An 85254-nucleotide genomic window follows, 5' to 3' on the forward strand; every position below is an offset into this window, starting at 1 on the left:
TGATCCTGGACGCCCAGGCTGATGACCAGCCATGACCAAGTCAAGCGCAGGCTCTCGGCGAAAAGGGAAAAGGATTGCTGGGCATGCTGCGCTCCGCGGCAGACGGCGGGAGCGCAGGATATCTCTCAGCCGCTGGCATCTAGGACCACAGACCAGCAGCAAAATACCCATCCGTGACAACGACACCCTGGCCTACCGTCCTATGTGGAGCGGGACTGGCTTCAGATCATTCCCCAGCGGGGTTTTGGTCCGGTGACGGAATATCGCGATCGCCATAGCCGCGCCGCCCGTCGAGCTTTACCTTCGGCGGTGCGGGGCGATCTTCAAGCAGCTTCACAGCTTTCCAGACCGAGCTCATGATTCTCCTGGCTAGGCTGTTATGGCTTCTGCTCATGAGTGACTCGCTTCCTGAGGCTATAGTCGCCTGACAGCACCGGCATTGTCCCGCCTGGCGGATTGCCCTGGAGTCAAAGACGTCCGAGTGAGCAAGCCGCACCACCCTCATCATCCCACTCCTCGAGATCGTCACGCTTGCTTGAGTGCTTCAGCACTTCGCCCATGAAGAATGGATATGCCAGACAGCAGGCATTTTGATGTCAGCGGAGTGAATCGCCGCTTTCTCTCGGACCGCGCTGCCGAGTCGCTTCTGCTTGGAAGTAAGTGTCTAGTATCAGCACCCGGTGCAGATACCCTTTGAGATCTCTCTCATCTTGCGATCCCGGGTGCGCTCCACGATTTCGGCCTTCTGCCGCACCTTGGCCGCAAGTGCCGCAGCCTCATCGGCCGAATACGATTGCAGTAGCGAGGCTTTCGGACTCGGCGCATCAGGTGCGATTTTGCCCTGGGCGGCGGCCGCCGACGTCAGCGCCAATACGGCAATCAGGGCCGCAACTGTCGTAACCCGCATGGGAGAACTCCTCAGGGAGCGTATCGACGGCTCCAAGCCCCAGATAAAGTACATATAGGGGCGCCACCTGTGATCTTAAGCCCTCCGGACGTCGGTTTGAGGCAACTTTGGGAGCCCTCCTCAATTAGCCACTATCGTGGCCGAGAGTTCACCCCGAGCTCGGATCAGAGAAAGGCCGTCCATGCTCGTCTGTGCACCTCTCCTTGTCGCCACACTCTACCTAACCGGCGCGGCTCACGCCCAGAGCACGCCGCCCGCATCCGGTGCGCCTCAGTTCATCACGATTGGCAACAATGCCATCCTGAGTTCACGGCTGATCGGGTTGAACGTTCAAACCGGCAGTGGCGAGGGCATGGGCAAGATCGAAGACATCGTATTCGAGGGCGGCGAGATCATGGGGATCGTCTTGTCGGTCGGGGATGTCCTGGGGAGCGGCCCACGTTACGTGGCCGTGGATCCATCCGCGGTCTCGATTCGCTACGTGGAAACTGATCATAAGTGGCAGGCGGTCATGAACGGCAATCGGGCACAGCTCCGGAATTCCGCTACGAAGGCAAGTGGAAGCGATCATCTTTCCCAGCGTGCCTCTTGGCCTACAGATTCATTCAGAAGGGCAGGATTCGTACAATGTTCATCATCGAGTTCTTTCGGGTTCGCAAAACAGACGGTGCACATGCCATCCTGGATCGCGTGGAACATGACACGTTCGAGCTGGACGATGCCAAGGTCAGGGCACAATCGCTCTTTGACACATTGAACATGCCGCAAAAGCCCGATGCCCTACGGATCATGGATCACAAGGGCGAGGAGGTTTTTCTCTGGAGCCCGGAGCACCACACGAGATGAAGGAGCTCCCACGTATGTCGGCGTACTAGCAGCTACCGGGACTTGAAGGCGAAACGCCCTCATCAAATACCTGCACAGCTCGAAAGCGTTCTATCGGAGGACAGAGATGGACAAAGTCCACTATGAAGTCGTGGAGCACGATGGCGGGTGGGCCTACAGGGTCGGAGACGTGTTCTCAGAACGCTATGCCAGCCGCGATGAAGCCCGCCGGGCTGCCGAACGGGCTGCCGGCGAACAGAGACGGCCCGGCGAAACTGAAGACATCGAGTACCAAGATGAGGCGGGCAACTGGCACGAGGAAGTCTCTCAGGGGAAAGACCGGCCCGAGCCGGAGCCTGGAGGCGGGCAGCGGCTCCAGGCTCCGGCCCCGATGGGTGAGCACCACGGGCCCGTCGTTGCCGAGGCCGACGGAGCGCATAAGGGTGGCGAACCGGCCGGTCAGGGTGCTCACCTCATTGATTGCGGCGCCACGCTCGGTCTACATGCCCCGCGCCTTCTTGCAGTCGAGCTGAACCGCCCCGTTGATGTGCGTGCCGTCGACGAAACTGCTGACCTCGACCTGTAGCGCCAGCGAGAAGGGCCGGGCGGAACCACCAACGACATGACCATCTTCGACACGGCTTGGCCTGCTCGCTCGCGGCCGGAGCGCTGTTGCAGGCCTTCGGCTCGCAGGTGATCAACATGCTGCTGCCATGGCTTGCCCTTGCGGCTCTCGACCGCTGATCATCTGCGGCCGCCGCCCAACGCACGGGATGACCTCGCTTGATGCCGATCATGCATAGACGCTCTGCATGGGAGCCGTCCACGAGAGCTGCATCCATCGGGCTGGCGACCCCTCACGGTGCACATTGCTTCGTCACCCTCCCCTTACCGGCTTGAGCGGGGTTCAGCCTGTCCCCTGCCCCCGCGCAGAGGACACCCGGTAAACGGCCAATCCAAGAGCCCCAAGAGTGGCCACAGGCATGACCCAGAAATCCGGTGGAGCCATGGTCCAAAGGGTTGCTCCGCTGATCGCACACCAGATCAGCGGAATGATCATGAGGCTCGATCTCGGCCGCTTGTCCACGGTGAGCAGGACGCCGAGCGTGGCAAGTGCGGTGGGATCAGGCGTGACGCCAAAGATCTCGGCCTGCGTCCAGCTGCGACCAACAAGCGGACCAATCAACGGATGCACCACCAGCGCGAACAGAACCAGCCCCATTCCGGTCCGGCCGGTCCAATGGCTGTCCGGCTGGAATGCGAGCCGGTCTCGAACGACGCCTGCCCAGGTCAGCAGCAGCGCCTCAACGACGAAGGCGACGGCGAAATACCGCGCCGCCCAGTTGATCGTGTCGAAATGCTCCACAAGGTAGGCCCATGCTGTCCAAAGCCAGCCGGCCGCAAGGATCGTCGCGACCACCGCACCTTGCCAGGCGCCAGGCCGATGCAGCCGCCACAGGACAACGAGACCGGACAGAAGCGCCAGGATTTGCGCTGGCCAGATCGCCCGGTTGTAGAGCTCGAAGAGACGATAATAGGTGCGGGCCGAGAACAGCAGGAAATCCGATGGAGTGTAGGACAGCCAGTCCCCCATCAGAGGCCCTCGACATAGGCGGTCATGCGGGCCCGCATCGTTGGATCCGGCAATGGTCCGGCGGCGGCCGCCACGTTCTCGCGCACGTGATCCACCCGCGTCGTCGCCGGAATGGCACAGGTCACGGCTGGGTGAGACAGGATGAACTTCAGGATGAACTGCGCCCAGCTTCTCGCGCCGATCTCGGGTGCCCAAGGCGGGAGCGGGTGGCGCTCCAAGCGATCGATCAGCGCACCCTGCCGGAACGGCCGGTTGACGATGACCCCGATTCCTCGCTCGGCCGCCAGGGGCAGGATACGATCTTCCACCTCTCGATCGAGAATGTTGTAGGTGACCTGAATGAAGTCGAGCGGGTGCTGGCGCATCACGCGCTCGAACTCGCGGTGCCGGCGACCCTCCGAGGTGGTGATCCCGACATAGCGCACCTCACCGGCCGCCTTCATGGCCAGGAGGGTCCCGAGATGCACCTCCCAGGACAGCAGATTGTGGACCTGCAGCAAGTCGAAGCGTGGAACCCTCCAGCGACGGCGAGACTCCTCAATCTGGCTTGGACCGTCCGAGCCTGACGAGGTCCAGACCTTGTCGGCCGAGAACAGGCGAGGATGACGACCGAGCTTTTGCAGGCCATAGCCGATCACCTCCTGCGACGAACCGTACATGGGTGAGGAGTCGATCAGGCGCCCGCCGGCCTCGAAGAACGCCCGCATGACCTCGGCAGAGCTATCCCGCGCTTCGATGTCGCGACCGACATTGAACGTGATCCAGGTGCCGAGCCCGACCAGGGGCAGCGCCTCTCCGGTCGAGGGTATTGGCCTGGTGAGACCCGGACCCGGCTGTGCGTCGCCTGCCAGGGACCACATCATCGCGGCACTGGTCGCCGCTAAAGAAAAGAGAACATTGCGGCGGCTGAGGGGCTGTGACTGCTTCATCGAAAGTTCCCCCGATTGGTTGCCTGTGGTTGCCGCATCAGTCTCCCTCGCGCCTTGGACGTTTTGCCAAGCCCTGTCACGGACCGGCCGCTGAACTTGCTCTGCGCCGCTCGGCAACCAGTCCGAACGAGGCGAGTGCGAACAACGCACAGACCACCATGATCGTGATCAGCGGCCAGACGGTGGCGCCAAGGGTAGCACCCACAACGGGAGCGACAAGCGCACCAAACCCAATCTGGAGGCTGCCCGACAGGCCAGCCGCCGCGCCTGCCACCTCCGGCTTCACGCTGACCGCGCCGGCGATGCCGCTCGGCAGAACCAGTCCATTCCCCAGACCAATGAAGAACATCGGCGCGAACAGAGCCACCGGGTGCAGGAATCCCAGGGCGAATGTGACTGCCATACTGGCGACACTGGCCAGGGTCACGAGCGTACCGGCCAAGATCATCCGGTTCGGTCCGATCCTGCCCGCGAAGCGGCCCGAGGCAAAATTACCCAGGATGTAACCGCTCGGCACGATGGCGAAGTAAAAGCCGTACTCTGCCGGGCTGCGGCCCATCAATTCGATCATCACGTAGGGCGCGCCTGCCACAAAGGCAAAGAACACGGCCGAAACGAAGCTGGCGGACAGCGTGTAGCCCCAGAACAGACGCGAGCCGAACAGGGTCAGGTAGCTGTGCATGAGGTGCCGGACGGAGCCCGCCGCATCACGATTGTGGTTGGTCTCGCGCAGCTGCCAGTAGGCGACGACCAGAATCAGGCTGCCAAAGACCATCAGGAAAACGAATGACGCGCGCCATCCGTAAAGCGTCTCGAGCACACCGCCGATGGTCGGCGCAATCATGGGCGCAACCGCCATGCCCATGGTCACATAGCCGATCATGCTGGCCACCTGATTGCGCCCGTAAAGGTCCCGGACGATGGCACGGCTCAGGGTGATCCCGGCACAGCCGCCGATGGCCTGCACGATACGGCCGATGATCAGCATCCCGACATTCTGCGCGGTCAGGCAGACGAACGAGCCGAACACGAAGACAAGAAGCCCGGCCAGGAGCATGGGCCGTCGGCCGAAGCGGTCAGAAAGCGGGCCGATAATCAACTGCCCGATCGCCATGGCCGCGAGATAGAGGGAAAGGGTCAGCTGAATGGTCGCGAAGTCGACCCCGAAGGCCCGCGCCATGCCCGGCATGGAGGGCAGGTACATATTGATACCGAGCGGGCTCACGGCCGAGGCGGCGATAAGCAACGCGATGAAGGAGGGTTTGGCGGCAGGCTGGCGCGCTGCGGCGCTGGTGTGGGTCATGGTATCCGTATTGTCTAAGGCGACGGTGGCGAACGGGACGGAGCGCGAAGCCGTCTTGAGGCCTCTCTCTGTAGCACAAGCTCTGACACAAGTGTGAAACGGGGGTGCGAACTGGAGCAGCGTCTGTAACAATTCCCCGCTACGGCGCCGTCACGTTGTCGGAGAAGGATATATCGATCCTGGCTTGAGGCTGGTTCAGGCGACAGTCACAGTGCCGGGCGCCTCGGCCCGGCTCCGAATGGCCCGAGCGCGGACACGGCGATGATCAGCGGCATTGGAGTTTGCAAGACAGCGGAAGTGGCTTGCGATTTGGCCATGAACCGAGAGGCAGCGTTGCGCTTGACCGGCCGATTTGAAGCACTTCATGGTGCGCTCTCGTCGTCGGGTGGGCTGATAGCTGTTCCCTACACGGCTGTTCAGTTCCCGGGGTTCTGTCGATGGCCCCACCGATCACGCGGGTACAAGCCGCCGGCACCGGCGTTATTCGTGCCCGCCATGTCCGCGCGGAGGGCTCCGCAACCCCAACCAGCACCGCCACCTGCGCCAGGGCTCGGGCCACCACCTAGGCCCAGGCGGCTGCCCGCACCAGGTTGGGATTGGAGACGACCACCCGTGCCTGAAGGGGCGGCCAGATAAGAGCACGAGCTCCCAGCTCACAGGCACTTTCGGCCTGGCCACCTTCCGTGCTCCAGGCATCCCTATCCCGGTCTGTTGATGGCAGCCGATCCTTCAGCTGCTGACAGGTGGGCGAGGGTGTCGTGCCTATTCATGCCCCACAATAGTCCGATTGAGCAGGATCACAGGGCCACTAAGCAACGGATATGGCAATGCTCGGACTCAAGTCTAATCCCAACGCTCTCACGATTCTTGGTCAATTCGAGATGGTGCACATGATGCGCAAGCAGCAGGAGAACCACGCCCGCAATCGGCAACTATCGCTCAGCGAGCGTTTTCAACTGCTTGCCGCATGAGCCGATACGAACTGCTCTGGGATCTTTCTGTCCGAAGTCGGAAATTTCAACGAAGCCCATCCGAGCTCCCCAGCGAGCGGACGGTTTACGGAAGATGAATTCTACTCCCCTTCCGTAAGCCTCTCATCGGCGGGACATAACAAGCGGTCCGCCCTGCGGTCACAAGGAAGCCACATCCCTGTTCAGCAGCTCCTGAGCCGTTTCATCGAGCGTGAGCTTGAAGCGTCTCACCATGTCGTGAATCTGCTCCTCATTGATGATCAGAGGAGGGCAGAATGCGATGACGTCCCCGATGGCGCGGATGATCAATCCGTTTTCATGGGCACGCGCGAAAACCTGTGCCCCAATTTTTCCGACGGGGTCGAACTTCGCCTTCGTTTCCTTGTCAGCAACCAACTCCACGCCTGCAATCAGCCCAATGCCGCGAACTTCGCCCACCAGCGGGTGATCCGCCAACTTGCGGAGCTCGGCCTGCATCACCTCGCCCATGCGCCGTGCATTCTCGACCAGGTTCTTCTCTTCGATGATATCGAGGTTCTCGAGCGCAACCGCCGCAGGAACTGGGTGGCCGGATGTTGTGAAGCCATGGCCGAACGTGCCGATCTTGGCGGAGTTGTCGGCAATGCCGTCATAGAGCTCCTGGCTGATCATCACAGCCGCCAGAGGCTGATAGGAAGACGTGATCTGCTTCGACAGCACCAAAATGTCGGGATCGATTCCATAATAGTCGCAGGCGAACATCGTCCCGAGGCGACCGAAGCCGTTGATCACTTCGTCAGCAACGATCAGAACGTCGTACTTGCGGCAGACGGCCTGGATCTTGTTCCAATAGGTCGCAGGAGGTGGCAGGACACCGCCCGCACCCATCAGCGGCTCACCGATGAATGCAGCTACCGTCTCAGGGCCCTCTTCCAGAATGACAGCTTCGAGCTCGGCGGCAAGACGGTCGGCAAAGGCTTCCTCGCTCTCTCCCGGTTCCGCGAAACGGTAGTGATGCGGGCAGGTGACGTGTCGCACGGGGACGAAGGGCAGATCGAAATCCCGTTGGTTGGCAGGAAGACCCGTCAGGCTGCCTGAGGCGAGAGTGATCCCATGATACGCGTTGGTGCGGGCGATGAACTTCTTCTTCTGTCGCAGTCCCCGCGCATTGTTGTAGTACCACACCATCTTGATCACACTGTCATTCGCCTCGGATCCCGAGTTCGCGAAGAAGGCGCGTTTGAGACGATCCGGCGCCATCTTCACCAGACGCTCGGCCAGCAGAACCGAAGGCTCGTTCGTCTTGTGGGAGAAGGTATGATAGTAGGGCAGCTTCGCCATCTGCCGCGTGGCAGCCTCAACCAGGCGCTTCTCTCCGAAGCCCACAGCCACACTCCATAGGCCGGCCAATGCCTCGATATAGCGGTTTCCCTGATCGTCGTAGACGTAGATCCCTTCGCCCCGATCGATCACGATAGGCCCGATCTCCTCGTGCTTCCTGGCATTGGTGACGGGATGAAGCACGTATTCTACATCACGTGCCTGAATTGAATTGGGGAGTCCGCGCATGATCCTTTGTCCTTTCGTTCTGTTGGGTCGCGTTGGCCGGAGATGTACACCGAGTCCTTAGCTGGGTCCCTCGGCTATATCGGTGGCGCCTGATCAAAGCTCTTCATGGGACAGCCTTAAGGGCGCTCCGCTCCTGACGCCATCGCAACAGAGCGGCGAGCCCTCCAAGACAGAGCGTTCCGATAATAAGCAGCAGGGCAGCCGCAACAACGGTTGGGCTGATATTCTCTCGAATGCTCGAGAACATTTGTCGCGCCAGCGTCCTCTGATTGGGACCGGCCACGAAGAGTGTGATGACCACTTCGTCCAGAGATGTCGCGAACGCGAAGACGGCGCCGGAGATCACGCCCGGGAGCGCCAGCGGGAACGTAACTCTGCGGAACACCATTACCGGCGAGGCTCCAAGACTGCTGGCGGCTTTCTCGACTGACGGATCGATTCCCTGCAGGGATGCGGACACGCTCACGATCACGAAGGGAACGCAGAGGACCGCGTGCGCAACGATGACGCCCGGATAGGTGCTGGCAAGACCAAGATTGACGAAGAGCATTTGCATGCCCACGCCCAACACCACGGCGGGTACGACCATGGGGAGAAGGAACATCGTCCTCAGCAGATTCGCGAACGGCAGAGCCTTTGACCGCATGCCCAAGGAAGCCAATGTTCCCAGAATCGTGGAGAGCAGTGTCGCCCCCAGGCCGATGATGAGGCTGTTCATGATCGACAGGCGCCAGGCGTCCGCTGTCGCCAACTCCACAAACCACCGGAGGGAATAATCTTCGATGGGATATGTGAGAAAGACGCTGGATGTGAAGGCCAGGGGCAGGATCGCGACGATCGGCATGAGCAGAAAGATCACGACCGAGACGCCGAACAAGATTTGAGCCGTCCGAAACACTGCCTCACGCCCCCAGCAATTGAGGAGACTTCGAGAGCCGCCCGTAGATGAAGTAGAGGATCATCGTCACCAGGAGAAGGATCACCCCGAGCGCTCCGGCGAGCCCCCAGTTGGCTGTTCCCATGGCGTAGAACGCAATGACGGAACTGATCATCTGGTCGTTGGCCCCGCCCACGAGAGCCGGCGTGATGTAGTAGCCGATGGCGACCATGAAGACCAGGAGTGAGCCTGACAGCAGGCCAGGAAGGCTGAGCGGAAGCAGCACACGCCAGAAGGCCCGCAGGGGCCCCGCCCCCATCGATGCCGCCGCCTGCATCAGGTTTCGCGGAACGGAGAGCAACACGCTGTAGATCGGCAGCACCATGAACGGCAGAAGCACATGCGTCATGGCGATCACGACGCCGACCCGGTTGAAGATCAGCGGCAAGGGGCTGTCGATGAGGCCCATGGCCTGCAAGGCTCGATTGATCAGCCCCTCGTTCTGCAGGAGAACGAACCAGGCGGTTGTACGCACCAGCAGCGATGTCCATAGCGGAACCAGGACTGCCAGAAGGAGCGCCGTGCGCTTCCAGCCGGTCACGGCTGCTGCCAGCATTGCATAGGGCAATCCGATCGCTGCGCTTGCGAGCGTCACGATCGCCGCTACCAGGAACGTGCGGAACATGATCAACCGGTTGGCCGATGCACCGGGATCCTCGCTGACGATGGCCCCGCCCGCATCTCGCTTCATATCGACAGCGGCAAGAAGATTGCGGTCCGTATAGGGAGGAACCGCATCCCTGAGCGCCAGCCAGAAGCGGGGCTCCTTCCAGCGTCGATCAAGATCCCCCAGATCGACGGCTACCGCATCTGTTCCGTCTCGAACAGCGTTCGTCGTGCGGGTCAGCAGGGTTCGAAAACCCGATACGGCGCTGTTGAGCCGCCGAACCGTCTCCCCCAGTGCCTGCTGGTCGTCAGCCTGCCTGAGGTCCTCGACCAACGCCTGCTGGACCTGCGTCGGAGGAAGTCCTTGCCCATCCCAGGACACGATGGCCGCAGCCGTGCGCGGCAGGACGCGGCTGACCGTGTCGTCGACGACGGAAGCCCTCACCATTGTCCAGAGAGGCCATAGGAAGAATACCGCAAGAAAGGCCAGTAGCGGCACGATCAGCAGCAATGCGCCCATTCGCTCGCGTGCGGGTGCCCTGCTCATGGCGCGAGCACCGTGCAATCGCGGGGATCGAACGATACGACCACGGGAGTTCCAACAGTCCAGTTGCCCGCAAGGCGCTCGCACCGCGCCGTGAAAGTGAAGTTGCCCTTCGCCAACTGCACCCGCATGTGATCGCCATGATAAATGCAGTCGGTGATCGTCATGTCGAGCGCATTGTCCCCGGCAGGGTCCGCTCCAAGCCTCATCCGCTCCGGGCGCAATGAAAACAGGGCCTTCTGCCCCGCCTGCAGTTCAGGACCGCTTCGCACCTTGGCGGCGAGATCTGCGCCTAATACAATGGTCGCGTGTCCGTTCTGGACGTTCACGACATCGGCTTCGATCAGATTGGTCTCGCCGATGAACTGGGCGACGAAACGCGTGCGGGGTGTATCGTAAATCGCGTGAGGGCTGTCGATCTGCTCGACCTTGCCCGCATTGAACACGGCGATCCGGTCGGACATGGTCAGGGCCTCGGACTGATCGTGGGTCACGAATACGATCGTCAGCCCCAGCCGCTTATGGAGTTCACGGATTTCCAGCTGCATGTGCTCCCGCAATTGCTTGTCGAGAGCTCCGAGGGGCTCGTCCATCAGGATCACCCTGGGCTCGAACACAAGGGCCCTCGTCAGCGCGACACGCTGCTGCTGCCCGCCCGACAGCTGAGAGGGCCTGCGGTTCTTCAGATGACCTAGGCGCACCATGTCGAGGGCACGCTCGACCTTCCGGGCGATCTCGTGCCGGGGCAATCTCTTCATCTCCAGAGGAAAAGCGACGTTTTCCGCCACGGTCATATGAGGGAAAAGGGCGTAGTTCTGAAACACCACGCCCATTTCGCGCCGGTGGGGCGGCAGCTGGTCGATGCGCATGCCGTCGAGCGTGATCGTCCCCCGGGTCGGCCGCTCGAAGCCTGCGAGCATCATCAGGATCGTCGTCTTGCCCGAGCCGGAGGGACCGAGAAGGCTGAGGAACTCGCCTTTATGAATGGTCAGATCGAGGGAGTCGATCACGGCAAGCGAGCCGAAGCTCTTTGAAACGGACTCGAACTGAATGAACGGCTGCATATTTCTCTGCTGTCTCCGGCTCCGGCTGTTCCCGGCGAGGCCGCCACGTGGCATGCCTCACCGGATCGAGGACCAGTGCGGTTTGAACGATTCCGGTCAGGAGACAGCGTGAGGAGGCCCGATGCGCTGTCTCCATTTCAAGAGATCACGCTGTCACTACTGAGCCAGCCAAGCATTGAAGCGCTTGTTCAGTTCCTCGATGTTGTCGATCCAGAAATCGGCATCGAGCGCAACGGCATTCGAAAGGTTTTCCGGCGCCGTGGGCAGGTCCTTCTGCAAATCGGCGGGCACCTTCGCCGCGGCCTCCTTGTTCGGCAGACCATAGGCAATGTACTCCGGCAACTTCACTTGGTTCTCAGGCTGGCTCGCGAAGGCGATGAAATCCATCGCCTGATCCTTGTTGGGGCTGTCCTTGAGGATTACCCAACTGTCGATAGCATACAAGCTGCCGGGCCAGACGACCTTGAAGTTCTTGCCCTCTGTCTTGTTGATGCCCGAGATGCGCCCGTTATACGCCGACGTCATCACCACCTCGCCGGACGCGAGAAGCTGCAGAGGCTGTGCGCCGGATTCCCACCAGACGATATGCGGCTTGAGCTGATCGAGCTTTTTGAACGCGCGATCGACGCCTTCCGGCGTCGCCAGCACCTTATAGACGTCAGCGGGCGGGACGCCGTCGGCCATCAGGGCGAACTCAAGGGCGTATTTCGGTCCACGCCGAAGGCTGCGCTTGCCCGGGAACTTGTTGACGTCCCAGAAATCGGCCCATGATTTTGGCGCTTCCTTCAGTCGGTTGGCGTCGTAGCTCAGCGCCGTCGACCACACGATGGCACCGACGCCGCAATCGTCCACAGCGGTTGGCAGGAACTTGTCCTTGCCACCCAGCTTGTTCCAGTCGATCTTCTCATAAAAGCCGTCGGCACAACCGAGCGCCAGTTCCTCGGCCTCGACCTGAACCACGTCCCAATTGGGAGTGCCCGCCTTGACCTTGGCCGCCAGAACGCCGATGCCGCCATCCCAACTCTCCTCAAGAACGGGCTTCCCGGCCTTCTTGGAGAACGGCTCGAAGTAGATCTTGCGCTGGGCATCTTGGTAGTTGCCGCCCCAGGAAACCACCGTGAGATCACGGGCCTGAACGGCTTGTACGCTGCAACCGATGAGCAAGGCGGATACACAGCCGGCGACAGAAAGCATCTTCGCGGTATTCATCGTTTATCCCTCTGTTGGTGATTTTTCCTCTGGGGAAGCCGAGCATAGCGTGGCGATTTAACGACTGCCAAGGCCGATCCTTCCAGAGAATAATCACCATCTTATTTATGTGAAATTGCGGCGTCGAGGCGCCTCCTCATTCTGAGAGGGGCGTGACCGGGCTGATGATGGCGCTATCCCTACCGAAACGATGGGGGACCCTGCTCTCGAAACAGGAGACGCCGCCTCGGCCGCGCCGCGAACGACAACCCCGGCTGTCCGGACCAAGTGGGCATCCGGTGTGCCAAATCCGCGCCGCTCCCGTCGGTCTCGTGCAGGCATTACCATGGGAACGGCTGATCGGTCGTCCGTTGCGCGATAGCACAAGGGCATGCAGCCCTCTCCCATGTCGCTACCGGCTCCCACTCCTCTTCCGCTGCAAGCCCATTCTTTTGGCTAAGGTGGATCTCGAGGCGAACCTGATCTGCAGGAACGACGTTGAACCTGAATGGGCTGCTTGGCCGTTTAAAGACGAGGTTCAGCCGTGTTGAGTTTTGAAGCCGTTGAAGAGGTCTGTGAGAGCAAGCAGACGACGCTTGTCATCCACCCGGCGATCCGCCGCGCGATAAAGGGATACGAGGAAAGCTTTTACGTCGGCTTGCGCTGCTACCTAGCGGGCGAGTCCGATGGCCTGTACTTCCTCCCTCTCCCGGGGGGTGGCTACGTGCGTCTCGTTTTCTCGAAGCGGGTCTCGTCGGGAGGGCACAAGCTCCTGAGGATCGACCCGCTGACCAAGCAGGGGCTGGCGCGGATCAAGGCTTCTCTGTACTGACGAGGCTTGGCGCAACAGCACTACGTAGCCTCCATTGAGTGCCACGCCCCCTGCATTTCAGCATCAGGGCAATCATCCGCCAGCGGACGTGCCGCTGCCATGTCGGACGCAGCCTCGTCGGCGAATGGTGGGGCACGCCATTCGCACGCCAGGAGCCCTGACGTCCTCACCGATAGCCGGAGGCCTGTAGCTCGAACAACTCGGCGTAACGCCCGCCCGAGGCAACAAGCTGTTCGTGCGTACCGGACTCCGCGACCTGCCCGTTCTCCAAAACGAGAATGCGGTCCGCCATCCGCACCGTCGAGAACCGGTGCGAGATCAGAACCGCGGTCTTTCCTTGGCTGAGATCCCGGAACCGTTGGAAGACCTCATATTCCGAGCGTGCGTCGAGAGCGGCGGTCGGCTCGTCCAGGATGAGCACCTCGGCATCCCGCATGTAAGCGCGAGCGATGGCGATCTTCTGCCATTCGCCCCCGGAGAGATCCGCCCCCTCATGGAACCGTTTGCCGAGCGGTTGATCATAGCCTCGGGGCAGCCGTTCGATGATGCGATCGGCGAGGCTGCGCTCCGCCGCCTGCTGGATCCGGGCGCGGTCATCGGTGACTTCGATCCGGCCCGCCCCGATGTTCTCGCCGGCCGTGAAATGAAACCGCACGAAATCCTGAAAGATCACGCCGATGTGGCTCCGCAGGTCGGCCAGATCGTATTCGCGCAGATCATGGCCGTCGAGAAGGATTCGTCCCTCGGTCGGGTCGTAGAGGCGAGCAAGGAGCTTCACGATCGTAGTCTTGCCGGCCCCATTCTCCCCGACCAGAGCCACAATCTCTCCGGCTCTCAGCGTCAGGCTCAGGCGACGGACCGCCCAGCGATCGGAATCCGGATATCGGAAACCCACGTTCTCGAACACGATCCCCGACCGCAGCGGCTGCGGGAACGGCCGCGGGTTCGGGGGCGATGCGATGCTCGGGCGGACATCGAAGAATGAGAACAGATCCTCCAGGTAGAGCGCCTGCCCCGCAATCTGGGAAAACCCCAGAAGCAATCCCTCGAGCAGGCCGCGCAGGCGAAGGAAAGAGCCGGACAGGAACGTCAGGTCCCCGATGCTGAACTCGCCTTGGACAGTCCGCCATACGATCAGCGCATAGGCAAGGTAGTAGGCGCAGGACGCGAGGGTAGCGAAGAGCGTGCCCCATACGGCACGACGGATCGCCAGCCGCCGGTTGTCCACATACATGCGGTCCGCGAAGCCTCTGAAGCGCTCGACCAGGAAGGCGTTGAGACCGAAGAGTTTGACCTCCTTTGCGGTTTCGACGCTTGAGCCAAGGTAACGGATGTAATCAAGCTTGCGCCGTTCCGGGGTGCGGAAGTAGTTGAGCCGGTACCCTTGAGCGTTGAAATGTATCTCGCCGACAAATGCCGGCAGGAGCGCAAGGATGATCAGGAGGATGAGCCAGGGCGCATAGGCAAGCAGGCCAGCGGCGAGCGACAAGGCCGTGAGCACGTCCTGGACCTGCCCGAAGATCTGGGTCAGGAGAGTGGTTCGCCCGGTAACCTGACGGCGAGCCCGCTCCAACCGGTCCTGCTGATCGCTGCTCTCGAACTGCTCAAGATCCAGCGTCGTTGCATGCTCCATCAGGCGCACGCTGGCGAAGTTGCTGTAGCGCTCTGATAAGAGACTGTCGACGAGGGAGCTCGCTCGGCCCAGAAGATCGGCCACGATGGCAAGGCCAAGCTCGAGCAGGAGCAGCCCGCCGAGAACATCAAGCCGCCCGCTCCCGATCCACTCGCCGAGGCTTCCGCCAGGCGGGGGGAGCCGGGTCTGGGCCACGACCTCATCGATGATGAGCTTGCCGACATAAAGGACCAGAATGGGCAGGGCCGAGCGGGTCAGCCGCAGCCCGAAGCTCGCGGTCGTGAGTCCTGGGCTTGCCTGCCACACCAGGCGGAACAGGGACGGGAGGTGACGCAAAGCGCCGATCCGCTCACGCAGGGAGCGGCTGGCGGGGAACACGGGAGCGGCCATTCCATGAAGATGGAGCCCAGGTTCCCCTCGTCGAGCCAAGGGTTTGCCGCAGCCGGGTTGGACCCTTTGCTAATATTGCCGCACTTGCATAATTTCCCCTGTGCTGGCCCCGAGCCGAGCGCGCTCCGACTCGGAGCCTCGAGGCACATCAGCCGTGAAGCGGTGAAACACTCTTGAGGAGATCCCCCATGGACATCCGACTTGCCGGCTCGATCGCAACCAGGCGCGCTCCCGCTGATGCATTTACCGGCACGGTCTGGCACGACCCAATCATCGAAGCGCCGGCTCCCGCCCGGGTTCGCGCCGCCCGCGTCAGTTTTGAACCAGGTGCCCGAACCGCCTGGCGGGCGCACCCGCTGGGCCAGACCCTGCATATCGTCTCCGGAGTCGGGCGGATTCAAGCCTGGGGCGGACCTGTCCGGGAGATGCGGCCGGGCGACACCGTTTGGATCCCGCCGGGCGAGAAACACTGGCACGGGGCCTCCCCCAGCATCGGCATGATCCATCTGGCCATGCAGGAGGGGCTGGACGGATCCCACGTCACTTGGCACGTCACTTGGCACGTCACTTGGATGGAGCGTGTCACCGACGAGCAGTACAATGCCGCAACGGAGGCCTGAACCAAACGTCCTCACCCTCGGCTCCTTGCTCGTCATCCACAAGGACCAAACACCAAACCGTCTCGGAGAGCGCCATGACAGATCATGACCATGACAACCCCCACGACCAGCACGAGCACTGGAAGCATCACGGCGTTCAGGTGATCAAGGGCGACCGCCTCGACCCGAACACGGCCCAGACTCCGGGCATGTTTCGCCAGGCCGCGATCAATCATGCACGCGTGGGGGCCCAGAAGATTTGGGCCGGTACGGTTTCGATCCAGCCGAATGCCAAGACCGGGGTGCACCACCACGGTGAGCTGGAGAGCGTGATCTATGTGGTGCGAGGCAAGGCCCGCATGCGCTGGGGCGAGCGGCTGGAATTCGTCGCCGAGGCCGGCCCCGGCGATTTCATCTATGTACCCCCCTTCGTGCCCCATCAGGAGATCAACGCCAGTCCCGACGAGCCCCTCGAATGCGTTCTCGTGCGCAGTGACAATGAAGCCGTGGTGGTGAACATCACCGATGTGGACCCGGTCGAACGGCCGGAGGAGGTTTACTGGATCGACCCGATCCATAAACAGCCGGATTAGGGGCGGGAGCCCCCTGAGACAAGCTCAAGGGCGAGCCCCGATGTTTCACCCGGGCGGCGTGGGTTTGTTCTGCCCACCCGCGAGATCAACCCCGACGGACTTCACGCCCACATGCAAACCTACAGGATGCTGGAGGAACGCTTTGCCCGAACCAGCTCGACCAAGGATGCTTCCGTTCCACTGATAACGACACTCGGGACATCCTCCCTGCTTTCGACCAGCTCCCATATCGTCGTGCAACGGGTCCGATCAACCGCCCTTAGGCCATCCAAACCTGCACGTTGAGGGGCTGGCGTGGTTCTGTCGGGAACAGCTCGGCGCCGGCGACGGCGCTCCTGAACGCCGCCCCCGCTCCTGCGTGGCGCCAGGATCAGCCAGGGCGGCATTCCAGGCAGATGCGGACATCCCTCCGGCTGGCGATCGGTGACTTCGCGCCGCTACGGACTTGGCTGCGCACCAACGTTCATGTGAAGGGGAGCCTGATGACCGCCGATGAGCTGCTGGCTACCGCGACCGGGCAGCCGTTGACAGCGGAGGACTTCCGCGTTCACCCCCGGGAACGGTCACTCGCGCACGGGGGCTTGTGCCCGATGTGCGCTGACCCATGTTTTCGCGGGACCGGATTTGATCTGCGGGCAAGCGGCAGGAGAAAGGTCTGAGAGACGAATGAATGCGATCAGCTTCAGCTTAAGCCGGATAGCCTGCCGCACCCTCATCCTTCTGTCCGGGACGCTCGTGACCCTCGGGCTCTTTGCCGAACAGGCAGCGGCGCAACCCGATCCTGATCCGTGCCGGCCGGTCCGGTTTGCGGACAGCGCCTTCGTGGTCTGCACGGTAGATCTGCGCCGGTACGACGTGAGGCTCTTCTGGCGCGGGCCGGACGGGAACGTGCTCGGCTCGTTCAGTCGGCTGAGAGAGACGCCGGACGGGGCACGCCTGGCCTTTGCGATGAACGCGGGCATGTACCACGAGGATCGCTCGCCCGTCGGACTTTACGTCGAGAACGGCAAGGAGCTGAAGGCGGCCAACACCAGGAGCGGACCCGGAAACTTCCACCTCAAGCCCAACGGCGTCCTCTATGTCAAAGGCAATCGAGCCGGCGTGTTGGAGACAAACACTTATCTCAAGCGGAAGATCAGGCCGGACTACGCGACACAGTCAGGCCCGATGCTCGTCATCAATGGACGCATTCATCCCAAATTTTCGGAGCGGAGCACGTCCTTGAAGATCCGCAACGGTGTCGGGGTGAAAGACCACCACACGGTGGTGTTCGCGATTTCGGAAGATCCTGTCACGTTCAGCACATTCGCCAGATTGTTCCGCGATCGACTCGGCTGCGCCAACGCCTTGTTCCTGGACGGCAGCGTTTCCAGCCTCTACGCGCCCGCACTGGAACGCATGGACTCGCTCCTGCCTATGGGTCCTATCGTCGGAGCTTTGCGGCGGCGTCCATGATGCGGAGACGTTCTTCGCCGCCGGCCGGCAAGGGGGTACCGATGCCGCGCGGGCCGGAACGAAGAGGGCGGTCAACCTGGAGGCGATCTGAGGCGATCTCAGCACGCCGCCTCCCATCCGGATTGTGGAGCGGCCAGAACCAGCATTCGGCCCCTCGCAGGGCCCTTCGACCTGCTGAGTGAAACCTCCAGACCGCAGGCTCGATCATCGCGGCCGTCGTCGAGCGCGATCTGACCCGCCGAATTGAGAATATGGGCGCCTTCAGTACGGCAGCACGCGGCGGGATCGTTCCGCGAGCTTCTGCTCGCGGTCGATCAGAGCCAGCGTTGCCTGGATGCGCGGAGGAAGCGGCTGCCTGATGACCTCCGCATAGATCGCGCGCAGATCTTGTCCGATCAGGCGCAGGAGTTCCGTATCCGAGATTGCTGAAGATCGTCTCCCGTCCGATCCATTCTCCATTCCGGCCTCCTGATCCGCATCAAGACCTTGGGTACAGCGTCGTTAGGCTCTCGTTAACCATCTTATTTTTTTCTGTGGAAACCGGGCAGAACCCTCCCGGCGCCCGACTTTCGCCCTTGCCTGTGCATCATTGCGGAAACTTCGCGATTTCCCTCGGGCGATGCCTGTGTCAACCCGAATCGCCGCAAAAAAGCCGCGAAACATATAGAGAACATATGATATTCGGGAAAGAGAGCATCCTCGTCGGCGGCGCCATCCAGCGATCCAGTCGGAGAGGCCGGGAGCGACTCCGGCAGGCGCCATGAACCAGATGATTCGTCCCTCGCATGTGGATCAGCGGCCTGCCCTCGAGACGCTCGCGGGCTCGGTCGAGCGCGTCACCTTCCATAATCCGGAGAATGGCTTCGCCGTCCTGAAGGTCCATATCCGGGGCAAGCGCGACCTCGTGACGGTCGTGGGGCATACCCCGGCGGTGTCGCCCGGGGAGTGGATCACGGCAAGCGGCTTCTGGATCAGCGACCGGACCCACGGGCTTCAGTTCAGGGCCGAGGTGCTCAAGACTACCCCGCCGACCGGCGTCGAGGGCATCGAGAAATACCTCGCGTCAGGTCAGATGCGCGGCATCGGCCCGGCCATGGCCAAGCGCATCGTGGCAGCTTTCGGCGAGGACACTTTCGAGATCATCGAGGCTCAACCGGAGCGCCTGACCGAGGTCCAAGGCATCGGTCCTTGGCGAGCGGCGAAGATCGTGGCGGGCTGGGCCGATCAGAAGGCGGTGCGGGAGATCATGATCTTCCTGCACGCGCATGGGGTCGGCACGGCGCGAGCCGTGCGCATTTTCAAGACCTACGGCTATGAGGCCGTTCAGGTCATGACCGAGGACCCATATCGTCTCGCCAAAGACGTGCGTGGGATCGGCTTCAGGACCGCCGACGCCATTGCGGCTAAGCTCGGCATGGAGAAGACGGCCCCCCAGCGCATTCGGGCAGGCATCTCGTTTGCGTTGCAGACCGCTACCGACGAGGGCCACTGCGCATTGCCGGTCGAGGCGCTCACCCGTCTGGCCGAGCAGTTGCTCGAGGTGGACGCGGCGCTGATCCGCACAGCCGTGGTCGAGGAACTGTCAAAAGGCGAGATCGTCTCGGATACGATCGGGAATTCGACCTGCCTGTTTCTCAAAGGCCTCTATCTGGCCGAGCAGGCCATTGCTGCCCGGCTGATCGAGCGGGCCTCCGGCCCAACACCCTGGCCCGAGATCGATCTCGACAAGGCCATTCCTTGGGTGGAGAGCCGCACGGGCAAGACCCTGGCAGCGTCGCAGCGCGAGGCTCTGAAGCTGGCGCTCGGCTCCAAGGTAACGGTGGTGACCGGCGGTCCCGGCGTGGGCAAGACGACGCTGCTCGATACGATCCTGCGTCTGCTGGTGACCAAGGGCGTTCGGGTCGCGCTGGCCGCGCCGACAGGGCGCGCGGCCAAGCGCATGACCGAGCAGACCGGGCTGGAGGCCAAGACCATCCATCGCCTGCTGGAGATCGACCCCAAGCACGGCGGCTTCTCTCGAAACGAAGAAAACCCGCTCGACTGCGACCTGCTCGTGGTGGACGAGACCTCCATGGTGGACGTGCCACTGATGAATGCGCTCACCAAGGCGGTTCCGCCCCAAGCGGGTCTGCTGCTGGTGGGCGACGTGGATCAGTTGCCCTCGGTCGGCTCAGGGCAGGTGCTGGCCGACATCATTGCTTCGGAGCGTATCCCCGTTGCCCGACTATCCGAGGTCTTCCGGCAGGCGGCAGAAAGCCGGATCGTGGTGAACGCCCACCGCATCAACAGGGGCCGGATGCCCGAGCCGCCGAAGGCTGGAGAGGAGAGCGACTTCTACTTCGTCGAAATCAACGATCCCGAGGAGGGCGTGCCGAAGATCATCCAGATGATCAAGGAGCGCATACCACGCCGGTTCGGGCTTGATCCGATGAGAGATATCCAGGTTCTCTGCCCCATGAACCGGGGCGTACTCGGCGCCCGAAACCTCAACATCCAGCTCCAAGACGTGCTCAATCCGAACCCTCCTGCCAAGGTCGAGCGGTTCGGCTGGCGCTTCTCGCCGGGCGACCGGGTGATGGAGACACAGAACGATTACGACCGGGAGGTGTTCAATGGCGACCTCGGCACGGTCGTCGGAATCGACGACGAGGAGGGAGCGCTGATCGCCTCCTTTGATGGCCGGGAGGTGACGTATCCGTACGGCGAACTCGATACCTTGGTGCCCGCGTATGCAACCACGATCCACAAGTCGCAGGGATCAGAATATCCCGCCGTGATCATCCCGGTGGTGACGCAGCACTTCACGATGCTGGCCCGCAACCTGCTCTATACAGGGGTGACGCGAGGCAAGCGTCTGGTCGTGCTGGTGGGACAAAAGAAAGCCGTGGCTATGGCGGTCAGAGGTGGTCAGATGAAGAGGCGCTGGACCAAGTTGCGGGACTGGTTGGTCATTGACCGGATCCAGCCTTCATAGGCCTGTCCGGCAGAAGGTCGATCGGGCGGCCGGTACCCAGCATGCTGCCGCGCCCCACGCTTTCCCTGAGGTGATAGAAGCCGCGTCATGCCACTGCTCGCCTACACCCACTCCGGGGAGCCGCTTGTCGCACCTCTGCTGTCCGATCACGAATGGGAGCACCTGCGATTCGCACGAAACCGCGACGCGTGGATGCCCTATGGGAAAGGACGGGCCATTCCCAAGGTCTCACGCCTCGGAACACGATTTTTCGCTCATCCTCCCGGACAAGCGTCTGCAGGGGCCCAGGAAAGCGACCTCCATCTCTCCATCAAAGCCCAAAGCCTGCTCGGAGCCCAGGCCGCGGGCTGGGAGGCTCTCCCCGAGCAATCCGGAACCACGCCCGATGGCCGCGACTGGCGGGCTGATGTCCTGTGCCGGCGGCCAGGGAAGGCCTGGACCGTCGCCGTCGAGGCCCAGGTTCAGCTCCAGGGCGAGGAAACCTACCGCCAACGGCAGGAGCGCTATGCCGCTTCCGGCATTCGCGCCCTCTGGCTGGTCGCTCACGAGCCTGCGGTCCTGCACCGCTACTGGCGCGAGCCCGATCCGGATCTGCCGGCCTTCAAAACCACGGTCGGGAACGATCAGCATGGCCGGCCGGAGGCGCAGGTGCAGATCGATGGCTTATCTCTGAGCATACCTGAGTTTGTCTCCGGCGCGCTCAGCGGCAAGCTGCACTGGTCTGGAAACGGCCGGCACGGGATTCTCATGCTCGTTCTCCGCACGGACCAGTGTTGGCATCGCACCTGCCGAAGGGCTGTCCTCTTGGCTTACAGGGCCGAAACGCTCCGGAGGATGCCGCTCGACTTCGGGGCGATCCGGACGATGCACGGTTATGACGACGCTTATGCCAGGGCGCGAGCGGCTCTGCCCGACCTCGCCGACAGCCCGTGGCCGTTCAGAAATGTCCTCGCGTCACGTTGCCCTCACTGCCGGCGGGAGATCCGGTACCACAGCCATGACTGGGAAGGTCAGGACGTTCTCGATGTACCGATCGGCGTCGATGTCGGTGAGCAGGGCCGACGCCTCGGCTTGACCCCGCACGCACGATGGCATTGGGGGCCTCAAACCCGATGGACGCGCTGGGCTCCCCTTGGCGGCGTCGGCCTCGTCGCACATCGCCGTCTCGCGATGCGTCCGAGGCGCCTCGGCCCCAGGACGGGATGATGCATCTCGCGGACGAAGCACCGGTTGCGGTGGCGTCCGTGGTCCGGATCGGCGACCTGCCAAAGGCCATCCCCGCGGCGCGGACCCATTGCCGCCTCAGGTCCCGCAGAAGGTCTGATAGACCCGCTCGTGGGGCTCCGGCGGCTCGGCGTAGTGCGCAAACGCCGGCTGATCCTCATAGGGTTGCGAGAGAACCATCAGAAGCTCCTCGAAGGGAGCAAAGTCGTCCCGCTCCACCGCAGCTTGGATCATGGTCTCCACGCGATGATTGCGTGGGATATAGGCCGGATTGACGGCTCGCATGGCCGCCCGGCGGGTTGCAGCGTCTTGCGGTTCCTGGCTCAGCCGTTCGCGCCAGCGGACAGCCCAGGCATCGTAAGCAAGCGGGTTGATGAAGAGGTTTCGGACGGCCTCGTCCGCTTCGGGTCCGGCGGCGGCATCGCTGAGCCGCCGGAAGGTCAGGGTGAAGTCGGCCCGGTTCTCGGCCATGGCCTTCAGAAGATCCGCGGCAAGCGTCGGGTCCTCTCCGCGCTCCGTCAGCAGCCCAAGCTTGCGCCTGAGCCCTGCGTGATAGGCCGCCTCAAACTTGCCTGAGAAGGCTTCGAGCGCCTCATTCGCTTCCGCGACAGCCTTCTCCTGGTCCTCGGACAGGAGCGGCAAAAGCGCCTCGGCCAGCCGCGTCAGATTCCAGAGGCCGATGCGCGGCTGGTTGCCATAGGCATAGCGGCCGTGCTGGTCGATGGAGCTGAAGACCGTTGCAGGATCATAGGCGTCCATGAAAGCGCATGGGCCATAGTCGATCGTCTCGCCCGCAATGGACATGTTGTCGGTGTTCATGACCCCGTGAATGAAGCCGATGTGCAGCCAGCGGGCAATGAGGTCTGCCTGGGCGGCAACCACCTGGTCCAGGAGCGCGCGATAGGGCCTGTCGCTCTCGGCGGCCTGTGGGTAGTGCCGGCGGATGACATAGTCCGCGAGAAGGCGCAATCCCTGCACGTCCTGCCGGGCTGCGAAGAACTGGAAGGTGCCGACCCGGACATGGCTCGAGGCCACCCGGGTGAGAACCGCTCCGGGAAGCAGCGTCTCACGGACAACCGTCTCGCCAGTCAAAACGGCCGCGAGCGCGCGCGTTGTCGGCAAGCCAAGCGCCGCCATCGCCTCGCTGACAAGATACTCGCGCAGGACAGGCCCCAACGCCGCACGCCCGTCACCACGGCGCGAGAAGGGTGTCGGACCTGAACCCTTGAGCTGAATGTCCCGGCGGAGGCCGCTTCGATCAACCACTTCGCCGAGAAGAATGGCCCGGCCGTCGCCGAGTTGCGGCACGAACTGCCCGAACTGATGCCCGGCATAGGCCATGGCGATGGGCTCCGCCGCATCCGGAACGCGATTTCCGGACAGAATGGCAACTCCTTCGGGACCGGCGAGGCGATCCGGGTCAAGGCGGAGTTGCCGGGCAAGATCCCGGTTCAGCCGAATGAGCCTCGGAGCGGTGACCGAGCTCGGCGTTAAGCGCGCGAAGAAGCGCTCCGGCAGGCGGGCGTAGGTGTTGTCGAAAGGGAAATGAACTGTCATCGGACCGGTTTCACCATCAAGACCACGTAAAATCGGATGCGCGCCCCTGAAAACAAGAGCAGGAGGGCACATCCAGCTGAAGCGGGTCAGCCGCGCCCTGTTCTTGGTCCTGGACCGCGCTCCGACCATTCTGTCCTGGAAAACGACTACCGCTCCCGCTCGACGAAGCGGTCCTCGACGTCAATGATCTCCCTTGCATGGGGAGCTTGTGCCGTCCTGCGGAAGGCGCCATCGCAGGAGCATGCCCGTAAAGATGGATACAGGAATGAGGATCAGCGCGAGACCGGCAGCCAGGACAATCAGCAAGAGGCCTAGCGGAACGGCGGCAGCTCATGAGGGTGGCGCTGTTCGCATGACCAGCTTGCCTGTGGTCTCGCCCGATTCCAGAGCGCGATGAGCCTCAGCCACGTCCACCAGCGCGAAGGAACGGACCTTCGGCACGGCGATCTTGCCCTCGTCCACCCAGGCTGTCAGGTCGTTCACGGCGGCCTGCAAAAGGTCGGCGCGGCCAAAGAGAAACGACAGATTGAACGCCACCACACCTCGGTTCTCGGCTGTCATCAACAACGGATTGAATCGCGGCATCTTCAGCATGCCGAGAGCGGCCTTGAGATAATTGATGCGCCCACCCCGTTTGGGCAGCAGGGTGTGGAAACCATAGACCAACAGCTTCCCGGTCGGCCGCAGATGCGCATAGCTCTGCGCCAGAGTTTCGGGGCCGTTCGCATCGAAGATCAGGTCATAGCCGTCGGGGCACAGGCGTCTCGCCTCCCTCCAGAGCGAGTGAGTGGACTTGTCGATGACGGCGTCAGCACCGAGCCGGCGCACATACTCGACCTTGTGGCTTGCTCCCACCACGCCGGTCGTGTCCAGACCGTGCAGCTTGCACAACTGGACGAGTGCCGAGCCGACTCCGCCGCCGGCCGAATGCACGAGCACCCTCATGCCGGGCCGGATCACCACGTTCTGCAGCAGGCCATGATAGGCCGTGAGATGGACGGCCAGGAACCCCGCGGCCGCCTCATAGTCCAGCGCCTCGGGCTTGGGCCAGACGAGATCGGCCGGCGCGCACACATGCGTGGAATAGCCGTTGAACAAGGTGACTCCGAACACCGCATCACCGGGCTTCAGGTGCCTGACCTCACGGCCAACCTCCTCCACCCGGCCGGCATATTCGAAGCCGGGCGTGATCGGCCAGCCCACGAACCGGCGCGCGGCCTCGTACACGCCCCAGCGAACGCAGATGTCGGCGTAGTTCACGCCCACTGCCTCGGTACGGATCAGGACCTGACGATCGCCCGGTTCCGGCACCGGGTGGGTTTCGAGCGTCAGCTGCTCGTAACCGCCGGCTTTGTGAATGACCACCTTGTGCATCAACTCCGGATGTCCATGCCTGCGACGACTGGGATAGGGGAGAATGTGCCGCAAATCCAGGCTCGAGACAAAGAGGCGACATCCAGCCCTGCCAAGATTTCAAGCGGCAGCCGGCTCGAACTGCTCAGCATGTGGCAGGTTCGAATTACACGTACAGTTCGCCTGTCCTGTGCGCGTCATGTGGATCATCTCAGCGCCGCTCAGGATAACGCGGGCGCTACTCAGCGCCTCAATCCCGAGCATGGGTCGGATCCGCCTCTTGACGGCGCGATGATCCGGCTCGGGACGATTGTTGCAGCTGACAGACTTCGGCACGCCAGGTTCTTGAGACACAAGCCCCTGCGACATCTCCGTTGACCTACCTGAGCCCGCCGGTTCTGTCATCAAGTGCAAATCGACGCTCGGGGCAAATGAAGATCCGATCCGCCCGATCCTGCAGCTCCTTGGACTGTTTGTTCATGCCAGACCATTCGATCACCAGTCACCGCGTCGATACCTGCGATTTCAAGGTGCTCCGCACCGTCTCCCTCCGGTTGCCTCTGAACCGCCGGAATCCGAACCAGGTCATGGGTCGCTTCCTGCCCTTTGACATAGGCTTTACACTGCGATTAGCGTAGTTCTCCCTTAGGGCATGAAGATCGATATGCAGCGAAGGCTGCCTAACTGCTTCCAAGCTACATAGGGTGTCTTAGCTTCGAAAAACAAAACATAAAACTCAGGAAACGCATCATGAAGAGACGAACTTTTCTTGCCGGTACAGCTGTTGCTGCGGCGGCCGGTCCGATTGCATCCCCGGCCATTGCTCAGCCACTGCCCGAAGTACGCTGGCGACTTGCGTCAAGCTACCCCAAGTCCCTGGACACACTCTACGGTGCTGGCGTGCAAATCGCGAAGCGTGTTGCGGAGGCAACCGATAACAGGTTCCAAATTCAGGTCTTCGCCGCAGGCGAGATCGTCGGCGGCTTGCAAGTGCTCGACGCGGTTCAGAACAATACCGTCGAGTGCGCCTACACGCTGTCGAGCTACTTTATCGGCAAGGACCCGACCTTCATGTTTGAGGCCTCCGTGCCCTTCGGTCTCAACGTGCGCCACCATAACGCCTGGATGTATCATGGCGGCGGCCTTCCCCTCGTAAGGGACTTCATGAAGGTTCATAACGTCTACAATATCCCGGCGGGCAACACCGGGGCACAGATGGGCGGCTGGTTCCGGCAGGAGATCAAATCGGTCGAGGATCTGAAAGGCCTCAAGTTTCGCATTGCCGGAATGGGAGGCCAAATTCTGTCTCGCCTCGGAGTTGTTCCCCAGGTCGTCGCCGGAGGGGATATTTACCCCGGCCTGGAGCGCGGAACACTCGATGCCGTCGAGTGGGCGGGGCCCTATGATGACGAAAAACTCGGGTTTCAGAAGGTCGCGAAATACTACTACTACCCGGGCTTCTGGGAGGGATCCGCTCAGACGTCATTCTATGCGAATCTGGAACGTTGGAACGCGCTGCCGCCCTACTATAAGGCGGCACTCGAATCCGCATGTGCCGAGGCTAACGTCTGGTGCGTCTCGAAGTACGATGCTGAAAATCCGGATGCTCTTCGGCGCCTGATCGGTGCCGGCGCAGAACTGCGGGCATTCCCCAAGGATGTGATGGATGCCGCCTACAAGCAGGCCTTTGCCCTCTATGGGGAGATCGCGGCTGCCAATCCGCGGTTCAAGACAATCTACGACGCTTGGAGCGCCTTCCGGGAGAAGGAGCTTGCCTGGTTCCGGCTGGCGGAGCTGCCATACGATTATTACGTCTACTCGCAGCGAGCCTGAGCGACCTTCTGTCTCCCCAAGCGCTCAGCAGCTAGGCTGCTGAGCGTCCTCATCGGTCACGTGACCGCATTCGAGGCGCTCACACCATCGCCTGTTCTATCCGGCAGAATGGCTGAGGAATGTCCCACCACGTAGCGAAAGAGCTCTATCGTGCCCCACCCTGAAGCTCGATCCCCCTTGCCCATGGACGCACATCGCAAGGCCCACCATACTATAGTTGTGACCGGTGCTGCCGGCGGCATTGGATTTGCTATCACACGCCGATTGCTGCGGGATGGCTGGCATGTGGTCGCGACCGATATCGACCAGAATGCCCTGGATGCTGCGGCTTCGACGGTCGACGCCAGATCGCAGTTCCATCCCATCCAAATGGACGTGGCAGATCGCTCCAGCGTAGCCGCGGCAGCTTCGGCCCTCAGCACCAATGGCCAAACTGTCGCTGGCCTTGTGAACGCCGCTGGCCTTCTTCAGGATGTCACGGCCTTCCTGGCTATGAACGAGCACCAGCAGCGCACCATCTGGAATGTGAACTATTTTGGCTCCGTTATCTGCACACAGGTGTTCGGCGAGCAAATGGCTGTCACCGGTGGCGGATCGATCGTGAATATCACCTCGATCAATGAGCACCGTCCCCTGCCGTTGCATGCATACGCGCCAGCGAAAGCGGCACTGGGCGCACTTACGACACTTACTGCAGGCGAGCTTGGCCGTGCAGGAATACGGGTCAATGCCATTGCGCCTGGCTTTACCCTCACACCAATCCTCAAAGGCAAGATCGCTGCTGGCAAGCGCGATGTGAAGACGATCAAAGCTCATACCGCGCTAGGCAGGCTCGTCGAGCCGGATGAAATAGCAGCAGTCGCAAGCTTTCTCATGTCCGACGACGCGAGCGCAATCTCCGGAGCCAGTATACCGGTTGATGCAGGTTGGCTGGCTACATCCCACTGGATGAATTTCGCGGACCTTCAGCATGGATCGCAAGATACCGATGCCGGGGCAGGACAGCCCGACTAGGAGAACTCTAATGATCGTGAAAGATCAATTGCCGACATCTCGCCCCGATAATGATGCGATTGCGCTGACCATCGAAACGCTGGCCGTCCGCTTCGGTGATCGGTTCAGCGCGAACAGAGCGGTTCGTGAGCAGCATGCCAATATCACCAGCTGGCACCCGGTTAAACTTCCGGACGGCGTGGTATATCCGGAATCCACGGCCGAGGTCAGCGAGATTGTCTCTCTCTGCGCAAGACACCGTATTCCGATTATCCCATTTGGGGTCGGAACATCCCTCGAAGCAGGTGTGAATGCGCCGTTCGGCGGCATCTCGATTGATATGGGACGGATGTCTCGAATCGTTGCTGTCAACGAAGACGACATGGATTGTATCGTCGAGGCGGGCGTGACGCGCAAGCAGTTGAACGCTCACCTCCGGGCGCAGGGCTTATTTTTCCCGATCGATCCCGGCGCGGATGCAAGTTTAGGAGGCATGGCGTCCACCCGAGCGTCGGGCACAAATGCAGTCCGATATGGCACGATGAAGGACAACGTCCTGGCATTGACAGTCGTGATGCCCGACGGCTCGATCCGCAGAACCGGCACACGCGCCCGCAAGTCTGCAGCTGGCTATGACATTACGCGACTGTTTGTCGGCGCCGAGGGCACACTCGGCATCATCACAGAGTTGACTGTCAAGCTACATGGTATTCCACAGACTATCGCTTCCGCCGTTTGCCCGTTCCCTGATCTTGAGTCGGCGTGCAACGCAGTCATCACGACTATACGCTATGGCATTCCGATCGCGCGGATCGAGCTCCTGGACGAGGTTCAGGTTCATGCCTGCAACGTTCACTCGAAACTGACCTTGCCCGAGACGCCAACGCTCTTCCTTGAGTTCCACGGCACGGAGGCTGGAGTGCAGGAACAATCAGAGACAGTTGCGGAAATTGCGAGCGATTTTGGCGGAGGGCCATTCGACTGGGCTGTCCGGTCCGAGGACCGCACAAGGCTCTGGGAGGCCCGCCACAATGTGTATTGGGCCTGCCTGGAGCTTCGGCCCGGCTCAAAGTTTATCGCAACCGACGTTTGCGTCCCTATCTCTCGCCTGGCCGAATGCATGGTTCAAACCAAAGCCGACATAGAGGAAACAGGCCTTGTGGCTCCGATCGTTGGTCATGTGGGTGACGGGAACTTCCATGTATCAGTCATGGGTATGACGGACGATGCCGAGGAGATGACACGGATAAAGGCATTTATCGACCGTCTCAATCTGCGCGCCATAGAAATGGACGGAACATGTACTGGCGAGCACGGCATCGGAGAAGGAAAGCGGGAATTCCTGATCCGAGAGCATGGGGACAACGTGGATACAATGCGAGCTATCAAGGCCGCCCTGGACCCTCACAACATTATGAACCCGGGGAAGATCTTCTCGTCGGTGCCGCTTTAGCCAATTGATCTGGATGAGAGCGGGCGATGCTGGGTGGGGCGCTAGTCCTCAAGGGACCATCTTGTGGAGCCGATGCTGCCTCGTCGACATTGTCCCTTCGCGTTGCCTGATCCAGCAGGGCAGAATCGATGATTGACTCGCATCTTGACAGCCTCGAACATCTCAACCGATGAACTTCGACATCCGAGGCCACGAACCATGAATTTGTCATTCCTGCTTCGACAGCGAGTTGAAGACGGCCGCCCCGTCCGCGCGGCCCTCATCGGCGCCGGCAAATTCGGCTCCATGTTCCTCGCCCAGGTGCCGACGATCGTGGGACTCGAGGTCACGACGATCGCCGATCTCGATCCAGACCGGGCGCGCGGGGCCTGCCGCACCGTCGGCTGGGATGAGGGTAGGATCGCGGGCACCCGCTTCTCCACCAATGGGCTTGAGGCGTGCGATGCCGAAGACGTGGAGGTGGTGATCGAGGCGACCGGCCATCCGGAAGCGGGGATCCGGCATGCGCTGGCAGCCATCGAAGCCGGCAGGCATATCGTGATGGTCAATGTGGAAGCCGACGTCCTCGCCGGACCGCTGCTGGCTGAGCGGGCACGGGAGCGCGGGATCGTCTATTCCATGGCCTATGGTGACCAGCCGGCGCTGGTGGCCGAGATGGTGGACTGGGCGCGGGCGGCAGGCTTCACGGTGGCGGCTGCGGGCAAGGGAACCAAGTACCTTCCGCATTACCACACCGTCACACCGGACGAAGTCTGGGCCCATTACGGCCTCACGCCCGAGCAGGCCAAGGCGGCCGGCATGAACGCGCAGATGTTCAATTCCTTCCTCGACGGAACGAAGTCCGCCCTCGAAATGGCCGCGATCGCCAATGCCTGCGCCCTCGACGTGCCGGAGGACGGACTGGCCTTCCCGCCCTGCGGCGTCGACGACCTCGCCCATGTCCTGCGCCCGCGGGCCGCTGGCGGGCAGCTCGATCATGACGGCATGGTGGAGGTCGTGTCCTCGCTGGAGCGCGACGGCCGGCCCGTGTTCCGGGATCTGCGCTGGGGCGTCTACGTCGTGCTCAAAGCCCCGAACGATTACGCCGCTGCCTGCTTCAAGCAGTACGGCCTGCCCACCGACACCACCGGCCGCTATGCGGCCATGTACAAGCCTTTCCACCTGATCGGCCTCGAGCTGTCGATCTCGGTCCTGAACGCAGCCCTGCGCGGCGAGCCGACCGGCTCCACGCGCGAGTGGCGCGGCGACGTCGCCGCGGTCGCCAAGCGCGATCTCAAGGCCGGGGAGACCCTCGACGGAGAGGGGGGGTACACGGTCTACGGGCGCCTGGTTCCGGCATCCCGCAGCTACGCCCGGCGCATGCTGCCGATCGGCCTCGCTCATGGCGTCCGCCTGACCCGCGACGTCCCTGCGGGATCGGTCGTGACGGAGGACGATGTGAGCCTCGACGCCGACCGGCTGGCTATCCGGCTCAGAAGGGAAATGTGCAGCCGATACGGCGCTCACAATGCCGCCGGCGCTCCGATTGCTTGAGGGGCGGAGCTGGCTCTTCAATGGCAGCGGCCCTGAATTCAGGAACCAGGGGTACGGGCGGGACGATCGCTCCTTCGGGAAAGAGGATCCCGCCACGAAACACAGGCGAGTTGGCGCGCATCCTGACCGCCGCGGGCCTCAGCGGAACGTCTGCGCCCGGAAACGCACTCCAGTAGCCGTGGATCTTACCCCATTCATTCCACTGGCACCCGCCCCACGGATGGAAGCTTCGATGAGCACCTCGCAATGCTTCTCGCCGATAAGCAGAGGCGCCTGCGGAGCATCACGCTCTCTCTGCAATGCGTCGGCGAGCCACCAAGAGTTGACGGAGAGATGCGCCGGTAGTTGATATTCGGCTCGGCTCACAGACCCTGTCCCTGCACTGCCGACGGCGTTCACTCCTCCAGCGGGAGCAGATGGCTCGCGGATGGATCTGATGCGGGCTCCAGGCGCTCGCGTCGCCGGAAGCCCGCTGTTCATTCGCGGAAGTGTCTCTTCCCGTCCCTGGCCTGGGTCAGCCCTTGACGGCCGTTATGACGACCTCAATCAGGGCGCCACCACCCAGATCCGCCACGCCGACCGTAGCCCGCGCCGGAAGATTGTCGCCGAAGAACTCGGTCCAAACCGCATCCATCTCCTTCTTGTGCGACAGATCGGTGACGAAGATGGACGCCGCAACGACCTTTGTCGCGTCGGTGCCAGCCTCCTTCAGATATCCTTCCACTTTACCCAGGATGTTGCGGGTCTGCTCACCCATGGACACGCTGGTGTCGTCAGCAATCGTGCCGCCGATGTAGACGAAGCCATTCGCCTCGACGGCGCGGTGCATGATCGGCGTACGGATGTTTCTTTGGATCGTCATCTTGTCCTCTCTCAGGTTGAAAAATCAGGTGGCGAAACGCTCCACGCGCAGACCGTCGATCGGCGTGTTCGTGTTTCCTGTCGCAATGAGCTCCGCCATAACCGCGCCGGTTCCGGGTCCGAGCTGGAATCCGTGCAGCGAAAACCCGAATTGGTGGAAAAGCCCCTCATGCCTGGCACTTGGACCGATCACGGGCAGATCGTCCGCGGTCCGCGCCTCGATCCCGGCCCAAGCCCGCACCACCGTCGCATTGCGCATGATCGGGAAAAGCTCCCAAACTGTGCGGGCGCTCTCCTGGAGCTTGCGCCAGTCCAGCACCGTTTCGCCGCTGTCCTGATACGGAGTCGCAAGATGCCCTCCCCCGATCAGCACGGTTCCATTCTCGAACTGCTTGAATGAGAGCTTGCGCCCACGCAGGATCACGACCGGCCTGATGAACGCGGGCACGCGCGATGTGATCATCAGCATAGGAGCGACCGTCTCGACCGGCACCGGCTCGCCTAGGGAAGCAGCGATGCGTCCTCCCCACGCCCCTGCTGCATTGACCAGCACGGGAGCCTCGTACGTCTCGCCCCCTGCATCGACGCGCCAGAGCCTACCATCCTTGCGGATATTGGTCGCCTCCACACCTTCTCGCACAACGGTTCCGAGATGCTCCGCCTGACGCCGAAAGGCGGTTGTGGTCTGTGCCGGATTGGCGGCACCGTCGCGTCGCGATACGAGCCCGCCCGGGCATGTCTCGGCAACGGCAGGAACAAGCTTGCGCAGCTCCTTCGCGTCGATCAGCTCCTCATGCGAGAAGCCGCGCATGTTCAGATCCGCGACACGAGCACGACAAATCTCGAGCTCCGCCTCATCCTCGGCGACGAGCACCTGCCCATGACTGTCAAAGCCACAGGAATCTCCGACGAGATCCTGAACGTTCTCCCAGACATCCATGGAGCGGATCGACAGGGGAATCTCCGCGACATGGCGGGCCAGTTGGCGCACTCCACCGGCATTCACACCCGAGGCATGCCGGCCCGCATAGTCCTTCTCGATGAGCACCGGCCGAAAATCACGGAGGCACAGGTGCAGGGCCGTCGAGCAACCATGGATGCCGCCGCCGATGATGATTGCATCGGCTCTCAGGGTCATCCGCGCACCACAGCCTTCGTTGCACTCTCGTCTTTCGGCAGGGAGGCAAGCTCCGAGAGCGTAATAGGCTTCACCGGCGCCCGTAGGCGATAGTAGCCGATTTCCTCAGGAGTTTTGCCGCGAGCGTCCGCCATCAGTTCCGTCACAGTGAGCCCGCACAGGCGCCCCTGACACGGCCCCATACCCGTGCGACGATAGGCCTTGAGCTGGTTCGGACCAGTCGCGCCGATCGCCACGGAATCCAGAATATCCTGCGCCGTCACCTCCTCGCAGCGGCAGACGACCGTATCTCCCTCGGGAATCCGGAATTGTTTCGGCGGCTGGAACAGAACATCCAGGAACCTCCGCCCACGTTCAACCTTTGCCAGGGCGGCCCGAAGCGTATCCATGCTCGGAGCCTTCGCGCCGGCCTCTGGCTTGAGGGCTTCGACAGCGGCTCTCGCAGCAATGCGGCCGCGCGCCACCGCAGCGAGGACACCGGCGATGCCAGCGCCGTCACCTGCGATGGCAATCCCATCGACAGAAGTCCCGCAGTTGGAGTCAAGAACGGGAACCCAGCAGAGCTGGATCTCGTCCCACTGGTGTTTTACCCCCGCGGACATGGCAAGATTCACGTTCGGAACAACACCCTGGTGCAGCAGCAGCAGGTCCGCCGGCGCGGTAGCGCTCCGGCCCCTTACCTCATAAGTGACGCGTTCAAGCCGGCCGTCACCGGATGCGGCGATCTTCGTGACCCCGCTGACGACGCGCACCTTCGATCGTACCTCCCGCATCATGGCAAGACCCTTGAGGAGGTAAGGTGATCTGAGAAACGCCGCTGCATGTGGCAGGGCACGGAGGTAGTTGAGACGCTGTGTGGTGTCCAGGATAAGGTCGATCTGCCCGCCCATGCGCAGGATTTGCGCGGTCAGCAGCCAGAACAGAGGCCCTTGCCCCGCGACAACCGTTTTCCCGCTAGGGACCAAGCCAGAGGACTTTAGGACGGTTTGCGCCGCACCCGCCGTCATCACGCCTGGCAGCGTCCATCCGGGAATCGGAAACGGCCGTTCGAGAGCACCCGTCGCCAAGATCACACGCCTGGCCCGTATGAACTGTGATCCCCCGCCGACCGAAATCCCAAGCTCCAAGTGCGGATCGAGGCTCCACACCGTCGCGCCCTGCAGGATTTCGGCGCCACTCGCACGCACCTCCTCGACAAGCTTTGAGCCTGCCCAGTAGTCGTCGCCGAGCAACCGAGTCTGCTTGAGCGGTGTCGAAGTAACCGCGCGCCAAACCTGTCCACCCGGCCCCTGATTCTCGTCGAGCAGCAGTGTGGATAGGCCGGACTGCGCAGACAGGCTCGCAGCCGCAAGTCCTGCCGGTCCTGCGCCGATGACGGCGACGTCGTACTCATCGCGCATGGGTCGATTGCTAGTCATCGGCCGATCTCTCTCTTGCCCTTCTGGATTTCCACCTGCATGCCTGGACGCACCGGAACGAGACATCCCTGTCGGTTCCCCATCCCGTCGATGGTGACGAGGCAGTCGAAGCACACTCCCATCATGCAATATGGAAGGCGTGGCGCTCCGCTCACCGCAGTCTGTCGCCGTACGTCGAGGCCGGATGCAAGCAACGCGGCTGAGACCGTGTCGCCTTCCCGCGCCATCACCGGGCGGCCATCGACGAAGATCTCGACCGGCTGCCTGGCATCACCATCAAATCGCTTGAACATTCACCGTCTCCCGGGCCTTACGTCGCCCCTATCCCTTCCGGCTCAGTAGTACCCGCTCGTACGGACTTCCGATTTCTCGAAGCGCGTGGCCGAGAATGCACCGAGCTTGTTCTTGTCGAGCGCGCCGGCCGCTACCATCGGCGCGATTTCGAAAGCGTGATTGGAGGCGAGCGTCACACCGGAGTGGCAGCAGGTGACGAATGCGCCAGGGCATGACTCGGACTGGTCATAGATCGGGAATCCATCCTTGGGCATCACGCGGATGCCTGACCAGGAACGCACCACGTTCAAACGGCCGAGCATCGGAAACATGCGCTGCGCCCGGTCGGCCATGACGGAACTGATCGGCAGATTCAAGACAGTATCGTCCAGCATATCTTCTTTGCTGTCGCCGATCATGACTGTGCCCTCGTCTGTCTGCCGGACCGTCGTCAGGGGATGCGGCAGGAAGGGCATGGTGCGTTCGGTGACAACAATCTGTCCGCGCGTGGGTCCCATCGGGGCCTTGAGGCCTACCATCGGGGCAAGCGTCTGGTTCGCATTGCCGGCGGCAAGAACGATCTTCCCGGCCCGGATCTCGCCCTTCGGGCTGATGAGACGAAATTCCCCTTGGACATGCTTGATGTCGGAGACGGGGTGTTCCGGCCGGTAGTCGACACCAAACTTCGCCAATCCCGTATGCAGTGCCCGGAATGTGCGCAGCGAGTTCACATGGCCATCGTAGGGACAGAAGCTTCCCCCCGAAACCTCGGGACCGATGTGGGGCAGCATCCTTGCAACCTGCTCTCGGCCGAGAATTTCCATTTTGTAGTCAACAGCGCCAGGTTGGTTGTGCAGGCGCTTCAGCAGCAGCGAGCGTTGCTCGAGTTCCTCCTCGCCGAGCGCGAGATGAAAACCGCCATTGCGCTGGAAGCAGACGTCGAGACCGGTCTGCTCGAGCAGCTCGGCCGCAAGCTTCGGCCATGTGTCCGAAGCCTGCATGGTCCAGCTGGTATAGGCCGGCATCCCCAGCCCCTTGCTCTGCACCCAGACCAAGGCGAAGTTCGCTCGCGAGGCCCGCTTGGCGATGTCTCCTTCGTCGAGCACGCATACGCGCTGGCCGACACGGCCGAGACCCCACGCGATGGCTGAGCCGAGGAGGCCTCCGCCCACGACGGCGACGTCATAACTGTTGCGCATTGGGATATTTCCTTACCGCCCCCGGTCGCTGTGTCCGGCAAGCACCCGCTCAAGGCCGTAGAACCGATCGAGCAGAATGAGCGCAAGCATCGTGATCACGATTACGCTTGCCGAAACCGAAGTGACTAGCGGGTCAATGTTGTCCTGGATATAGAGGAACATGCGCACCGGCAGCGTCTCGATGCCCGGTGCTGCGAGGAACACGGTCATGGTGACCTCATCGAACGACTGAATGAAGGCAAGCGCCCAGCCACTCACCACGCCAGGGAGAATAAGCGGGAGTGTCACCCTGCGGAACAGCGTCCAGTTGCTGGCGCCAAGAGATACAGCCGCCATTTCGACCGAGCGATCCATGCCGGTTGCGGCCGCCAGTGTCAGTCGCAGAGCAAATGGAAACACCACGACGACGTGTGCAATGAGGAGTGCGATGAAGGTGCCGCTGAGCCCTGCCTGCGTGAAGAAACGCAGGAACGCGATGCCAAGCACCACATGCGGGATCATCAGCGGGGACAGGAACAGCGCCGACAATGCCTCGCGGCCACGAAACTGGTGACGTGCGATCGCGAGGGCTGCGGGCACCGCGAACAGAAGCGCGACCACAGAGGAAACCGCGCCAATCCACAAGCTGACCCAGAATGCGTTGATGAATTCAGGATAGTCGGCGATCGTGCGGAACCACCGGAGCGAGAACCCATTTGTGGGCAGCGAGAGGTAACCCTCAGGCGTGAAGGCAACCAGGCAGACCACAAGGATCGGCGCAACCATGAAGATCACGAAGAACGTGTGGAAGATGAGAGCGATGGATCCATTGCGGCTCATCTGAACACCTCCGAATAGCGCCGCTCGATGATGGCGTTGCTGCCAACGATGATAAGCACAAGCGCGACGAGCAGCAGCACGGCAACAGCTGCGCCAAGCGGCCAGTTGAGCGTGTTGAGGAACTCGTCGTAGGCAAGCGTGGCGGCAACCTTGAGGCGTCGTCCGCCAATGATCGAAGGAGTTGCGAACGCACTCGCGGAAAGGGCAAACACGATGATCCCCCCGGACAGAACGCCCGGCATGATTTGAGGCAGGATGATCCGACGCATGATTGTCATCTGTCCGGCACCAAGCGAAAGCGCTGCATTCTCGATCTGGGGATCGACCCGCTGCAACGCCGCCCATACTGACAGCACCATGAAAGGCATCATCACGTGGGCGAGTGCAATGACGACGCCCGCTTCCGTGAACATGAAAGGAATGGGGCCGTCGATCACGCCGACTGCCATCAGTGCCTTGTTCACAAGTCCGCTGTTGCCGCCGAAAAGCAGGGCCCACCCAAGCGTGCGTGCAACGACCGAAATGAGGAGCGGCCCGAGGATGATGAGCAGGAAGAAGCCCTTCCAGGGCGCCCGCATACGGTTGAGGATGTAAGCTTCCGGCGCGCCGAAAAGCGCGGCGATGAGTGTCGCCAGACCGGCAATCCGAAATGTCCGGGCGAACATCTCGTAGAAGTACGGATCCGACCAGATCTCATGCCAGTTCTTAAGTGTGATGACAAACTCAATTCCTGTGTACTGCCCCCAGTTATGAAAGGAGAGCAGAACCGTCATCGCGAGAGGCACAATAACAACGGCAACAAAGAGGATCAGAGCTGGAAGCAGCAACGGCCAGGGCGCGCGCGCGCCGGAACGCTCCTGCTTTCCAGGCGCTGGGACGGCTGATTCCTGCGCCGCCGTTACAGAGGCGGAGGTGCTCATGACGCCCCTCCCACCGAACGAATTCCCATATCCTCGGCGCGCCAGACGAGGCAAACGTTCTCACCTTCGGCGGGCTGCGCCTCGCCTGTATTCTGGCGCACGACGATCGCCGGGCCGCATTCGGTTTCGCACTGGAACAGCCAATGGTTTCCCTGAAAGATGCGGTTCGTGATTCGGGCCTTGACGCCATTGCCAGAGCCGCTGTCGAAACCGACCTTTTCCGGCCGGACCGTGATGGTCACTGGACCGGAAGGTCCGACCGGGGCAGGCCATTGGCAGGAGCCTGCAACGAGGAGCGCCTCCCCTGCCCGGCGGATGACCTCGCCCTGAAACTCGTTGGTCTTTCCGAGAAAATGAGAGACAAAGGGCGACGCAGGCCTTTCATAGGTCTCATGCGGAGTGCCGATCTGTTCGATCCGGCCTTTGCTCATCACGACGATACGATCCGAGAGCGCCATGGCCTCTGTCTGATCATGCGTCACCAGAACAGTTGTGGTGCCGATGTTACGTTGGATCTGCCGAAGCTCGATCTGCATATCCTCGCGCAGCTTCGCATCGAGGTTGGAGAGCGGTTCGTCCAGCAGGAGCACATCAGGCTTGATGACAAGCGCACGCGCGAGCGCGACACGCTGCTGCTGTCCGCCCGACATCCGGCGTGGGTACCGATCGGCATAGCCGTCGAGACCGACCATGGCCAGCGCTTCGCGCACGCGCACGTCACGCTCGGCGCGCGGCACACCCCGCATCTCCAGCCCGAAGGCGATGTTCTCCGCAGCCGTCATGTGGGGGAACAGCGCGTAGCTCTGAAACACAATGCCAAGGCCGCGCTTTGCCGGTTTCACACTGGTAAGGTCGCGTCCGTTCAGGCAGATGGAGCCAGCAGTTGGATCCATGAAACCGGCAATCATCTGCAGCGTCGTGGTCTTGCCGCAACCTGAAGGTCCAAGTAGCGAGATGAACTCACCCTTGGCGACGGATAGGCTCATGTCTTCGACGGCTACGTGCTCGCCGAAACGCTTGCCGACACGGTTCAGTTCGAGAAAGGACATGCGCTCAGTCAGTTCCTCTGGAGCTATAAGGATGTCCGACCCCGACTTCAAACCGGGGCCGGAAGCCAAGTCAGGGCGCAGTGCGGATCAGCGCTCGACTTCGCGGTTCCATCGCTTCGTCCACTCTTCTCGCTGAGGATTGATGGCCGCCCAATCCGGATTGTAGAGTTTTGCGGCTCGCTCGCCGACCGGCGCCATCTTTCCGAGTTCAGCCGGGACCTCGACATTCTTGTTGACCGGGCCGTAGCCATAGTCCTTGAGCAAGGTGAGCTGGATCTTCGGCTCAAGCATCGCTTTCACGAATTCGGAAGCAAGCGCGGATGCATCGGCCTTCTCGATCGGACAGGCTGAAGCCAGCAGCGACACCGCACCTTCTTTGGGATAAACGAAATCGACCGGGAAGCCGGTATTCGCGAATGACTGCACGCGTCCCGTACCCCATACGGCAAGAGCGGCCTGACCCGACTGGAAGAGCTCCGTCATCTTACCCGGCGATGGCTCATACGCGAGTACGTTCGGGTTCACCTCTTTCTTCATAACCTCGAAACCAGGCTCGATGTTCTTTTCGCCGCCACCATTCAGCTTCGCGAACATAAGCAGCGTATAGAGACCGTAGGTGTTGTTGATCGGCGGAATGACGATCAAACCCTTATACTTCGGATCTTTTAAATCATTCCACGAGGTCGGTGCAGCCCAGCCCTTCTCCTCAAAGTATTGCTTATTGTACATCAAACCGGTCCCAACGAGACCGATCGCGACAGCGCGGTCATCCTTGAACCTTGCGGCCTCGTACAGATCAGCTGCCGGGAGCTCTTTGATCTTTCCGCAGAAGCCAAGCTCGATCGCCTGATACATTGGGCCATCGTCGACGATCGCGACATCGATCTGCTGGTTGCCTTTCTGCGCCTGCAGCTTGGCCAGTGTATCAGTCGAGTTGCCGGCGACGTACTCAACTTTGACGTTGTGCTTCTTCTCGAAGTCGGGGATGACCTCATCGCGCATGGTCTTCTCGAAAGACCCGCCATATCCCGCTACGTACAATGTCTTCTGCTGTGCAGATGCCGAGGCTACTGATGCAACAAGTGCCACCAGGCTGACGGCAGTAAACAAGCCGGAAATCTTCATGTTGTTAAGTCCCTCTTCTTTTGATCGCCAGTTAACCGACGATGAGATCCCTCTTATCGATCCGCCGACGGCCGCGACGGTAACCAACGATCCCAACTCGCATCTTGATCGTCAAATGCATAATGGCATTATGTTCATGTCTGAATGTTATGTAAGGAAGAAGGATGCCGGGCATCAATTTGAGACAGGTCGAAGCATTCCGAGCCGTCATGTTGTCCGGCAGCGTGACCGCGGCTGCAGGAATGATGGGGATTACCCAGCCTGCTGTGAGCCGCCTGCTGCGGGATCTCCAGATCCTGCTGAAAATGCCGCTGTTCGAAAAGCGGGGGACCGGCCTCGTGCCCACAGCCGCGGCTACCGCGCTCTATATGGAAGTGGAGCGCTCGTTCTCCGGTCTCGACCGCATTGCGGCAGCCGCGGAGGAGATCCGCACGCGGCGAACCGGGATACTGCGCGTTGCTGCCCTGCCGGCGCTGGCAAACGGCTTCTTGCCACGCTTCGCCGGCCATTTCCTCCTCGATCGCCCTAGCCTCAATTTTGCACTGTTCGGCGTAATCTCGCCGCTCGTCGTCGATTGGGTGCTCAACCTGCAGTGCGACGTCGGCTTCGCAGAAGTGCCGCTCGCACACGCTGGCCTCCCGACAATCCGCATGCCCGCGCTGCCACGCGTCGCCATCTTGCCTGAAGGCCATCCTCTGTGCGCTAAGCACGTGTTGCGTCCGCGAGACTTCGAAGGCGAGACATTCATCTCCCTGACACCCGGCAGTGCCAGCAGGTACCTGATTGATACCGTATTCACCAAACATGGGGTGTCTCGGGATTTGCGAGTGGAGACGACCCTGTCAGAAATAATGTGCGGGATGGTCTCATCCGGCTTCGGAGTCTCCATCTGTGATCCGTTCACGGCAGCGGAATTCAGCACGCGAGGTGTCGTCTCCCGCCCCTTTCTCCCTCGCATCGACTTTGAGTTCGCTGCGGTTCTCCCGCCGCAGCGTAGGCCATCCCCTATTGCCGAGAGCTTCGTCGAGGCGTTCGCCGAACACGTGCAGAACACCGCCGCATCCTCCCGTCCGACCAACGGAGCTTACGTGCCCAAGAAGCGTAGATCTCGCTCGTAGAGCCAGCGTCAGAGCTTTGTCCCGAGGACTGGTAACGCTAAGCACCGTCCGGCAGCAGAATGGGGATGCGGTCGATCTCTTATTGCAATTCCCGGTTTTTGGGACTGGAACAAGATCTGCCCCACGCATTGGAGTGGATGGCTCCAGCTCTCGACGGTGCCAAGATGAGCACCGTGTGTGGATGGGCCTGACCGGACAGGTGGGGTCATGCCTCCGGCCTTTGAACTCGGAGGTTCCTGACCGCCTGCCCTTCTCTAGAGCGCATTCCTCGCGATCTCGTGCTTCTCTCCGGGATTGCCATTCGGCTTATCACCCTGGGCCAAGATGGATCCGTGCCCTTCCCTATGTCCCTCCGCGTGAATCCCGGCACAATGTGCGCGATGCCCGTGACCGCACCGGAACACTTGTGATCCACGATGAAATTCCCGCAGGCCTCGGTAAGACGGAACGCATGCTCTCTTGTGAACATTTCGTCTCGGTGCAACACCGGACATACTGATCCTTGGAAAGGAGCTCGGCGGCGGCATCCTGCCGATTGCGGCAACAATCTGCAGACCAGAGCTTGATGTTGGAGGCGCGTGGTCCTTCGGGCACTACACTCATGAACGGCGGCGCTGCTCGCTCTTCCTCTTAGGAGGTAGAGCACCGTCGAAGGAGCTATAGCGGCTTCCAGGTGCAGGGGCCGCTCAGGCGACGTTGTGTGCTGGCGTCGCGCCGAGCGTGGCGCCGTCCGGGAATCCGACACCGGCGATCACCTTCGGCAACTGGTTTTCACCCTCCAGCCGGCGCCCGGTTTCGAAGCCGCCGTGATGCGCTCGAACACCCTCGGCCGGGCGGAAGGTGGCGACACCGCTCCCTTGGTGCGCACGGTCCGATGCCGCAGGTTTGCGAACACATTGGAGATCGGGTTCCTGGCTCGCGGCTGGATCCAGTGCTCAGCGGGCCGGTCGAAGACGGCCGGCATCAGGGCGCATTCGGCTTGATCTTCCATCCGGGCCGGCCAACGCTCGCCCTCGCCCAGCCATTCGCCGGTCAGCCGGGAGATCACCGGAGGCGAGAGGTTGGGAGCGCCTCCCGGAAGTCGCCGGTGAGAGCCTGCACAGGCAGGGGATCGACAGCAGCAGTGACGGGGACCGCTCCGATGCCGATCCGGATCGCCCGTGCCGGCCCAGGCGCCCGCGGTCCTCCGGCACCCTCGGCTTCGACCGCGATGGCTCGGGCCAGGAGCTTGCGGGCACGAGCGCACAGGATGCCAGTCAGGGAATCGGCCATCGTGTCGGGCTGACGAGCTGAAAGTTGCGCCCGCGACATTGGACGCCAAGCTGGTTCAGAGAGTAATCACATGGTCCGGTGGGTTTCCTGCCAAGGCCCCATACAGCTGCGGGAAGCAGCCTGCAACAACGCCCTTGACCAGCCCCTTCGCGGTGACCGTACCTGTCCCACAGCTCTCAGGAGCCCCTTCGGCCAAGTTGCGGCGGAGCGCACATTGGTCGCAGACCATGAGAAGAATGCCCTTTTCCTCGGCGATCTTTGCAAGCCTCTCTCCGACCGGATCGCCTTGGCGCAGGCTAAAGACGTTGTCGTCGAAGAACATCATCCCGACCACATCGGCACCATGATTACCCGCCTCAAGCTGCGGAAGGACCATGGTCCCAAGCTTGAAGGTTGCAGCATTGTTGGTGGCGAAAACGTAAGCGACCTTCACCGGGAACTCCTTCTCAGAAACGGAGGATTAACGCCAGCGCAGCAGACGTTTCTCGACCTTGCCAGCGGCGCCGAAAATCGCAAGCACAAATGCCATGATCAGGAACACCAGAGCCAGCATCAGTGCCGAGTTGTAAGTGCTTTGGGCAAAGGACAGCAAATAGCCAAGACCACGGCTTGCGCCAACGAACTCCCCAACTACGGCGCCGGTGAAGGCAAAACCAACGGCAACCTTCAGATTGCCCATGATCCATGCAGTCACAAAGGGAAGGTAGACCTCGCGTAGAATGGTCCAGCGCCCGCCCCCAAGAGTTCGCACGCGCTCAACCAACCGCCGGTCGACCTGCTTGATGCCCGTGTAAACAGTAAAGAACACGAGAACTGTCACCAGCACAAAAGCCAGCGCCACCTTCGAGCCCAGTCCGATGCCGAACCAGATGATGCAGAGCGGAGCGAGTACGACGCGCGGCACAGCATTGAGCATCATCATCACCGGCTCAAGCAACTCCGCCACAAACGGCACAAGAGCGGCCGCGGCTCCCAGGGCAACGCCGACCACAATACCGAGAACAAGCCCGCCAAGAGCGGCACCGAATGTCGCCTCGATATGCGACCAGATGGCTCCCTGGCTGAACAACTCAAACAGCGCCGCAGCTATGCGGCTCGGAGGCGGCGCATAAAGCGGGTTCAGCCAACCGGCCTGCCCGGCAGCCTCCCAAAGGGCCAGCACCACTGCCAAGGCAAAGAGCTGGCGCAGCCAAACGCGATCAAGAACTTTCATGCAGCGACTCCCAGCCGTCGGGGTCCATCGACCACTTCGGACAGGTCAGACCAAAGACGCTCATAGAGCGGGGCAAATGCCGGGTGGGACCGGGCCTTCACGAGATTCCGAGGCCGAGGAATCGGAATCGAGTAGTGGCTGGCGATGTGGGCTCTGGGGCCGTTCGACAGCAGGTAGACCACATCCGAGAGGGCAATTGCCTCTTCGAGATCGTGGGTCACGAGCAAAACGCCGATGCGCTCACCCTCGACAAGATCAACGACATCTTGCGTGACCCGAGCGCGAACGATGGCGTCAAGCGATGCGAAGGGTTCATCCATTAGGAGCAAGCGCGGGCGCAAGGCAAGGACCTGCGCCAGAGCCACACGTTTGCGCTGTCCTCCGCTCAGCTCTCGCGGGAAACGCCCACAAAGTCCTGTAAGCCCAAGCCGCTCAAGCCACACCTCTGCCTGCTCCAAGGCATGACGAGGATCGTCACCGCGGAGGCGGAGACCAAGTGCAACGTTCTCAAGCGCCGTTCGCCATGGCAGGAGAGCATCGTCTTGAAACAGGATGCCGATGTCCGTCTGCTTCAGCCCCGAGGTCTCGATCGTCCCCGCCGTGGTTTCTTGCAGGCCCATGATAGCGCGTAGCAGACTGCTTTTGCCGGAGCCGGATGGTCCAACAAGGCTGACAAACTGGCCTGCCTCGACAGACACACTTGCCCCTGCAAGAACGGGCACATTGCCGTATGAAAGAGTGATGTTGTTGGCACGCAGCATCAGCCGGCTCCGGCAATAGAGGTATCGAAAAGACCAGATGTGTTCGCATCGGGTGGGATAAGGCCCGCAGTCTTTAAACTTTCAGCAACGCGTGCAGAGGCGTTCAGGTCGATAGCCACCGTCGTCGGGTACAGAGATCCACGATAGCGCGCCAGGACCTGGCGCATCTCATCCAAGTTTGCGCCCGTGGTCAGCGCAGGCGGCAATGCCTTGACGAGTTCTTCCGGGGACATGCTCTGTAGACTTTGCAGAGCGGTTCGCAGAGCTCGCGCGAGCTTCTCCATCTCCGCCCGCCTCGCCTCGATTTCCCCGGCTCGCACAGCAACGCCCATGAACTCGTAGGGACCGCCAAGGAACTGCTCGGCGTCCTTGGTGTCCATGGCATTCACCAAAACGCGTCCGCCGGCTTTCTCGACCAGCGTCAGAGCCGGCTCCTGCACGAGTCCGGCATCAACCTGCCCCTGGCGCAGCGCCTCGAGAAGGTTCGGGCCGAGCGTCGCAAACTGCACCGTTGTAGGGTCAACATTCGCACGCTTGAGCAAGAAAAGCATCAAAGCATGGTCGGCATTGCCAAGAGCCGAGACGCCAATGGTCTTTCCGGCCAAGTCCTCAATCCGCTTGATCTCTTGCGCGTTGTCGGGTGCTGTCGCGACGGCAAACAGCGGCAGGCGGCCCGTGGTGGCGAAACGGCGGATGTCAGCGCCACGGACATAGGCTTGGAGTGCGACATCGAGCGATGTCGCAGCGTAATCGACAGCGGAGCCGACAAGGGCCTGCATCGCAGCGTTGCCCCCGCGGGTATAGACCAACTCCACATTGAGCTCCTCTTTCGCGAAGTGCCCGCCAGCGCGGGCCACCTCATAGGGAACAACACAAAGGAGCTGACTGCAGAAGGCCAGCTTGATCTGCTTGGACTGAGCGGACGCACTGCCGCCGCCAAGCGTAGCGAGTGCACCGGCAGCTGCCGCTACGCCCTTGATCAAGCCACGCCGGCTCACAGGAGGGGGAGCAGCAACGAGGGGCCCTTCAGGTTCGAAGGTAAATGGTTTGTCGCAGCAGCCCATGATCTGCTCCTCTAGTGAGTCACGGCCGGTAACGTCTCAAAACTTTCGGAGTTGCCGAACTCGGGACGCATTCCTCGCCCGATCAGCGTTGATCCAATCTGGTGGGCGCAGGAGAAAAAGTCAAATTTTGATGTGCAATTATCTTATTTCACATTCGATGTACGTATTTTCGTAGGAATTTGTTTCGCTTCCACATAACTGACAAAGGCGAGATCCCAAGACGGAGGAGTGAGCGATGAGGAATCGACCTCCTGCGTAGCCGGGACTCGCATCCGCAGACCCGCCTTGTCCATGAAGCCACGCTACGGTCAGAGTTCGGTGAAGCCACTGAAGCGCTCCTTCTCACACAAGATCGTGTCAACTCCGGCGCAGAGGAGTGCGAGGCCCGCTTCAAGGGCGAGAATTCAGGTTTCTTGTGTGCCCGCTTCTCCGACCCCGACCGGCGGCCAAGTGCTGGGTACCTGTTTGCTCGTCTCGCCGGAGCCGCCCCTGTGACGAACTCGGGCTACCTTGGCGGACGGATGGTCTATGAACACGGCATCGGCGCGGATCGTGGCTGTGAGGACGAGTGTGCGCCCGAGATGCCCGGCGACCACTTCGGACGGGCCGCACGAACTACGGCAGGCAACATCGGCCGGGCGATCCGGCACACTGCCCAGGACCTGGCGGAATGACAGATTGCCCCGGGGTTTCATGAGCATGCGTCCGCTCACCGGGAGCCGGTTGCAGGATAGGCTCCATTCCGGACGCCCCAACGCGACGGGACCCTGGCAGTGCCAGCGCGGTGCCAACTGGGGCGGCCGCGCCGCTGACCGTGCACCTGTTCGGCTCGGGGCCACACCGACCGGAGGCGCAATAGAGCCTACATCCGAGCAACGTTGATGTCCCGGCGTCCAAATTGGCTCGCGGTGGGGATCAGGAGGCCCACATGGATCTGACCCGGTTGCTGGCGGACGCGATCCACACAGCTGCGGCCGATGCCGTGATGGCGACGGACCGCGACAGGATCATCGGCGTGTGGAATCCGGGCACCGAGAGGACCATCGGCTGCCACTCGGAGCTCCGCTTGACCCATCACCGGTCCAACTCCCTCACGTCCTAGCGATGGTGCCTCCGATCGGACGGGCCTCTCCCTCATTGTCGCCGATCGCATCCTGAGGCTAACGTGATCGTCCCGCACGATCAACCGCGGTGCTGAGCGAGGATGGACAGCCCCCAACCCAGCGCGATCAGCACCCTCAAAGCATTGCAGAGCATGGACACAGGGCCTGGCAGAAGCGGTCCGGGTACAATGGGCGATCTCTGGCAGAGGCTGCCTTAGGCTGGCTGAGACGAGTGACCCGCAAAGCCTTACGTCCAGGGACGGATCAGTGCCGCGCGACCGACATTGCCATTGCAGCTCATGCCCTCAACCGCATGCTTGAGCTTGAACGCCCGAAATCCGTCCGCATCGCCTGGACTAAGCCATGGCATGGGAAACCGCAACAGGCGTGCTCTCCTGAAATCGGCAAGGTAGGACTTGTTGCGGTCTCCTCAGGGTAATGTGGCATCCTCCGATACAACTCTACTCTCCAAAACAGGCGAAGAGTGGGCCCGTACGGACAGCCCGGAGAGAGTTAGGCGGCTTTGACGCCCATGAGAAAGTTTCCAACCGCGTGACCCAGGCTGTCCGAATGCCGCGCAAGCTCCTGAGCTGCGCTCAGGACCTGAGACGCTGCTGAGCCCGTCGCGCCCGCACCAAGCCGGACGTCGCTGATGTTGTCAGTCACCTGATCGGTACCGCGTGCCGCCTCCTGAGTGTTGCGGGCGATCTCCGCCGTCGCAGCGCCCTGCTCTTCCATCGCCGCGGCAATCGAGGTCGAAATCTGCGACATCTCGCTGATTGTCTTGGCAATCTGCTGAATAGCCGGAACAGCCTGTGCTGTCGCCTGCTGGACCGAGGCAATCTGCTGCGAGATCTCCTCGGTAGCCTTGGCGGTCTGATTGGCCAGATCCTTCACCTCAGATGCGACAACCGCAAAGCCCTTACCAGCTTCGCCTGCGCGTGCGGCCTCAATGGTGGCATTGAGAGCAAGGAGGTTAGTCTGGCTGGCGATGTTGTTGATAAGAGCAACAACGTCCCCGATCCGCTCGGCCGTTGCCGCAAGCTGCCGGACGGTTGTATCCGTACGGCGTGCATCCTCCACGGCTCGCTCCGCAATGTGGGAAGACTGGATCACCTGTCCGGCGATCTCACGGATCGAGATGGAGAGTTCTTCAGTAGCCGCTGCAACGGTCTGCACGTTCGCTGAAGTCTGCTCGGCGGCAGAGGCCAAACTCACTGCCTGATTGTTGGTCTGGCTGGCGGTAGCCGACATGGACTGTGCCGTTGCCTCCATTTCTGTGGCGGCAGAAGCGAGACCTTGCGTCAGAGCCGAGATATCGGTTTCGAACTGCCTGGTCAAATGATCAAGCATCTGAACCCGGCGCATTTTGGTCTCGTTCTCCGCCTCCTGCTCAGCAGTCAGGCGGCGAGCCTCAATTGCATTGTCCTTGAAGACCTGAAGCGAGCGCGCCAACAGACCCACCTCATCCTTACGCTCGACACCTGTCACGTGGACCGTCAAATCGCCTTCGGCAAGTCTGCCCATTGCGCTGGCCATGGTTCCGAGCGGGCGAGTAACGCCATAGACGGTAATGGCACCCGCGAGGCCAAGAGCCGCTACAATGCCAAGTACCCCTGAAACGATCAAGATTTGCTGCGTGTCCTCCGCGAGACTAGCAGCGTCATCTTTAGCCTTTGCGAGCGCCTTCTTACTGACCTCGGCACGCTCTTCCAACAGCTTACGAACCTTGATGCGTGCATCGCGCCCCTCGCCATCTGAGATCGCCAGGGCAGCCTCATCCTCGTTCCTCGCCCCAAGCGCGACGCTTCTATCGATGATCTCGAAATAGGCCGCGACAGTTGATTTGACGTTGTTCGCCGCTGACTTGCGCTCCGGCGTATCAGCAAGAGCTAGCAGCCGATCAACACTTTTAAGAGCCAATTCCTTGTACTCGTTATAGAGTTCTGCAATTCGCCCGAACCGTGCCGGGTCGCTCAAAGCAAGCAGGTTCTTTTCCTGAGCCGTCGCTTCGTTGACCTCCGTGCCGATCTGAAGGGTAATGGCCAAGCGGGCGGCTTCACCATCGACGATCTCCTGCGTGTCGCGGGCCATCTCTCTAAGGCCCCAGATAGAAAGGACGATCAGGCCAATTGTGATGGCGATGAATATTGTGCCCGGAATAGCCAGTTTCGTGATGAGCCTTAGGTTGTTGAGAAATCGCATGGCCGTCTCTTTGAGCTGCCCGCATCGCCGCGGGGGGGGGCGCACGCCCCATGGCGCACGGATTCGGGATTCGAACAGCCGTATCAGCCGAAGCTTGCGTATGGCTTGCATTTGACTGTGCTATAGCTGTCAGGTTGCGAAACCTGCTCGGCAGGCAATACGACGTAGAGGGCCTGGGTCAAATCGGCTGCGATCGGCCACCGCAGCTCACGGATAGATCGAAGCTGAACGACAGCATCCAAGCTACTCCGAGTGGTGATGTCACGGTAATTTTTGCTCAGTGACGCCGGTCTGAGAGCGGCAGCATGTCCAATCCGTCAGCTACAAGCGCCACCGGCTCCCGCCCTAGATCATCCCTCATGGGGTTAGGTTGTATTTCAGGTTCCCTCTGAACCTCCGCCTTGTCGAGGCGAGGCGATGCTGCTCGGTCGTGGGATCGTCGCGTTGTACGAGACGGTTTGTCACCGAGGCGAGAAGCAAGGCTGGCCGAGCGACTAACAAACCACTCTCCGCCAAACCGAAGCAAGATCGGTTATCGTCGGCACATAGGCGGCGTCTGGCCTCTTGGCGAGCAGATCGGCTAGGGACTAGGCCGGCACACGCAGAGGACTAGGAAGCACGAGGCGGGGCGGCCTGGTCACCTTCCCCGTCACGGGGCGACTGCCAGCCCCGCACCAGGCCAGAGAACAGCCAGAGCGTCGCCCCCGCCGCAACTGCGGCCATCGCCCACCAGAGCGCGGTCGACAGCGCCGCGGCGTCGATCACCGGCCAGGGATGTTGCGTGAGCTCAGCGCCGCGCTCCGTCATCCAGTGCCAAGCCGTATGCGCCACCAGTGCTGACAGGAGAATCATGCCGATCCTTTCAGGCACCACATACCTGAACAGGAGATCAAGCGCCGGAACGGCCACCGCCAGCACAATCAGCTGGCCGACCTCCACACCGACATTAAACGCCAATAGCGAGGTGATCAGGTGGGAGCCGGCAAATTGCAGGCGTTCGCTCAGCAGGAACGAGAAGGCGAAACCATGCACGAGACCAAAGGCGAAGGCGACGAACCAGCGCCTCTCGGTGCTGGGGCCGACGATGTTCTCCAGCGCCATATAGAGGATCGAGACCGCAACAAGCGTCTCGATCAGTGGCGTGAACCACAAGGCGCTCGGCGCCAGGCCATAGGCTGAAGCAATCAGCGTGATCGAATGAGCGATCGTAAAGGCGGTCACCACGACGGCAAGTGGGCGGAAGCGTCGGAATGGGATGACCAAGGCGAGCAGGAAGAGAAGATGGTCGATGCCCTCCAGGATGTGGCGGAAGCCGTCCTCAGCGAAAAGCAGGAATGCCTGCAGCCAACTCGGATCGAGATGCACGATGCCGACATCGGCGTGAACGTCGAACACCCGCTCCGGGTTGCTAGGCGGCAGGAAGCGCATCATGACGTTGACCTGGAGCCCGAGACGGGTCAGTCCAGGCCGGATCGCGAAATCCGATCGGTCCGACTCGATCGCGTATTCATAGGCGACGTCCAGCAGACCCTGCTTCCAGTAGATCTCCGTGTCAGTCGGCAGCGGACCGCTCCGGGTGTGGGCCAGCGCCTGGTCGTAGCTCGCAAAGGAGCGGTCGGAGGCCAGCGACACCCGCGCACCGACAAGCTGCGGCTTCGCCAGCAAGGTGCCGTTCTCATAGATCTCGACGAAATCGCGGATCCAGATCTGGGCGGCGTGCTGCAGCGGCGCGTTGATCCGCGACAAATCCAGGAATCCGTTGGGCTTTAGCGGCACGTCCACGTCGCGCAGCGAATCCATCGGTACCCGCACCAGGAAGGTCAGTGTCTTGCCCTCCGGCTTCAGGAAGGCGAGAACCGTGACCTCGTTGGGCACCTCATGAGCCGCAGTGCGTACAGGCCCGCCGATCAACACGGCGGCTGCGATGATGAACGCAAAGACGATCCGGAAGGGCGCCATGATTCTCAATGGTTCTCGACAACAGAGTCCAGCTTGGCTACATTTCGATTCATTGACAAGAGCGGCGCCAAGCTGCCCGGCAAAGGGGCCGGGAGGAAACAGAATGAGACAGCTCTTCTGGAGTCGCAAGGCGTTTGTCGGCGTAAGTTTCCTGACGGTGATGGCAGCGCTCGGCGCGGGCCAACTCCTGTTGAGGAAGGCGATTGCGCAGAGCAAGGAGGCCCCGCGCTTCGAGGTCGACCCGTTCTGGCCAAAACCCATGCCCAACAATTGGGTGCTCGGCCAGACGATCGGCGTAGCGGTCGACTCGCGCGACCATATCTGGATCGTCCACCGTGGCTGGGATCCGGCCGCACTCGACAATACGGAACTGGCGGTTCCGATTTCCGGCAACCGCGCCGGGCAGCGTGTCGGAGAATGCTGCAATCCCTCACCACCGATCATGGAGTTCGATCAGGCGGGCAATCTGGTCAATGCGTGGGGCGGTCCCTCTCCGACTGGCGAATATGAGTGGCCGACATCGAACCACGGCATCGCGGTAGACGCGGACGGCTTCGTCTATATCGGCGGCAACGGCGCCGGCGATGCACACGTCCTGAAGTTCACCCGCGACGGCAAGTTCGTCGCCCAGTGGGGTCGGGCGAATGCCCGCCAGGTAAAGGCTGCGGCTATGGCCTCGGACCCGATGGCCGGATATGCTGGTGTGGCGCCGGGCGGTGGTGTTCCCGCCGCAGGAGCGGCGGCTCCTGCCGCCGCTCCTGCCACGCCAACCTATCAGGCCAACAGCCATGATCAGGAGAGTTTCGGCCGGGTCGCGAAGATCGACCTTGTTGAGGACGCTAACGAGGCCTACCTCTCGGACGGCTATCTCAACCACCGTGTAGCCGTGGTCGACATGGATACAGGTAAGATCAAGCGCTACTGGGGTGCATACGGCAAGCCGCCGACCGACGAGGTCCTGCCGCCCTACGATCCAGCGGCTCCAGTGGCCCAGCAGTTCCGGAATCCCGTCCACTGCTCCAATGTATCCAAGGACGGTTTCGTCTATGTCTGCGACCGCCCGAATGATCGTATCCAAATCTTCCGGACCGATGGGACCTTCGTCAAAGAAGTGTTCGTCGCCACGCAGACCCTGGCCGACGGCTCGGTGTGGGACATTGATTTCTCCCATGATCCCGAGCAGCGGTTCCTCTACGTCGCTGATGGCGTGAACGAGCATGTGCGCGTATTCAACCGCCAGACCATGGAGGAGCTCTACAATTTCGGCTATGGCGGCCGCCAGCCCGGCATGTTCCTCGGCGTGCACTCCATCGCTGTAGACTCCAAGGGGAACATCTACACAACTGAGACTTATACGGGTAAGCGCCTGCAGAAGTTCGTGAACAAGGGTATCGGTCCTGTCACAACGGTCAATGCAGCTATGCCTTGGCCGACGGCGCAGTAGGTCGACTCGAATTCGCTTCGGCGCCGGCTCCTGATCGGGGCCGGTGCTTGCACGATTGGTCTTTGCAGGTAGCTCCCTTGCACGATCTTGAGCGCTGACGTGGCGCCTTGGCTCTTGTCTCTGTCGGCCTCACTTCGGCGATGTTCGCGCGGCCGACCTCGAGGGTGGAGCAGGCAGCACTCATTGCGAACCGCCCTTGGGCCACGACAGCGAGTGCAACAGCTGCTTTTTGGCCCGGTGGCGACCTCCAGGCCTCCTTGAGGATCTCCTCGGCTTCGAACCAGTTTCGGTCCGCTCCACATGGGCCAGGGGTGTCGCCGTGACACATACGACGGGGCCGTCATCCTCACTCTCATGGACCTTGAACGTGATCCAGCGCCCCCAAGCTCACCCTCATAGACCGCTTCCACTCGCCCATGCGCTCCTTCTGGATCATGACCACCGTGCTCCGGCATTGTAGCGCAACATGCCCTGCCTCTAGGAGCTGTACCATAGCGGAGGCGCTCCTCAGCTCCTGTGCTCTCCTTGTACCGGACCTCCGTAGCCTTCAGCCCCGTTCGGCCAGGCCCCGGTGAGGCTTTTTCATGGGCTTCATCCACATAGCGGCCTGCCAGTCCAAGCCAAAAATGCGGGACTCCCATTGATGCCGAAGGGCACGCGGGGTCGAAATCTGTTCCAAGCATCACCCCGATCGCCTCAACTCCGCGTACAGGTGGCTCATGAGAACCGTCTCAACCATTCCCACGTGGCTGTAGAAGGGTCGGAGCGATCTGGCTGCCGCGGAGAACCTCTGGCCCCTCCTCGCTGGCCGCCATGATGGGAACCGCAAAACCTTGAAGCAGAGGCAGCGTGATGATGCCCGCGACGATGGCAAGCACAGCAATGATGAACGCGACGCGCCTGTACACTGCCCGTTTGCCATGTGAGGAGAGGCAACTTCTCGGGGGACTGAACAGAGCATTGTTATCATTCACTGCCATGAGCGGTCTCAGTTTCAGGTGAGCCAGCGGCAGGAGGCCGTGCGAGAACGCCTTGTTGGTACAAGCAGAAATCGTAACCCTCATTTGGTGGCCTCCCGTATGAGGTCTTTCGGTGAGTATACGTTCCCCGCTTGATTCAGGCTCTCGCCCGAAGGGGTAACTCCGCCGCTCCGAGGGGGTACAAGGTCCCAAGATGTTGGTGTCAGGTAAGCTGGAATGCGCGCTGAGTTCTCTCTCGGATCTCGTCGAGTTCATCCTGAAGGGAGTTGATCCGCCCTCCATCTCTTCGGAGGACGTGCACCCTGGCGTGATAGACAGGCGTCCATCCTCACCCCGGGTGTAGCGGGGGAGGATAATCTTCGCGCCTGCCGGGTTGTCCGGTGTTCCAGGCCGGATTCCGAGTTCCGAAGAGATGCATAGATGGATTCCCGTGTGAGAGTTAAGAGTGAGGTTGCATGCCGGGTTATCGCCTAACCGGCTTGCGACTCCGTTTGCCGGCGCTGAAGCATCAATGCAATCTCCGGCCTGTTCCCCAAGCCAGCGTGTGGCATCAGGCTTGCTGACGACATACTCGATCGCAGCCCAGGCGGGGTCCTCGAGTGACTCGTCCCTGAGCCGGGTGGAGCGCGGAATCTCTGGCAGCCATCGCGGAGGTGCTCACGAGGGATGCCGCATCGGGCGTCGAAACATGGTGCATCTTCGATAACACGGCAGCTATCGCCGCGACGGGGATGCGCTCACCATCCGAAGTCTGGTACAAGCCTGACGCTATAGGCGGGAGATGGGTGCCGCGTTCAGCTTCGACGTTGACCCCCAGTTCTCGCGGCGCAGGAAATCGTCCCGGTCCGTGTCTCGGCCGCCTTGCGCATCGAGTCCTCCGTCACCCGGATTTCCCGTTCCTGAAGGCGTCCATGGCGGCCATCCTTGTGGCACGCCCGCTGGAAATGGTGATCTTCCTCCATCCCGCCTGTCAATCGGCAACGCGACCTCAGAAGTCGCGCTCGGGCCAAGTGCGATGCGGCTTGCGGCCCTGACTGCTGATCGGTCGAGAGGGTCAGCATGAGATCGTCGCAGCGTTGGGCTGTTCCGACAAGGTGGTGCACGAGCTGAGCCTGGCCGCGGCCGCCTATCTCGCTGCCCTGCCCAAGGGGCCAAACAATCATCACCTCTCTCGCCATCCCGAGGCGGCGATGGCCCGCCGCAACTGGGTCCTGAGCGGATGGCCGCCAACGGCTACATCGAGCAGAACGAAGCGTCAGTGGCCTTTCCGTCATCCGGCCGACCCTGATCGAGCCCATCCAGGACCGGCACGGCAAAACCATCTTCCGGCACAACCGGCGGGCCAGCCCCGGCTGCTCCGCCTCCCTCCTGGCGCAGCCAGGGCGCTCCCGCTGGACACTGGGCGGTTCACGCTGCGCTCGACCTTCGTCAGCCGGCCGCTCACCATCGGCGGTGCCGCTATCGATGACTTCCGCGGCAAAAAACAGGTCCTGACGCTGCTCGAGAGCTTCCTCTGCTCGTCGAACATCGCCATGGGCCGGATGGCACTGGCCATTGGCGCACCCGGATTCCAGCCATTCCTGCGGACGCTGGGCCAGTTCGGCAGGATCCTGACTGAGCTTGCCGAGAGTTCCACGCCCAACGTGCCGTCACGGTGGAGCGACGTCACGGCCGCCTTCGGACATGGTATTGGCCGGATCAGCCCGGCGGGCTGCGCGCTTGGGCCGATCCGGATCGACGGCAAGACCGGCACCTCGGAAAAGGTCGTCAGCGACGCTACTCGAAGGAGAAGGTGATGACCTTCTTCGTCGGCGTCGCCCCATCGATGCTCCGCGCTACCTGTTCCTGACGGTCCTTGACGAGCCGCGCGGCCTGCCGGAAACCTTCGGGTTCCGCACCTCCGGGTAGAATGCAGTGCCTGTGACGCAACGTGTCATGGGTGAGGCCCTGCCCCTGCTCGGCGTCCAGCCCTGGACGGACTCCGCGCAGTGGATCTCTTACGCTCAGATGGATTCCTGACCGATGTTCGACACGTTTGCCGCCCTACTCGACTGGTTCGGGATCATGGTCTTCGCGACGACCGGAGCGCTGGTCGCCTCGCGCAAGCAAATGGACCTCGTCGGCTTCGTGCTGCTCGGCACGGCGACCGGAATCGGTGGCGGAACGATCCGCGACACGCTCATCAACGCGCTTCCGGTATTCTGGGTGCGGGAGCCGGCGTACCTAATCACCTGCGTTCTGGTCTCCTGCGCGGCATTCTTCCTCGCTCACATTCCGCAGTCGCGGCTCAAGCTCCTGCTGTGGTTCGATGCCGTCGGCATGGCCCTGTTCGCAGTGACCGGGGCCGAGCAGGCGCTGCTTGCCCAGGCGGCTCCCATTGTCGCCGTCGCGATGGGCGTGATCACAGCCACCTTCGGGGGCATCGTCAGGGATATTTTGGGTGGAGAAAGCCCGGTCATCCTCAGCCGCGAGATCTATGTGTCGGCGGCTTTGAGCGGGGCGGCGATCTTTGTCGCCATGGCGCTAGCCGGGATCGCGCGCGAGTACGCACTGGCCGGCGGCTTCCTGGTCGCCTTCGCGATCCGGGCGGCGGCCCTGCGGTGGGACTGGTCCCTGCCGCGGTATCGGCCGCGGCCCGGGCGCACGCGGGATGAGATCGATCTCCGTTGATGGGCGCGTTCGGCGGGCAACATGTGCCCTTCCTGCAACAGGACTGCATCTTGTGGCTCGAATGGACAGCAAGGGGTGCGGGTCGCATCCAGGCTTCGCAGTTCCGCCGCGAACCGGCTTAGGTTCCGAACCGCTGCAAGCGGGAGAAAGCCAGCATGCTGACCGCCGAAGGAGCAGCCGCCCCGGAAACTCCCAGGCCCCGAGAACCGCTTGCAAGTGCAACACTCTGAAAAGCGGAGCGTCCCACTCCCGCCCACGGTGTAAGTCGCCGCCAATCAAGCCGGCTGCGAGGAAGCCCTCAGGCCAATGGCGGGGGCTCGCGCGCCATCCGCGTGCGGAGCCCTTTCGGAGCCTGATCATGCCTTCCCTGTCTCATCCTCATGCGTACCGACGCCGGGCCATCCTGGTCTGCGCGCCCCTTGGCCAGCGGCACGCCCTGTAAGCCGGCGCAGACGGCAGGGACTGAGCTCCGCCTCCATCCGGCCTGCTCGCCGCTCCGGCTGCGGGTATCCGCACTCGTGAATCGCCGCGGCGTCCCATCACGGATCCGAGCCGCACATCGGGCGGGTGCGGGCGCGCGGATGTCATCCACCCATCCCGCATCAAAGTGCAAATCGCCCTGATTTGCCCCTGGGGCATCGCGCACCCTGATCGCCCGCAAGCTCAAGGGCCTTGAGGAGGCGATCTCCGTTCCCCGGGTGGAGCCTGCTCTCACCAATCAGGGCTGGCGCTTCGGCGACCATCCTGAGTCGAACCGGCATGAACCCAATGGAGCCACCTATCTGCATGAGATCTACACCAAGGCGGACCCCGCCATCAGCGGCCGTGCCATGGTGCCGGTGCTGTGGGACAAGCAACGGCAGACCATCACGAAGGTCCGCTCGTCGAGCGTTTACAGAAACTGGATTTCCTTCCGAAACGCGCCAGATTCTGACCTTTCTGATCGATCAAGGACGTATCTGATCTCCACGCTGAACCGATAGATTTACAGGCTATGTGCCACCCGTTCCGGTCCTTCGGCGCCATGCGTGTGCCGAACCGCCAGATGAAATTTTCCATAGAGAGAGTACTCCCGAGCCGTGGAGCGGCTACCGTGAAGGCGGATGCGACACCCGCGATGGAGGGAGGCTCTCCCGTGGAATGGAAGCTCCTCGCGGCAGTATCGCCAGTGATGCCTGAGCGATGGTCGTTGAGTCAGCCGGAGGAGACCTGCGAAGACCTACATGAACACCTGAGAGGATTGGTATTGTCCTGTCACCTCAAGAAGAAGCGCAGGCGCGGCGTGTGAGCCGCGCCTGCAAAGAAGCAAAACTCTGCCTGCTCAGAAGCGAACGGTGAAGTTTCCCTTGACGGCGTGGTCCTGGACGTCCTCGGCCAACTGACCGTCATAGGACACACCCATGGTCATGCTGGTGCCGATATTGATGCCGATCTCGGTCTCGATTACCAAGGAATTCTCGGCGATCGGCGCTCCCGCGACTGTGAACGGCGAGCCCGCTCCGAAGGCCAGTTGCGCGGTCGGGTCAACGTCGCCGAAGGCATGCCGCCAGCCAATCATCCCTCTCGCAGTCAGAGCCGTCGTTTCCCACGTGGCGAGGGTGGAGGCAAAGCGCAGGCCGAGTGTAGAGTAGGTCACGTCCTGGCTGGCGCCGGGTCCGGTCAGAGACGCTGCGCCGCCCTGCTCGCGGAACCGGTCACTGTCGATGTTGATATAGGCCAGCCCCGCGAAGGGCTCCAGCGAAACCGCAGCAAGGTTCAAGGTGTAGCCGAGTTCGCCGAACACTTGCCCGGTGCGTGCTCGATAGTCGGCCCGCAGCACGTCGGAGAAGCCTGGGAAGGATACCGTGCGGGTGGTGTCAAGATCGTGCCACGCATAGGCTCCGCCCAGACGCAGCGCAAAGTTGCCGAAGTTCGTGCCGCCATAGATCGCTGCATGATAGCTGTCGATCGAAGCCGAGGAGCGGCGGGCATCAAGATCGACCGTGCTCGAGCTGTAACCACCAGCCAAGCCTACACGCCACGTATCACCGACACCACCGTCAAGTCCGAGCAGGAAGCCGCCCATGGAGCGTTCCGCTTTCCCGGTGTTGGCGGTCCGCTCGGCCTCACCCCAGGATCCGAATCCCTGGCCCCAGAAGCCGAACTGCGGCGCCAGTGTGGCCGGAACTGGAATGAGGCTAGGGGCCTGCTCCACTGGCAGATCGGCAGCATAGGCGGCCGCGACGGATACCGTTCGCGTCCCTTGGACAAGGCGATCGAGGACCGCATGGCGCACCAGACGACTTTCCTCAAAAAGCGCGCCGGCGGTCGATGCGTGGATCTCGCCGGAGAGCTGGTCGAAAGCCGTGCGGGCTGTGCTCTCGTCAAGCTGGACCACCGCATCGTAGACCGGGTTTCCAAAACCCAAGCTCTCCGCTGCGCCCGCCGCGGCTACCTGGTTGCGCGTCCGCGCGACATCTGCGAAAGAGATATTGTTGCGCGACATTGTCAGTTGAACGGCGTCGGCGCTGTAGCTCAGCGTCGGATCAAGGAACACCAGGTTTGAAGTCACCCCGGCGAACCGGCCGCTCACACCGTCTGCTGCGGTCAGGATGGTGTAGGTCGTCATGGGCGCATAGTTGCCCTGCGCTGCCAACACCTGCACCGTGCCGCCATTGAGGACTGCCGGTCCGCCTGTTACAATCCGATCGTTCTCACCAGCCGCGTTGACATGGACCTGATAGATCGAGCGTGACTGGAAAGTGACAGGCCCGGCTGCCCGCAGGACACCGATTGCGTCACCTGCCGGGGCAACGACGCCGTTCGCTTGAGCGATGATGCTGCCGACAGTGCCGTTGCCGCCGAGAGTGCCGCCCGCGTCAACCGTGAGGGCGGAGTTGGCCAGCGAGCCGTTCACGGACAATGTGCCGGCATCGACGAGCGTGGAGCCGGCAAATGAGCTGTCGCCGGTCAAGGTGAGTTGACCGGTGCCGCTCTTGACGAAGGCACCAGTACCTGAGAGGTCACCGCCGAAGGTCGTGTCGGTGCCCTGGTTGACTGTCAGGGTGCCGCCTCCCAACGCGACGGTGCCGCCGGTGCCAGACAGGCTTGCGACCGTCTGATCACGATTGCCGAGGTCGAAGGTGCCGGCATCCGCAACGAGATCCGTGCTGGGATCGAGAGTCGTGGCGAGATCCACCGTGCCTCCCCGGATCACCGTCGCGCCCGTATAGGTGTAGTTGCCGCTCAAGGTGAGCACGCCAGGGCCATACTTGACGAGCGATCCTGTGCCGGAGAGCGCACCCGTGTAGTCGTAATCGGCCGGCTGGTTGAAGATGAGCGTGCCGTTGTTGGCGACTGCGCCCGTCAGGTCACCAGCGGTGGTGCCATCACCCACTTGGAGCGTCCCTGCCGGGGTGATCGACACGTCGCTGACAAGCGAGCCCGTGAGCAGGATGCCGCCCTGTGCAATTGTCGTGTTTCCAGCGTAGGTGTTGTTCCCGGACAGCGTCAGCGTTCCGGCACCGGTCTTGGTCAGGCCGCCCGGTCCCGCAATGCTCTGAGAGATCGTTGTGGAGTTCGCCTGCGTGTCAATCGTCCCGCCACCTGCATTGAGTGTGATGGGTCGACTAGACGCTATCTCGAAACTGGATCCGAGCTGCAGAGTACCACCATCGAAGGTCAACCCTGCGGACGGATCGCCCAGATTTGCGTCGGAGACAACGTTGACTGCTCCACCATTGAGATTGAGGCCACCCGTGTTCGTGTTGTTGCCGGTGATGAAGAGAGTGCCATCGCCGGTCTTGGTGAGAGTACCGCGCCCGTCGATCTCGTTGGTCAGTGTCACGTCGCCATTGCTGGTGTCGATCGTGCCTCCAGGGCTCGTGATACTGACATACTGGTTGATCGTGGTATCCGTCGCAGGCTTCAGTGTGCCGCCATCAAAGATGACCGGATCCGATGTCGCCTCAGGATCAGCCTGAGTCACTGTCTCTCCGGCGTCAATGCGCGGCGAGCCCGGAGCCGCAAGATCGGCCCGGATCAACGTGACCGTGCTCGAGAGGATCGCATCGTTGATCGGAGCCCATGCCTGTGAGGGATTCGCGATCGGTATATAGGTAAACGTGTATTTGCCTGGGGCGAGATTCGTGAACGCAGCTCCCTGCCACGTGAGCACGGTGCGGCCGTCGACGTTGGTGGGATACAGAGCGTCCAGGCCGTCGGCGGAATAGAAATTGGTATCCCCGTCCTTCAGTCCACCAGGCTTGGTCGTGGTGTATTGCGTCCATGGAGAATCAATCGGGATTCCGCCAGGGCCGACAAGGCGGAAAGAGCCCTCCGGGGCGGATGCCTCACTCGGGTCATGGTACGTCCCATACCAGAACGTCAGGGCGTTCGCAGCGACTGTCTCGTAGCCGATCGAGGTAGTGTGAGCGTGCGCTGCCGTTAGATGGGCAACAGTGAGGGCAGCGACAAAGCTGGCCCTGTAAACAGTATGGTTCATGGGAAGTTTCCGCAGGGAAATGAATCTCGCACAAAGCGACGCAAAAGGGCCGCCACAAGGAATTCTGGCCTACTGCGAATTCGGTATGAACGTCTTTCAGGAAATTCGGGAACGTTCAGAAATCTACTGAACGCGATCGTTGCGCCAGTGGCTTACCGGCTTCATGTTGCATGTGGGCCACAGAGGCCGTCATGAGCTTGTTCTGCAGTCGGCTGTCCGTTTGGACTTGCCAGCGTGTGCAATATGGCGTTCACCGACTGCCCTAACGGCTCGCAAATGCGCCACACGCGAGATACGAGCGATCAACCGCGTCGGATCTGTGAGGGGTTCACACGGCGGTACTTACGCATCGCCTCGCTGAGATGGCTCTGGCTTGAGAAGCCGGTGCGATACGCAACCTCGGAAATTCTCATGTCGCTTTCCATCAGCAGCCGCTCCGCTGAGGCAAGTCGCAAGTTGATCAAGTACTGGTGAGGCGGCAGCCCGAAAGTTTTCGTGAAAGCGGTAATGAAATATCCGACCGACAGATCGCAGACCGCAGCCAAATCAGCCACCGCGAGCTTTCTGGCATAATTCTCATGCAGGTATTCCTTCACCTTCTTTGCTTTACCGGCCGAGAGGCCTCCCAGCGTCTTCGAAGGCTTGGTACGCCCCGCATAGTTGCGCAGGAGATGGATGCCGAACTGCGTGACCAATGAATCGATATAGAGTTCATTGGCCCGCTCCGCCCGCGCCAGCTCCGATTTCAACATTCTGCCCAGGTATAGCGCAGTCGGGTCGATCCTGCCGAAAGCGATCGGATGCAAGTCCACCGCACCTTGATCGAACTCGTGCGCGGCGAGATCCAGCAGACTGGCTGGCGTCAGACCAACAACGACATTCTCGCGGCGCGAGGACCAAGCCGTTCGACTTTCCGTCAGCGCAGGGCTGATAACGAGCATCCCCGTTGGCGCATCGAACTGATGCAATCGATCGCTTTCAAAGGCTGCGCTCATTCCTGGACAGGGAGACAGCACGATGGCTGCGCAGTGTTCTTTGGTCAGAAAGGTCTGCTCTCCAGGCGATCGAAGGGAGTAAAGTGCGCTGCCGCGGAACGTTGCGGCACGCGGACCTGCGCCTGGAGGAATGGCGTCAACCAAATTATGGATATTGTTGCGGCAGAACGAGTGGTTTTCTCCGATCATTGTAGGATCTGTTCCCCGCGACATCCAAGCTCCCCGCAAGATTGTTGAGGACGAGGCTCAGGCGCCCCGCATTCATACCCGATCTTGGTACCGATTTAGGAGAATAGACCTGGAAGATACCGTTTTAAATCTCTCCTCCTGCGCCCCATGCATGCACGGGGATCATGGACTCGAGCCCCGACCAATTCACGACCGCGGATTTTGTATGGCAATTACCGGGTCCGCTATAGGTCAAGCTCTGCCGTTAAGCGTGGGCGTGGCGACGTCCGCTCCCTGCCGTCCTCCTGAGGATCAATTTCAGGCTTTGGATGCCGCGATGATTTCCGATTCCTTGCGGAAGTTGCAGATCGAGCCTACAAGGATATTAACTTTTCTTACCCGATCCGATCTTGCTCCCATGCCCTCGAAATCGATCATCACGGCCTCGCTAACCCCGGAGCTCACAGCCATGATTGCCGCGAAGGTGGCCTCGGGACGATACCGCAGCGCCAGCGAGGTGGTGCGCGCGGCCCTGCGGCTCCTGGACGATCACGAGCGTCGGAGTGACCACAGGGGCGGAACACCTGCCGTAAGGTCACGCAATGCCGCGTAACCCCCCCACGGAGCAAAAACGAGCCGGGAACACCCCCTTTGGGGCGACCCGCGAGCAGAGCTTCGAAATCCTGGAGAGCGTTGCCGACGCCTTCTTTGCCATCGATCGCCACTGGTGCTTCACCTACGTCAACCGCGCAGCGGCAGAACGCTGGGGCCGCAACCGCGAGAATCTAATCGGCAAGCATTTCCTGGAGGAGTTCCCGGCGGCAGTTGGATCGGAACCCTATGAGGCGTTCTTGACGGCAATGCAGGAGCGTCAAGCCGCACGCCTGGAAGTGGTGTCTCCGGTTCTGCATCAGTGGGTGGAGCTGAGCATCTCCCCAACCCGCGATGGCGGGCTGTCCGTTTACTTCCGCGACATCAGTGCACGCAAGCGCGTGGAGGAGGTCGAGGGATGGCTTGCAGCCATCATCGAATCGTCGGACGACGCCATCGTCAGCAAGAACCTTGAGAGCATCGTCACAAGCTGGAACGCAGGAGCGGAACGGCTCTTCGGCTACAGGGCCGAGGAGATCATTGGCAGGCCAATAACAATCCTGTTTCCCGAAGACCGGCAGGACGAGGAGGAGAGGATCCTCGCACGTATTCGCCGGGGGGAGCGCGTCGAGCACTTTGAGAGCACCCGCCAGCGCAAGGACGGCAGCTTGATCGAGGTCTCGCTGACGATTTCCCCGATCAAGGATACCCAAGGCAGGATTGTCGGCGCATCGAAGATTGCTCGCGATATCACCAGGCACAAGGAGGCCGAGCGCCTGCAACGTCTTCTGGTGCATGAGCTGAACCATCGGGTGAAGAACATCCTCGCGACGGTGCAGGCGATCGCGCAGCAGACCCTCAGCTCTCGGCAATCGGACGACGCGGTACGTGAAACATTTGAGGCGCGCCTGCTCGCCCTGTCCAAGGCGCACGACCTGCTCACACGCGAAAACTGGGACGGGGCCAGCCTATCGCAGGTCGTTGCTGAGGCCCTTTCGCCCTACCAGCGTGACCGCTTCGAGACCGGCGGGCCGGATGTGCGCTTGACCCCGAAGATGGCCTTGGCACTGGCCTTGGCGCTGCACGAGCTGGCGACCAACGCCGCGAAATATGGCGCGCTTTCGGTTCCGGCAGGCCGGATTGCGATCATGTGGCGGGTTCAGCCCAATGATCCGCCGCATCTGATCCTTCGCTGGCAGGAGCGTGGTGGACCACCGGTTTCATCACCTGAACGGAAGGGCTTCGGTTCACGCCTGATCGAGCGCAGTCTGGCGCTGGAACTCGCGGGCGACGTCAAAATCACCTATGACCCCGCTGGGGTCGTGTGTGAGCTGAAGGCGCCCTTGGTGGACGAGCGGGACGATCATGTGGGCAAGGCTGCGTAACCCGGCGCAGGACTGCCATTTGCAGCGGGTCCCTCGGCATTGATCGAGTGCAATTCTGGTGGCGCAAGATTATCGCTGCTATAGGCTTATCCGTCCCGTCCCGTCCCGGCTCCGCCTCTGGCGGAGTTCCTTCCTTTGGACAGCATCTTCGAGGAGCTTAAGCTGTGCCCCATGAGCTGACCCGCATTGAGACGGGTGTCGAAGGACTTGATGCGGTGCTGCGCGGCGGCCTGGTCGCCGGCTCGTCCTACATCATCCAGGGACACCCGGGCGCCGGTAAGACCATCCTGTCTAACCAGATCGCCTTCCACCACGCCGCCTCCGGTCAGCACGTCCTTTACGTGACCCTCCTCGCCGAGTCCCACGAGCGCCTGTTCGAGAATCTCTCGACCCTGGCGTTCTTCGATCCCTCCAAGCTCGGTAATGGTATCAATTATGTGAGTGCCTTCTCGACCCTGCGCGATGAGGGGCTCACTGCTGTCGTCAAGCTCCTGCGCCAGGAGATCGGGCGCACGAAGTCGACCCTGCTCATCCTCGACGGCCTCCTCAATGCCCGCGAGAAGGCCGAGAGCAACCTGGATGTGAAGACCTTCATCGCCGAGTTGCAGGGTCATGCCGCCTTTGCCGGCTGCACCGTGCTCTTCCTCACCAGTTCCCGCTTGGATGAGTCCAGCCCCGAGCACACGATGGTCGACGGCGTGATCCAGCTCAAGGACGAAGTCTTCGGTGTGCGATCGGCGCGGCGCCTCCAGGTGCGCAAGTCCCGGGGCGTGAAGGCCATGCACGGCTACCATCTGTTCGAGATCCTGGATCGGGGCGTGGTGGTCTACCCTCGGCTCGAGGCCGTTCTCGGGCAGCCTTCAATGGTGGACAGCCCCACCACGGCCCGGACCACGTCAGGCGTGGCCGATCTGGACGGGATGATGGGTGGCGGCCTGCAACAGGGCTCCGGCACGCTCATCATTGGCGCCTCCGGCACGGGCAAGACCACCCTGGGGCTGCACTTCCTCGCCCAGTCCACCCCTGAAGAGCCGGCCCTTCATTTCGGGTTCTACGAAACACCGGAGCGCCTGAAGCTCAAGGCGCGCTCCCTCGGGCTGGACCTCGACCCGCTGCTGGCCTCTGGAGCCCTGGAGATCCTGTGGCAGCCCTCGACGGAAAACCTGCTGGATGGGCTTGCGCACAAGCTCCTTGAGGCGGTGCATCGCCGTGGGGTGAAGCGGTTGTTCATCGACGGGTTTGGCGGCTTCGAGCGATCTGCGCTGGAGCCTTCCCGCATGGTCGAGTTCTTTACCGCACTCACGAACGAGTTGCGGGCCTTGAACGTCACGACCCTTGGCACCTGGGAGCTGACAGATCTCTTCAGCCGCCAGATCATGGCTCCGATGCCTGAGATCTCCAGCGTGATCGACAACCTGGTCACCCTGCGCTTTGTCGACCAGTACTCGCAGCTTCGCCGATTGCTGTCGATCCTGAAGGTGCGGGACAGTGCCTTCGATCCTTCGTTCCGGGAGCTGGCCATCAGCGGACAGGGCATCAGCCTTCCGGAGACGTTCGGGGGCTCAGAGCATGCGCTGGAAGGTACGCCCCGGCTGGACGGCCGGACCCGTTCTTGAGACGGCACGTTGTCTGAGCGGGAGCAGGGCCGGGGAATGACGACGATCCTAGTTGTAGATGACGAGTTTCTGATCACGGACATTCTCGTTGATGCCCTGGAGGAGGAAGGCTTCCGGGTGCTGACCGCCTCGAACGGCCGCAAGGCCCTGGAGGTGCTGCACAAGGAGGTGCCGGCGCTGGTGGTGACCGACTTCATGATGCCGCTGATGAACGGGCTGGAGCTGGCGCAGGCGATCAAGGCCAATCCGGATTGGGTCCAGATCCCGATTATCCTGGTGAGCGGGGCACAGGGAGCGATTGCCCGTGCCCATCCGGATCTGTTTGCGGCCGTCTACGACAAGCCGTTCAGGATCGAGAAAGTCGTTGCGGCGGTGGTAGAGACGGTTGGTGCCCGGAGAGGATCATAAATCCTGTGCATCGGCTGCGGCGCAGTACCAGAAATCCAGCCAGAGGCCAAGCCGCTGGAGCAAATGTGGGCACCGCATGAGGCACCGAAATTCGCGTCCTATCTGGAATGCCCGGATCCATGGGGATCACTGCCTTCGAGCTTGGGCCCCAGGCGCGCCAGTCCGTGATCATTCGTCCGTGGCGGCCGTCGCGTGCTACATCGTCAAGGGCTTACATCAGGAATATCGGGTAGGGCTGTTCATAGAACCGGTGGCGCGTAGACACGGGACATGAGATCGCCGAACCCATGTTGCGGAACATGCCCGGAGAGCCACCAGACGGAGCCGCCTGACGGCTAGAACGCATTCTCAGGCTTCATGGCTGCCGGGTCATTCCTGGTACCGATCCGGCAGGCAAGGGAGAGCCTCGCCTCCTCCTGAAACCATGAAGCGGCACCGGCAAGGCCACAGAACCGACTCCCATGGATTGTATTTGTCGGCTCGACCATCAACCGATATAATCCACGCGACTATACGCCATCCCATGAAGAGGGTTCTTCTTGTCCGGCAAAGCCCTGAGTCTCGTTAACCTGCCCCTGCCCGATACCGACCTCCCACTGCATGAGCGTCTGGCCGACGCCATCGAGACCGCCATCCTGCGCGGCAACATCAAGCCGGGCCAGCGGCTCCCGACCCATCGCGAGATCTCCAGGAGCTTCGATGTCGCCATCGGCACGGTCACAAAGGCGATCGACTCCCTGAGCCGTCGCGGCATCGTCCGCGGCGAGGTCGGCCGCGGTACCTTCGTGCAGGACACGAGGCCGTTCCGGGAGGCCAGAGTCATCGACCTAAGCGTCAACGGCCCGCCGCAGGTGGTGAAACCCGAAATCATGGCGGCGGCGGCGGAGCGGGCAGCCCGCTATGTCGCGGGGCTGCCGAATGGCGGCTATGCCAGCCTGACCGGGCCGGCCGACCAGCGCGCGACGCTCGCCGAATGGCTGGGCCGGGGGAGGCTCGAAGGCCTCGCGCCCGACGACCTTATCCTGTGCGTCGGCGCGCAACAGGGCATTTCCCTCTGCCTAGCCGACCTCGCCGATCTCTCGCCCGCAGTCGCGACAGAAGGGGCGACGTTCAACGGCGTCATGACGGCCGCCGCGGTCCTCGGCATGACGGTGCTTCCCGTTCGGTACGACGACGAGGGCATGCTCCCCGACGACCTCGACCGCGTGCTCGGGCAGGGCAAGTGCCGGATCGTCTACACCACGCCCGTGTGCCAGAATCCCCTCGGCTTCGAGACCGGCCTCCAACGCCGGAAGGACATCCTGGCGGTGTGCCGGAAGCACGAGGCCTTCATCGTCGAGGACGACATCTACGGCTTCTATGGCACGAAAGGCGCCCCGACCTACAAGGCCCTCGCCCCCGAGACGGTTTACTATGTCACCAGTCTCTCCAAGATCCTGTCGCCCGTCCTGCGCGCGGGTATCCTCGTTCCGCCCAAGGACCGACGGAAACGCGTCGCCATGCGGCTGCGCGCGGATGTTTGGGGGGCTTCGTCGCTCGCACTCGGCACCGGATGCGCGCTGATCGAGATGGGCGCCGACGTCTCGGCGGCCGAGTTCCTGAAGGCGGAGGCACGGGAGAGGCTCAAGCTCGCAGCCGACATCATCGACCTCCCGCCCCTGCCCATGCCCGAGGGAGCGCCCCATGTCTGGCTGCCGATGCCGATGCTGGAAGCCGAAAAGCTCGCGCGCCGGGCCACCGAGCACCACGTCCGCCTCACTCCGCCGGACTCGATGGTGGTGGAAGGGTCCGGGGTCGGCGGCATCCGTCTGTGCGTCCTGGCGCCGCTCGGACGGACCGACCTTGAACGCGCACTGCGGACGATCGCTAGCCTCATCGCCAATCCTGAGGAGGCCGTGGTCTGACGGCCATCCGATCGCGGCATTGACATGCCCGAGCGCGCCGAAATTGCCGAAGCCGCTTCCCCATTGCCGGACCCATTCTTCCATGTCGTCGAGAGTGCCAAAGGGATCGGTGCTGCTCGCAACGACCAGGGACGGGGAACGAAGCGCACCCGCGGGCTGTTCGTCGAAGCCGATCGCCTCGGAGGGCAAGCGCTTTCCCGTCGGATCGGGGATCGAGACGAGAAAGGCACCCCGCACGGGCAAGGTGCTCCGCGCAGCCCACAGCGCGCCTCCTAGGCATGAGAGAGTGCGGGCCAGGGTCAAAGGCGGCTCGTTCGATTCCTCCACCGCCTGCTCGAGGGCCGCCATCCAGTTCCCGATCTCGGGATGATCCCAGTCGTCCGGCCTAAAGCGGCGCAGGGTGGGGTTCCGCCTCTCCCAACGGGTCTGCCAATGCTCCTCGCCGGTTCCGTTGATCCCAGGCAGGATGATCCCGTCCCTCATGCCCGGCTCCATGAGCTGGAAAGGCTCGACCGGCCGCCTCGGCGGGTCTAGGCGAGGCGGTCGCTTTCTTAGGTAAGCAATATTGACTTAGTTTGCCCACTGGTTTGTATTGTTTATATCAAGAGAGGACGATACAAATGCTGGATATGTCGCCGACCGCCTCGTTGCTGGCCCAGCGATCGTCGCGAATGACTGCGTCCGAAATCCGCGAGCTGCTGAAGCTCCTGGACCGCCCGGGGCTGATCTCATTCGCCGGAGGCATCCCAAACCCGGCGCTCTTCGACATGGAAGCCTTCCAGCAGGCCTATGCCCGCGCCCTGGGGCAGGCCAAGGGAGGCCGTTCCTCCCTCCAGTACTCGACCAGCGAAGGCTACCTGCCTCTGCGCCAGTGGATTGCCGAGCACATGGCCACCAAGGGCGTGCGCTGCGAACCGGATAACATCCTGATCACCTGCGGATCGCAGCAGGGCCTCGACTTCGTCGGCAAGCTCCTGCTCGATCCGGGTGACACCGTGGTGACGGCGGCTCCCACCTATCTCGGCGCGCTTCAGGCGTTCAACGCCTACGAGCCGCGCTACGATACTCTCAGCGGCAACGGCACTGCGAACCTCCTGCGCACGAGTGCGGAGGTCCACGGAAGCCGCGTGAAGTTGATCTACCTGGTGCCTGATTTCGCCAACCCGTCGGGAGCGACGCTCGACCTCGCTTCCCGCGAGCGTGCCCTCGACATCGCCGGGGAACTCGGCTGCCTTATCGTCGAGGATGCCGCATACACGGCCCTGCGCTACGACGGCGAGGACCTGCCGCCGATCGCGGCCCTCGATCAGAAACGGCGCGGCTCCATCGAGAAGAGCCTCACGCTCTATTGCGGCACCTTCTCCAAGACCCTGTCGCCGGGCCTGCGCGTCGGCTGGGTGTGCGGACCGAAACCCCTCCTGTACCGGCTGACGCTCGCCAAGCAGGCGGCGGACCTGCACAGCTCCACCATCAACCAGGTCGCCATGCACGAGGTCGCACTGGCCCGTTTCGATGATCAGGTCGCGGCGGCCCGCACGTGCTATCGGGAGCGGCGCGATGTCATGCTCGCGTCCCTCGAGCGTCACGCGCCGGACGGCATGGTATGGACGAGGCCGGAAGGTGGCCTCTTCGTCTGGGTCACCCTGCCCGAGGGCATCGACGGGCGTCGCCTGCTCGAGCGCGCGGTCGACGAACAGAACGTCGCCTTCGTTCCCGGGCAGGCCTTCTTCCCGGATCGATCCGGGGCGAATACCCTGCGGCTGAGCTTCTCCCTGCCCGATCCGCAGACGATCGAGGAAGGTATCGCCCGCCTCTGCACGGTGATCAGGTCAAGTCTCCCGACGAGGCGATGAAACGGGAACCCGACAGGTTCCCTCGGCATGGAGCGTACGGTGTCGATCCAGCGTCGGACCGTCCTTTGCATCGGCTTCGGCCAGCTCATCTGCTGGGGGATTTCCTATTACCTGATCGGTGCCTTCGGCGAGATGATCGTCGCCGATCTCGGATGGAGCCGTACGCTCGTCTACGGCGGCTTCTCCGCCGCCCTGGTGGTGATGGGCCTCTCGTCTCCGCTCGTCGGCCGCCTCATCGACGAGCACGGCGGACGCACCGTGATGGCGGCGGGCTCCGCGCTGACGGCGCTCGGGTGCGTCGGGCTGGCGCTGTCCCATGGAGTATGGAGCTACTACGCCTCTTGGGTCTGCCTCGGGCTTGCGATGCGCCTGACCCTGTACGAGGCGGCCTTCGCCGCGCTGGCGCGGCTCGGCGGCCCCGAGGCCCGGCGCCCGATGTCCCAGATCACGCTGTTTGGCGGCCTGTCGTCGAGCGTGTTCTGGCCGATCGGGTTCTTCCTCGCCGGCCTGTTCACCTGGCGCGGCGCCCTCATCGCCTATGCCGGGTTCGCGCTTCTTACGGTTCCCCTCTACCTTGCCATTCCGAGCGACCGCTACTCCGGCGCCGCGGGAAAGCCCATCCCCGGGGCATCATCCGGGCAGTCACCCGCCCGGGACCGCATAGTCACCGCCTTTCTGTTCTGCCTCGTCGTGGTGATGACGAACGTGCTCAGCTCCGCGATGTCGGCGCACATGATCGGCATCCTCGAGGGACTGGGGGTCGCGGCCGCGACGGCGGTCGGCATCGGTACCCTGCGGGGCATCGGCCAGTTCTGCGCACGTCTCGGTGAGGTGCTCTTCGGCGCCCGCCTGCACCCGCTAAACCTCTACCTGATCGCGGTGGCGCTGCTGCCGATTTCTTTCGCCGTCGGCGCGATGACGCCAGAGATTCTCGCTGCCGCCTTCGTGTTCGCCCTCCTGTTCGGTGCCGGAAACGGGCTCGTCACCATCGGCCAGGGAACCGTGCCGCTCGTCCTGTTCGATCCGGCAACCTACGGCGCCTACGTCGGCAAGCTCTTGCTGCCGGGCTTCCTCTTCTCCGCCGCCTCGCCCCTTCTGTTCGCCTTCGTCGTCGAACGGTTCGGCGAGCGGACAGCGATCGGAGTCTGCTGCGGCATGGCCCTTGTCGCGCTGGGTGCCGTCGCACTCCTGAGACGGAGGAACGGTGCGAAACACGACACCGCACGAACAGAAACATGAGGAGTTCCGAGATGCACCGAACAAGCCCCGCATCAGCGCTCGCGGTAGCGGCAGCCTTCGCGACCATGCCGATCCCGAAGGCATCGGCGGAGACTTTCAGGGCGGGACTTCAGGCCTTCACGGCTGCTGCCCCCTCGTCGGCCCGCAATCTCTCCGGATACGTCTGGTACCCCACGAGGTCAGAGGAGCCGGCGTCCTTGATCGAGGACGATGCGGTGATGGTAGGCTTTCCGTCCGTTCGCGACGCACAGGCAGCCTACGGCCGCCTGCCGCTCGTCGTGCTCTCCCATGGCTGGCAGGGCAACCGGACGAACCAGGCGTGGTTGGCGGTGAAACTCGCGGCCCGAGGCGCGGTTGTTGCCGCGATCGATCATCCGGGGACCACCACCAGGGACTGGAAATCCCCTGAAACCCCGAAGCTGTGGGAGCGGGCGCGCGACGTCAGCCGCGTCATCGATGGGATCATGGCCGACCTGCGCTTCAAGGGGGCTATCGACCGCTACCGGATCGCGGTCATCGGCCACTCCATGGGCGGCTACACCGCCATGTCCGTGGTGGGAGCGCGCCTCGACATGGGCCTTGCCACGAAGGACTGTCGAGAGCATCCGCAACTCGCCGTGTGCACCTGGTACCGGGACAACGGCATCCATGACATCGGCCAGGACCCTGCCCGATCGGCACCGTACGGGCAGGATCTTCGCGATCCGCGCGTGGCGGCCGCCATTGCGCTCGACCCTGCGTTCACCGGAGCCATGACGAAGGAAAGCCTGGATTCAGTCGACATCCCGGTCCTGGTCGTCGGGGTCGCAGGCCGGAACCCGGCGATGGATATCGGCCGCGAGGCGCGGCGCCTCGCATCCCGCCTGCCCCCGGCATCCACCAGATACGTCGAGATCGCGGACGCCAGCCACTTCAGCTTCCTGGGCGAGTGCACGCCTGAAGGCTACGCCATCCTCAAGGCGCATCAGCCCGGTGACGAGATCCTGTGCATCGACGGCGATCCCGTCGGGGGCGGCAACAGGGGACGGGACCGGGCGAGCCTCCACGCGGCAATGCTGGAGGAGATCGACGCGTTCCTTGTCGAATCCGCCATTCTCGACGCGCCCCATCCCTCCCGGTGATCGACATGGACGCGACAACCCCCCTCGTCCTCGCGGTCTTCCTGCTCGCCGGCGTGACCAAGGGCGTGATCGGCATGGGACTGCCGACCATCGCCATGGGGCTGCTGGTCCTCGTCATGCCGCCCGTGGAGGCCGCGGCGATCCTCCTCGTGCCCTCGCTGGTCACGAACGTCTGGCAGCTCCTCGCCGGACCCGACGTACGGAGCCTCCTCCGGCGTCTGTGGAGCATGATGGCGGCGGTGACCGTCGGAACGTTCGTCGGGATCCGATTGCTCGTTGCGGACGACTCCGGCGTCGCCAACATGGCGCTCGGTGTGGCGCTCGCCGCCTACGGGATTCTCGGCTTGCTCGGACGGACCTTCCAGGTGAAGGAGCGGCACGAGGCCTGGGCTTCGCCCCTCGTGGGCTTCGCAACCGGAATCACCACTGGGGCCACCGGAGTCTTCGTCATCCCAGCCGTCCCGTACCTGCAATCGCTCGGTCTCGCTAAGAACCACCTGATCCAGGCCCTCGGTCTCTCCTTCACGGTCTCGACCCTCGCCCTGGGGGCTGCTTTGTACGGGCATGGAGAGGTCCGGCTGACCTTCGCGACCCCTGCGATCCTCGCGCTGCTGGCATCTCTCGTCGGCATGCATGTCGGGCGATTCGTCCGGGACCGGCTGGAGCCCGACACGTTCCGGAAGGTCTTCTTCGCGTGTCTCCTGCTGCTCGGCCTGTACTCGGCCTTCGCGGCGCTCGCATAGTATTCGCGCGCTCTGACCCTCGACCGAGAACGCGCAGCCACGCTTTACAGGATACGCCGAACTCTTCCCCAATAGCCTTTCGGATATGCCGGAGCGTCGCCTCCTCGAACGGCTCGGGCCAAGGTATGCAGAGGTCTGACGCCATGGCTCGCACCCGGATGAACTCGTCGATCGGGTACTTCACCCGGTCGGCATTCGCCCCGAAGGGAAGAGATGCGCGGGCAACGTCCCATAGAGACCGTCTCGGTCGATGAGAACGCGGACCGTGTCCCGTGATCGGCCATGGAACGGGGTACCATTCGGGATGACGAGGTCACACCGGATCCAGTCGGCGCTGGTGGCATTGATCAGGATGCCGCCAGCCCGCCTCTGGTTCCGGAAGACGATCGGCGTGACGTTCTCGAGGGTCGTGCGCCACGCAGGGCAGACGTCCCGCACGGGCCGCGCTTAGAGTGGACGTGATCCCAAGAGGACCGTCGGGACGTGATGGGGCATCATGCGCAGCGTGCGTGGAGCGATGCCGGTTCTGCATGTCCTGCTCCCTTGCCATGCCCGGTGCCGATGTTCTCGCTCCTCCGCTCCCACGGGTTCACGCCCTCCGCGAGCCAGGAAAGCGTCTGTTTCCAGAAGCCGTCCGCGTGCCTCGCATGAAAGAGGCCAAAGTGGCCGATGGATTCGTGACCGAGATCCTCGGGAGCGAGATGGACGAACGTCCGTTCCGCGGACGTGTAATAGGACAGCCCCCGCTTGACGGCCACCGGAGGCGCGTACTCATCGTCCGACAGGGTGACGGCAAGGATCGGCGCGTTCACGGCGGCGAAGCGGCGGAGCACGGCATCCCGCCGCTCGGGCGGGTGGCTGAGCTCCATTCTCGCCCTCCGGAACGACCATTCGTTGGCCACGCCCGCAGGCATGTCCTCGAGCCAGCCGAGGCGGCGGCCGGGAAAGTAGCCGTACAGCGCGGTGACCACCGGCATGAAGAGGTGCCACCTCAGGAACAACGGGACGCGTTTGTGCGCGACGTAGTCCCCCCACCAGGCATACTGCGCTCCCACCGTCAGCATGCGGTCGACCAGGGTCGCGCTCTCCGCCAGTCCCGGCAGGAAGCCGCCGAAGCTGTGACCCACCACCAGCAAGGAGCCGTCCGGGTCATGCATCTTCGCGAACCGCACAGCGGCGTCGAAATCTAGCTCGCCCCAGTCGCTCCAGCGGAAGCCGCACCCGCGCAGCCGCTCCGGCCGCGAGAGGCCGATGCCGCGGTAGTCATAGGTGAGTGTGTCGAAGCCGTTCTCCGTCAGGAAGCGGGCATAGTAGTGATAGTACTTCGCGAGCACCGCCGTGGCCGGGTTGACGATCACGGTGCCCATGCTCGCGCCGCTGCTGCGCCAGAGATGGCCGCGCAGCTTGTAGCCGTCTGCACAGGCGATCTCGACCTCTTCCTGTTCCCGCATTCCTCCCTCCTAGTGTCGACAGTAGATGAAGGTGCCGCGGTCGCGAATCCAGCTCGCCGCGTGGACCATCGCTGCTTCCGCCGTGCGGGCGAGCGCGCTGCCCATGCTGATGCGTGCGACGCCGACCGAGGCCAGATCCACGACCGACAGCGGCGGCGCATCGAGGCCCATGAGCACGTTCACGGGCTTGTCCACCGCCTCGCACACGGCTTTGATGGAGCGCCAGTCCGGCAGGCCCGGGGCATACAGTACGTCGGCGCCGGCCGCCGCGAAGGCCCTCAGCCGCGCGATGGTGTCGTCGAGGTCGGGTCGGCCATGCAGGAAGTTCTCGGCTCGCGCGGTGAGGACGAAGTCGCGCCCGCTGCCGTGCGCTTCCTCCGCCGCGGCGCGCACGCGCTCGACCGCAAGCTCGAACGGATAGATCGGATCGTCCGGACGGCCGGTCGCATCCTCGATGGAGCCGCCCGCGAGGCCGACATCGATGGCGTAGTGAATGGTCTCGGCACAGCCCGCGGGATCATCGGCGAAACAGTTCTCAAGGTCGGCCGACACGGGCAGACGCGTCGCGCGCGCGATTGCGTAGGCGTTGGCCAGGGTCTTGTCACGACCGACGGCTCCCACCCCATCCTCTGCACCCAGCGAAAGTGCGAGGCCGGCGCTTGTGGTCCCCAGGGCCTCGAACCCGAGTGACGTGAGCCGCCGGGCCGAGCCGACGTCCCACGCATTCGCCATAACGAAGGCCCGTCTCTCCTCGTGCATCCTGCGGAACAGAGCCGCCTTCTCGGTTTGCGTCGTCATCATCCGATCCTTTCAGTAGGGAGAGCCGTCCTTGCGGCGGAACGCCCAGCCCTGCGGGCCGAGCTCGCCGACGAGGTCGTCGGCCGGGTAGCTGACTTCGTCGCCCTTCGTGCGGTCCCCGACCTCGAGGTAGGTGACGGGGGCCTCGGAGCGGTTCTCGAGATGATGGCTGATACCGCCCGCCTTGAATCCGGCGCACATGCTGGGGCCCAGAACCGTCTCCGTGTTCCCGGCGACCAGGACGGCCTCACCCTCGAGGACGTAGACGAACTCGTCCTGGCGGCTGTGACGGTGCTGGAGGGCGGAAACCGCGCCAGGCTCCAGCGTCGTCAGGTTCACGCCGAAGTTCGAGAGGCCGAAGAGGTCGCCCAGGGGGCGCTTGGTCCGACCTCTCATCCGCGAGGCGAACGGCTCCGGGTAGTTTGTCGGCTTGGTCCGCGCAGGGGCTTCGGTTGCGCGGATGGCGATTGGCGATTGCATGCGGGTCTTCCTCTTCGTCGTATGCGCCGGACAGGCGTTCAGCCGGTGCCGCACTCGGCCGGCGCGTGTTCCGCCAGGTGCCAGAGAACGCCAGATGGGTCGAAGATGTGGGCCACCTTGGCTCCCCATGGCTCGAGGCGTGGAGGCCTGGGCCGACGGACGCCATAGCGGGTCGGGAATTCGGCCGCATCGATGCGGTGCCACCAGGCATCGACGTCCGACACGTGGAGGTACATCATGAAGTTCGATGCCCAATCCTCAACGTAGAAATTCTGGAGAATGAACGAGAACTCCTTGAGCCGCACATCGGCGAGATCGGATGTGATCGGCCGGATCTCGAAGCCGAGTTCCCGGTAGAAGTCCTGGCTTGCCCTGAAGTCCTTCGCAGGGACGAAGGTCCTCATTGAGACGACCGTTGCAGCAAGGGTTCCGGACATTGACGTCTTCCCATCCGTTGGATTCTCGCGGTCCATGGTTCACAAGCCCCCCGAAACCCGCAGCACGGCTCCGGTCACGTAGGAGGCCTCCGGCGACAGGAGCCACAGGACGGCCTTGGCGATCTCGTCCGCCTGCCCGATCCGGCCCATGGGTACGCGCGAGACCACGCGGGCCGGGCGGTCCGGCTCCCCCGCGGCGGCATGAATGTCGGTGTACACCGTGCCCGGAGCGACCGCGTTGATGCGGATGCCGGAGGCGGCGACTTCCTTCGCCAGGCCGGTGGTAAAGGCCTCCACGGCGGCCTTGCTCGCGGCATAGTGGACGTACTCGTTCGGGGCCCCGAGAGTCGCGGCGATGGACGAGATGTTGACCATGCATCCCGGCGTTCCGGCATCGCCCCAGCGGCGGATGGCTTCCTGCGCCAGCATCATCGTGCCGAGGACGTTGGTGTCCAGCGTTCGGCGGAGCGTCGGCAGTTCCACATGACGGAAGGGACCGATCCGGCCCGTAATGCCGGCATTGTTCACGAGCGCGGTCACGGGGCCGAAGGTCAACTCCGCCGTATCGAACGAGGCCTTGGGAAACGAGGGATCGGCGACATCGCCGCGGATACCGTGAACCTTGTGCCCTGCCCCTTCCAGTTCGGCCACGAGCCTCCCGGCAGCCTCCTCGTCGCGTAGGTAGCTGAAGCAGACGGCATAGTCCCTAGAGACTGCGGCGCGAACGACCGCCGCCCCGATCCCCCGACCGCCGCCGGTCAGCAACAGGACGCCTTTCATGCGAGCTCTCTCCTGCATTCGAGGCAGTAAGTACATCATAGATACATATACAATACAATCCCGAAGACTGCTGGCCTATTTGTCGGAGAGCACCCCACCCCAATCAGAGCCCGCGTTGACGCCGCAGCCGTTGAGGATGAAAGCCGCTCACATCGAGTGCTCCACGTTGGAGGGTCTCGCAGGACAATACGGGATGCAGAAAGACTTCGAGGACGCGCCTGGGAATGGCAGCCTGCACGTTATGTACTTGAGCCCGGACCCCACGGATGTGGCCCGGTACGTCAGCCCTCATTGCGGCACCGGGCGGATGGACGATTGCCAATTGCTGCGCAGGGCCTTCAACGACGCATACCGGGTGCGGGCGGAGAACGGCGCACAGTCGATCCTGCGCTTGAGCGGCAGGCGCAGCGCGGATCCAGGCCGGACGCATACGCCCAAGGGAGCCGGAACAAGAACTGCTCTCAAACACACGCCAAGCTCGAACAGGGATGAGACGTCTCCAACGCCCCGTTGTCCTCGCCCCCAGATGGGATGCCAGCGAAGAATGTTGCCCCGCAGCGGTCAGCAGAACACTGCCTGTCGGGAACACCCGTCGGCTCCGAACCCATGCGCCGAGCTAAGGCTTAACTCCCGTTACCCTGCTCGGCCGGGACCGAATGGTCCAGTCACCGTTCTCGGCGGCGACGACAATCGCCAGGCGGTTCGTGTCCGCAGCCCAACCGGGAATCCGTACGGTCGTCTGCACGGATCCGTCCGATGATGTTCTTGCGCTCTGGAGAACCTCGTAAGCGGTCTGGAGCCGACCTGCTCCGACGACAACCGGGGTGTCCGGCGGCAAGCCTTGAGCCGAGACACCAGCGCCTCACCGGGCGCGGCCTCTGTCGGCGACACCGACAAAGTGCCCTGCACCGGGCCGGCGCCCGAGTTGCGCACACTCTGCTCGAATCTCTCCAGCCGCTGACGGAGACCTTTGATCGCCTGGCTCATGATGGAGCCGGGCATGATGGCGTAGATGGCGAGGGCGCGCAGCGCCATCTGGACGGATCCAACACGCCTATATCGAGATCCAGCTCCAGAAGGAGCCGGAATTAGTCCACCAGGAACGGGATCACGCAGTTCCTCCCTTCCGCTCCGACCTTCACGACCTAACGGGCATCGCCCGGCCCGCTGTTGCGGTCATCGGGCGCCCCACTCCCATTGCGATGTCTCACCAGGCGCGCGCCGAACATGTCGAGGTCGAACGGGCAGCGGTCGTCGCCGCTCTCGTGCCGCACCAGCGCGTGCAGCTTGCCGAGCATGCGCTGCACGAGCGTCGGGTATGGCGCGGGTGGTCGGGATGGGCGAGGTTCGCCAGCTCGCCGGGATCGCTCTGAGGACGACAATGGCTGTAGTTGAGGTCGACGTATTCCTTGTAATGCCGCACGCCGGGCGGCTGAAGGGCGTAGTCGTCCTCAAGTTACGAACCTTCGTGTCCGGCAGGAAGACTACCCTAACCCATCACCAACAGGCCGACCAACACCACCAGGGTCAACCCCAGGGCTCCACTGGGCCACAGCCCCCAGGTGCGGCTGTAGGGCCACACGGGAACGGTGGCGATGATGAAGAGGACGACAAGGGCGATCAGGATGGCGCTGAGTGACATGGTGACGGTTGGCCCGGGACGGGATCGATCCGACTATTGCCGCGGCCATGTCGGCCGCTCGCTGCTTTGACGCCCAAGCGTTGGACTTGGTTCCGTTTTCCGGCTGGGAACTCCGGCTCGCCTCCAGCGACCGCTCCCCGCATCTACCTCCTTCGGGCAGGGTTGCATGTGGGCTCGCCCGCGGCCACCTGCGGGGTCAAGGCCCATGCGGGCGATCATGCAACGATCAGAGGAAGCCCATGACCGCCAATCGCGAGCGCTCATCCATCCGGCCGGATCCATGGCAGCCCCGCATTTACGCCCCGGAGCTTCAGCCCTTGCTGCAATCGCTCCTAGCGACTCTCGCCGACATCGACTTCGCACATCAGAGCGACATCGAGACGGTCGGGAACAGTTCGGCGGAGGACGGGCTCAAACAGGCCACGATCCGCAGGCTGCAACGACTCCATCGCGAGCGGCGCAAACCATACGTCCGGCGGCTTGAGGCGCTGCAGGAGCGCATCCGATCCATGGCGGCCTGAGAATCACGCATCGGGCTGGCATCACGGCGCGGTGCGTGGGAGTCCTGAACCAGGATGGGCCAGTTATTGACCAACTGGGGCAGCGCCGCGGCGGCTATCCTTGGGCGTGCAGCCTCGATGATAGTCGCCTGGTACGTGGCCCGCTTCGACAGCGACAACAGCACCTATGGGCCGCTCGACGCCGAACTCGATGCCGGGATGGCGCACCAGACTGGCCGGGACAGCACGAATGGCCCACCCAGGCCGCTCGGCTCCCGAGGCGCGAATATGGCGCACCACGTCGGCGCATCGCAGACCTGACGCGGGCAGGATTTCCGTCGCCAGGGATGCGGCCAAGCCTTAGGCGCTGGCATTCGACCCTACAGCGGCGGCGAGAGCAGCCGCGCTGTGGAGTCGCGCAACCGCTTGGAGGTGGAACCCGGCCGATACGCGGCAGCATCGAACGGGTAGCAGTCATTGAGGTCTCGTTCGAACACCCGCTCCAGCTCCTGCGTGAGCCGCGCGTCGTAGATTACCGCATTGAGCTCGTGGTTGATGCTGAGGCTGCGGATGTCGAGGTTGGCCGAGCCGATTGAGCAGACCTCGGCCAGGTAGGTATTGGCGACCCAGTACGGGGTCTGGTTCAGCTCCTCGCCGCGGTCGCTCACCATTACCTCGACCGCGATGCCGGCCAGTGCTGCCGCCCTGAGCGCCTCCGCGATGGTGGCATCGAGGATGAAGAAGGGCGATTGCAAGCGCACGTGGTGCTGGGCCGAGGTGATCATGGCAAAGTAGAGGTGGCGGATGGCGCGCCACTCCGAGTCCGGACCGGAGGTCAGAATTTGCACTGGCACGTGGCCATCGACAGCACCTGCCCCTCAGCCGTGGCAGGAGGCGCGTCATTCCCGAGCGACGGAAACCGATCCACCGCGAAGAGGTCCTCGCCCGTGGCGTTGTACCAGTCGACAAGGAACACCACCTGCAACACCGCTGCCCCCTCTCCTTCGAGGCCAACCTGCGTGTCTCGCCATTGCCATTGCAGTGCATGCCCCCAACCGCATGCTTGAGCTTGGACGCCCGAACTCCGTCCGTGCCGCCTGAACCAAGGCATGGCGTAGGCGGCATCCGTTTTCCAACCGTTCCATGCAACACGGTCGAATGCCGCGACGACCTCACTGCTGCAGGTTATGGATCCCTCTGAACCGCCGGTGCTTGAGCGGCTCCGTCGTTGGCTACTGTTGTCACCCTGCCGCTCATTGACCCCAGGCGCTAAACACCGCGTGCATCTCCACTGGCCTGAACCGCTGCTTCAGGTGGCGCAGCCCGGGGCGTCCGGCGTCATGTGAGTCGTTGAAGTAGATGAGATCGGGGAACCCGGCCATGAGTCGATAGCGCAGGAGATAAGGCACTCCCCGGAAGTCAGTGTGGGTGATGCAAAGATAGTTGCACCCCATGGTGGAGGTGAGCGGACCTGAGAAGGCGAAGCCTCGCACCTCCCCGTCAACCTCACCCACCAGCCCAGTGAGCAGGGAAGGTGGGAAGCGGTCGGCTGCCGCGAGGCAGGCGATTGTGTGATTGTAGGAGGTGGTGGCCTTCGTGCCGCTGGCGATCAGCCGCTCCCTCCAGGCCTCCACAAGGGCGCGACAGGCGGGCTGATCTAAGGCGGTGTAGGGCCGCGTCGTGGCCAGCTTCGACTTTATGGCGCACGACAGCTGTTGCCGTAGTCCCTTGAAGATCGGCCCCTCCAGCGCCAGGACGGCCGCGCGGTCAAAGATGAACTCTTCCTCCTTGAGAGCGATCTTTAGCCCCTCTCGTGCGACCGATATGACGTCACTCTCTTGCACACGGATGATCCGACCTGAGCGGTCCCCATTGAAGTCCCGCATCCGCTGCAAGGCATACCGCAGCGCCGCAGGATCGAAGGGGAACGGCGGAAGATACAAGTTCATACGCGAGTCCACATCCGATCCGGTCTTCCGCCGGCGGATCTGGTAAACCAGGATTGATCCGGCATAGCGCTCCCAGCGCAGCATGTGCGCCTTGGATTGTCCGTAGCAATGCAGACGCGGAAAGTAATAGAACCACGACTTGACCCGCGCGTGCTCCGCCGCCGCCAGGAAGGTGTCGGCGTCCTCGGGCTCAATGGACGCCAGATCTGCTAAATCGGCGGTTCTGCTCGCCGTGTTCTCCAACCTGAGGGATGAAAGCCTGACGAACGGCTGGGTGGCCGGACCTGATCTGCTGGCGTCGCGACAGAGCGAAAGTTGGCCGGTCATCGCAATCCTTTCTTGGATGGCTCCAAGTAGGATCAGGTTCATTTCCGAATATGGCCATGATGAGAGGGAGCTCCTACTCAAGATGGGGATCCGATTTGAGAAAAAGTGTTACCTGCATGAGGTACAGACCGGAGCGTCCGGCGCTCTCAAAGGCCCTGGGTCGATCCCATGGGAACGTGGCCATTGCCGGATCAGGATTCTGGTCGCGGCGGCAGGCAGAGCTGGCACTCCCCGCGACGGTACCGCCCAGCGATGCGATCGTCGGCCTCGTGCAGACTACGCCTGTATCCATCCCATCGCCAGTTGCTTGTCGGCAGCGTTCGTCGTGAACCTCTGCTTGAAGGCTAGCAGCCCGGGGGGGCCTCCATAGCCGGCATTGATCCACTCCCGGTCAGAATACAACTTGGAGTGTTCGTGAACGAGCAACGGAGCCACGCCGTCCGAATAGTCGCCTCTGCCATAAAAATAAGCAGCCCAAGATGCGCCGAGATAGCTGCCTACGCCGTAGCCGATCACGTCGTCGTCCAGCACCACCGCCAGATGCCGCACGCCCAACGGCTCCAGCATAGCCAGGTTCTCCAGCGTCCAGGCCGTGCGGGTCCGATAATGCGTGAGCCTCCCTTGGGCTTTTTTTTCAGCATACCAGCGATCGTTGCACGCCAGCACCCGCGCCAGGTTCTCCGGACCGATCGGCTCCACCCGTGCACCAGCTTTCAGGAGCTTGCGGATGTTCCAGCGGTACGTTTTCAAAGAGGATCCGCGCATTTCGGAGACGGTCTCGCGGTGCCACACGAATTCGAGCTTGCTCCTGGCGATCCCACCAGCACTTAGCTGCGCTCCCTTGCGCTGTGCAGGCACAGGCCCCAAGAGACGGCCAGAGTCGAGTGCTGTTGCCTCCCGTTTGAGCACATGCTCGTATTCCTCCCAATCCGACACCAGAGGCAGCAGCTTGGTCTTCTTGCCCAGGCGAAGGAGGATGCAGTCCCGCCTGACCTCTTCCGAGGCGCCGCGGGCAAAGTCCTGCGCCAGCGCCAGCAGGCTCATGTCGAAGGCTAGCGCTCCCAACGCCTCGAGGTTCCGGCCCCACTCGGCAGCCCGGGTGAAGGTCTCGCGTTCGAGCCAGGAGCGGTCCAGGGGCGGCAGGCCCGACTTCTCCGGCTGCGGCAACCGTGCCAGCCGCTCCCGCGCGCGGGCATGGTCCGGCTGATCCGTGAGGATGGCGCGATAAAGCTGCTCCGCCTCGTGAAAGCGCGAGAGCTTGCGCAATTCCGCAGCCGCCTCCAGTTTCAGGTTGATGCGGGACGGCTTGGCCGCCACGGCAGCTTGGTAGTAACTCAGTGCGAGCCGGTGCCTGCCGCGCGCCCGCGCAATGGAGCCGAGGCCAACAAGAGCCCGCACCAGCGTTGGATGCTTCTTGAGGAGATCCAGATACAGGGCTTCCGCCTCGTCCAGACGGGACAACGTCCGAAGCTCCCGCGCCACCTCGAGCCTCGGCTCGATCCGGCGGGGCTTGGCAGCCATTGCGGCTTTGAAATAGCCCAAGGCAGACGGTGCGTCCCCGCGCTGCCGGGCGAGACGCCCCAGGTTCAGCAGAGCCCGGTGATCGGCAGGCTTCATTTCCAGAATGCTCCGATGGACGGCCTCCGCTGCCTTGCGCAGCGCCGCAGCCGCATCAAGAGGGAGCTGAACGGGCGCCTGCGCTTCACCACCTGCCGAGACAGCCTGACTGCCAGCGTCCGCTTCGGAAGCAGGGTTTGTCTGCGCAGGTCGAGGGATCATGCTGGCCTCCGGCAACAATGCGGTCAGATCGCTTTCTTGTACTTGGGTTCGTTTCTGGGTTCGTTTCTGTTGCACATCGCTGCAGGGAAACGGGATCCGCTCCTTGCAAACGCCTGTTCCGATATTGCCCATGCAGACCACAAATCGGCCAGAGGCGGCATTGCATTCGGTCCAGCTATTGCGGGGTAAGACAAATGCTCGAACTACCCCGCGATGGTGCCTTCCCCGATTGCGCGGCCAGCATACACCATGGCGCGTCCCCTGGGCTCATGACGGCGACCCTGGTCCGATTTGGCTGCAACACACCCAGGCTGAAGTGCTGAACTCTACCGCGGTGCAATTCCAGCCCGTCGAGGCAACCCGGTTCCAGGCAGAGGCGCGAGCATGATCCCAACTGGCTCCGGCATGACAAGAACCGCTCTCGATGGGGTCACTTTCAAAGTCTACACCTACAAGCCGGACGGCCCGATCAACGGCATTCTTCTGGTCTACCATGGCACCTCGCGCACAGCGGACAGATCCCGCGACTACGCCATCGACCTTGCCAATCTCGAAGGCCTCGTAGTGGCCGCGCCGCTATTCAGCAGAGCCCGGTTTGCCCGTCATGACTACCATCTCGGCGGTCTGCTTTACGCCTCCGGCCAGCTCAAGCCTGCCAGCCACTGGACCACCCGCTTTGTGGCGCTCCTGGCCGACTGGGTGCGAACAGAGGAGGCAGCCCCAACACTGCCGTACTGGTGCTGGGGCCACTCGGCCGGCGGGCAGTATTTGTCACGTGTGGCAGCGTTCGAGCAGATCCCAGCCGCGCGCATCATCATCGCCAATGCTTCGAGCTATGTGTTGCCGCTCCTGGGCAAGTACCCGACTGGTGAGGCGGTACCGTACGGTATGGGCGGGGTCTATAAAGGCGTCACGGAGCAGACGAAACTGCGCGGCTACCTCCGCATGCCGGTGACGATCTTTCTCGGCACCGATGACGACGATCCTGATGATCCCAGTCTGAGCAGAACCATCGAGGCCCGGCGTCAAGGCATGCACCGCAAGGATCGTGGCGAGCGGACCTTCGTGCTCGGCCAGAGCCACGCCGCAGCGTTGGGGTGCCCATTCGGCTGGCGACTGGTATACGCGCCAAAAGGCGTGCATTCAGCCTCGCAGATGATCCGCGCGCCGCGCGCGCTCGACGCCATGAGGCCGTTCCTCCCATAGACTCTAGACGCAGTGATTTCGATCGTATCGGAACTTTTGGACAATGTTCCCATCGTGTGAGGCGGCAAAGTTTAGAGCAGCTCTAGACCGCCCCGCATGGGAGGATTGGTCAGCTGAAACGCCCTGACCCAGAGAAGCAGCGCTGCAAGGCCGAAGCGCCAAATGTGCCAAACGTCCAGCTTGCCCGGTATGCGGGAACATTCAACGTAGTCATGCTGGTGCTGTCGCTGCTGGCGGTGGCTGGATCCGTCACAATCGCTTTCGACGTAGTCGGCGGGCAAAATCCGAGCCCAACTTCCTTCCCTACCGGCGGATCGTTTCATAAGAGACGGCGTTGCCGCGCTCGCGCATCATTTCCTCAAGCAGGAGGCTCAGGGGAAACCTGAAGTACCGCCAAACGGCATGGGCGATGATCTCGGGTGCGAAGCGATGGCGTTTGTAGCTGACAGATTGGAGCATGCCCCGGTTCCTAAGCCGCAAGCCGCGCCCAAAGGCCACCGCGACATCTCCCAGCTGGTCCCAAGCATCCTGCCCATTCCTTCGATCGCCACAGCGGGTCAAAGCCAGCACGGTTTATGATGACGTCCTGAAACCGTACATCCAGTCCACTGCAGCCAAGCCTAAAGCTACGTTGAACGAGATACCGGTCGTAGGAGTTGAGAAGCCATCACCCCACAGACGTCAGATCGCCGTCTCAACAGGAGAGTGCTAATGGACGAGAAACAGGGATTGAGAACCGGTCACGCTGGGAACAATCAATCCGGTGCGGCAACCCGAGCGGCCGGTAATGGACCTACTGCCCGAGGGAATGCCCAAGCGAGCGGAGCCTCAACCGAAGGCCTGGCGGATCAGGCGAGGAACACTGCCGCCGATGTAGCCCGTGGTGCTTACGATCAAGGGCAGCGGTATCTCCGACAGGCAGGCGGCCGCTATCCGCAGGCCCAGCGCTACTATGAACGAGCCACACAGACCATCGGACGTCAAATCACTGAGGCCCCACTCGCATCGCTGCTGGCAGTCGGCGCGGTTGGCCTTGGTCTAGCCTGGATGATTGGTGGCCTGACCAGAAGCCAGGAGCGTGCGCCATCTCGTGCCGAAACCCGCAGAGACCATCCTGGTCAGCGCTCAGGCAAGCCTCTGATCGAGAGTGACCGCGTGGAAGGCACTGCCGTCTACGACCGGAGCGGCAAGCGTATCGGCACAGTCGAGCGGGTTATGATCGACAAGATCAGTGGACGCGTGGCTTATGCCGTGATGTCGTTCGGCGGCTTCTTTGGTGTAGGCGCGGACGAGTACGCCATGCCCTGGAGCTTGCTCGATTACGATCCTAGTCTGGGAGGGTATCGTATCCAGATCACCGCAGAACAGCTTCGCAGTGCGCCGAGTCTCTCCCGTGCTCGTGGTCAGGACTGGCCGGATCGGCAAAGCGAGGAGGAACTGCACGACTACTATCAGGTGTCCTACTACTGGCTGGTTTCTTGACGATCTGGCAGGCAAGCGGCGGAGGCATTCCATTCCCGATCCTCTCGGAGGTCCAGGACTAAACACATAGGGCGGTTCATCAGCCGATCCGGGATTGTTATAGCACCTGTAAGGCCGGTCCACCTTCCGCACCGTATCCAAAGGGGCGGCCGTGATACCCTTCCCCTCGCTCTTATCTCTTCCGCGCCTGCCCTGTACCGGCTCTAGCTGAACCCTGCGGCTTTCCAGAAAGACAGGGAAAAGCAGTGGTCCCATTCATTACTTCGGAGCCAGAGCGCTCGTTGTAGGCCCAATCCGGGTGCGACGGCCTGACGTACAAGAAGGTGCAAGTTTGTCGGATACCCAACTGACGATCCGCAGCCAGTTCACGTATATCCGTGTCCGTTCTCGAACGCTCTGCCACGGCAACATCCGTCTGTCCCTTCTCGCGGAGGCAAGGGTTCGCTGCGGCCTGACGCCTAATGAGGCTGGCAGGATAGTTCTCCAGC

Annotated in this window: 77 protein-coding genes, 6 pseudogenes and 1 riboswitch; of the genes and pseudogenes, 35 read left to right on the plus strand and 48 right to left on the minus strand. The window is 62.5% G+C overall.

From position 1 onward, the window contains the following. Positions 1-226: 226 nt before the first annotated feature. Both GR328_RS28005 and GR328_RS12115 read right to left on the minus strand, forming a co-directional pair. A complete protein-coding gene (locus GR328_RS28005; RefSeq protein ID WP_281351948.1) occupies positions 227-358 on the minus strand; it encodes a hypothetical protein in 132 nt (43 codons plus the stop codon). A gap of 312 nt (positions 359-670) precedes the next feature. Continuing rightward, positions 671-907, minus strand: coding sequence for a hypothetical protein (locus GR328_RS12115; RefSeq protein WP_160884785.1), 237 nt, complete (start codon positions 905-907; stop codon positions 671-673). Between the two features lie 352 nt (positions 908-1259). On the opposite strand from GR328_RS12115, the pseudogene GR328_RS28550 reads away from it, so the two are divergent. The 3 genes and pseudogenes from GR328_RS28550 to GR328_RS12125 all read left to right on the plus strand — a co-directional run. Continuing rightward, positions 1260-1310 (plus strand): annotated as a pseudogene (locus GR328_RS28550) (hypothetical protein); the annotation flags it as partial. Positions 1311-1534: 224 nt separating this feature from the next. Continuing rightward, positions 1535-1753: a hypothetical protein gene (locus GR328_RS27320; RefSeq protein WP_246215833.1), complete on the plus strand. Its 219-nt coding sequence runs from the start codon at positions 1535-1537 to the stop codon at positions 1751-1753. 106 nt (positions 1754-1859) lie between these two features. Further along, positions 1860-2078, plus strand: a pseudogene (locus GR328_RS12125) (DUF2188 domain-containing protein); the annotation flags it as partial. Between the two features lie 561 nt (positions 2079-2639). Here GR328_RS12125 and GR328_RS12130 read toward each other — a convergent pair. From GR328_RS12130 to GR328_RS12140, 3 genes are all read right to left on the minus strand, one after another. Next, positions 2640-3326, minus strand: coding sequence for a DUF6064 family protein (locus GR328_RS12130; protein WP_160884787.1), 687 nt, complete (start codon positions 3324-3326; stop codon positions 2640-2642). Beyond that, positions 3326-4189, minus strand: coding sequence for an aldo/keto reductase (locus GR328_RS12135; RefSeq protein WP_160884872.1), 864 nt, complete (start codon positions 4187-4189; stop codon positions 3326-3328). The genes GR328_RS12130 and GR328_RS12135 overlap by 1 nt, the downstream gene beginning before the upstream one ends. Positions 4190-4331: 142 nt before the next feature. Next, positions 4332-5558: a multidrug effflux MFS transporter gene (locus GR328_RS12140; RefSeq protein WP_160884788.1), complete on the minus strand. Its 1227-nt coding sequence runs from the start codon at positions 5556-5558 to the stop codon at positions 4332-4334. Between the two features lie 827 nt (positions 5559-6385). Between GR328_RS12140 and GR328_RS12145 the strand changes: the two genes are divergently transcribed. Further along, positions 6386-6529 (plus strand): hypothetical protein, encoded by a 144-nt coding sequence (locus GR328_RS12145; RefSeq protein WP_160884789.1) that lies wholly within the window; start codon positions 6386-6388, stop codon positions 6527-6529. A gap of 159 nt (positions 6530-6688) precedes the next feature. On the opposite strand, the gene GR328_RS12150 is transcribed toward GR328_RS12145, so the two are convergent. From GR328_RS12150 to GR328_RS12170, 5 genes and pseudogenes are all read right to left on the minus strand, one after another. Next, positions 6689-8077 carry an aspartate aminotransferase family protein gene (locus GR328_RS12150; RefSeq protein WP_160884790.1) on the minus strand — a complete coding sequence of 463 codons (1389 nt, stop codon included), beginning with the start codon at positions 8075-8077 and terminating at the stop codon, positions 6689-6691. Between the two features lie 103 nt (positions 8078-8180). After that, positions 8181-8921, minus strand: a complete 741-nt coding sequence (locus tag GR328_RS12155) for an ABC transporter permease (protein ID WP_160884873.1) — start codon at positions 8919-8921, stop codon at positions 8181-8183. Positions 8922-8979: 58 nt separating this feature from the next. After that, complete coding sequence (locus GR328_RS12160; protein WP_160884791.1) at positions 8980-10167, minus strand: ABC transporter permease; 1188 nt, start codon at positions 10165-10167, stop codon at positions 8980-8982. Then, the gene (locus tag GR328_RS12165) at positions 10164-11228 is read right to left on the minus strand and encodes an ABC transporter ATP-binding protein (protein ID WP_160884792.1); all 1065 of its coding nucleotides are present in this window, start codon (positions 11226-11228) and stop codon (positions 10164-10166) included. Before GR328_RS12165 ends, GR328_RS12160 begins: the two co-directional genes overlap by 4 nt. 156 nt (positions 11229-11384) lie before the next feature. Further along, positions 11385-12359: pseudogene (locus GR328_RS12170) on the minus strand (ABC transporter substrate-binding protein); the annotation flags it as partial. Positions 12360-12960: 601 nt separating this feature from the next. On the opposite strand from GR328_RS12170, the gene GR328_RS12175 reads away from it, so the two are divergent. Further along, on the plus strand, positions 12961-13248 hold the full coding sequence (locus tag GR328_RS12175; RefSeq protein WP_160884793.1) for a hypothetical protein: 288 nt from the start codon (positions 12961-12963) through the stop codon (positions 13246-13248). Positions 13249-13414: 166 nt separating this feature from the next. On the opposite strand, the gene GR328_RS12180 is transcribed toward GR328_RS12175, so the two are convergent. Continuing rightward, a complete protein-coding gene (locus GR328_RS12180) occupies positions 13415-15271 on the minus strand; it encodes an ABC transporter ATP-binding protein (protein ID WP_160884794.1) in 1857 nt (618 codons plus the stop codon). A gap of 188 nt (positions 15272-15459) precedes the next feature. On the opposite strand from GR328_RS12180, the gene GR328_RS12185 reads away from it, so the two are divergent. The 4 genes from GR328_RS12185 to GR328_RS12200 all read left to right on the plus strand — a co-directional run bounded on the left by GR328_RS12185 (position 15460) and on the right by GR328_RS12200 (position 17918). Continuing rightward, positions 15460-15891, plus strand: a complete 432-nt coding sequence (locus GR328_RS12185) for a (R)-mandelonitrile lyase (protein ID WP_160884795.1) — start codon at positions 15460-15462, stop codon at positions 15889-15891. A 74-nt stretch (positions 15892-15965) separates the two neighbouring features. Beyond that, entirely contained in the window at positions 15966-16463 is a 498-nt protein-coding gene (locus tag GR328_RS12190) for a cupin domain-containing protein (RefSeq protein ID WP_160884796.1), read from the plus strand. A gap of 395 nt (positions 16464-16858) precedes the next feature. Then, on the plus strand, positions 16859-17122 hold the full coding sequence (locus tag GR328_RS12195; RefSeq protein WP_160884797.1) for a carboxypeptidase M32: 264 nt from the start codon (positions 16859-16861) through the stop codon (positions 17120-17122). A 7-nt stretch (positions 17123-17129) separates the two neighbouring features. Further along, entirely contained in the window at positions 17130-17918 is a 789-nt protein-coding gene (locus tag GR328_RS12200) for a phosphodiester glycosidase family protein (protein WP_160884798.1), read from the plus strand. Positions 17919-18179: 261 nt separating this feature from the next. On the opposite strand, the gene GR328_RS12205 is transcribed toward GR328_RS12200, so the two are convergent. Then, positions 18180-18377, minus strand: a complete 198-nt coding sequence (locus tag GR328_RS12205; RefSeq protein ID WP_160884799.1) for a hypothetical protein — start codon at positions 18375-18377, stop codon at positions 18180-18182. A gap of 301 nt (positions 18378-18678) precedes the next feature. On the opposite strand from GR328_RS12205, the gene recD2 reads away from it, so the two are divergent. Both recD2 and GR328_RS12215 read left to right on the plus strand, forming a co-directional pair. Then, positions 18679-20892, plus strand: coding sequence for an SF1B family DNA helicase RecD2 (gene recD2, locus GR328_RS12210; RefSeq protein WP_160884800.1), 2214 nt, complete (start codon positions 18679-18681; stop codon positions 20890-20892). 87 nt (positions 20893-20979) lie between these two features. Then, positions 20980-22098 (plus strand): hypothetical protein, encoded by a 1119-nt coding sequence (locus GR328_RS12215; protein WP_160884801.1) that lies wholly within the window; start codon positions 20980-20982, stop codon positions 22096-22098. A 96-nt stretch (positions 22099-22194) separates the two neighbouring features. Here GR328_RS12215 and GR328_RS12220 read toward each other — a convergent pair whose 3' ends face one another. Both GR328_RS12220 and GR328_RS12225 read right to left on the minus strand, forming a co-directional pair. Continuing rightward, positions 22195-23673: a protein adenylyltransferase SelO gene (locus tag GR328_RS12220; RefSeq protein ID WP_160884802.1), complete on the minus strand. Its 1479-nt coding sequence runs from the start codon at positions 23671-23673 to the stop codon at positions 22195-22197. Positions 23674-24003: 330 nt separating this feature from the next. Continuing rightward, positions 24004-25047, minus strand: a complete 1044-nt coding sequence (locus GR328_RS12225) for a synaptic vesicle VAT-1 family membrane protein (RefSeq protein ID WP_160884803.1) — start codon at positions 25045-25047, stop codon at positions 24004-24006. A 729-nt stretch (positions 25048-25776) separates the two neighbouring features. Between GR328_RS12225 and GR328_RS12235 the strand changes: the two genes are divergently transcribed. The 4 genes from GR328_RS12235 to GR328_RS12250 all read left to right on the plus strand — a co-directional run bounded on the left by GR328_RS12235 (position 25777) and on the right by GR328_RS12250 (position 30838). Then, entirely contained in the window at positions 25777-26859 is a 1083-nt protein-coding gene (locus tag GR328_RS12235; RefSeq protein ID WP_160884804.1) for a TRAP transporter substrate-binding protein, read from the plus strand. Between the two features lie 183 nt (positions 26860-27042). Then, entirely contained in the window at positions 27043-27873 is an 831-nt protein-coding gene (locus GR328_RS12240; RefSeq protein WP_160884805.1) for an SDR family NAD(P)-dependent oxidoreductase, read from the plus strand. Between the two features lie 10 nt (positions 27874-27883). Next, positions 27884-29305 carry an FAD-binding oxidoreductase gene (locus GR328_RS12245; RefSeq protein ID WP_160884806.1) on the plus strand — a complete coding sequence of 474 codons (1422 nt, stop codon included), beginning with the start codon at positions 27884-27886 and terminating at the stop codon, positions 29303-29305. Between the two features lie 198 nt (positions 29306-29503). Next, positions 29504-30838 carry an NAD(P)H-dependent oxidoreductase gene (locus GR328_RS12250; RefSeq protein ID WP_160884807.1) on the plus strand — a complete coding sequence of 445 codons (1335 nt, stop codon included), beginning with the start codon at positions 29504-29506 and terminating at the stop codon, positions 30836-30838. Between the two features lie 514 nt (positions 30839-31352). Here GR328_RS12250 and GR328_RS12255 read toward each other — a convergent pair. The 9 genes from GR328_RS12255 to GR328_RS12295 all read right to left on the minus strand — a co-directional run bounded on the left by GR328_RS12255 (position 31353) and on the right by GR328_RS12295 (position 39640). Beyond that, the gene (locus tag GR328_RS12255) at positions 31353-31700 is read right to left on the minus strand and encodes a RidA family protein (protein WP_160884808.1); all 348 of its coding nucleotides are present in this window, start codon (positions 31698-31700) and stop codon (positions 31353-31355) included. A 24-nt stretch (positions 31701-31724) separates the two neighbouring features. After that, positions 31725-32837: an NAD(P)/FAD-dependent oxidoreductase gene (locus GR328_RS12260; RefSeq protein WP_160884809.1), complete on the minus strand. Its 1113-nt coding sequence runs from the start codon at positions 32835-32837 to the stop codon at positions 31725-31727. Next, positions 32834-34255: an FAD/NAD(P)-dependent oxidoreductase gene (locus GR328_RS12265; RefSeq protein WP_160884810.1), complete on the minus strand. Its 1422-nt coding sequence runs from the start codon at positions 34253-34255 to the stop codon at positions 32834-32836. The genes GR328_RS12260 and GR328_RS12265 overlap by 4 nt, the downstream gene beginning before the upstream one ends. Then, complete coding sequence (locus GR328_RS12270; RefSeq protein ID WP_160884811.1) at positions 34252-34548, minus strand: (2Fe-2S)-binding protein; 297 nt, start codon at positions 34546-34548, stop codon at positions 34252-34254. Before GR328_RS12270 ends, GR328_RS12265 begins: the two co-directional genes overlap by 4 nt. Before the next feature lie 42 nt (positions 34549-34590). Continuing rightward, positions 34591-35727, minus strand: coding sequence for an NAD(P)/FAD-dependent oxidoreductase (locus tag GR328_RS12275; protein ID WP_160884812.1), 1137 nt, complete (start codon positions 35725-35727; stop codon positions 34591-34593). Positions 35728-35739: 12 nt separating this feature from the next. Further along, entirely contained in the window at positions 35740-36546 is an 807-nt protein-coding gene (locus tag GR328_RS12280; RefSeq protein WP_160884813.1) for an ABC transporter permease, read from the minus strand. Beyond that, on the minus strand, positions 36543-37466 hold the full coding sequence (locus GR328_RS12285; protein ID WP_160884814.1) for an ABC transporter permease: 924 nt from the start codon (positions 37464-37466) through the stop codon (positions 36543-36545). The genes GR328_RS12280 and GR328_RS12285 overlap by 4 nt, the downstream gene beginning before the upstream one ends. Further along, complete coding sequence (locus tag GR328_RS12290) at positions 37463-38515, minus strand: ABC transporter ATP-binding protein (RefSeq protein ID WP_160884815.1); 1053 nt, start codon at positions 38513-38515, stop codon at positions 37463-37465. The genes GR328_RS12285 and GR328_RS12290 overlap by 4 nt, the downstream gene beginning before the upstream one ends. An 87-nt stretch (positions 38516-38602) precedes the next feature. Further along, complete coding sequence (locus GR328_RS12295) at positions 38603-39640, minus strand: ABC transporter substrate-binding protein (RefSeq protein ID WP_160884816.1); 1038 nt, start codon at positions 39638-39640, stop codon at positions 38603-38605. 164 nt (positions 39641-39804) lie between these two features. On the opposite strand from GR328_RS12295, the gene GR328_RS12300 reads away from it, so the two are divergent. Then, a complete protein-coding gene (locus GR328_RS12300) occupies positions 39805-40758 on the plus strand; it encodes a LysR substrate-binding domain-containing protein (protein ID WP_160884817.1) in 954 nt (317 codons plus the stop codon). A 1044-nt stretch (positions 40759-41802) separates the two neighbouring features. Here GR328_RS12300 and GR328_RS27335 read toward each other — a convergent pair. Genes GR328_RS27335 through GR328_RS12325 form a run of 5 tightly spaced genes read right to left on the minus strand, consistent with a single transcriptional unit; the run spans position 41803 to position 44987 of the window. Then, on the minus strand, positions 41803-42030 hold the full coding sequence (locus GR328_RS27335; protein ID WP_246215835.1) for a hypothetical protein: 228 nt from the start codon (positions 42028-42030) through the stop codon (positions 41803-41805). A gap of 55 nt (positions 42031-42085) precedes the next feature. Further along, positions 42086-42463 carry a SaoD/DsrE family protein gene (locus GR328_RS12310; protein WP_160884818.1) on the minus strand — a complete coding sequence of 126 codons (378 nt, stop codon included), beginning with the start codon at positions 42461-42463 and terminating at the stop codon, positions 42086-42088. Positions 42464-42490: 27 nt separating this feature from the next. Then, positions 42491-43243 (minus strand): ABC transporter permease, encoded by a 753-nt coding sequence (locus tag GR328_RS12315; protein ID WP_160884819.1) that lies wholly within the window; start codon positions 43241-43243, stop codon positions 42491-42493. Beyond that, positions 43240-44004 carry an ABC transporter ATP-binding protein gene (locus GR328_RS12320; RefSeq protein ID WP_160884820.1) on the minus strand — a complete coding sequence of 255 codons (765 nt, stop codon included), beginning with the start codon at positions 44002-44004 and terminating at the stop codon, positions 43240-43242. Before GR328_RS12320 ends, GR328_RS12315 begins: the two co-directional genes overlap by 4 nt. Next, positions 44004-44987: an ABC transporter substrate-binding protein gene (locus GR328_RS12325; RefSeq protein WP_205789935.1), complete on the minus strand. Its 984-nt coding sequence runs from the start codon at positions 44985-44987 to the stop codon at positions 44004-44006. Before GR328_RS12325 ends, GR328_RS12320 begins: the two co-directional genes overlap by 1 nt. Before the next feature lie 323 nt (positions 44988-45310). On the opposite strand from GR328_RS12325, the pseudogene GR328_RS27340 reads away from it, so the two are divergent. Continuing rightward, positions 45311-45505 (plus strand): annotated as a pseudogene (locus tag GR328_RS27340) (hypothetical protein); the annotation flags it as partial. Here GR328_RS27340 and GR328_RS12330 read toward each other — a convergent pair. Continuing rightward, positions 45473-45769, minus strand: coding sequence for a hypothetical protein (locus GR328_RS12330; RefSeq protein ID WP_160884822.1), 297 nt, complete (start codon positions 45767-45769; stop codon positions 45473-45475). The pseudogene GR328_RS27340 and the gene GR328_RS12330 overlap by 33 nt on opposite strands. A 227-nt stretch (positions 45770-45996) precedes the next feature. Between GR328_RS12330 and GR328_RS12335 the strand changes: the two genes are divergently transcribed. Further along, entirely contained in the window at positions 45997-46170 is a 174-nt protein-coding gene (locus tag GR328_RS12335; RefSeq protein WP_160884823.1) for a hypothetical protein, read from the plus strand. A 514-nt stretch (positions 46171-46684) separates the two neighbouring features. On the opposite strand, the gene GR328_RS12340 is transcribed toward GR328_RS12335, so the two are convergent. Continuing rightward, the gene (locus tag GR328_RS12340) at positions 46685-48376 is read right to left on the minus strand and encodes a methyl-accepting chemotaxis protein (protein WP_160884824.1); all 1692 of its coding nucleotides are present in this window, start codon (positions 48374-48376) and stop codon (positions 46685-46687) included. Between the two features lie 609 nt (positions 48377-48985). After that, positions 48986-50335, minus strand: a complete 1350-nt coding sequence (locus tag GR328_RS12345) for a HupE/UreJ family protein (protein WP_160884825.1) — start codon at positions 50333-50335, stop codon at positions 48986-48988. Between the two features lie 103 nt (positions 50336-50438). On the opposite strand from GR328_RS12345, the gene GR328_RS12350 reads away from it, so the two are divergent. After that, positions 50439-51779 (plus strand): beta-propeller fold lactonase family protein, encoded by a 1341-nt coding sequence (locus GR328_RS12350; protein ID WP_160884826.1) that lies wholly within the window; start codon positions 50439-50441, stop codon positions 51777-51779. Between the two features lie 731 nt (positions 51780-52510). Here the strand turns inward: GR328_RS12350 and GR328_RS12355 are convergent. After that, complete coding sequence (locus tag GR328_RS12355) at positions 52511-52759, minus strand: hypothetical protein (protein ID WP_160884827.1); 249 nt, start codon at positions 52757-52759, stop codon at positions 52511-52513. Between the two features lie 1076 nt (positions 52760-53835). Between GR328_RS12355 and GR328_RS26850 the strand changes: the two genes are divergently transcribed. From GR328_RS26850 to GR328_RS28555, 3 genes are all read left to right on the plus strand, one after another. After that, a complete protein-coding gene (locus tag GR328_RS26850) occupies positions 53836-54555 on the plus strand; it encodes a hypothetical protein (protein ID WP_205789936.1) in 720 nt (239 codons plus the stop codon). Positions 54556-54781: 226 nt separating this feature from the next. Beyond that, positions 54782-55429, plus strand: a complete 648-nt coding sequence (locus tag GR328_RS12370) for a trimeric intracellular cation channel family protein (RefSeq protein ID WP_160884829.1) — start codon at positions 54782-54784, stop codon at positions 55427-55429. Positions 55430-55559: 130 nt separating this feature from the next. After that, a riboswitch (glycine riboswitch) is annotated at positions 55560-55648 on the plus strand. A gap of 479 nt (positions 55649-56127) precedes the next feature. After that, on the plus strand, positions 56128-56412 hold the full coding sequence (locus GR328_RS28555) for a hypothetical protein (RefSeq protein WP_425487033.1): 285 nt from the start codon (positions 56128-56130) through the stop codon (positions 56410-56412). 338 nt (positions 56413-56750) lie between these two features. Here GR328_RS28555 and GR328_RS12380 read toward each other — a convergent pair whose 3' ends face one another. Together GR328_RS12380 and GR328_RS12385 are read right to left on the minus strand one after the other, a co-directional pair. Then, positions 56751-59912: an autotransporter outer membrane beta-barrel domain-containing protein gene (locus tag GR328_RS12380; RefSeq protein ID WP_160884830.1), complete on the minus strand. Its 3162-nt coding sequence runs from the start codon at positions 59910-59912 to the stop codon at positions 56751-56753. A 302-nt stretch (positions 59913-60214) separates the two neighbouring features. Further along, the gene (locus GR328_RS12385) at positions 60215-61096 is read right to left on the minus strand and encodes a helix-turn-helix domain-containing protein (protein ID WP_160884831.1); all 882 of its coding nucleotides are present in this window, start codon (positions 61094-61096) and stop codon (positions 60215-60217) included. Positions 61097-61493: 397 nt separating this feature from the next. On the opposite strand from GR328_RS12385, the gene GR328_RS12390 reads away from it, so the two are divergent. From GR328_RS12390 to GR328_RS12410, 5 genes are all read left to right on the plus strand, one after another. Beyond that, positions 61494-61688, plus strand: coding sequence for a type II toxin-antitoxin system ParD family antitoxin (locus GR328_RS12390; RefSeq protein ID WP_160884832.1), 195 nt, complete (start codon positions 61494-61496; stop codon positions 61686-61688). Beyond that, entirely contained in the window at positions 61678-63051 is a 1374-nt protein-coding gene (locus GR328_RS12395; protein WP_160884833.1) for a PAS domain S-box protein, read from the plus strand. Before GR328_RS12390 ends, GR328_RS12395 begins: the two co-directional genes overlap by 11 nt. 164 nt (positions 63052-63215) lie before the next feature. Then, a complete protein-coding gene (locus GR328_RS12400) occupies positions 63216-64667 on the plus strand; it encodes a DUF7125 family protein (RefSeq protein ID WP_160884834.1) in 1452 nt (483 codons plus the stop codon). 36 nt (positions 64668-64703) lie between these two features. Then, a complete protein-coding gene (locus GR328_RS12405) occupies positions 64704-65075 on the plus strand; it encodes a response regulator (RefSeq protein ID WP_160884835.1) in 372 nt (123 codons plus the stop codon). 539 nt (positions 65076-65614) lie between these two features. Then, the gene (locus GR328_RS12410; protein ID WP_160884836.1) at positions 65615-66979 is read left to right on the plus strand and encodes an aminotransferase-like domain-containing protein; all 1365 of its coding nucleotides are present in this window, start codon (positions 65615-65617) and stop codon (positions 66977-66979) included. 15 nt (positions 66980-66994) lie between these two features. Here the strand turns inward: GR328_RS12410 and GR328_RS12415 are convergent. Further along, positions 66995-67474 (minus strand): annotated as a pseudogene (locus tag GR328_RS12415) (RBBP9/YdeN family alpha/beta hydrolase); the annotation flags it as partial. 176 nt (positions 67475-67650) lie between these two features. On the opposite strand from GR328_RS12415, the gene GR328_RS12420 reads away from it, so the two are divergent. Genes GR328_RS12420 through GR328_RS12435 form a run of 4 tightly spaced genes read left to right on the plus strand, consistent with a single transcriptional unit; the run spans position 67651 to position 71935 of the window. Beyond that, the gene (locus tag GR328_RS12420; RefSeq protein WP_246215836.1) at positions 67651-68832 is read left to right on the plus strand and encodes an aminotransferase-like domain-containing protein; all 1182 of its coding nucleotides are present in this window, start codon (positions 67651-67653) and stop codon (positions 68830-68832) included. 39 nt (positions 68833-68871) lie between these two features. Further along, entirely contained in the window at positions 68872-70071 is a 1200-nt protein-coding gene (locus GR328_RS12425) for an MFS transporter (RefSeq protein ID WP_343039369.1), read from the plus strand. 11 nt (positions 70072-70082) lie between these two features. Then, positions 70083-71192 carry an alpha/beta hydrolase family protein gene (locus tag GR328_RS12430; protein WP_160884838.1) on the plus strand — a complete coding sequence of 370 codons (1110 nt, stop codon included), beginning with the start codon at positions 70083-70085 and terminating at the stop codon, positions 71190-71192. A 5-nt stretch (positions 71193-71197) separates the two neighbouring features. Beyond that, on the plus strand, positions 71198-71935 hold the full coding sequence (locus tag GR328_RS12435; protein ID WP_160884839.1) for a sulfite exporter TauE/SafE family protein: 738 nt from the start codon (positions 71198-71200) through the stop codon (positions 71933-71935). A 180-nt stretch (positions 71936-72115) separates the two neighbouring features. Here the strand turns inward: GR328_RS12435 and GR328_RS12440 are convergent, their stop codons facing one another. The 8 genes from GR328_RS12440 to GR328_RS12475 form a co-directional block, all read right to left on the minus strand. Then, complete coding sequence (locus tag GR328_RS12440; RefSeq protein ID WP_160884840.1) at positions 72116-72373, minus strand: hypothetical protein; 258 nt, start codon at positions 72371-72373, stop codon at positions 72116-72118. Positions 72374-72429: 56 nt separating this feature from the next. Further along, a complete protein-coding gene (locus tag GR328_RS12445; RefSeq protein ID WP_160884841.1) occupies positions 72430-73386 on the minus strand; it encodes an alpha/beta hydrolase family protein in 957 nt (318 codons plus the stop codon). Positions 73387-73395: 9 nt separating this feature from the next. Next, positions 73396-74184, minus strand: a complete 789-nt coding sequence (locus tag GR328_RS12450; RefSeq protein ID WP_160884842.1) for an isocitrate lyase/PEP mutase family protein — start codon at positions 74182-74184, stop codon at positions 73396-73398. Between the two features lie 12 nt (positions 74185-74196). Then, positions 74197-74664 (minus strand): cupin domain-containing protein, encoded by a 468-nt coding sequence (locus GR328_RS12455; protein WP_160884843.1) that lies wholly within the window; start codon positions 74662-74664, stop codon positions 74197-74199. 38 nt (positions 74665-74702) lie between these two features. Next, a complete protein-coding gene (locus tag GR328_RS12460) occupies positions 74703-75101 on the minus strand; it encodes a VOC family protein (RefSeq protein WP_160884844.1) in 399 nt (132 codons plus the stop codon). A 39-nt stretch (positions 75102-75140) separates the two neighbouring features. Then, positions 75141-75881 carry an SDR family oxidoreductase gene (locus tag GR328_RS12465; RefSeq protein WP_160884845.1) on the minus strand — a complete coding sequence of 247 codons (741 nt, stop codon included), beginning with the start codon at positions 75879-75881 and terminating at the stop codon, positions 75141-75143. Positions 75882-77026: 1145 nt separating this feature from the next. Beyond that, positions 77027-77179 (minus strand): hypothetical protein, encoded by a 153-nt coding sequence (locus GR328_RS12470; RefSeq protein ID WP_160884846.1) that lies wholly within the window; start codon positions 77177-77179, stop codon positions 77027-77029. A gap of 191 nt (positions 77180-77370) precedes the next feature. Then, entirely contained in the window at positions 77371-77523 is a 153-nt protein-coding gene (locus GR328_RS12475) for a DUF3309 family protein (protein WP_160884847.1), read from the minus strand. Between the two features lie 239 nt (positions 77524-77762). On the opposite strand from GR328_RS12475, the gene GR328_RS12480 reads away from it, so the two are divergent. Next, complete coding sequence (locus tag GR328_RS12480) at positions 77763-78044, plus strand: hypothetical protein (RefSeq protein WP_160884848.1); 282 nt, start codon at positions 77763-77765, stop codon at positions 78042-78044. Between the two features lie 54 nt (positions 78045-78098). Beyond that, positions 78099-78344, plus strand: a complete 246-nt coding sequence (locus tag GR328_RS12485) for a hypothetical protein (protein ID WP_160884849.1) — start codon at positions 78099-78101, stop codon at positions 78342-78344. 59 nt (positions 78345-78403) lie between these two features. On the opposite strand, the gene GR328_RS12490 is transcribed toward GR328_RS12485, so the two are convergent. From GR328_RS12490 to GR328_RS12505, 4 genes are all read right to left on the minus strand, one after another. Then, the gene (locus GR328_RS12490) at positions 78404-78871 is read right to left on the minus strand and encodes a phospholipase D-like domain-containing protein (RefSeq protein WP_160884850.1); all 468 of its coding nucleotides are present in this window, start codon (positions 78869-78871) and stop codon (positions 78404-78406) included. After that, the gene (locus tag GR328_RS12495) at positions 78859-79011 is read right to left on the minus strand and encodes a hypothetical protein (RefSeq protein WP_160884851.1); all 153 of its coding nucleotides are present in this window, start codon (positions 79009-79011) and stop codon (positions 78859-78861) included. The genes GR328_RS12490 and GR328_RS12495 overlap by 13 nt, the downstream gene beginning before the upstream one ends. A 265-nt stretch (positions 79012-79276) precedes the next feature. Then, positions 79277-80299, minus strand: coding sequence for a phosphatidylglycerol lysyltransferase domain-containing protein (locus GR328_RS12500; RefSeq protein WP_160884852.1), 1023 nt, complete (start codon positions 80297-80299; stop codon positions 79277-79279). 276 nt (positions 80300-80575) lie between these two features. After that, complete coding sequence (locus GR328_RS12505) at positions 80576-82078, minus strand: tetratricopeptide repeat protein (RefSeq protein WP_160884853.1); 1503 nt, start codon at positions 82076-82078, stop codon at positions 80576-80578. Positions 82079-82483: 405 nt separating this feature from the next. Between GR328_RS12505 and GR328_RS12510 the strand changes: the two genes are divergently transcribed. Next, positions 82484-83284, plus strand: coding sequence for an alpha/beta fold hydrolase (locus GR328_RS12510; protein ID WP_205789938.1), 801 nt, complete (start codon positions 82484-82486; stop codon positions 83282-83284). Between the two features lie 306 nt (positions 83285-83590). Here GR328_RS12510 and GR328_RS12515 read toward each other — a convergent pair. Further along, positions 83591-83743, minus strand: a pseudogene (locus tag GR328_RS12515) (IS6 family transposase); the annotation flags it as partial. 252 nt (positions 83744-83995) lie between these two features. Here GR328_RS12515 and GR328_RS27350 point away from each other — a divergent pair. Then, positions 83996-84766, plus strand: coding sequence for a PRC-barrel domain-containing protein (locus GR328_RS27350; protein ID WP_246215837.1), 771 nt, complete (start codon positions 83996-83998; stop codon positions 84764-84766). The last annotated feature ends 488 nt before the right edge of the window (positions 84767-85254 follow it).

Origin of the sequence: Microvirga makkahensis, assembly GCF_009830105.1 — a bacterium.
In the GTDB taxonomy this organism is placed as follows: domain Bacteria; phylum Pseudomonadota; class Alphaproteobacteria; order Rhizobiales; family Beijerinckiaceae; genus Microvirga; species Microvirga makkahensis.

Excerpts from the sequence above, each read along its gene's own strand:
- GR328_RS28005 (WP_281351948.1), bottom strand. The coding sequence starts at position 358 with ATGAGCTCGGTCTGGAAAGCTGTGAAGCTGCTTGAAGATCGCCCCGCA.
- GR328_RS12115 (WP_160884785.1), bottom strand. The coding sequence starts at position 907 with ATGCGGGTTACGACAGTTGCGGCCCTGATTGCCGTATTGGCGCTGACG.
- GR328_RS27320 (WP_246215833.1), top strand. The coding sequence starts at position 1,535 with ATGTTCATCATCGAGTTCTTTCGGGTTCGCAAAACAGACGGTGCACAT.
- GR328_RS12130 (WP_160884787.1), bottom strand. The coding sequence starts at position 3,326 with ATGGGGGACTGGCTGTCCTACACTCCATCGGATTTCCTGCTGTTCTCG.
- GR328_RS12135 (WP_160884872.1), bottom strand. The coding sequence starts at position 4,189 with ATGATGTGGTCCCTGGCAGGCGACGCACAGCCGGGTCCGGGTCTCACC.
- GR328_RS12140 (WP_160884788.1), bottom strand. The coding sequence starts at position 5,558 with ATGACCCACACCAGCGCCGCAGCGCGCCAGCCTGCCGCCAAACCCTCC.
- GR328_RS12145 (WP_160884789.1), top strand. The coding sequence starts at position 6,386 with ATGCTCGGACTCAAGTCTAATCCCAACGCTCTCACGATTCTTGGTCAA.
- GR328_RS12150 (WP_160884790.1), bottom strand. The coding sequence starts at position 8,077 with ATGCGCGGACTCCCCAATTCAATTCAGGCACGTGATGTAGAATACGTG.
- GR328_RS12155 (WP_160884873.1), bottom strand. The coding sequence starts at position 8,921 with ATGCCGATCGTCGCGATCCTGCCCCTGGCCTTCACATCCAGCGTCTTT.
- GR328_RS12160 (WP_160884791.1), bottom strand. The coding sequence starts at position 10,167 with ATGAGCAGGGCACCCGCACGCGAGCGAATGGGCGCATTGCTGCTGATC.
- GR328_RS12165 (WP_160884792.1), bottom strand. The coding sequence starts at position 11,228 with ATGCAGCCGTTCATTCAGTTCGAGTCCGTTTCAAAGAGCTTCGGCTCG.
- GR328_RS12180 (WP_160884794.1), bottom strand. The coding sequence starts at position 15,271 with ATGGCCGCTCCCGTGTTCCCCGCCAGCCGCTCCCTGCGTGAGCGGATC.
- GR328_RS12185 (WP_160884795.1), top strand. The coding sequence starts at position 15,460 with ATGGACATCCGACTTGCCGGCTCGATCGCAACCAGGCGCGCTCCCGCT.
- GR328_RS12190 (WP_160884796.1), top strand. The coding sequence starts at position 15,966 with ATGACAGATCATGACCATGACAACCCCCACGACCAGCACGAGCACTGG.
- GR328_RS12195 (WP_160884797.1), top strand. The coding sequence starts at position 16,859 with ATGCGGACATCCCTCCGGCTGGCGATCGGTGACTTCGCGCCGCTACGG.
- GR328_RS12200 (WP_160884798.1), top strand. The coding sequence starts at position 17,130 with ATGAATGCGATCAGCTTCAGCTTAAGCCGGATAGCCTGCCGCACCCTC.
- GR328_RS12205 (WP_160884799.1), bottom strand. The coding sequence starts at position 18,377 with ATGGAGAATGGATCGGACGGGAGACGATCTTCAGCAATCTCGGATACG.
- recD2 (WP_160884800.1), top strand. The coding sequence starts at position 18,679 with ATGAACCAGATGATTCGTCCCTCGCATGTGGATCAGCGGCCTGCCCTC.
- GR328_RS12215 (WP_160884801.1), top strand. The coding sequence starts at position 20,980 with ATGCCACTGCTCGCCTACACCCACTCCGGGGAGCCGCTTGTCGCACCT.
- GR328_RS12220 (WP_160884802.1), bottom strand. The coding sequence starts at position 23,673 with ATGACAGTTCATTTCCCTTTCGACAACACCTACGCCCGCCTGCCGGAG.
- GR328_RS12225 (WP_160884803.1), bottom strand. The coding sequence starts at position 25,047 with ATGCACAAGGTGGTCATTCACAAAGCCGGCGGTTACGAGCAGCTGACG.
- GR328_RS12235 (WP_160884804.1), top strand. The coding sequence starts at position 25,777 with ATGAAGAGACGAACTTTTCTTGCCGGTACAGCTGTTGCTGCGGCGGCC.
- GR328_RS12240 (WP_160884805.1), top strand. The coding sequence starts at position 27,043 with ATGGACGCACATCGCAAGGCCCACCATACTATAGTTGTGACCGGTGCT.
- GR328_RS12245 (WP_160884806.1), top strand. The coding sequence starts at position 27,884 with ATGATCGTGAAAGATCAATTGCCGACATCTCGCCCCGATAATGATGCG.
- GR328_RS12250 (WP_160884807.1), top strand. The coding sequence starts at position 29,504 with ATGAATTTGTCATTCCTGCTTCGACAGCGAGTTGAAGACGGCCGCCCC.
- GR328_RS12255 (WP_160884808.1), bottom strand. The coding sequence starts at position 31,700 with ATGACGATCCAAAGAAACATCCGTACGCCGATCATGCACCGCGCCGTC.
- GR328_RS12260 (WP_160884809.1), bottom strand. The coding sequence starts at position 32,837 with ATGACCCTGAGAGCCGATGCAATCATCATCGGCGGCGGCATCCATGGT.
- GR328_RS12265 (WP_160884810.1), bottom strand. The coding sequence starts at position 34,255 with ATGACTAGCAATCGACCCATGCGCGATGAGTACGACGTCGCCGTCATC.
- GR328_RS12270 (WP_160884811.1), bottom strand. The coding sequence starts at position 34,548 with ATGTTCAAGCGATTTGATGGTGATGCCAGGCAGCCGGTCGAGATCTTC.
- GR328_RS12275 (WP_160884812.1), bottom strand. The coding sequence starts at position 35,727 with ATGCGCAACAGTTATGACGTCGCCGTCGTGGGCGGAGGCCTCCTCGGC.
- GR328_RS12280 (WP_160884813.1), bottom strand. The coding sequence starts at position 36,546 with ATGAGCCGCAATGGATCCATCGCTCTCATCTTCCACACGTTCTTCGTG.
- GR328_RS12285 (WP_160884814.1), bottom strand. The coding sequence starts at position 37,466 with ATGAGCACCTCCGCCTCTGTAACGGCGGCGCAGGAATCAGCCGTCCCA.
- GR328_RS12290 (WP_160884815.1), bottom strand. The coding sequence starts at position 38,515 with ATGTCCTTTCTCGAACTGAACCGTGTCGGCAAGCGTTTCGGCGAGCAC.
- GR328_RS12295 (WP_160884816.1), bottom strand. The coding sequence starts at position 39,640 with ATGAAGATTTCCGGCTTGTTTACTGCCGTCAGCCTGGTGGCACTTGTT.
- GR328_RS12300 (WP_160884817.1), top strand. The coding sequence starts at position 39,805 with ATGCCGGGCATCAATTTGAGACAGGTCGAAGCATTCCGAGCCGTCATG.
- GR328_RS27335 (WP_246215835.1), bottom strand. The coding sequence starts at position 42,030 with ATGGCCGATTCCCTGACTGGCATCCTGTGCGCTCGTGCCCGCAAGCTC.
- GR328_RS12315 (WP_160884819.1), bottom strand. The coding sequence starts at position 43,243 with ATGAAAGTTCTTGATCGCGTTTGGCTGCGCCAGCTCTTTGCCTTGGCA.
- GR328_RS12320 (WP_160884820.1), bottom strand. The coding sequence starts at position 44,004 with ATGCTGCGTGCCAACAACATCACTCTTTCATACGGCAATGTGCCCGTT.
- GR328_RS12330 (WP_160884822.1), bottom strand. The coding sequence starts at position 45,769 with ATGCTCATGAAACCCCGGGGCAATCTGTCATTCCGCCAGGTCCTGGGC.
- GR328_RS12335 (WP_160884823.1), top strand. The coding sequence starts at position 45,997 with ATGGATCTGACCCGGTTGCTGGCGGACGCGATCCACACAGCTGCGGCC.
- GR328_RS12340 (WP_160884824.1), bottom strand. The coding sequence starts at position 48,376 with ATGCGATTTCTCAACAACCTAAGGCTCATCACGAAACTGGCTATTCCG.
- GR328_RS12345 (WP_160884825.1), bottom strand. The coding sequence starts at position 50,335 with ATGGCGCCCTTCCGGATCGTCTTTGCGTTCATCATCGCAGCCGCCGTG.
- GR328_RS12350 (WP_160884826.1), top strand. The coding sequence starts at position 50,439 with ATGAGACAGCTCTTCTGGAGTCGCAAGGCGTTTGTCGGCGTAAGTTTC.
- GR328_RS12355 (WP_160884827.1), bottom strand. The coding sequence starts at position 52,759 with ATGGCAGTGAATGATAACAATGCTCTGTTCAGTCCCCCGAGAAGTTGC.
- GR328_RS12370 (WP_160884829.1), top strand. The coding sequence starts at position 54,782 with ATGTTCGACACGTTTGCCGCCCTACTCGACTGGTTCGGGATCATGGTC.
- GR328_RS12380 (WP_160884830.1), bottom strand. The coding sequence starts at position 59,912 with ATGAACCATACTGTTTACAGGGCCAGCTTTGTCGCTGCCCTCACTGTT.
- GR328_RS12385 (WP_160884831.1), bottom strand. The coding sequence starts at position 61,096 with ATGATCGGAGAAAACCACTCGTTCTGCCGCAACAATATCCATAATTTG.
- GR328_RS12390 (WP_160884832.1), top strand. The coding sequence starts at position 61,494 with ATGCCCTCGAAATCGATCATCACGGCCTCGCTAACCCCGGAGCTCACA.
- GR328_RS12395 (WP_160884833.1), top strand. The coding sequence starts at position 61,678 with ATGCCGCGTAACCCCCCCACGGAGCAAAAACGAGCCGGGAACACCCCC.
- GR328_RS12405 (WP_160884835.1), top strand. The coding sequence starts at position 64,704 with ATGACGACGATCCTAGTTGTAGATGACGAGTTTCTGATCACGGACATT.
- GR328_RS12420 (WP_246215836.1), top strand. The coding sequence starts at position 67,651 with ATGACTGCGTCCGAAATCCGCGAGCTGCTGAAGCTCCTGGACCGCCCG.
- GR328_RS12430 (WP_160884838.1), top strand. The coding sequence starts at position 70,083 with ATGCACCGAACAAGCCCCGCATCAGCGCTCGCGGTAGCGGCAGCCTTC.
- GR328_RS12435 (WP_160884839.1), top strand. The coding sequence starts at position 71,198 with ATGGACGCGACAACCCCCCTCGTCCTCGCGGTCTTCCTGCTCGCCGGC.
- GR328_RS12445 (WP_160884841.1), bottom strand. The coding sequence starts at position 73,386 with ATGCGGGAACAGGAAGAGGTCGAGATCGCCTGTGCAGACGGCTACAAG.
- GR328_RS12450 (WP_160884842.1), bottom strand. The coding sequence starts at position 74,184 with ATGACGACGCAAACCGAGAAGGCGGCTCTGTTCCGCAGGATGCACGAG.
- GR328_RS12455 (WP_160884843.1), bottom strand. The coding sequence starts at position 74,664 with ATGCAATCGCCAATCGCCATCCGCGCAACCGAAGCCCCTGCGCGGACC.
- GR328_RS12460 (WP_160884844.1), bottom strand. The coding sequence starts at position 75,101 with ATGTCCGGAACCCTTGCTGCAACGGTCGTCTCAATGAGGACCTTCGTC.
- GR328_RS12465 (WP_160884845.1), bottom strand. The coding sequence starts at position 75,881 with ATGAAAGGCGTCCTGTTGCTGACCGGCGGCGGTCGGGGGATCGGGGCG.
- GR328_RS12470 (WP_160884846.1), bottom strand. The coding sequence starts at position 77,179 with ATGCTCGGCAAGCTGCACGCGCTGGTGCGGCACGAGAGCGGCGACGAC.
- GR328_RS12475 (WP_160884847.1), bottom strand. The coding sequence starts at position 77,523 with ATGTCACTCAGCGCCATCCTGATCGCCCTTGTCGTCCTCTTCATCATC.
- GR328_RS12480 (WP_160884848.1), top strand. The coding sequence starts at position 77,763 with ATGACCGCCAATCGCGAGCGCTCATCCATCCGGCCGGATCCATGGCAG.
- GR328_RS12485 (WP_160884849.1), top strand. The coding sequence starts at position 78,099 with ATGGGCCAGTTATTGACCAACTGGGGCAGCGCCGCGGCGGCTATCCTT.
- GR328_RS12500 (WP_160884852.1), bottom strand. The coding sequence starts at position 80,299 with ATGACCGGCCAACTTTCGCTCTGTCGCGACGCCAGCAGATCAGGTCCG.
- GR328_RS12505 (WP_160884853.1), bottom strand. The coding sequence starts at position 82,078 with ATGATCCCTCGACCTGCGCAGACAAACCCTGCTTCCGAAGCGGACGCT.
- GR328_RS12510 (WP_205789938.1), top strand. The coding sequence starts at position 82,484 with ATGACAAGAACCGCTCTCGATGGGGTCACTTTCAAAGTCTACACCTAC.
- GR328_RS27350 (WP_246215837.1), top strand. The coding sequence starts at position 83,996 with ATGGACGAGAAACAGGGATTGAGAACCGGTCACGCTGGGAACAATCAA.